Here is a 113,977-nt window from a genome sequence, read left to right as displayed (position 1 = left end):
GAAACTTGACCTGAATTAATGCAATATTTCGGTCTTGACATTGGTTGCTGTTTTTGATTAACAACAGCGGTTATGGAGATGTTTGGTTTGACGAAAATTAAAAATTATGGATTAAAAAGGTTGAACTACAATGGTTCCTGCATAAAGCAATATTGGACTACTTCAAAGTTCAAATAAACGATAAACAACATTAAAAGAAAAGCGAATGGCAAACTGTCCTAAATGTAATAACCGATTACCTTTTCTTAAAGCTGGTTTACTATCAAGAGTTAGAAATAGGGTTGAATGTAGAAGTTGTAATACAATTTTAGAAGCTGACACATCTTTATCGAGTATTTCAGGCTTGATTGGTGGTCTAGGAGGAGCGCTTGTAATTTGGAACAAGGAAATTTTTGGTAATCAGTCACTATCATTGATAATGGCTATAGCTACTTCTGTAGTATTGATTATTGTTGCCATGTTAATTCAAAATAGATTTATTAAACTGAAAATCGTAGAAAATAAAGATCACTAAATTCAAAGTTCAAGTAAACGTTACCTAAAACATTCCTGATCTAATTCCCTTTGCCAAATTTTTAATAAATATGTGCCAATAATGTGTTAGAATGCGTATATTGTATGTAAATACTTTTATTATGGCAACAATCAGAAAATCATTAACCATAACTGCTGCCCAGGAAGAGTGGATTAAATTGCAAATCGAGAATGGTGGCTTCGCCAACGATAGTGAATACATGCGACATCTAATACGATTGGATGAGGAGCGCAATAGGGAGTTTCTAATCACTAAGGCGGCCATACAAGATGGTTATGATAGTGGCGTAAGTTCTAAAATCAGGTCTGTTGATGAAATTATTGAAGCTGCGATGGTTCGTAAAAAGAACAGAAATGCCTAGATATTATTTATCGTCCAAAGCGGATGACGATATCGATGATATAGTGGATTATACCTTGGAAACTTGGGGTGAATCACAGACGCATATCTATGTTACCGAATTATACCAATTTTTACAAACTCTGGCAGATAATCCCGATCTTGGTCGAAGTGCTTCAGAATTTGCGGCTCTACTTAGAAGATACAACTATAAGGCGCACACAATTTTTTACGAACCAACTGAAAATGGCATCTTCGTTGTTCGCATTTTAGGACAAATAAGAGATTTCAAAAGACATCTTTAACAGATATTTATCTGATTAAAAAGTATAAATAAACGATTATAGTTTTAGTTTGATTTTGAGTTTCTTTTGTAAGGCCAACATATCTTCTGATATTTTTTTGTCTAAAACACGAGCATAAATTTGAGTAGTAGCCAATTTGGTATGTCCTAGCATTTTGGATACGGTTTCAATTGGTACACCATTTGACAAAGTTACTGTTGTGGCGAATGTATGGCGTGCCATATGGAAGGTTAAATTCTTTTTGATTCCTACTGCATCTGCGATTTCTTTTAAATATAGATTGGTTTTTTCGTTGGTGATTTTCGGTAAAAGTGTTCCTGAGTGCGTTGTTACAGGGTGATCTTTGTTATTTGGTCAGGATATTTTTGGCCGGACCTAATAGTGGAACTCTGACCGAAGTTTTCGTCTTCAATCTTTTTGTGACGATCCAATTATTCCCATCCTTGCCAATAATTAGATTGTTGTTCGTTAACTCCATAATGTCTGAGTAACTGATTCCGGTATAACAGCTGAAAACAAAAAGATCCCTAACTCGATCTAGTCGTTCAATTAAGAAGTTATAGGTTTCTAAATTGTTTAGTTCGTTTGTACTTAAGAAATCTCTTTGTTTTTGTTCAAATGTTGGTTTCCAACGCAAAAAGGGGTCTCTTTCAATCCATTCCAGTTGATAAGCAAGATTGATTATTTTTCTAAGCCTTTGAAGATGCTTCATAACGGTGTTGTGGCTCATTGCCTTGGGATGGCCCTTTGGATAATAATTGACCAAAAACATTTCAAGATCTGAAATGAACTTGTAATTAAGCTGACGTAGATAAACATCAGTTGTTTTGAGATTTTTTTTCAGAAATCTGTTAATGTAATTCTCGGTGATTCCAAAATTTCGAATGGTGCCTGGAGCCAGAGTGTTTTCAATTTTTCTGTTATGGTATTCCAGTAATTCCAAAAGAGTTTTGGAGTTGATATTTTCACCGTGGTAAAGTGATTTGACCAATTGTGGCGTTATCAGTTCTCCCTTGTATTTTAAATCTTGGTAAATACTTAATAATCTTGCTTGAACAAGATTTAAATATCGATTGATTTCTTGTGGCTCTTTTGTTTTTCCTTTGACTTTTTTGTTTTGGTTATCCCAAAGGTCAATATCAATTTTTCTCTTGACACCAATATTGGCTCTTTTCCCATTTACGGTGATCCTTACAAAGATTTCCGCTTTATTGTTAATAGCTCGTGATTTGTTGATCCAGAATAGGATTGAAAAGGTGTGTGATGTTTTCATAGTTGTCATCTTATGGTTAAACGTTAAGATGAAAGTCAAATCAACTATGTGCCAGTGTTTTAGAGCTCCATTCGGTCAACAGTGTTGACGATTTGATTTTGTTGACCGATTTGCTACCGATTAATATGAAATCAAAACAAATTAAATGATACTCTAAAAATGCTGAAAACCTTACAGTTATAGATTCTGTAAGGTTTTCCGTTTGTTTGGCATTGCTGCCCAGTGACCGCGGCAGGATTCAAACCTGCAACCTTCTGAGCCGTAATCAGATGCGCTATTCAGTTGCGCCACGCGGCCTTATTTAAGGGCTGCAAATATATTTCTTTTTAACTTTACCACAAAACCCTAGCATACAAAAATAATGGATTTTACACACTACATTCGCGATATTGAGGACTTCCCTACGCCCGGTGTTGTTTTTAAGGACATAACCCCGCTGTTAAAAGACCCAAGCGCTCTCCAAAAGGCCGCGGATGCCCTGTTGGCTTTGGTGGGCAACACGAAAATAGACAAAGTTGTTGGGGTGGACAGCCGTGGGTTTATTTTTGCGCCCATGCTGGCCGAAAGACTTGGAGCTGGTTTTGTTACTGTCCGTAAGTCGGGAAAACTACCATATAAGACGATTTCCCAGTCTTACGATCTGGAATATGGTACTGGAACGTTGGAAATACATTCGGATGCCATAGAAAAAGGGGATAGGGTATTGGTGCACGATGATGTTTTGGCTACTGGCGGTACTGCCCAGGCCGTTTGTAAACTAGTTGAAAAATTAGGGGGAGAGGTGGTACAATGCAACTTTTTGATTGAACTCACCTTTTTAAATGGAGCTGAAAAAGTAAAAGGTTACCAAAAAGAGGTGCTTCTTCAATTTTGATCCAATGCTTTTTTGGTAACATAGTATCTCCAACCTATAATGGCCATTTGTAATTTAGATGCCTTGGAAAGATCCAAGCCCCTTTTAGAGTAGGAGGGAAGTACAGCTTTGTTGATTTTTGCCAAAATCTTGTAAAACATATAATTGCGTTGGTTTTGTGTAAATATAGGTAAAGCTGTTTACAAGGTAGCTTTATGAGTATTTATGTGAATAAAATCCTATGTTCTACATAAATATTATTGTTAAGAGTTGAACAAGAAGTGCAATGAAAAATTTTACGATTGCTATCATTTGATTGATTTTAGGTTTAAAAAAACTGTAACTTTTTTTATTGTTTCTTCGAATATATAATGATAAAAGTCATGCTTCCAAACAATTAGGCTAAAATCAATGTAATTGCATACGAGATTGTATCTCTAAAAACGTAATGCTTCTACAACTGTAAGTTAGTGCCTTAAAAAAAATAATGAATTGAAATCTATTTATGTTTTTTAACTAATAAAATGTTAGATATATAGGGGCATTTTGAGTTGTTTTTTGAAAAACAAGGGAGGTTTTGTTCAAAAATGTGCCCATTTTTAGGTTTTCGTTTGGCGACACAAAAAAGGAACCGTCTTTTAAGACGGCTCCTAGGACTATTCAAAAAAAAGATTATGATATAATCACTTACCTTTCTTGATGGTTATTTCAACAACCCCATTTTTAGCTTTTTTGCCATATTTGTCAATAGCTTTATCACCTTTTAAGACGGTCATGTTTTTTATATCGCTAGGCAATATCTTTTTGATATCCTTTGCCTTTGCTTTTTTACCGTCTACATAATAAAGCGGCTCGCCTTTGCCATCATTGTCTATAAAAAAGAAACTGGCATCGTCATCGTTGCTGATTACTTCAATGTCCTCATCGTCATCCAAATCTTTAATGATCGTTACATTGTTGTTTCTTTTTACTTCAATATCGTTGTCTTTATCGGTACTAAAAACCATCACATTGTTTTCTTCGCCTTTCTTTTCAATTTTTTTAATGCTAACATGTTTTATGTCCTCATCATCTTCAATATGTAGTTTTTCAGCTTCTTTGTCACTAAGCCTTTTACCGTCTATAATTACAACTTTTTCATTATCTACCTTTTTAATGATGACTTCGGTTTCATCATCGGTGGTCCAGGACCTCGTTCCTTTTATTTTATGGATGCTAACATTTTTCTTTTTGCCGGAATTCCAAAAGGAGACCACATTGTTTTCATCATCATAAATAACCGTTATAGGACCGATTGGGCCATCGGAATTAGTGCTGTAATTTCCGTTCACTTTTTTGTCCTCATCATTTTTACCGCTCAATTGCAGAGAAATCTCAATTATCTCTTTTGCATTATTTCTAACGGCTGTGAAACTGAAATCAATGCCATCTTTGGCTAAATCTTTTTTGATATTATCGAGTTTGGCATCCGATGTATTTTTATCTATGGTGAATTCAATTTTTTTGTTGTCTTTTGATTTTTTTTCGGTCATTGAGCTCCTGGCACTATCGGAATCCTTATACAGATAGGTTTCCTCAATACTGAAACTCACTAGAAGCAACCCCAACAACGGTGCTACGAGCAGGGTTTTTAGGACATTGATTTTTTTAGATTGATCTTGATTTAACATGACTATTCGTTTTTTGATTAATGAATTATAAAATGAATTGGCTAAAACGTATTCTTGTGTGTCTACCGCCTGTTTTAGCATTAGGTATTGGTAGGATTTTTTGTCTTCCGCATGTGCTATGGCAAAATGGTCTGCCAAGTATTCCAGGTTTTGCCTCACAGCACTTTTGTAGAGCCACAACACTGGGTTGAACCAGAAAACAATCTTTAAAACCTCAAGGAATAAGATGTCCAACGTATGGTATTGCCGGGCATGTACCTTTTCGTGTTCCAAAACCGAATGTAGTTCGTTGGGCTCAAAAAGTGTTGGATTATAAAAAATGTAGTTGAAGAAAGAGAAAGGGGATATCCGTTTTTCCGTTTCCAAGTGTAAAAAAGGACTTTCCTTTCTTTTATGGGCATTTTCGGCCAATTTTTTTAACGAAATCAATCTAATCATAAACTTTACCAACAAAATAGCACTTACTGCAATGTATAGGGTAAGGAGTATGTTTTCCGCAGTGAACAAACTACTTTCGGCAAGGGCTGAGGTAGCTTGAGCTCCCAACTCATCGGCCTGAATAAGTATGGGTTTGGAAACCACCACCGTTTTTTTGATTTTGATGAAGGGGAGTACAAAAGCGAGTATCAATCCCGATAACAAAAACATGCGGTTTTCCGTAAAAAGGGTTTCGCGCTTTAAAAAAATATGGTAAACCGCCAAAAAACCACCGGAGATAAGGGCGGATTGTAAAAAGTACATGAATATAGGTTCCATTATTTTTTCTTTTCTATTAGGTCAATGATCTCTTTGAGTTCTGCAATGGATATTTTTTCCTCTTGGGCAAAGTGGGAAACCAAGCTTTTAAAAGAGTCATTGTAATAATCTGCAATGGCTGAGTTCACATACTTTTTCCGGTAGTCCTCTTTACTTACTATTGGGAAATATCTATGGGTGTTGCCAAAGGCCTCATGATCTACGAACCCTTTTTCCTGAAGATTTCTAACAATGGTGGATAAGGTATTGTAATGGGGCTTTTCGCCCTGTATCTCCTCAAGTATTTCCTTTACAAAAGCTTTTTTTAGCTCCCAGAGGATTTTCATGATCTCCTCTTCCTTGTTGGTCAATTTTTGCATGATGTATTTGTTATCTGCCCAAACGTAATACTAATATTTTAGTTAGACAACTATTTTTATAGTTTATTAACTATTTTTGTAGTTTTTATTTTTGAAAGAACCTTCTTTGACCAGCTATTCTTCCCGTATCTTTGCGCAAAATTTTATTTTTTTGGGAAATCTACTCTTTATTGTTTTGGGATTGGTTCTGTTGATTGCAGGAGGGAATTGGTTATTAAAATCGGCAGTTGCTTTATCCTTGAGATTGTACATCCCCAAAATTATCATAGGCATGACGGTGGTTTCGTTCGCTACCTCAGCTCCAGAGCTTATTGTTAGTGTAAAAGCTGCTTTGGATGGTTTCCCGGACCTTTCTTTGGGAAATGTGGTAGGTTCCAATATTGCCAATCTAGGATTGGTTTTGGCAATCACCATAATTATGGGAAGCATAAATGTACGGAAGAGTTTTTATACCACCGATTGGCCTGTAATGATGTTTGCTTCGCTTTTGTTCTGTGGTTTTATCTATTTTGATGGAGAGCTCCAGCAATATGAAGGGATTATTCTTGTGTCCCTTTTATTTGTGTTCTTGGTGTACCTACTTAGATTTCAAAAAACAGCGGTTGAGGACGAAATGCCCGAAGATGATGTGCCGCTACCATTATATAAGATTGCACTTTTTTTGGGAATTGGCGGGACGGCACTTTGGGGAGGTTCCGAATTACTTATAAATGGGGCCGTGGGTCTTGCATCCTCTTTTGGGGTAAGTGATCGTGTAATTGGAATAACCATTGTTTCCGTAGGAACAAGCATCCCTGAACTGGCAGCATCCATAATAGCGGTGCTAAAGAAAGAAAAGGCTATATCTTTGGGGAACTTGATAGGTTCCAATATTTTCAATTTGTTGGCCGTTTTGGGAATTACCTCGATAATTACTCCGATAACCGTTATGGACGAAGGATTGTTGTCCAGCGATATTTTTTGGATGTTGGGGATTTCTTTCCTTATCCTTCCTTTGGTGTTCTTCCCAAAAGGACTGCGCTTGGGGTGGAGAGATGGATTGATACTCTTAACATTTTATGCCACCTTTATCTATTTTACCATAAAATAAAAACCGCCCCACAAAACGGGACGGTTTTCACCTATAATCAACAACTAATTTATATACATACTTATACTACTGCGGATTTAACCGTTTTCACGATTACGGCCGCCACCTTGTATGGGTCTGCGTTAGAAGCAGGTCTTCTATCTTCCAACCATCCTTTCCAACCTTTCTCTACGGTCATAATTGGAATTCTGATGGAAGCACCTCTATCGGATACACCATAGCTGAAATCTGTAATAGAAGCAGTTTCGTGCTTCCCTGTCAAACGTTCATCATTGTACTCACCGTAAACTGAGATGTGCTCTTTGGTTACAGGGCGGAAAGCCTCACATACTTTTTCGTAAGTTTCTTTGGAACCACAAGTTCTCAACAAGGTGTTGGAGAAGTTGGCGTGCATACCGGAACCGTTCCAGTCACCTTTAATAGGTTTTGGGTGGTATTCAATGTAGTATCCGTAACTTTCTGTCAATCTTTGTAGCATGTAACGAGCTACCCAGATTTCATCACCGGCTTTTTTGGCACCTTTGGCGAACAATTGGAATTCCCACTGTCCGGCAGCCACCTCTTGGTTGATGCCCTCGAACTGTAGCCCAGCATCCAAACAAAGATCGGCATGCTCTTCAACAAGGTCTCTTCCCCATGTGTTTCTTCCACCAACGGAGCAATAGTATAGTCCTTGAGGGCCTGGATAACCACCCACAGGGAATCCTAATGGCAGACCCGTAGCAGTATCCATAATAAAGTATTCCTGCTCAAATCCAAACCAGAAATCATCATCCTCATCGTCAATAGTAGATCTGGAGTTGCTCTCGTGCGGGGTTCCGTCAGGATTCAACACCTCAGTCATTACCAAATAACCATCTCTTCTTGCAGGATCTGGGTAAATGGCAACAGGCTTCAACAGGCAGTCAGAAGAACCGCCTTCGGCTTGTTTGGTGGATGAACCATCGAAGGACCACATGGGGCAGTCTTCCAATTTGCCACTAAAATCCTCTTCTATTCTAGTTTTGCTTCTAATGTTGGCCGTTGGTTCATAACCATCCAACCATAGATACTCTAATTTAGATTTGCTCATAATTCTGGTAGTTAATCGTTCTCAATTTTATGATTCACAAAAATAGGTTTTTCATTTTATTATCAATGTTTTATGGGGGTAAAATCACAAATTTGAACCTATTATTTATATTACCCCTGTTTTATTTAGGGCAGAATGAAAAAAAAGTAATTTTTGCAGTATATTTTATTAAATTGTTAATTGTAGATTTGAAAATTAAATATTATTGAAAATGCCTAAAACACGATTCCAAGCCTTGGTAGAAAGCCGCAACAGGGAATATGCCACTATTAATGAAACAGGGAAAAGATCCGACCTGTTCGGTAAGCATGTTTTTAACGAAGAAAAAATGCTGCAATTTTTGACAGCAGAAGCCTTTGATAAAGTAAAATCAGCCATTTATCAAGGAAATAAGATCGACAGAAAGATTGCCGACCAAGTGGCCGAGGGTATGAAAGCTTGGGCACTGTCCATGGGGGCCACACATTACACACATTGGTTCCAGCCATTAACAGGGGCCACCGCAGAAAAGCACGATGCATTTTTTGATATCCTTCCCGACGGAAGGGCCATGGAGAAGTTTGGGGGCGCACAATTGGTGCAGCAAGAACCCGATGCTTCCAGTTTTCCGAGTGGGGGAATCAGAAACACTTTTGAGGCACGCGGCTATACGGCTTGGGACCCGACCTCTCCAGCATTTATCTACAAGACAACCCTATGTATACCTACCATTTTTGTAGCTTATACCGGGGAGGCACTGGACAATAAAGCGCCATTGTTGAGGGCGTTGCAAGCCATAGATCAGGCTGCCACAGGCGTAGCGCAGTATTTTGATAAGAATGTAAGAAAGGTGCATGCCACACTAGGGTGGGAGCAAGAATATTTTTTGATTGATAAATCATTGGTGAATTCCCGTTTGGACCTTTCCGTGACAGGGCGGACTCTGGTAGGTAATTTTTCGGCCAAGGGACAACAACTGGATGACCACTATTTTGGTGTGATACCGGCAAGGGTCTTAGGTTTTATGAGTGAACTGGAAAAGGAATGTACCAAACTTGGAATCCCTGTAAAAACGCGCCATAATGAGGTGGCGCCAAACCAATTCGAACTTGCCCCGGTTTTTGAAGAAGCCAACCTCTCCGTGGACCATAATTTATTGTTGATGGACGTGATGGAGGAGATAGCCGACAAGTACAACTTTTCCGTATTGTTCCACGAAAAGCCATTTGCCGGCATCAATGGGTCGGGGAAACATAATAACTGGTCGTTGGGAACCGATACGGGCGTGAATCTGTTGAGTCCAGGTACCACCCCCATGAAGAACCTTCAGTTTTTGACTTTCTTCGTGAACACCATCAAAGCGGTGGATACCTACGAGGAATTGTTGAGAGCCTCCATAGCTTCGGCAAGTAACGATCACAGGTTGGGTGCCAATGAAGCACCGCCACCTATTATTTCCATCTTTATAGGACAACAATTGAGCGATGTGCTGGACGAACTCGAAGGGGTTTCCAAAGGAAAATTGTCCCCTCAGGAAAAAACAGAGCTCAAACTTAACGTAGTAGGTAAGATTCCGGAGATATTATTGGACAATACGGACAGGAACCGTACATCGCCATTTGCGTTCACCGGAAACAAGTTTGAGATGAGGGGGGTAGGCTCCAAGATGAACTGTGCCAAGCCCATGACCACGCTCAACACCATCGTTGCCAAACAGCTTACCGACTTTAAAAAAGAAGTGGATACGCTGATTGACAAGAAAAACCTGAAAAAGGACGAAGCAGTGTTCAATGTGCTTCGAGAATACATAAAAACCTCCAAGCGCATCCGTTTTGAAGGAGATGGTTACGGTATTGAATGGCAAGAAGAAGCAAGAAGGCGAAAACTGAGCTTCAATAAAAATACACCGGAGGCACTCCAAGTAATCACATCAAAGGAAAGCTACGAGCTCTTTAAGCAAATGGGCGTGATGAACGAAGTGGAGCTCAAGGCCCACAAAGAGGTGGAATTGGGCGCTTATATTTTCCATATTCAGATAGAAGGTCGTGTATTGGGCGAAATGGTTTACAACCACATCATTCCCGCTGCGATCAAGTACCAAAACATGTTGCTGGAGAACATTCATGGGTTAAAAGAGGTCTATGGAGCGGCGCACAAGAAAGTGGCCGAAGGCCAATTGAACATTCTGGAACAGATCGGAGAGCACATTGTGGACATTAAAAAACTTACCGATGAAATGGCGGATGCCAGAAGGCGAGCCAACGGCATGTCCGTAGTGGACAAAAAGGCCCAAGCCTATTGCAATAATGTGAAACCGTATTTTGATAAAATCCGTGAACATTCCGATAAATTGGAGAAACTGATCGCGGATGAATTTTGGCCATTTACCAAATACAGGGAAATGTTGTTTTCCAAATAGTACAATACCCAAAAGGAAAAGACGGAAAGCATATCAATAATTTGATGGCTTTCCGTTATTTTTGCCCAAACCATTTATATGTCATCGGATACCAGTAAAAGATATGCCCAAAGAGGTGTTTCGGCCTCCAAAGAAGATGTGCACAACGCAATCAAGAATATAGACAAAGGACTTTTCCCCAAAGCCTTCTGCAAAATTGTACCCGATTATTTAACAGGTAGCGAGGACCATTGTTTGGTAATGCACGCCGATGGTGCAGGTACCAAATCTTCCTTGGCATACATGTACTGGAAAGAAACAGGCGATGTTTCGGTTTGGAAAGGCATTGCCCAAGATGCACTTATTATGAATGTGGATGACCTGATTTGTGTGGGTGCCACCGATAACATTCTGCTGTCATCGACCATTGGGCGGAACAAAAATTTGATTCCCGGTGAAGTAATTTCGGCCATCATTAATGGTACCGAAGCGCTTATTTCCGATTTGGACAAGCATGGCATTACCATCCGTTCCACGGGAGGTGAAACTGCTGATGTGGGCGATTTGGTAAGAACCATTATCGTTGATTCCACGGTAACGGCCCGAATGGAACGAAAAAGCGTGATAGATAACGCCAATATTAAAGCTGGAGATGTGATCGTTGGCCTAGCTTCATTTGGAAAGGCGACTTATGAGACCGAATACAACGGTGGTATGGGCAGCAACGGATTAACATCTGCCCGGCACGATGTGTTCTCCAAATACCTAGCTGAAAAATACCCGGAAAGCTTTGATGCATCGGTTCCGGAAGAATTGGTGTATTCCGGAAACACAAAACTCACAGATGCGGTGCCCGATTCTCCGTTGGATGCTGGGAAATTGGTGCTGTCCCCAACTAGAACTTACGCACCCATTATTAAAAAAGTACTGGAAAAATATACTTCCAAAGAAATACATGGCATGGTGCATTGTAGCGGAGGTGCCCAGACCAAGATTCTTCATTTTGTAGAAAACCTTCACATCATCAAGGACAATATGTTTGCGATTCCGCCCTTGTTCAAACTGATTCAAGAACAATCAGGTACCGATTGGAAAGAGATGTACCAGGTTTTTAACTGTGGACATCGAATGGAACTATATGTGAATGAACAGGTTGCAGAAGAAATCATCTCCATTTCCAAAAGTTTTGATGTGGATGCCCAGATTATTGGTCGTGTAGCATCCGCTAGCAGTAAAAAGTTGACTATCCAAAGCCCGTACGGCAAGTTTGATTATTAACATACGATTTACCTTGAAATAGCGTTCTTGTAATAAACCTCCCACGCTATGGAAAGAAAAGAGTTTCTGCGGAGTTTGGGTGCAGGCGCAGCCTTTGCACTTACATTCCCCTGTTTACAAGGGTGTTCCAAGGATGATGTGAACGGTGATATAGTGGAAGAGCCCACAGGTGTCGACTTTACCGTAGACCTTAGCTCGCAAGAAGCTCAAGCTTTGGCTTCCAATGGAGGATTTATATTAAAAAACTTAGTGGTTATAGCTAAAAATTTAGAAGGCGAATATGTGGCGGCAAGTCAGGTTTGCAGTCATCAATCATATGATCAAGTGCGATTTGTAGATCAAAGTGGCGGTATTTTTTATTGCGATGTACATGGTTCAAGGTTTGGTCAGGATGGAACCCCGCTAAATCAGGTTGATGGAACCCCGGCCAAGGCACTGACAGTTTACAATACGGAACTCGATGGCTCCATTTTACGGGTTTATGAATAGTTTTTTGGAATCCCAAATCGAATGAAAAAATTAATCTACATACTCCTATTCGCTAGCTGTGGTATGCTTCAGGCACAACAATGGCAAGAAAATTTTGATGATGCCCTTACCAAGGCCTCAACCGAAGATAAACCTATTGTTTTGGTCTTTTCTGGTTCGGATTGGTGTGCACCATGCATCCGTTTAAAAAAGCATATTTTTGATAGCGAGGAATTTAAAGCCTATGCCTCTGAGCATTATGTGATGTATGATGCAGATTTTCCCCGTAAAAAGAAAAATCGACTACCCGAAGAAAAATTAAATACAAACAAGTCCTTGGCCGAAAAGTATAACCCAAAGGGTTATTTCCCATTGGTTGTGGTAATGGACAAGAACCAAAACGTTTTGGGCACCACAGGTTTTGTGGCCCGAACGAGTCCCGAAAAATATATCAGAACACTTAACAAATTTCTAAAATGAAAAGCCTTATAGCCTTTATCTGCAGTTTTTCTTGCCTGCTGTCGTTTGGGCAGTCGAGGCAAACAGATGTCACTGTAAAAAAGAGCCTAAAACTAATGGGTACCCGGTTCGAGATTACAGTAGTGGCACCGAACGAGGATATTGGCTACATCAATATAGACGAAGCTGTATCGGAAATTGAGCGTATAGAAAAAATCATCTCATCATGGGACAAGGACTCCGAAACATCTTTAATCAACAATAATGCAGGGATCAAACCTGTGAAGGTGAGCCAAGAATTGATGGATTTAATAGAACGTTCCATCAAAATATCGGAAATAACAGATGGAGCCTTTGATATTACCTATGCCTCCATGGACGAGGTTTGGAGGTTTGATGGGACCATGGATAAAATTCCTTCAGAAGAAAAGATTAAAAAATCCATTGCAAAGGTCGGATATCAAAAAATACAGTTGGATCAAGATAACCAAACCGTTTTTTTGCCCGAAAAAGGAATGTGCATTGGATTTGGTGCTATCGGAAAGGGGTATGCTGCAGATAGGGCCAAAGAACTCTTGGTATCCAAAGATGTGAAAGGAGGAATCATCAATGCTTCGGGCGACCTTACCACATGGGGCACCAAAGTTACAGGTGAAAAATGGTTGGTAGGTATTGCAAACCCATTGAGCAAGGATAAAGTGTTCAGTTGGTTGCCTATAATAGAATCTTCCGTGGCTACTTCGGGCAATTATGAAAAATACATAGAGCACGACGGAAAAAAATATTCGCACATCATTGACCCGCGAACAGGATACCCTACCACAGGTATTAATAGCGTATCGATTTTTGCAAAACAAGCTGAATTGTGCGATGCCCTCGCTACCGCAGTTTTTATAATGGGCAGGGACATTGGCCTGCACATGATCAACCAGATTGATGGAGTAGAGGCAGTTGTGGTGGACTCCGAAAATAAAGTCCATAAAAGTTCAGGCGTCATGTTCGATACGAATTAGTACATTTAATAAAATATGGGAAGACCTCTTTTTTTGCTACTACTCTTAATTTTCTCAAGTTCCTGCGTGGCCGTTCGTGAATACGATAAAGTTTATGTGAACGATGAAGAGATGCAGTTGAGTGCGCGACCCTGCGAACGTTTTGAAACCAATTTCCATATTTATAGAGAGGCCTCCTCTGGAGCCAACGGAGGCAAAACAGGTGGTGGATGCGGATGTAATTGAATGTGGACTTCAAATGATTAATTTAAAAACTTCATGACCCGATCATCCAATTCAGCACAAACCGTTTTCGTAGTCTTATTATTTTTGATGGCATCCTTGGGTTGGTCACAACAAGATGACACTTCCTATAAAAAACGTGTTTTGGAGGCAAGTGAGGTTGACTTGCTTTTTAGTTATTACAGTCAAGATGGGCAAAATGCGGCAGTTACAGGTGGCGAAGGTACCGAGGAATTAACAGATGCTACTTCTAGCATTGTCTTGCGAATGCCGATGAACGAAGACGATATTTTAACGGTGGATGTTGGGCTGTCCGCCTATACTTCGGCATCATCAAGTAATGTCAACCCTTTGGATGGCGGTGTAAATGTTACCCCGTTCGATGCTTCATCAGGAGAATCCCGAAAGGATGTATTGGCCTATATCAATCCAACATATCAGCACAGTTCCGATGATCGTAATTCCATTTGGAGTGCCAATGCCTATTTTTCATCGGAATACGATTATTTTTCGATAGGATTTGGTGGTAGTTATACCAAGCTCTTCAATGAAAAAAACACAGAGATAACCCTGAGCGGTAAAGTTTTCTTGGATAAATGGAATGCTGTTTACCCTATTGAGCTACGCGATGGATTTTTTGATGATCGCATCACGGGAAACGGTACTTACAATCCGATTTTTTCGGAGTTTGACAAGGAAAACAGGAATTCCTACTCACTTTCTTTGAGTTTCTCCCAGATTTTGAGTCAAAAATTACAAGGCGCATTGTTTATGGATGTGGTTTCCCAGAACGGATTGTTGAGCACGCCCTTTCAACGGGTCTACTTTTCGGATTTTGAGGATTTCTTTATTGATGATTTCCAGTTGGCTGACAATGTGGAACAATTGTCCGATAGCAGGTTCAAACTACCTGTGGGCGGAAGGTTGAACTATTATTTAAATGATTTAGTAGTGCTGCGCTCGTATTATCGTTTTTATTGGGATGATTGGGGCATCAGTTCGCACACGGCCAGTCTTGAAGTGCCTTTTAAGCTCACGGATAAGTTTACGTTGTATCCGACCTACCGCTACTATACCCAAACTGCGGCGGATTATTTTTACCCCAAAGAGCAGGCGTTGTCAAACTACGAGTTTTATACTTCGGATTATGATTTGTCCAACTACGATGCCCATCAATATGGGATAGGGGTACAGTACAAGGACATTTTTACAAGTGCCCGAGTACTCAATTTTGGTTTGAAAACCATCAATCTGCGTTTTAGCCAGTACGATAGAAGCGATGGTCTCAATGCCTTTATCGTTACACTTGGGACTACTTTTGTTGGAAACTGACTTCATTTAGTTGGAAAATAATCCAACGAAAAAATCGTAAATTCGCATTCCCATAGGAGGATTGATTTATGCTAGACAAACTCAACATTGTAAAACAGCGTTTTGATGAGGTTTCGGACCTGATCATACAACCCGATATTATTGCGGACCAAAAAAGGTACGTAAAGCTGAACAAAGAGTACAAAGACTTGAAGTTGCTCAGCGACAAACGCGACGAATACATAGCCCTTACCAACAATATCCAGGAAGCAGAAGAGATTATTGCCGACGGTAGTGATACGGAAATGTTGGAAATGGCCAAAATGCAACTGGATGAGGCCAAGAGTGCCTTGCCCAAATTGGAAGAAGAAATTAAATACCTTTTGATTCCCAAAGACCCCGAAGATGAAAAGAACGTGGTTATGGAAATCCGAGCAGGGACCGGTGGCGATGAGGCCAGTATTTTTGCTGGAGACCTATTCCGCATGTACACCAAATATTGCGAATCCAAAGGATGGAAGACCAACGTAATCGATTTGAGCGAAGGAACCAGCGGCGGATACAAGGAAATCCATTTTGAGGTGAACGGCGAAGATGTGTATGGAACTTTGAAATTTGAGGCTGGGGTGCATCGTGTACAACGTGTACCACAGACAGAGACCCAAGGTAGGGTGCATACCAGTGCGGCTACCGTTATGGTGATTCCCGAAGCGGAAGAGTTCGATGTTCAAATAGACCCAAAAGATGTGCGGATAGATTATTTCTGTTCCTCTGGACCTGGCGGGCAATCGGTGAACACTACATACTCAGCAGTACGCTTAACACACGAACCCACAGGGATTGTAGCGCAATGTCAGGACGAAAAATCCCAACACAAGAACAAGGATAAAGCCTTTAAAGTACTTCGTGCCCGTTTGTACGATATGGAATTGGCCAAAAAGCAGGCCGAGGATGCTGCCAAACGTAATTCGCAGGTGAGCAGTGGCGACCGTTCAGCAAAAATCCGCACCTATAATTATCCGCAGGGTAGGGTAACCGATCACCGAATCGGTTTAACGTTGTACGATTTACAGAACATCATCAACGGGGATATCCAAAAGATAATCGATGAGTTGATGTTGGTGGAGAACACCGAAAAACTCAAAGAAGCTTCGGAGATATTTTAATCGGTTAATTCCCATTGAACACGGTCGAGAACCATTCAAAATGAAGATAGAAGATTTAATTGCCCAAATACGTCAAAAAAAATCGTTTCTCTGTGTTGGTCTTGACACGGATTTAGATAAAATTCCAGAACATCTTTTAAAAGAAGAAGACCCCATTTTCGCTTTCAATAAGGCTATAATTGATGCTACGCATCCGTATTGTGTAGCCTACAAACCGAATATTGCTTTTTATGAGGCTTACGGTCTGGACGGATGGAAATCCTTGGAACGTACCATGGCATATTTGAATGCCAAGCATCCAGAAATGTTTACCATCGCTGATGCGAAACGTGGAGATATCGGAAATACATCCACTCGCTATGCCAAGGCGTTTTTTGAGACCATGGATTTTGATTCCATTACCATTGCACCCTATATGGGCAAAGATTCTGTGGAGCCCTTTTTGGAGTTTAAGGATAAGCATACCATTTTGTTGGCGCTCACGTCCAATCAGGGTGCTTTTGATTTTCAGACCAAAAATGTAGATGGCCAGGAATTGTACAAAGAAGTACTGTCCGTTTCCAAAACGTACAAAGGCGCTGAAAGATTAATGTATGTTGTTGGTGCGACTAAGGCTACTTATTTGGAAGATATCAGAAAAATTGTTCCAGAAAGCTTTTTGTTGGTGCCAGGGGTAGGTGCGCAAGGGGGAAGTTTACAAGAAGTTTGTAAATACGGAATCACTAAAGATGTAGGTTTGTTGGTGAATTCTTCTCGAGGTATTTTATATGCTTCTACAGGTTTGGATTTTGCCGAAACCGCTGCGAAAAAGGCACAGGAAATCCAGCAAGAAATGGCAATTGAACTGGCTAAACTTGATTAAGTTCTAGGCCAAGCTTTCCAAAACCTTTTTTAGGCTCTGCGCTTTCCTTTTAAAAAATTCTCCCAATTGGGTGTCTTTACCGGCAACACTGGCAGCTTTTTCCATAAAATTATTTTGCATTACCTCCAAAACTGATGCTGCTTGGCTTATACTGGTGATGGGTGTAACAGATCCAACTTTACAATACTGATTATTCATAGCTTTCAAGATTTGTTAATAACAAAGATACGTTCAAAACGGGCTTATGGACTACGTTGTGAGGTGGTATACGTCTATAAATCAGGTAATTTATCTAAAATTTAACGTATCTAGTGCTATTTGTCCAAACCCTTTACTTTAGCCTAGTAAAAAATTAACTTATCTTTAAAAGGATTGCTTTTTAACTTTCTAGGGTTGCTATGCACAGATCATTATTCGTTTTGATTTTACTTTTTCATTTTGTGGGTCAAGCACAAAATAAACAAAATTGTAATTGCTGTTCTGAAAACCATAGAGCATTTGACTTTTGGGTTGGGGAGTGGGAAGTAGTTAATTTCCAAGATGGCTCTCTTGCAGGATCAAGTGTAATCAGTAAGGAAGAAGGAGGTTGCGTAATTCGGGAAAATTGGACCAGTGCCAAAGCAGGGTATACAGGAACCAGTCTTAATTTTTATAATACCCAAACCAATGAATGGGAACAGTTGTGGATAGATAATGCTGGAGCTTCTTTAAAGTTGAAGGGAAACAGGATCAACAATCAAATGATCTTGACTTCCGATGAGTTTACAAAATCTGATGGCAAAAAATATAGGAACCGAATTACCTGGACCAAAAACGATGATGGAACCGTGAGGCAGTTATGGGAGGTCATAGGGGAAGGGAACAGTACCTCAATTGTTTTTGATGGACTCTACCGAAAAGTTCAGAAAACAAAAAACCGGTGAAGAACACCGGTTTTTAAACTAACTAACTCAAAAAAATGCTAACTCAGATAACTTGTACAAAATTCTAGTTTAACCTTCAGGCCAAGGTTAATTTAACTTTAGGATTTTGTTATAATTACTCTTAATTATTGAGTTTATAACGACTTATTTTTAGAGTTATTGCGTTTTTAGCAAAAAATTATGACTAATCTTGAAGTGCGAAGACCTTTTTTAACAAATCTGTTGTCCTGGACGAAACTTTTGTCCTAATTTCTTTCTCTTCCACGGCGATCATCGTATATACACCTTCCAAAGCTTCGTTGGTGGTATAATCCGTTAAATCCGGGTTTACATCATTGGTCAACGGCAGGCTGTTGTACTTTGTTATGATATTGCTCCAGATTTGGTCGGCACCCACTTTTTGAAATGAATTTTTGATGATTGGGTTGAATTTATTGTAGAGCTGGGTACGAGTGGCCTGTTGTAAATATTGGGTCGCTGCATTGTCGTTTCCTAAAAGAATCTGTTTGGCATCATTAAAAGTGATTCCCTTTACGGCATCTACAAAAATAGGTGTGGCTTCGCCAACGGCATCCTCTGCGGCACGGTTTATTATTCTCAAGCCTTCGTCCGCCAAACTGGACAAGCCAATATCACGCAAGGTTTTGTCCACTTTTTGTAATTCTTCCGGAAGCAAAATCTTTACAAGCTCGTTCCTGAAAAAACCGTTTTCCAGAGCTAGCTTATCCACTTGTTTTTCAATACCCATATTCAAGGCTTCCCGTAATCCTTGTGCTATTTCGGCATTTCCGATTCCTGTGGTGCCTTGGGGCAATTGGTTTACAACTTGTTGGAGTTCCGCACACCCTACAAGCTGCAACATTAAAACGCATAGCACTAATCTTTTCATGGTTAAATTTTTTAATTTGGAGTGATAATATACGGGGAAACTACATAAATAATGGTTAATTCAAAATAATGGATTCACCATTGACGAGAATTTCTAAGCTTTCACCTTCATCAATAGTAAAGGTTGCACCGTTTTGGGCAACAGTAACCTTTAAAACCCTGTCCCTGAAATTAATTTTGAAGGAGTACCTATCCCATTGTTCAGGAATTTTTGGAGAAAAGCAAAGCTTACCGTCTCTAACGCGCATACCACCAAATCCTTCTACAATACTCATCCAAGTACCTGCCATTGATGTAATATGAAGCCCTTCTTCCACCTCTTTATTGTAATCGTCCAAATCCAATCTGGATGTACGCAGGTAAAAAGTATAGGCTTGCTCCATGCGGCCCAGCTTTGCTGCTTGTATGGCATGAACGCAAGGAGAAAGTGAAGATTCATGTACGGTAAAGGGTTCATAAAAATCGAAATGTTTTTCCAGTTCTTTTTCCGTAAAATGGTCTTCAAAAAAATAAAACCCTTGCAAGGTGTCGGCCTGTTTAATATAGGGGGAACGTAGAATTCGGTCCCAGCTCCAATGTTGGTTAATGGGGCGTTCTTTTTTATTCAACTTGGCCACGTGAACCAAATCTTTGTCCAGGAACCCATCTTGCTGAAGGTAAACCCCATGTTCTTCGGAATAGGGCAAGTACATGTGGGCGGCGACTTTTTTCCATAGTCCAGTTTCATCATTGCCCAACTGGGTTTTTTCCAAAACTCTTTTGTAGTCGTTCGGATACTCCTGCTGCACATAATTTAATTGCTCCAATGTATATTCCAAACACCATTTAGCAATATAATTGGTGTACCAGTTGTTATGAACGTTGTTTTCGTACTCGTTGGGCCCAGTTACCCCTAACATCATATATTTGTTGCGGTGAGTGGACCAGTTGACGCGTTGCTGCCAAAATCGTGCAATACCGATCAGCACTTCCAGTCCCATTTCTGGAACATAGCTAAAGTCTTGGGTATATCTTGTATAGTTGTAAATGGCGTAGGCTATGGCACCGTTCCTGTGGATTTCTTCAAAGGTGATTTCCCACTCGTTGTGGCATTCTTCACCATTCATGGTAACCATGGGATATAATGCAGCACCTTTGGTGAAACCCAATTTTTCGGCATTTTCTATGGCCTTATCCAAATGGTTGTACCTATACTTGAGCAGTTTTCGGGCTACTTCTTGATTCTTGGTCGCCATATAAAAAGGAAGGCAATAGGCCTCGGTGTCCCAATACGTGCTACCCCCATATTTCTCGCCCGTGAATCCTTTTGGTCCAATATTTAATCGGGAATCTGTTCCGGTATAGGTTTGGTTCAATTGAAAAATATTGAAACGGATACCTTGTTGGGCTTTTACATCACCTTCTATGGTAATATCGCTCATTTTCCAAATAGCTGCCCATGCCTTTTTCTGTTCTTCCAGAAGCCTGTCGAAGCCTAGGGAAGATACTTCATCCAGCACTGCGTTGGCTGCTTCCATTAATTTGTCCGTATTATGGTTTCGGTCTACCGTGTACCCTCCGTATTTGAATAAACTCACTTTTTCTCCTTTATTGGTTTTTTTGGAAAACTCAAAACCGATAGCTAGCTCTTCTTTATTAAGGGAATCAGGAGTTTCTTTTATGGTATTGCCATAAACCAGATAGGCCTGCATAAAAGTACACACGTTAAAATGTGTTTTCATGGTGTGAGACTCAATAAAGGCCCTATTTTTGTTGGAACCAATGTTGGTAGTATTCCAGAACTTATCGTCCCAATTGCTGTCCTCATTGGTGATACCGGCATCAATATAAGGTTTAAAAACAATTTCAGCATCGGTATTTATTGGGGTTATCTCAAATTGAATTGCTCCAACTTCATCGTGGGGTAGACTCAAAAATCGAGTGGCAACAACTTCTATTTCTATATTATTGGGCATGGTGGCGACGAAATTTCTTCGGTACCACCCTTCCTTCATATTAAGCTCCCTCTTAAAGTTTTTAATATTAGTGCAAGTGGCTAAATCCAAGGGCTCTCCATTGATATTAACATCGATGCCAATCCAATTTGGGGCATTTATAACTTTGGCAAAATACTCGGGATAGCCATTTTTCCACCACCCGACACGGGTTTTGTCCGGGTAATATACGCCTCCAATATAGCTTCCTTGAAATGTAGGGCCCGAATAGGATTCCTCAAAATTGGCACGCTGTCCCATAACCCCATTTCCCATACTGAAAAGGCTTTCGGAAGATTTGATGCGTTCCTTGTCGAAACCTTCTTCTATAATGCTCCATGGATGTGATTGTATATAGTCTTGATTCATTTTAGGGGTGATTGATGTGTTGTTTGTTTTTTGGATTAATTTGTTAGAATTTGATTAAAACCTCTGGTTTTTATGGGTAGTGGCATTGCCCGAACATAATAAATTCCGATTAAATTGTAGTTCCATTCTCGTCTATATCCTCAACCCTTGAAACCAATAAGGCTGCAATTAAAAAGGCAACACCACTGGTCATTAGTGCATATATAGGATGTCCGTTGTATAGGTATTGTACCATTAGGCCTCCAATTAGTGCATTTATAATTTGGGGAATCACAATAAAAAAATTGAAAATGCCCATATAAACGCCCATCTTTTGTGGAGGAATGGCGCCTGCCAAAATAGCGTATGGCATAGCCAAGATACTGGCCCATGCAACTCCGATGCCAAGCATGGAAAGTATCAGCCAATTGTCGTTGGGCATAATATAAATGGATAGAAAACCCAGGGCGCCTATGATCAATGAGATGGCATGTGTTTTTTTTCGACCCACTTTATTGGCAATGGCAGGAAGAAAAAAAGCGAAGATGGCTGAAACGCCATTGTACACACCAAATAAAACACCCACCCAATCACCAGCATCTTGATAGACGGTACTTTGACTGTTGTTGGGATCCAATCCATAAATATGCTCGGCGATGGCCGGAGTGGCAAACACCCATAACCCGAACAGTCCAAACCAGGAAAAGAACTGTACCCAGCTCAATTGCCGCATGGTCTTTGGCATTTTTGCAAAATCGGTAAATATATCGATTAGGCCGCCTGTCGATTTTTCCGTTTCCTCGACTTTTTCGTCTTGGTTTAGAAGGGCCATTTCTTCAGGTGTATATTCTTTGGTGGTAAATACGGTTATGGCAACGCTGGCTACAAGTACCAATGCACCTATAACAAAGGAAAGCAGCAAGTTTAAAGGAACTTCGCCCGCCGCAGCGGTATTGCTAATTCCAACCCAGTTGGTCAAAGCGTAGGGCAACCAGGAACCGATGACCGCACCTACACCGATTAATACGGTTTGAATACTGTAGCCTAAAGTCCGTTGGTCCGATGGCAACATATCCGCTATCAACGCCCTGAAGGGTTCCATGGCAATGTTGAAAGAGGCATCCATTACCATAAGCATACCGGCACCAACCCAGAGTGAGGGCAAAAAAGCGGTGAACATATCCGCATTGGGCATAAAAATGAGCCCCAATGAAGCCAAAAGGGCACCTGTCAGAAAATAAGGTCGTCTACGTCCCAACCTAGTCCAGGTCTTGTCGCTGTAATAGCCTACAATAGGTTGTACGATAAGTCCGGTAAGTGGAGCAACGATCCAAAACCATGAAAGTTCATGGACATCGGCGCCAAAACTTTGGAGAATTCTACTGGCATTGGCATTTTGGAGGGCAAAGCCCATCTGAATTCCAAGGAATCCGAAACTGAGGTTCCAGATTTCCCAGAAGTTTAATCTTCGCTTTTGAAACATTGTGATAGAGTGTTAGATCCACAATTTGAACTGCTTATACCGCTCTGGAATACTTTTAGGGAAAGTAAAATAAAACATTTTCGTGGACAAACTTTAATCCCATTAAATGGGTTTAATTCCCCGATGCCCTGTGTCGAAATGGTTTTAAGGTTTGCTGGTTTGAATACCTCGTGGGCCTGCCTTTGTCGGCAGACAGACTTTTTCCGAGGCCGTTGATTTTAGGAAAAAATAACGGTCTTGTTGTTGTAGACCATGGTTTTTCGAGCTACGTGAAGTTGAACGGCGCGAGAAAGGACTATACGTTCCAAATCCCTGCCCTTGGCAATAAAATCCTTAACGGAATGTGTGTGCGAAACTGTGGTGACATCTTGCTCAATAATGGGCCCCGCATCCAAATCCTCAGTAACGTAATGGCTGGTGGCACCAATAATTTTAACGCCTCGATTAAAAGCGGCATGGTAAGGTTTGGCCCCCGCAAATGCTGGTAAAAAAGAGTGATGGATATTAATGATTTTCTGAGGGAATTCATCAATCACCTTTGGTGATACTATTTGCATATATCTGGCCAAAACAATAAAATCAACGCCGTATCGCTCTAAAAGTTCGAGCTGCTTGTCTTCGGCCTCTGCTTTATTTTCTTTGGTTACGGGAATGTGGAAATACGGAATATTGAACTGCTCTGCCACATACTCCAAATCCTTGTGGTTGCTCAAAATAAAAGGGATGTCCACAGATAATTCGCCAGAGTTGTATCGGCTCAGCAGATCGTAAAGGCAATGATTGTACTTGGAAACAAAAATGGCCATTTTTGGTCTGTACTCATCTGTATATGCATCCCATTCCATGTTAAAATCAGTAGCCAACCCCTGACCGAAATCTTCTTTGAACTTGGGTAGGTCCAATTCCTGTTCAAATTCACTCTTCAAACGCATAAAAAATACGCCCGCCTGTTTGTCCACATGTTGGTCAAGGTACACAACATTTCCTTTTTGCTGATGGATAAAGGTAGTTACGGAACGAATGATTCCAGATTGGTCCGGGCAATTGATAAGAATGGTCAGTTTCATTGAACATGTTTGAACGGATAAAATTATGGTATTCAAAAAAGGAAGTCCAAACTTTTATTATTTTTTGTATAATCTTAATCAAAACCAATTTTCATTTGCATTTTCTGTAAATTGCAGGGCGAAAACAGACCTTTTATTGCAGATGGAACAAATTAAACCCTACACCCCTAAACATAAAATCAGAATTGTAACCGCAGCTTCTCTGTTCGATGGACACGATGCAGCCATCAATATTATGAGAAGGATTATCCAAGCTACAGGGGTCGAAGTGATTCATTTGGGACACGATAGGAGTGTGGCCGAAGTGGTGGATTGTGCCATCCAAGAGGATGCGAATGCCATTGCAATGACCTCGTATCAGGGCGGGCACAATGAGTATTTTAGGTATATGTTCGATTTGCTGAAAGAAAGAGGCGCGGCACACATCAAAATCTTTGGTGGCGGTGGCGGTGTCATCCTTCCAGAAGAAATAAAGGAGTTGATGGATTATGGGATTGAGCGAATTTATTCCCCGGACGATGGTAGGGAAATGGGGCTGCAAGGAATGATCAACGATTTAGTAAAACGATGTGATAATGCCGTTCCCGATTTAAACCTTCCTAAAGGAAAGTCACTGGAAAACGAATTGGAGAAAAAGCATCCGAATACCTTGGCTCGATTGATTTCATTGGCCGAGAACCGTCATAAAGAGTACGAGAAATTTCAACAAGAAATTGAACAGAGACAGGCCAACGTACCTGTTTTAGGCATCACGGGTACAGGTGGAGCAGGAAAATCGAGTTTGGTCGACGAATTGGTACGGCGTTTTTTGATGGATTTCCCAGATAAGCATATCGGTATTGTTTCGGTGGATCCCTCAAAACGAAAAACGGGAGGCGCGCTTTTGGGTGATAGAATCCGAATGAATGCCATCAATAGCGATAGAGTGTACATGCGTTCTTTAGCTACGCGACAATCCAATTTGGCCCTGTCCAAACACGTTTCGGAGGCAGTTCAAGTGCTGAAAGCTGCAAAATATGACCTGATTATCTTGGAAACCTCTGGGATCGGTCAATCCGATACCGAAATTTTGGAACACAGCGATGTTTCGCTCTATGTGATGACGCCAGAGTTTGGTGCGGCCACGCAATTGGAAAAAATTGACATGCTGGACTTTGCCGATATTGTAGCCATCAATAAGTTCGATAAACGTGGTGCTTTGGACGCCCTTCGCGATGTAAAAAAACAATATGCCCGTAATCATGGATTATGGCATACCAATGAAGACGAACTCCCCATTTTTGGAACCATTGCTTCGCAGTTCAACGACCCCGGGATGAACAATCTATATAAAAAGGTGATGGGCACCTTGGTGGAGAAAGCGGGTTCCAATTTGGAATCGACCATCGAGATTACCCAAGAAATGGCGGAGAAAATCTACGTGATTCCGCCAGCACGTACCCGATATTTATCAGAAATAGCTGAAAATAATAGAGGTTATGATGCCAAGGCAAAGGAAGAATCCAAAATAGCTCAAAAGCTTTACGGTATCTTTTTGACATTAGCTTCTACTTTGGAAATGGACCAAGAACAAGCCGAGGAGCTGTTTTTGGATAAATCGGGATTGAACGAAGAGGAAATTCAATCATACCTAAAAAGTGATAAATCCAAAGAATTTATTTCACTACTGATAAAGGAGTTCGACAAAGTCAAGATGCATCTGAATCCACACAACTGGGAGGCTATTTTAAAATGGCGGGAAAAGGTAAAACGCTACAAATCTGAAATCTATTCCTTTAAAGTTCGAGAAAAGGAGGTCAAGATAAAAACCCATACCGAATCCCTATCGCACAGTCAGATTCCTAAAGTTTCCTTGCCCAAATACCAAGCTTGGGGAGATATTTTACAATGGATATTGCAAGAAAATGTACCCGGTGAATTTCCATACACGGCAGGTTTGTATCCGTTTAAAAGGGAAGGAGAGGACCCAACCAGAATGTTTGCAGGTGAGGGAGGACCCGAACGTACCAACCGACGCTTCCATTATGTGAGTATGGACATGCCCGCCAAACGATTGTCCACAGCTTTCGATTCGGTGACGCTGTACGGAAACGACCCGGACCATCGGCCTGATATTTATGGAAAAATCGGAAACGCTGGGGTTTCCATCTGCTGTTTGGATGATGCTAAAAAACTGTATTCAGGTTTTGATCTAAGCAGTCCAATGACTTCGGTAAGTATGACCATTAATGGCCCTGCGCCTATGCTTTTGGCCTTTTTTATGAATGCTGCCATAGACCAAAACTGTGAGAAATACATCAAAGAAAATGGTTTGCAGAAAAAGGTCGAGGACAAAATCAAAACCATCTTTAAAGAGAAGGGGATAGCACAGCCCCAATATTATGGAAAACTTCCTGAAGGGAACAATGGTTTGGGATTGATGCTTTTAGGCGTTACGGGTGACCAAGTGCTACCAAAAGAAGTGTACCAGGAAATAAAGGCCAAGACCCTGAACCAAGTTCGCGGTACGGTACAGGCCGATATATTAAAAGAGGACCAAGCACAGAACACCTGCATTTTCTCGACCGAGTTTGCCCTAAGGTTAATGGGCGATGTGCAAGAATATTTTATTGAACAACAGGTTCGTAATTTCTATTCGGTTTCCATATCGGGTTACCATATTGCAGAGGCGGGTGCCAACCCCATCACGCAGTTAGCTTTTACGCTGTCCAATGGGTTTACCTACGTGGAGTACTATTTGAGCCGAGGGATGGACATTAACAAATTTGGTCCAAACCTTTCGTTCTTCTTTTCCAATGGAGTAGACCCGGAGTATGCGGTAATTGGTCGCGTAGCTCGTCGTATTTGGTCCAAAGCCCTGAAAGAGAAATATGGGGCCAACCCGAGAGCGCAAATGCTCAAATACCATATTCAAACTTCGGGAAGGAGTCTGCATGCGCAGGAAATTGATTTTAACGATATCCGTACCACGCTTCAGGCCCTGTATGCGATTTATGATAACTGTAATTCATTGCACACCAATGCTTACGATGAAGCCATTACCACACCGACTGAGGAATCGGTGCGCAGGGCCATGGCCATACAGTTGATCATTAATAAAGAATTGGGTCTGGCCAAAAACGAAAATCCAATTCAAGGATCATTCATTATTGAAGAATTGACGGATTTGGTGGAAGAGGCCGTTTTGATGGAGTTTGACAGGATTACCGAACGTGGTGGTGTACTTGGTGCCATGGAAACCATGTACCAGCGTTCCAAAATACAAGAAGAGAGCCTTCATTATGAAACTTTAAAGCACTCCGGGGAATATCCCATTATTGGAGTGAATACATTTTTGAGTTCCAAAGGCTCACCTACCATTTTACCTGCCGAAGTAATACGGGCTACCGAAACCGAAAAGGAAAATCAAATCAAAACCTTGCAAAATCTGCACAAAAGGGAAGCTGGTGAAGCTGCGAAACAGTTGAACGAATTACAGGAAGCGGCTATCAATAATGAAAACATTTTTGCAACATTGATGGAAGCTGCCAAATATTGCTCATTGGGCCAGATTACCGAAGCTTTGTTCCAAGTGGGAGGGCAATACCGAAGAAATATGTAAGGGGGAACTTAGTCGTTCTTGTTGATCAAGGACTTTCTCCACTTTTTAAAGGAAACTCGGAATATCCGAATCTCTCTGCGAAGAAGATTTAGGTATTCCTTTTCTTTGACGCCGTCCCTTTCCAAACCATTGCAATAGGCCAAGATGTTACGGGTCATAATGTTTACGTACGAAAGACTTCTCATTCGCGAGGTATGGCAATTGCTCAATGCAGCTTGTTCCACTTCTTTCGTAATCAAATCAGCATCCGCCAAAAGGGATTTGGAGATGTCGTCTCGGAAGGAATCAATTTTACGCAAAGACAGCATTTCCCTGTTTTGGGCAAAATAGGCCGCTACAGCTTCGCTCATGTCGCGTAGCGCCAAAGATTTACGGTAAACACCTAAGGAGTTAAGGGAATTTCTCTCCATTTTCAATAGCAATTTTGTACTATAAAATTAAGCACGATTTAAATTTTTTTACTTTTGTTAATAAAGCAATTATTCGATTTTACTTTCGATAGTAAAAAAATAGTGGTAAATTTCTTTTGATATGAAGATAGATGATTTGAATTGGCAAATCCTGAATCATTTGCAACAAAATGCGAGGGAATCTTTTGCCAATATTGGAAGGAAAATCGGGTTGACACCACCCGCTGTGGCGGAGCGCGTAAAAAAGATGGAGGACCTCGGAATTATTGAGCGTTACAGCACTAAAATTTCGTATGTAGAGGCCGGGTATCAGCTAAAGGCCATTATTATGTTGCGTGCTTTTATGGGAAAACTCAAACCGTTCTTGGATAAGGTCAAAACGTTCCGGGAAGTGGTAAACTGCTATCGAATTACGGGAAATGAGAACATCATTATGGAGGTAGTGCTTCGTGATCAGTCGCATTTAGAAGAATTTATTGATGAACTGATCGTATATGGTGAGTGCAGGACACATATTGTATTGTCCAACGTTGTGGCCAATTCACCGATTCAAAAAAATAGGACAGCCAAGTAGTTGCCGGATAAATTTGACGTTTTTAAAACAAACTTTGGCTAGATTTTTGTTAAAATAGGGTTATGAGAAAAACATATTTGTTACCGCTTCTGACTATTTTTTGCACATTTTCTGTCTTTTCGCAACAAATGGTTTTGAAAAAGGGGGAGATTATTGATAATCTCTCGGTCAACGATTCAACCAAAAACAGCTACTCCCTTTATATTCCCAAAACATTCTCCATGGACGAAAAATGGCCGTTGCTCATGATTTTTGATACGGAGGGGAATGAGAAAAAGGCACTGTCCATGTTTGTGCTTGCTGCGGAAAAGGAAGGCTATGTTTTGGCGGCCCCAAAGTTGATCGACAGTATTTCTTTGACCAAGAATATGGTAGTGGCTGGCCAAGTTATTCAGAAAGTTACAAGTCTATTGCCAATACATAATGATCGGATTTATGCCGCAGGCGAGGATTCCGGAGGGCAATTTGCCAGTTTGGTGCCCATTCTGATCAATGGGGTCAACGGAGCCATGTCCATTGGCGCCTCCTTATCCAATAGCGAACTCATTAATGTTAAAAAGCCTTTTCATTTTATAGGTATGGTCAGCAAAGAAAACTTTAATTATCCATTTATGCTGACGGATACCAAGCTTTTGGACCGCTATAAGTTTCCCAATCAGGTTTTGTTGTTCGATGGAAATGGCAACTGGCCAGGTGTGGCTTATTTACAAAAAGGAATGCAGCTCTTCACCCTCGATGCCATGGGACGAAAATGGATTCCCCAAGATACATCCTATATCGAAAAAGCGTACCAGGAAGATTTGGCAAAGTTAAATCAGTTGAAAAGCATTGGCGATTTATTGTGGGCGGAACAATATATGACAGAAATGACTTCCATATACGGAGCTTTAAAAAATATGGACTCCCTAAGGTCGGTACAGCGAGACCTTCGGAGAAACAGGGATTATAAAACCTTGAAACGAGCGGAAAATGCCGCTTTCTTAAAAGAGTCCATGCTGAAAGAAGATTATCAATATTATATGGAGGAGGATGTTTATACCCATAATTTCAACAATTTGGGTTGGTGGAACCATCAAATGGGCGAGATAGAAAAATTTATTTCTGGTTCAAAACCGTATGAAAAACAAATGGGACATCGGTTAAAGGGTTTTGTAAATGCATTGGCAGAGGATTACATTGACATTATAGCTTCGGAAAAGGTGGTTGATGAAGATGCCTTGGCATTTTTGTATATGCTGAAAACAATTTTAGAGCCGGACAACTACGAGTATTATCTAAAAACCATTTCCATCAGTGCAAAAAATGATGATTTTGGTACTTCGTTATTCTATTTGGAAGAGTTGTTGAAAAAGGGTTTTAAGGATAAGGAAAAGCTCTATAGTCTGGAAAATACAGCCTTGTTCCGCATTACCCCGGAGTTTAACGAGCTTGTCTCAAAATATTTGAAAGACGCGCGGTACGATATTAAGGTCGATGAAAATTAATCTACCAGGTAGACTTGACACTGATTTGGTTTAGAGCTGTATTTTTGTACAAATACTTTCTGAATGAAATACGTAATCCTACTTTCAGTTATATTCCTAACAGCCTGTGGTCAAGGAAAAAAATATCATGACAAAGAAAAGACGATAGCAGTTGAATCCGACTTGATTGCCGGTATTCTTGAATATCAAAAAGAACAGAACGAAAGTTTTAGAGACCCGGATTCCTCTCCTTTGCCCGACAAATACCGTAAGGATTTTGAAGGGCTCGATTTTTTTGCGCCCGATACCACTTATATAGTAAAGGCCCACTTTGTACGCACTCCCGATGCCGAACCTTTTTTAATGCCCAGCACTACGGATAGGCAAACACGGGAGGTGGTCTACGGAATTGCCCATTTTACCTTAAACGGTACAGCGCATCAATTGGAAGTGTACCAAAGTTTGGATTTGATGGATGATGAGGAATATGAAGATTATCTGTTTTTGCCTTTTTTGGACAACACCAATGGTGAAGAAACGTATGGTGGTGGCAGGTATATTGATTTGTCCATCCCGGAAGGGGATACTTTGGTGATTGATTTTAACAAAGCGTACAACCCGTATTGTGTTTATAACAAAAAGTACTCCTGCCCTCTAGTGCCAAGGCAAAATTATTTGAGAACTAAAGTGAGAGCAGGAGTGAAAAATTTTAACAAGGACTAAAAAAGCCTTAATCCTATTGGAATAAGGCTTTTTTTCGTGTCATATCTATAGTGCTTAGAAGGAGTAAATCGCAGCGAACAATACAGAGGCCAAGCTCGAGGTTGGAGCAAGATCGTGGTCGATAAAAGTATCTTCAGAGGCACTATCCAATCGAATTTCTGGTTTAAGAATCAAGTTTCCAATAGTAGCGCTACCTGTTAAAGTTAATGCCAGTACACTTGCATCTCCATCAGCATCAAACACCTCTCCAATGGCACCAAATTCATCCGTTTCCATAAAGTATTCCCCCCTAAGTCCTAGGCTAAAAGTATCAGAAATTGCGTACTGCGGATAAAGTGCGGCACCTGTAAAGGATCCCCCGTCATCTTCCATGCTAAAGTGAGCAGCGTTGATACCCAAGAAGAACTCATCTGAAAGGTCAAAACCACCAGTATAGTCAACCTCAAAGCCTCCTTGGCTGTACAAGAAATTCAAAAACTGACCTGAGTAGCCCAATTGTGCGCCCACGGCGTAATCACCTGTCGGGTTGAACTCGGTCAGATCTGTTGGATTCATTACAGCTACCATGGCAGACCAATCGTTGCCCAAATCAAAATCGGCCTTAAGACCTGTGTGGCTAAAAGGGCCGTAAGAAAATAGGTAGGAAGTACTGTAGTTAAAGTTGGCCGCAGGTGAAATTACCTCATAACCCAAAAATGTGTTGAAGTTACCAAAGGTAAGAGTCACGGCATCACTTACATTCCAATACACGTATAACTGGTTTACAATATCGCCAGTAGCAGAGTACATGGGAGATGCAAAAATAGCATCCGTACCACGTGGGCCAAAAACCAGATCGGCCACAAAACCTACTTTTTCACCCTCATAAGCGGCAATAACATTTGCCATGCCCAAAGAGAACCCTGGTAGTTGTGCAAAAGAGGATCCCGGGGCTATGGCTTCCTCGTCATTTGGAGCGGTAATATTTGCTCTGTAATAAGCATCAACAGTACCACTAAAGCTAAACTTTGGAGTAGTTTCTTCCTCCTGTGCAGTGGCGGAAAATGTTACCATTGAAATGATGGCGATAGCCAAAATTTTTCCGAAGTTTGTATTTATAATCGTTTTCATATCATAATCGTTTTAAGTTGTCCTTTTATTGAAGGACGGTTGTTTAATTGTGAGTTTGATTGAAAAGGTTATTCAACGGAGCGTTTGGCAGAACGCTCCGTTCCTTTTTACAATCTTGTTGTGAGTTTGAAAGACTTGTTTTATTTGTCTTGGGAAATGTGTTCTGGATAAGCTTCCACTCCATGCTCGTGCAAATCCAAACCTTCAACTTCCTCTTTCTCAGATACCCGTAGTCCAATGGTTTTCTTCAAAATAAAGAGTACTATAAAGGAAGCAACAGCAGCCCAAACAATATAGGCCAACGATCCGTAGGTCTGTACCCAAAGTAGTTTTCCGCTACCTCCGTAAAACAATCCGCCATCCAGTGCAAATAGGCCAATTAGTACGGTTCCAAGGAATCCACAAACCCCGTGAACGGAAATGGCACCTACAGGGTCGTCAATCTTAAGTTTTTTATCAATAAATTCAATGGACGCAACCACTACAATACCACATAGCAGACCAATGGCAAGGGCTCCCCAAGCATTTACGGACCCGCATCCGGCGGTAATACCTACCAAACCGGCCAAAGCACCGTTCAATGTCATGGAAATATCCGCTCTACCATATCTGGCCCAGGTAAAGAACAGGGCTGCAATGGCACCAATGGCAGCGGCAAGGTTGGTGTTGATGATAACACTGGTTGCAGCGATGGTATCGTCACCGCCCCAAGCCAATTGGGAACCACCGTTAAATCCAAACCATCCCAACCAGAGAATAAATACACCCAATGCTCCAAAGGCCATATTGTGACCTGGAATCGCCTTGGCCTTTCCATCTACATATTTACCAATTCTTGGGCCAACCAAAATGGCGGCTACCAAGGCGGCGGCACCACCTACGGCATGTACTACGGAAGAACCTGCAAAATCAACGAATCCGGCTGTGTTTAACCATGCATCGTCGTCAAAAGGCCAGTACCAGCTACCTGAAATAGGGTAAATTAAAGTGGTGAGGATTGCGGAGAAAATCAAATAAGTGGAAAATTTGGTTCTACCTGCAATTGCTCCCGATACAATAGTGGCTGCTGTGGCACAGAAAACTGTTTGGAAGAACAGGTTGTGCCAATCATCGGCGCTAAAAAAGAAATACCCTTGATCGGATGGGCTAGATCTAAAAAATCCTCCGCCCACTAAATCGCTGCCATACATAATGGCGTAACCTACCGCCCAAAACATTATGGAGCCTACGGCAAGGTCCATAACGTTCTTCATTATTATATTACCGCTGTTTTTGCTTCTGGTAAAACCTATTTCCACAAGGGTAAATCCTGCTTGCATAAAAAATACCAAAACGGCGGCAAGTGTAATCCACAAGGCGCCCATATCGCCAGTTATGGCTTCAACGGCTTTATCTATCGCTTCTTGTTCTTGTACAATCATAATCTAAGTTTTTAAGTTTTTTGGCTATTAAATGTTAGTTGATTCCTGCGCTACCGCTTTCCTTGGTCCTAATTCTGTAAGCTTCGATAACATCGGAGACGAAAATTTTTCCATCACCAACATTACCGGTACTGGCAGTGTCCAATAAAACATTCACGGTTTTTTCCAGAAAGTCATCGCTAACTACGATAACCAAATACCTTCGCTGTATATCGCTCGTACTGTACGATATGCCACGATAGACATGTCCTTGTTTTTCATTTCCAACCCCTGTTACATCCCAGTAACTAAAGAAGTTGACCTCAATTTGATGCAGGGCTTTTTTCACCTCATCAAATTTGGATTTTCTAATAATTGCCTCGACTTTTTTCATAATTAAGTAGTTAATTGATGATTCAAATATATGTGAATTCAATACAGACTACCTAAAATGAGAGGGTTGTTGTTCAATTTTTGTGAGTATAAAAAAAATACCCCCTAAAATTTAGGGGTATTGAATTTTAAATTATTTTTTGTTATGTATTTGTTGATTTTGTATTAACATTATGTGCCTAATGCTTTGTTTTTATCAATAGAAGTGCCATAAAACATGTAAAATGTTTAATTTTTAACAAATTTTAACGATAAAAATACAGTTTGTAACTAATGGATGTGTCGGGCGATCCATAATCCCAACACAACGGCCAATACACCAATGCCAATACTCGAAATCATGTAAATGGCTAAATTGAGAAGTTCGCCATTCTTTAAATAGGTATGCTTTTCAAAAGCAAATGCAGAAAAAGTAGTGAAGCCACCGCAAAATCCAGTAGCCAGAAAAAGAGTGTTGTTATCGGATAGTAGATTGCCCTTGGCAGAGAGACCTAAAAAAAGACCAATTAAAAGACAACCTATAATATTGACCAAAAAAGTCCCCAAAAAGAAATTATGGAAAAGAGGGTTGAGGGGTTTGGAAATCAAATAACGTAGAACGCTACCAATTCCTCCGCCCAAAAAAACAAGTAAGGCTTGCTTCATGCCTTAAAGGTACAAACTAAACCGCTTCTTTGTACTCGGTTTCTACGGCCTCACGGGGGAAAAGTTTGGTGGTTGAGTTCTCAGAAATCCGTTGCATAGGTTTTGTAAACCTTTCTTTAGCTCCGTTGACACTGAAAATCAACAGAACGGCATTAATGGTAAGCAAAACAAAAAGAATACTCAAAAATACAGTCATCTAGGTTAGGTGCTAAAGTATTGTTAAAACAAAAGTACGTTTTTTCCTATAAGAACGAAATACAGGGCCAACTATTGTTGTTAAACAATTGATTTTTGTGGTAAAGACAAATTAAATGTTAATTTTTGAGGAAGTATTTAATCAAAAATAGGATAATTATAAATGTTAAGAAGGCAGCTAGAATCCAGATGACACCTTTATAATTTTTTTTGTGCAGTTTCTTGTCCTTTCGATAAGAAAATGAGATGATTGCCACAAAGGCTATAAAAAATAAGGCTGCGAAAATTAGCTGTCCCGTACTGAACATATTTTATATTTTTATGCAAAGCTAAATCAAATAAGTGTAATGGAAAGTAAAATTAAGGCCGTGGAGCTCTTCCACAATTCTTTTGGTCTTGGAGTTTCCCAAGAGCCAAAGGCAGATTTGGGAAAGGACAAAAACAATCTAAGGTTCAATTTGATGGATGAAGAGAACCGTGAGTATTTGGAAGCCGCCAATAATAACGATCTGGTTGAAGTTGCCGATGCATTGGGCGATATGCTCTACATTTTATGCGGAACCATACTAGAGCATGGCATGCAATACAAGATAGAAGAAGTTTTTGAAGAGATACAACGCAGTAACATGAGTAAACTTGGAGCCGATGGAAAACCCATTTACCGTAAAGATGGAAAAGTACTGAAAGGTCCAAATTACTTTAAGCCGGACATTCAAAACATAATCGATAAATAAAAAAGGTGCCGATCGGCACCTTTTTTATTACTGGATGACTTCGTGTCGCCATCCAAATTTATCTTCGGCACGGTTGTATTGAATGTCCGTGATTCTTTTTTTCAATAAAGAAGCATAGCTTTCTTCAATCTCGGGCAATGTATAATCCTTGCCGTGGTAGCCAAAGCCAGAAATCGGAGACACTACCGCAGCCGTACCTGCACCGAACATTTCTTTTAAAGAGCCATTTTCCGCAGCCTCGACCAATTCGTGAACGGATATTTTGCGAACCTCGGTCTTAATGCCTTCATCTTTGGCAATGTCCAAAATGCTCTTTCTCGTTATTCCGTCCAAAATACGATCGCTGGTAGGGGCGGTCATTAATGTATCGTTGATTCGAACAAAAACGTTCATGGCTCCTGCCTCCTCAATAAATTCGTGTGTATTATCGTCTGTCCAGATTACTTGTTGATAACCCTTATCCGCTGCCAACTTTGTTGGATAAAACTGTCCGGCATAGTTACCACCTGCTTTGGCGTAACCTACGCCACCGTTTGCTGCTCGTGAATAGGTTTCTTCTATCAAAACTTTCACTTTTCCCGAAAAATAAGCCCCTGAAGGTGCACAGGCGATGATGAATTTATATTCATCGGCCGGTGAAGCGTGAAATCCATTTCCAGAAGCAAAAACAAAAGGTCTAATATATAAGGAACTTCCTGGGCTTTGAGGAATCCAGTCACTCTCCAATTGGATAAGAGCATTGAGCCCCTCCATAAAATAAGCTTCGGGTATTTCTGGAATGGCCAGTCTTTGGGCCGATTTGTTCAATCGTTTCCAATTTTCTTCTGGTCTAAAAAGCCAAACTCTTCCGTCTTCGTCCTTGTAGGCCTTCATCCCTTCAAAAATAGATTGACCGTAATGGAAAATCTTTGAAGATGGGTCCAGGGTAATCGGCTGGTAAGGCACCACTTTGGGAGCAGACCACTCACCATTCTTATAATCACAGACCAACATATGGTCGGAATAAACACTTCCAAAGGAAAGATTGTCAAAATCCACATCATGGATTTTTGAGTTTTTGACTCTTTCCATAGCTATTTTATTCGCTAATGTTTCCATATCACTTACATTTACAGGGATAAAATTAGCTATTTATTGTTAGTTTTGGACGTTAATCAAATCTAAATATTATACTTGACCCACAATTACTTAAATGTTATCAAAAATGAGACTTTTTAACACTTTTGCTACAATTATTTTACTCGGTATGGCACTGGTTTCATGTAAGCAAGAAACCATTAAAGGCGATTATTTTGGAGAGGAATTCAAAGTTTCTGGAGAGGCTTCCAAAACATCAGCTCCATTTGATGAAATTTCTGGAAGGGATTCCCTGCAGACCCAAATAGTTGGTGAGATCAAGGAGGTATGCCAAGCCAAAGGATGCTGGATGAAGGTGGAACTGGAGTCCAATGAAGAGGTATTTGTCCGTTTTAAGGATTACGGTTTTTTTGTGCCAAAGGATGCCGCAGGAAAAAAAGTGGTGATGAACGGTGCGGCTTTTTTTGAAGAAATGTCCGTAGAAGACCAAAAACACTACGCAGAGGATGAAGGTGCTTCCGAAGATGAACTGGCCCAAATTACCGCTCCCAAGAAAACGTTGAGGTTTGAAGCAGACGGGGTATTGATTGCCAGCCAACCTTGAAGCGAAAAATAATCACTACGGGCGACGGTTCCAAGACCATCCAAATAGAAGATTGGGACGAACAGTACCATTCCAAACATGGTGCGGTTCAAGAAGCCTATCATGTTTTTATTGAGCATGGTCTAAAGTTGTTCCAAAAAAAACACATCCATCTGTTGGAAATAGGTTTTGGTACGGGCCTCAATGCACTTATTACCCTAATAGAAGCTTCCAAACAACAATTGAGTGTTGATTATGTTGGGGTTGAGGCGTTTCCGGTTTCCTTAGAAGAAGTAAATCAGTTGGACTATTGCGAGCAGTTGGGTTTTGAAGGATTGGAGCAAATGTTTCAAAAAATGCATAGTTGTCCATGGGAAAAAGTCATTTCGATCACAACCGATTTCACACTTTCAAAACAAAAAAAGGATTTTAAGGAAATCAGTCAGCAAAACCAGTTCAACCTTATATATTTTGATGCATTCGGTGCTAGGGTCCAACCCGAACTTTGGACCGAAGCCATTTTTTTGAAAATGTACCAAGCACTAAAAGCCAACGGGGTTTTGGTCACTTATGCCGCCAAAGGCAGTGTGCGCCGAGCCATGCAAGCTGTTGGTTTTACCGTAGAACGATTGCCCGGCCCACCAGGGAAAAGAGAAATGCTAAGAGCCACAAAACAGGAGTGATAGCCAATATTCTGTTAAGGAAAATGCTTTTGGTGTCATAAATAGGTTTAAAGTTTAAACAAATATGTTAAACCTAAATTAAGGTCTCATAAACAGTCGATTAAACCTATAACTTTGCGCAAAATGATTGTGATTGTATGAAGGTGTTGATAACAGGAGCTACTGGATTGGTTGGGCGGGCCATAGTTGAGGTTTTGCATCAAAAGGGCATTCCAGTAAATTATTTGACCACAAGCAAGGGGAAAATTACTTCCGACGAAGATTTTCAAGGATTTTATTGGAATCCTGCCAAAGGTGAGATAGATACAGACTGCTTTAATAATGTGCAGGCCATAATCAATCTGGCTGGAACAAGTATAGCCAAGCGTTGGACCCCCCAGCATCGAAAAAAAGTGATCTCCAGTCGTATAAATAGTTTACAAACCCTAAAAAAAGGGTTGGAAAACTCCAATAACAACGAAGTTGAATGTCTTGTTTCAGCGTCGGCTATTGGTATATATCCAGATTCTATTTCGGATTATTATGATGAGAGCACATCCAAAGTTGATGGAGGTTTTTTGGGCGAGGTAGTTCAAAAATGGGAAGCCGAGGCCGAAACCTTTGAAACAATTGGTGTAGATGTCGCTAAAATTAGGATAGGTCTCGTACTGTCAACAGAAGGTGGTGCCCTGCCCAAAATGGCAAGGCCTGTAAAAAACTTTGTTGGTGCACCGATTGGTAGTGGTGAACAATGGCAATCTTGGATACATATCAAAGATTTGGCGCAAATGTTCGCTTTTGCGGTAGAAAACAACCTTCGGGGCACATATAATGGTGTGGCCCCCAATCCAGTCACCAACACAAAACTTACCAAGGAACTGGCTAAAATTTTGGAAAGACCCCTGTGGTTACCGAATGTACCCGCATTTTTCTTAAAGCTGGTTTTGGGAAAAATGGCTACTCTTTTACTGGCAAGCCAACGGGTGAGCAGTAAAAAAATAGAAGAAGAAGGATTCTCTTTTCAGTATGTGAATATTTGTCAAGCATTAAAAAAATTATATACACCACAAGAAAAAGGTATGCCTGCATCGGTTGAAGCATAGAAAAATCAGGGCTTACATACTTTTTAAAAGATTAAAAGACCGCTTTTGGCGGCCTTTTTTATGTTTTGCGGTGACATTTTGACATTTTTGGACAATTGGCAGTACTTTTGCCACTTCAAATCGGAATAAAACATTAGAACATGAGCAATAAAAGTAAGGTTGAGGAAATGGAAGATGAGCCTAAAAAAGGGCAAACCGAAGAAAGTACTGAGCTGAACGATAAAAATATAGAAACCGAAACCACGGAAGAAATCGAAGAAGATGAAGTTTCTGAGGAGGAGAAGCTGCGTGAAGATTTGGCAAAAGAAAAAGAGAAGTTCCTGAGGCTTTTTGCCGAGTTTGAAAACTATAAGCGAAGAACTTCCAAGGAGCGTATGGATTTGTTCAAGACGGCCGGACAAGAGGTCATGGTGGCTTTGCTTCCTATTTTGGACGATTTTGAACGTGCTTTAAAAGAGCTTTCCAAATCCGAAGACAGGGAAATGTTCAAAGGCGTGGAACTTATCAGCAATAAATTCAAAGAAACCTTGAAGAACAAGGGTCTGGAACAGGTTGAGGTAAAAGCGGGGGATACATTTGATGCCGAGGTGCACGATGCCATTACCCAGATACCTGCACCGGACAAGAAAATGAAAGGGAAAATCATAGATGTCGTGGAAAAAGGCTTCAAGCTTGGAGACCGCATTATAAGACATCCAAAAGTTGTTGTTGGAAACTAAAACTGTATGAAGGAGGATTATTACGAAATATTGGGAGTCTCCAAAGGAGCTTCAGCCGCAGAAATAAAAAAAGCCTACAGGAAAAAGGCCATCGAGTTTCACCCGGACAAAAACCCAGGTGATGCCAAGGCGGAGGAAATGTTTAAAAAATCTGCCGAGGCTTATGAAGTACTGGGCAATCCTGACAAAAAGGCAAAATACGACCAATTTGGACATGCTGCCTTCGATGGAAGTGGCGGATTTGGCGGTGGAGGTATGAACATGGACGATATCTTCAGTCAATTCGGTGATATTTTTGGTGGCGCCTTTGGCGGTGGCGGAGGATTCAGTGGATTTGGCGGATTTGGTGGCGGACAGCGCAGAGCCAAGGGAAGCAACCTTCGTATCCGTGTTAAGCTAACGCTGGAAGAAGTGGCCAATGGTGTAGAAAAGAAAGTTAAGGTAAGACGAAAGCTCCAAGCCGATGGGGTTACCTATAGAACTTGCCCTACTTGTAACGGTACCGGACAGATCACCAAAATCACCAACACCATTTTGGGCAGAATGCAAACAGCCACCACCTGTACAACTTGTGGGGGTGCTGGGCAGTCCATAGATAAAAAACCTGCTGGAGCCGATGCCCAAGGGCTCAAGGTCGAAGAAGAGACCGTGTCCATTAAAATTCCACCAGGAGTGGAGGATGGCATGCAGCTAAAAGTATCCGGCAAAGGTAATGATGCCCCCGGAAACGGTATTGCGGGAGATTTGTTGGTCGCCATTGAAACTGTTGAGCACGATACTTTAAAGCGAGAAGGAGACAATCTTCACTACGATTTGTACATAAGTATGCCGGAAGCCGTTTTGGGAAGTTCCAAAGAAATTGATGCCATTGGCGGAAAAGTCCGTATAAAATTGGAACCAGGGCTACAGTCCGGAAAGATTTTAAGACTTCGCGGTAAGGGAATAAACAGCCTTAACGGGTATGGCGCGGGAGACTTATTGGTGCATGTAAACGTATGGACACCAAAAAATATAAATAAGGAACAAAAGGAGTTTTTTGAGCGTATGCAGGATGATGATAATTTTGTTCCAAGGCCCGAAAAATCGGATAAATCCTTTTTTGAGAAGGTAAAAGATATGTTCTCTTAAGAGAAAAATCCTTCTGTTTAAATAAAAAACGTATATTTGAAACTGATGTTGGGTGACCGATATCTAATTTTCTTTTTCATAGCAATTTTTTTCCCATCCTTGATTTTTTTAAGGGTGGGTTTTTGTTTTTATAGGAAAATAGGTAGCTAGCAAATACATATCTTTGAAAAAATAGTTTACATGGATCATATCCTTGTTGCCAAAAATGTGACCAAAACCTATGGTGATTACACAGCGCTGAGCAACATTTCACTACAAATTCCTGAGAATTGCATATACGGACTTTTGGGCCCCAATGGGGCAGGTAAAACTTCGTTTATCAGAATTATTAACCAGATTACGTACCAAGACGCTGGTGAAATTTGGTTCAATGGTGAACCCTTGGCTCCAAAGCATATAGCATCCATTGGGTATTTGCCCGAGGAAAGGGGACTGTACAAGAGTATGAAGGTGGGGGAGCAGGTACTTTATTTGGCACAATTGAAGGGATTGTCCAAAAATGAGGCAAAAACAAGGCTTAAATATTGGTTCGACCGTTTAAATATTGGTGACTGGTGGGATAAAAAAATACAAGAGCTTTCCAAAGGAATGGCCCAAAAGATACAGTTTATAGTTACCGTGCTGCACGAACCCAAACTATTGATTTTTGATGAACCTTTCAGTGGTTTTGATCCTATTAACGCCAACATCATCAAAGATGAGATTCTTCAATTAAAGGAAAAGGGTACATCCATCATTTTTTCCACACACCGTATGGAGTCGGTGGAAGAGCTTTGTGAGTACATTGCCCTTATCCATAAGTCCGAAAAAATATTGGACGGAAAACTGTCGGATATAAAAAAGGCTTACAAGAACAACATTTTTAATGTGGGTGTGCAAATGGAGAAAGATGCAGAGGCCTTTATGCGTTCTTTGGAACAAAAGTTCAACATTCTTTCTTCGGAAATAGATGCTTTGGAAAATCAAATACATTTTAAGGTGCAGTTGCCATCATCGCATACGGGTGATATTTTAGCGGAACTCTCCAAGGTATCGAACATAAACAGGTTCGAAGAAACCATACCTTCGGCCAACGATATTTTTATTCAAACTGTAAACAACAAGGACAATGGCAAGTAAACTTGGTTTAATTATAAAGCGCGAATATTTGGCCAAGGTGCGCAACCGTTCCTTTATTGTTATGACCATTTTGAGCCCACTCCTAATGGTGGGGATGGTTGTTCTTATTGCGTATTTGGCCAAAATAAATGATGATGAGACCAGGGTAGTCTCCGTTTTGAACGAAAGTGCCTTCTTTCAAAGTGAATTTAGTCCATCCAAGAATATATCCTTTGTCCACATGGACGATTTGACCTTGGAGCAGGCAAAAGACTCGACCAATTCCTTGGAATATTATGGATTACTCTATATTCCCCAAGGAGCAACGGTTGAGGAGGTGTCCAATGCCTCGTATCTTTTTACCAAGGACAACCCCAATACCTCCGTGACCAAAGAATTGGAGGATATTTTTCAAAACCAACTGCGGCAAGATCGTTTGCAAAAGTTGGGAGTGACCCCAAAACAGTTTTCCAGTGTGGAAAAACCTTTTGAAATCAACCTATCCACATTCGATGGAGAAAAAAGTATAAGGGGCATCAACGAGATCAAAGCTATTATTGGAGGAGGTTTTGGCTATGCCATTATGATGTTCATCATTATTTATGGGGGCTTTGTGATGCGCAGTGTTATCGAGGAAAAAACCAGCAGGATCATTGAAGTGATCATATCCTCGGTAAAACCATTTCAATTAATGCTCGGGAAGATTATAGGAAATTCTTTGGCAGGAATCACCCAGTTTACCATTTGGATCATTTCCGCATCATTGTTGATGTTAGTGGCAGTGATGATTTTTGGAATAGACTTGACGGCACTATCAAGCGACAATGGAGTGACTCCTGGACCAATGGGAATGTCGCAATTGGGCACTATGGATGATAAAATGATGATGTATGCCAAGGAAATCTACGATATTCCATGGGGCTTGCTTATAGGGTCATTCTTTATTTATTTTATACTTGGTTACCTTATATATAGCTCTATTTATGCGGCTATTGGTGCCGCGGTGGATAATGAGACGGATACACAACAATTTATTTTCCCTATTATATTACCTTTAATGCTGGCTATTTATGTTGGGTTCTTTTCGGTTTTTAGCAACCCGCATGGACCCATTGCAGTTGGGTTTTCGTTGTTTCCATTAACATCGCCCATTGTAATGCTGATGCGCTTGCCGGGAGGAATAGGGGAAGGCGGAGTGCCTTTGTGGCAATTTTTGTTGTCCGTTTTTCTTTTGATCGTTACCTTTTTGGGAATTGTATCATTGGCGGCCAAAATTTATAGGACAGGTATCTTAATGTATGGTAAAAAACCAACATACAAAGAATTGGTAAAATGGTTGAGATATTAAAATAGTATGCAAGAAGGCGCAGAAGAAATAAAGGAAATCATTACGAAAGATGTTTGGGGGACCATTAAGGAATTTTTGGACCTTGGATTCCATATTGGGGAGGGTGAAAAGGCTATAAATCTTACTATTGGGCTTTTGCTATTGTTGACGATTACGATAGTGGTGACAAAATTTTTGCTGAAATGGCTGCGCCGCATCTTTACCCGAAAAATGCAACAGGAAGACAAACAAAAGTTTTCCAGTGTATTCAAATTTATCCATTACGTCGTTTATCTCATTGCTGTATTGGTCACCTTAAGTGCAGCAGGAGTGGATATCACTTTGGTGATTACAGCTTCCGCGGCCCTTTTTGTAGGTTTGGGTCTTGCCTTGCAAGAGTTGTTCAAAGATGTTCTTGGGGGTATTTTTATTATAGTGGATAAATCGTTACAGGTAGGCGATGTTGTTGAGGTTGATGGTAAGGTGGGTAAAGTCTTCGAAATAAAGCTCCGCACCACAAGGGCCATTACCCGTGATGATAAGGTATTGATACTGCCCAACCACAAATTTATAAGCGACATTGTTTACAATTATACCCAAAACCATAGAACCACAAGAGAAAAAGTAAGTGTAGGTGTTGCCTATGGAAGCGATGTGGATTTGGTGACCACTATTTTGGAAGAAGTGGCCAATACCCAAAAACAAGTGCTCAAAAACCCAAAACCATTTGTACTGTTCGAGGATTTTGGAGATTCAGCATTGATCTTCTCCATATACTTTTATACCAACCATACTTTCCGAGATCCACGGATAAAAAGTGAAATGCGCTATAAAATCAATGCCAAATTCAAGGAGAACAACGTTAGCATTCCGTTCCCGCAACGCGATATTCATATAATTCAGTCAAAACAATAGACACACATAAAAACCTCAACCCACCATATTGCAATTTGGAAGTGGATCACTTTCATTGTAATACTTTGTAACCATAATTTATGGGCACAGAGCACAGATATTTTTAGGCTGGAATACCTTAATATTCCCGAGAACGATAGCGGTGTCAAGACACAGCGCTACAAAGCGTTGCTCAATTTTCCCATACAGCTGAACAACAATAAGGATTACCTGGTTACAGGTGCCGAATATAATCGTTTTGATATGGGGTATTCAGCAGACCTTCCATTTGATAAAAAGGAGATGATCCGCTTCCATGTCATTGATTTTAATTTGGGATTGATCAAAAAATGGAACGAGAATTGGAATTTTGTGGCCATATTGACTCCTAGATTGGCGTCCAATTTATTGGATGGTGTGCTGCAGGATGATTTTTTTATGAATGGCTCTGCGGCTTTTTGGAAAGAAAAGCCAAAAGCAGATAAACCTTTTCGGGTGGTTTTGGGGCTGACTTACAACAGTACTACCGGGATTCCCGTACCGCTGCCCCTGATCCATTACTATAAAAAATTCCACCCAGACTGGTCGTTTATAGTAGGAGTGCCAAAATCCAACCTGAAATATCATTTTGATAAAAAACACAGTTTGGAGTTGGCACTGTTCTTGGACGGTTACTTTTTAAATCTTCAAAACGATATTGTTTTGGATAATGGATTGGCAGCTTCCCGGATTTCGTTCAACACTTTGGTGGGTAGCTTGGGGTATCAATACAGTATTTCCAAGAACATGTCCTTTTTTGCCATTGTGGGAAGCAGTGTGTATCAAGAAGGCAAATTAAGAAATAAAGATCGTGGTGAGGTGTATTTGTTTAATAACGATGCAAATTTTTATATTAGAACAGGTTTCAAAATAGGAATATTTTAAAAAGCAGTATATGTCAAAAATTCTGATAATAGAGGACGAATCGGCAATTAGAAGGGTGTTGGTGAAAATATTGGCCGAGGAAAACGATGGTTATAATGTAGCTGAAGCAGAGGACGGCCTAGCAGGAATTGAAGCCATCAAAAAGGAAGATTTTGACCTAGTGCTCTGCGACATCAAAATGCCAAAGATGGATGGGGTGGAGGTTTTGGAAGCTGCCAAGAAAATAAAACCAGAAATTCCATTTATAATGATTTCCGGTCATGGTGATCTCGACACAGCAGTAAATACCATGAGGTTGGGGGCATACGATTACATCTCCAAACCACCGGATTTAAACCGATTGCTTACTACGGTTCGCAATGCCTTGGACCGAAAGGAACTGGCCGTGGAGAACAAGGTGCTCAAGAAAAAGATTTCCAAGAACTATGAAATGATCGGGGAGAGCAAGGAAATAAATGCCATAAAGGACATGATCGAAAAAGTAGCGCCTACCGATGCCCGGGTTCTGATTACAGGTTCCAACGGTACCGGTAAAGAACTGGTGGCCCATTGGGTACACCAAAAAAGCCCCCGTTCATCGTCCCCATTTGTTGAGGTGAATTGTGCAGCGATTCCTTCTGAGTTGATTGAAAGTGAGTTGTTTGGACACGTCAAGGGTGCATTTACATCTGCTGTTAAGGACAGGGCGGGTAAGTTTGAGGCGGCCAATAAGGGAACCATATTTTTAGATGAGATAGGCGATATGAGCCTTTCGGCCCAAGCCAAAGTGCTTCGGGCCCTGCAAGAGAACAAAATCAGTCGCGTAGGTTCGGATAAGGACATTAAAGTGGATGTTCGGGTACTCGCAGCTACCAACAAGGATCTAAAAAAGGAAATTGAAGCAGGTAAATTCCGAGAAGATCTTTACCACCGTTTGGCCGTGATCTTGATCAAGGTTCCCGCACTCAACGATAGGCGAGACGATATACCTTTATTGATAGAGCATTTCGCCAAAAAAATAGCATCCGAACACGGAACAGGACAAAAGAGTTTCTCCAAAAAGGCCATAGAACTGCTTAAGAGTTATGATTGGACGGGGAATGTACGCGAACTCCGCAATGTTGTGGAACGTTTGATTATTCTAGGAGGTAAGGAAGTATCCGAGGAGGATGTGAAACTATTCGCCAGTAAATAAACCTAGGGGCAATCACCTAATTTTTCCAGAGCATCTTTAGCCAAGGTTTTAACCCGTTGGTGATATTCCTTTTTATGTTGCGATAGGTTGGTGTTCAACAAGGTCAAACGAGATTCTTCATAAATATTGGTAATAAACCTGTGAGCTTCTTCACAGTTCACATCAGAAACCACTTTATCCAAGGAAGACTCAAACCTCAATAAACAGCTGTGCACCTGTTTTTTTACCGTAGAACCATGTGTCAACATCATTCCGTTCTGAAAACCCAGAACTTCCTTGGTGTTCAGTACCAGTACATTGCTTCCATAATCACTGGAAGTTTGTTGCCCGAACTCCTGTAACACATTAATGCCGATTATAGTGCTCTCCAAAGCCTGGTGCAATGCCGCTTTGGATTTTGGTAAAACACTGGTTTTTGTAGCCGTTTTTAAATGGGAAAGTGTAATTTCCAAACTTTCAATGGCACCCTCGCAGCCACAGTCCAAAAAATTGCCCTTTGTTTTTTCAATACCGTTCAACGCTTTGTAGGCGTGGTACTTGGCCATATTTAAATTGTCGGCCACCACAGCCTCTTGGATTTTACTTTTGATGTATTCCAAATTGGTGCTTGCATATTGGCAGGCATTTGCAGGTGTAGTGAACGAAGCCATGAGCCAAAGGCCAAAAAGACCAATAGCAAAGACTATAAGTAGGATAATCTTTCTGCTTTTCATAACGATTTACAGATTTGGGACGCTGTGTCGTTGATAATCATAAAGTTACGAATTTCATCGTCCAGAGGAGAAAATAGATCGATTAAAGAACCAACTTTGGGCACAAGTGGTCAAAGTATCGATGAACTACACATTTAATAAGTAGGTTGAAGGAGTAATCAAAAAGAATTATATTCATTCCTATGAAAGAAATCAAAACAGAAGACTACAAGGTAGTTGATTCGGTAAAGCTATCTGAAAAAGACACCTACGAGGATTTTGGTGCATCCAAGAAGAAACTCAAAAAGGAACTGAAGAATATCCGAAAGGACCTTGGAGATTTTCAAGATACGCTCTACGCCCACGGAAAGTATGGAGTGCTGGTCTGTTTACAAGGAATGGACACCGCGGGCAAGGACAGTTTGATCAGGGAAGTTTTTAAAGATTTTAATGTTAGGGGAGTGGTGGTGCATAGTTTTAAGGTGCCATCCACCTTGGAAAAAAAGCACGATTACCTTTGGCGGCACTATATTGATTTGCCCGAAAGAGGAAAATTTTCTGTCTTTAATCGTACACACTACGAAAATGTATTGGTGACCAAGGTCCATCCAGAATATATTTTGGGAGAGAACCTGCCAAAAGTGGAATCTGTGGACGATATTGATGATGATTTCTGGGAAAGGCGCTATCAGCAAATCAATAATTTTGAAAAACATGTTGCCGATAATGGCACCATAATCTTCAAGTTTTTTCTGCATCTTTCCAAAGAAGAACAACGGCAACGCTTATTGCGTAGAATCCGTTTAAAGCAAAAGAATTGGAAGTTTTCTCCAGGCGACCTCGAAGAGCGAAAACTTTGGGATAATTATCAAGAGTGTTATGAAGAAGCTTTGGGCAAAACTTCCAAGGAACATGCTCCATGGTACGTAATACCTGCTGATAACAAAAAAGCAGCTAGGGTAATTGTGGCCTCCATCATGATGGAAGCGTTAAAAAAGTACAAAGATATTGAGGAACCCGAGCTGGACGATGAAATAAAAGCTAATTTAGAAACCTTTAAACAAGAACTGGAAAAAGAAACCACATGAGAACAGTCCTACTTTTGGCCTTTTTGTTGGTCAGTACCCCATTTTTTTCTCAGACCGAGGACGAAAAACAAATAAAAGCAATTTACGATGAAGCCCTTACCAATGGTAAGGCTTATGATTGGCTGAACTACCTTTCCAACCAAATTGGTGGACGTCTTTCAGGTTCCGTGCAAGCACAACAAGCCGTGGATTATACCAAGGCACAATTGGACTCACTGGGATTGGACAAGGTTTGGTTGCAACCCGTAATGGTACCTAAATGGGTAAGGGGTGTTCCTGAATTCGCCTACTTTGAAACAAAGCCTGGATTGACCACCAACGTCCCCATTTGCGCACTTGGAGGATCAGTGGCAACACCCGCTGGCGGTTTAAAGGCCAACGTGGTCGAGGTCAAGGGCATTGAGGATTTGGAAAAGTTGGGCCGTGATAAAATAGAAGGCAAGATTGTTTTTTATAACCGTCCGATGGACCCAACACTGATCAATACCTTCTCTGCATATTCAGGTTGTGTGGACCAACGCTATTCTGGCGCGGCCGAAGCCGCAAAATATGGGGCATCGGGCGTTATTGTACGTTCCATGAACCTTCGTTTGGATGATTATCCGCACACAGGCTCCATGAGTTATGGCGATACTCCAGTGAACCAACGCATACCAGCGGCGGCCATTAGTACAAACGGTGCGGAGTTGTTGAGTACTACGCTTAAATTAAATCCTGATGTAAAATTTTACTTCAAACAAAACTGTAAGCAACTGGAAGATGTGCAATCCTACAACGTAATCGGAGAAATAACAGGAAGCACCTATCCCAACGAAATTATGGTAGTGGGCGGTCACTTGGATTCTTGGGATTTGGGAGATGGTTCCCACGACGATGGAGCTGGGTGTGTACAGAGTATGGATGTGTTGAGGCTTTTAAAGGAAACTGGATATCAACCAAAACGAACTTTGCGCGTAGTGTTGTTCATGAATGAAGAAAATGGAATGCGAGGTGGCAATAAGTATGCGGAAGTCGCCCGAGCCAAAAACGAACAACACATATTTGCATTGGAAAGCGACTCTGGCGGGTTTACGCCTAGAGGTTTTTCCATTGATGCTTCTTCGGAGAATGTGAAACAGATTCAAGGATGGAGGGATTTGTTCGAACCATATTTGGTTCACCTGTTTTACGAAGGCGGAAGTGGTGCGGATATAGGTCCACTAAAAGAAGATGGAATAGTATTGGCGGGATTGCGACCCGATACTCAACGTTATTTTGACCATCACCATGCCGAGAACGATACTTTTGAGCACGTGAACAAGCGCGAATTGGAGTTGGGAGCAGCTACGATGGCCAGTTTGGTTTACTTGATCGACAAATATGGAACCATTCCCATCAAAAAAATAAAGGGATAAATTTTTCTTTTTTTTGGAAGGTTTAAACTTTCTTTGCTTTTCGCATTCGTTTGGGACCGTACCAGAGCCAAAATCCGGTAATTGTGAAAATCAAAAGGGAAATACCCATCACCGAAGTGTACACAAGTTTTATATAACCGTTTGTTCCGAGGTAATCATCCACAATGGAAGCATCGTGAATATTTTCCATAAAATCTGACCTTCGTTTTCCAATGGATAAAACATTGCCATTGGCCCCATCTAGTTGTACTTCGTAAAAAGAGTCCACAAAAAGGAACTTGACCGATCCTTTTTCCTTTCGCATATCAATACGGTCTACCTTAAAAGAGGTGTTTGGTACTTCGTTGTTAATTGTATTCAGTGCTATGGTATGCAGGCTATCAACAGGCAGCCATTTTTTTAGTTCTGCTGTAGTTCCTTGTTGTGTTTTTGGGAGGATGTATCCGTTGGAGTTCTTTTTCCAGCCCAAAATAAGACCGGATACGGAAATAAAAAAGAAAAATATAAATAATAATGCTCCTGTGGTTCGGTGTACTTTTCTAAAAATGCGTAATATTTTGGCTTGCTTCTTCCTTTTGCCCATTCCTGCCAGTTAAAACTCTAAAGATCATTAAATTTTATGAAAGTATGATACTTGCCAATACCCGAACTTAAAAGATAAGCTCGTATTTAACATAAATTTTGGAATATGAAGGAGGATTGATCGATCGGCCAATCAAAAACAGATGAATTGCTTGTAAAAGGAGTACCTAATACGCCAATGGCCAATTTTGCCTAAATAGGAGAGAAGAGAATGACAATAGCTGCGATTGCAATAAGTTTTTTGTTGAAGGATTTGATTTTAGTGTTTTTATCGGTCTTAAGTTATGGCAATGTTGTCAGCTATGATATTTAATTATGGACTTGACAAACCTCCAGAATATTTCCGTCAGTATCGTGAATGGTAAAGTATGTCGCAACATGATCATTAATAATTTCACCAACAGCTATACCATTTAGTTTTAGCCTTTGATGTGCCAAATTTGCATCAGAAGTACGAAAAATAGGATAAGAGGCGGTATTGGGATTTAACACAATCTTTTCCTGTGTTTCCCAAATTGTCAGGCTAGTAGGGCTAAAAGTATCCAGAACAACCAACTTTAGTTTTTTGTCCTCATGAATATTTTTAAACCCAAGCTTTTCGGTGTACCAGGATTTAGCTTTTTCAATGTCCGATACTCTTAAAATCACGGTATCTATTCCTTGTAAAAAGTGATTCTCCATTACTTATTTATTGTTTATTATCTCATTGCTTTACTATTACAGATAACGTTTTAAGGCCAAGATTTTTTTAAATGACTTATATCCAACGATTACTGAAACAAGTTCAGTACTAGAAATGAAGTTATTTCATTTTTCAGTTTTATATAGAAAATCGGCCGCAGTAGAACTCATCTTTTTATAATCGTGTCCTACATTCGGGACTACCTCTATTTTCCAACCAAACTCCTTTCCCAGTTGTGTGGCAATCTCTTTGGATGTGGCATAAAAATATTTTCCACGCTCAAATCTGAACAAACCTTGTTGGTCCATTTCGGGGGTATGTCTTAAGTCTCCCCTAGTTTCGTTGGCATCATCCTTTTCTCCCAAAAAAAGTATCAGATTGGAGCTGAAATCTATGTCAATGGCCGATGTAACACCATTTTTAAGTCCATACGGGAATTCAACCCTATCCGTCGGAACCGTGTACCAACCAGAGTTTGATGCCAAAATCCTATTTGCCTTATTCTCGGGTTTAAATATTGCAAGCCTATGCAATATTTGTCCTCCTGCAGAATGTCCAAACATATCATAGGTCTCTGTATCTAAATGGAGCTTTTCTTTGACCAAATCAAAAATTCGGTCAAAATCGTTGTAGATCCACTGCTCATGGTTGTGATTTACACTAAATCCAATCATAGCGGTTCTTTCTTGGTTGATTTTTACATCAGTAATCATCCCCGCCAAATTGTAACTCCAGAATTCAGGGTAATATTCCTCGGAATATTCAGGGGAGAGTACAAGCAAATTGTATTGTTCGGCTTTCTCGATCCAAGCATCTCGATAATCATCTCCATTTCTGCCAGCTCCGGGAATTACCATAATCACATTTGATCTAGGCGTGAAATTGGTGGGTTTATAGTAATGGACTGCTATTGTTTTTTCTTTTTGAAATCCGCCCTCTATTATAAAATTACCTGTACCTTTTTGAATATTTAATTCGTTTACCCTCGCCTTTTTATCTGGAACCAATCCACTCTTTTTGATGAGTTCCATATTACAGTGCGGGCAAGTTCCCGGTTCGGAAAAAGTCAATTCGTCACAAGATAAGTCACAAGGCGTACAAACAAATTCCTCTTTTTTGTTTTGACACGAAAGCAATATAAAAAAGAGTAAAGGGAATAGTAAATTTGATTTCATTGATTGATGATTTTTGAGAAACTTAAATATCAAAATTTGATATTATCTATAATCATTAATGTATCAATTTGAATTCGGAAAGTCTGAACGTTTTTTGGTCAGTGGAGGCCTTCCTTTCAAATGATTGTCGATCACATAATATTCGTACTCCGATATTCGCTTCGCTTTTATTTCTTTTTCTATGAGTTCTCGAACTTGTTTCCAATACTTTTTCGGGGCATGACGGAATATTATAGCTGTCCGAAACTTTTGATCACACCCCAAGCTTCTTCTTGTAACCCAACCATTCTCTTTTACAATTTTGATTAGCTCTTCGGTATTGGCAGCATCAATTTTTTCTTGCTTCTTTGCCAATAATTTATTTTCTGCCATTTTGGGCTTTATGTGATGGGACAATAATTTGAAAGATAAATGCTTAATTTTACCTTGTTCATGTTCAGGCAGAAGTTCAAAAGTCTGTTGGGTATAACCTTTGGCCTTAATGAGTGAGTCTAAAACCAATGGGTATACGTCTTTGATGTTTTGGTCGCTGCCTCTGTACTTTTGGCCAGCAATTGCCATTTCCTGAAGCTTTTTACATAGTTCAGGATTATTTACGTCATTATCAAACTTCGGACTTGAAATTTGAAAAAGGATTAGAGGTAATAGAATAAAGTGAAACATCATGTCAACTATTCGATTAATGAATTGCTTTAAAAAATCATTTGTCCAACTATAAACTACCTATACCCATCATTCAACCCAACACCCTCCTTGATCATGGGAAGTATTTTGGCCAACCGCCGGAGTTTGGTTTTCTCTTGTTTGGCTTCGGCAATGTATTCGTAGAATTCTTTTTGCTTGTAAGGCGTAAACTTTTTTAAAGCGGTTTTTAAAGCAGCATCCTTCGCCAGTTCGGCTTGTAGCAACTCTGGAATTTCAACTTTCTTGGTTTTCTCCGCTTTTACCTCCAGCCCCTTTTTTTGGTTTTCCAAAGCTTCAACCATATAGGCCAACACCATTTTTTCGTCAACTTCGTTCAAACTATGGAACTTCCAATGGCGCATGCCCTTGGTTTTGCCTTCCTGCGCATTTTCGAGCACTTTTTTGGAATCCGTTAAAAACACCCCATTAAAAAACCAAATCCCAAAATGCCCCTTGAACTTACAAATACCGAATACATTCTTTCCATTTAAGGTGTACACGGGAATACTCCATTTAAAATCTTCTTGGGCTTCTGTTTTTAAGGCGATTTCACGTAGAAAACCTATGCCCTCCCTGAACGGATGCTCCTTTTCGTAATAACCCTCTATTTTTTTGGATTTTCCCACAACTATCTGATTTGAATAGCAGTAAGTTCGCAAATTTTTACGATTACCTTCACCGCTTTCTCCATACTTTCCAAAGGAACGTACTCGTATTTACCATGAAAATTGTGTCCCCCGGCAAAAATATTGGGGCACGGTAGGCCCATAAAACTTAGCTGCGAACCATCCGTTCCCCCTCGAATGGGTTTTATAATGGGCTCTATTTGGAGCGATTTCATCGCTTCTTCGGCAATCTCCACAATATGGAACATGGGTTCTACTTTTTCCCGCATGTTTTTGTATTGGTCTTCAATCGTCAGGTTGATATATTCCCCATATTTTTTGTTGAGTTTTTCCTTGATGTCGTTCAATAAATCTTTCCTTGCCTCAAAATGGACCGCATCGTGGTCTCGGATAATGAGTTCTATCTCCGCCTGTTCAATTTCGCCCTTTATGTTGTGCACATGGAAAAAACCTTCTCTTCCCATGGTGTGTTCGGGAACCTCGCTAGGAGGGAGGTGGCTTAAAAAATCGTTGGCAATGCCAATGGCGTTGACCATTTTGTTCTTGGCGTAGCCCGGGTGCACACTTTTTCCCGTTATGGTGATTTTGGCCTTGGCCGCGTTGAAGTTTTCATATTCCAGTTCGCCCACTTGGCTACCGTCCACGGTGTAGGCCCATTCCGCCCCGAACTTTTTTACATCAAATTTGTGTGCACCGCGACCAATTTCTTCGTCTGGAGTAAAGGCAATCCGAATTTTACCGTGTTTGATCTCGGGGTGATTGATCAAGTATTCCATCGCCGTAATAATTTCTGCGATCCCCGCCTTGTCATCTGCGCCCAACAAAGTGGTCCCGTCTGTAGTAATCAAGGTTTGACCTTCGTAGGCTTTTAGGTCTTCAAAATAATCGGGAGACAATACAATGTTTTTCAACTTGTTCAGCACAATATCCTTTCCATCATAATTCTCAATAATCTGGGGCTTTACATTTCTGCCCGAAAAATCAGGGGAAGTATCAAAATGGGAAACAAAACCAATGGTGGGCACTTTTTTGTCCAAATTGCTGGGCAACGTAGCCATAATGTAGGCGTTCTCGTCAATGGAGACTTCTTGCATACCAATCTGATGCAGTTCCAACACCAATTTTTTGGCCAAGTCCCATTGCTTTTCCGTACTGGGTGTGGTTTTGGAATAGGGGTCGCTTTGTGTATCCGTGGTTACATATTCCAAAAATCGAGGTAATAATTTTTCCATGGTCAGTGTTTAGTTTTTTCAAAAATAATGCATATTCAAACGTAATTTTGCAAATCAAAGGCTTTAATAAGTATCTTTCCAAAACCATTAATAGCAACCTCAATTGAAAGCGGTAGTATTATTTCTTTTTTTGATTTTTGGGTTTTGCGGGTTTGCCCAAATGGATTGTATATTGGGTGTGGGCGGACGGGACAACGAAACCATAGCCAAGGTTTTTGAGTTGACAGAAGAGCAACAAGAGAACCTAAAGAATTGGAGTGCCGAGTTAAAAATCCGGAACGATTTTTTAAAGGATAAGGCAACATATCTGATGAAAAAGAACAAGGAAAGCTCTCCCGAGGTATTGATTACCGTTTCCAAGCAATATGCTACCATACTGGACAGCATGAAACAAAACGTGAGAATGATTGATAAAAGATTACTGACGAGCTTCAATAAGACCCAATACGAAAGGTATTTAAAATTATGTGGTCAGCTAAGCTTGCGTCCTATCCACATTAATAGGCCCGTTGACGAAAATTGACCGAATTGTTAAGAACTGTTTTAAGAGTTTTTATTTTTGTCCAAAATCCATTTTGAATGTATAAAATACTTATTCGCCCCGTACTTTTTTTGTTTGATGCAGAAACCGTGCACCACTTTTCCTTTTGGGCCATTAAGTTTTTTTCAAAACTGGGTTTAAGCCGTCTTTTTAGGAGATCCTTCATTTTGAACGACCCAAAACTGGAGCGCGAGGTTTTTGGCGTTAAGTTTAAAAACCCCGTAGGTCTTGCGGCTGGTTTTGATAAAAATGCCAGTCTTTACAACGAGTTCTCCGATTTTGGGTTCGGTTTTGTTGAAATAGGCACGGTAACCCCAAAGCCTCAACCTGGCAATCCAAAAAAACGGTTGTTTCGCCTACGCGAGGATAAAGCGATCATCAATCGAATGGGATTTAACAACAAAGGTGTTTTTGAAGCTGTGGAACAGTTAAAGAAGCCGCACCGTGTTATAGTTGGGGGAAATATCGGGAAGAACAAGGTAACGCCAAACAAAGATGCCATTAAGGATTACTTAATTTGCTTCGAAGCACTGTTCGAACACGTGGACTATTTTGTGGTAAACGTGAGTTCTCCCAATACCCCGGGGCTTCGGGAGCTTCAGGATAAGGAGCCTTTGACCAAATTGTTGAAAAAACTCAAAAGCCATAACAGTAAACTGGCGAAAGGTTCAAAACAGAAAGAGAAACCAATTTTACTTAAGATCGCTCCGGATTTGACCGATGATCAACTGTTGGACATCATAGAGATTGTTGCGGATACCAAAATTGATGGTGTAATCGCTACGAATACCACCATAGAAAGAAAAGGATTGAAGTCGCATTTGATTTTATCCGAAGAAAAGGGTGGTCTAAGTGGAAAACCGTTGACCAAACGAAGTACCGAGGTAATTCGTTTTTTATCTGAAAACAGCAGAAAGGCATTCCCGATTATTGGAGTGGGCGGTATACATTCGCCAGAAGATGCCTTGGAAAAACTGGAGGCAGGTGCCGATTTGGTACAACTCTACACCGGTTTTATTTACGAAGGCCCCGGACTTATCAAGAAAATAAACAAGGCCATTTTGGAAAAAATGGACTAAGGTTATATGCACAGTTTGTTTTTATTTCTGGAAACCGTTAATTACCCTATACTGATCGGGTTTTTGGTGTCATCGCTCGCTTTGGCCATTTCACCGGGACCGGACAATATTTTTGTACTTACCCAAAGCATCAGTAACGGAACAAAATCTGGTTTGGCGACGGTTTTTGGTTTGGTTTCGGGCTGTTTGGTGCATACAACCTTGCTTGCCTTTGGAGTCTCGGAAATCATTAAAAGGAGCGATGCATTATTTTTTGCCATCAAGCTTTTTGGTGCCTTATATCTTTTGTACTTGGCTTATCAAGTTTACCGTAGTGATGCATCCATCTTTCTGGATAAGGAAAATAAACCGGCCAAAACACCCATAAAGCTCTTTTGGACAGGTTTTACCATGAATGTGCTCAACCCCAAGGTCACCATCTTCTTTTTGGCCTTTTTTCCAGGATTTTTGTTTAGTGAAGAACTCAATACCGTAATTCAATTCTATATTTTAGGACTGCTTTTTATGCTTTCTGCCCTCATTGTTTTTGGCGCAATTGCAATACTTGCGGGTAAAATTTCCAAGTACTTGACCCGTCATCAAAACGCGGGCGTTTACCTCAAATGGGTGCAGATCGTTGTTTTTGTAGGGATTGCGGTTTATCTATTTCTATCGGATAAATAAGTGCTATTTTTACGGAAGCCTATGCCAAAAGTAAAACTCATAGAATGTCCACGGGATGCGATGCAGGGTATCAAAACCTTTATCCCTACACAAGAGAAGGTTAAATATATCCAATCCTTGTTGGGCTGCGGTTTTGACACCATCGACTTTGGAAGTTTTGTGTCGCCCAAGGCCATCCCTCAAATGCAGGATACCGCAGAAGTGTTGGCACGATTGGATTTATCAAGGACGCAAAGCAATCTTTTGGCCATTGTGGCCAATGTTCGTGGGGCGGAAGATGCTTGCAAACACGATGCGATTGATTATTTGGGGTTCCCTTTTTCCATTTCGGAAAACTTTCAGATGCGGAACACGCACAAGACCATTGACCAATCCGTGGAAACACTAAAAGGAATCTTGGAGTTCGCCGATGCCAATGGCAAGGAAGTGGTGACATACATTTCCATGGGGTTCGGAAATCCGTATGGCGACCCTTGGAATGTGGAAATTGTAGGGGAGTGGACAGAGAAACTGGCCGAGATGGGAACCAGGATCCTGTCGTTGTCGGATACCATCGGAAGTTCTACTCCAGAGGTGATCGAGTACCTGTTTTCCAATCTTATTCCCAAATACCCAGAAATTGAGTTTGGGGCCCATTTACATACTACGCCCACCAAATGGCACGAAAAAGTGGATGCTGCCTACAAGGCAGGTTGCCGCCGTTTTGATGGTGCCGTACAAGGTTTTGGCGGTTGCCCCATGGCAAAGGATGAACTTACGGGCAATATGCCCACCGAAAAAATGCTGTCCTATTTTACTGCAGAGAAAGCCGATACCGGTGTCAACTGGATGGTTTTTGAAGCGGCATTTAACAAGGCGACCGAGCTATTTTCGGTATACCACTAAAAAAGGCACCCGGGAGAGTGCCTTTATAGTCTAATTTTTCTACGAAAAAGAATCAATAACGAAGTTCGATTCCCGCATAAATCCCGAAGGGATGCCCTGGTCGAAGACCGGCAGGAACCCTCGAAACGGCATAGGTTTCATCCAGTAAGTTGATGATATTCGCAGTAAGGGCTATATGCTTGTTGAATCTGTAACGACCGCCAAGGTCCACAATAAAGTTGGACTCCACTTTCTCACTAGCTAAGATGGGCCCATTGCCTGCCTTGGTTCTAAACGCGCCATTATATCTTCCACTAAGGTTGATTTCAAAATTTTGATGCTCCAAGGATAGAGAGGCGTTGAACTGATGCTTGGCGATGTAGGGCATTTCATCGCCTGAATTAACTTCGCCCCAGATATCATTATTACTACCAAAACCGTTCAAAAACTCCGTGTCGGTCAGGGTGTAGCCAAAAGTAAAGGGTAATTGAAGGTTTTCGTTGTTTTCCAAAAAGTTATAGTTGAGCAACAACTCTATGCCCTGTACATGCACTTCTCCAGCATTGAACTGATCTAATGTGCCTGTACCGCCAGATGCTGCAAGGTCGCTTCCCAATAAATTGCTGTAATCGTTGTAGAAACCGACCAGCTCCCCAGAGACTCCTGCAAAGGAAAAACGGCTCCCTAATTCGTAATTGATACTTTCTTCAGGGTCTTCACCGGGTTGGTTGCTGGGTGGAGAGAATCCTTTGTGTACTCCACCAAATACGGAAAGTGTATTGAAATTATAATTGAACCCGATACCTGGAATAAACACGTCGACCTTGTTTCGTCGCTCCGAAATATCCGTGCCCTCGCGGGAGATGTCATCGGTACCGTAGTCCAATCGTTCCAAAGATATATTCTCGTAACGAAGTCCCGGGGTCAAGGTCAAATCGTTGATTTTTAGCTTATACATGGCGTAGGAAGCAAAGGCTCTTGCACTACTGATACGATTGGCATTGGTTCCGGGAATACCCGCATTGATCAATTGCATGTTCCCGTTCACCATGGCATAATCATCTATCCATTGAAAGCGATCTTCCTCATCATAATGGTAGCGTAATCCTATTTCCAAATCATGGTAGGTGTTCTCACCGCTCCAATGGTAGTCCAATTTGGTCTGCACCCCCGTTGATAAATAATCACGATTGTTGTTGCGTGCATTTAGAAAATCGTCACCATCACTGTTGGTGGTTCCTGTCACCAAATCAATGTAAGCATTAAACGTGGTAGGATTGCTGAATATGTTCCCAATTCCTTGGCGTTCCCCATCAACTGTAACATAGTCGACCTTATACCAATTACGGCTAAAATCGTTGTAATAACCAACAGTGGTAATTCGAAACTGATCGCTGAACTTTAAAGCATGAGTTCCCATGACCTGAAAGTGTTCGGTATTCATTTGATCGTTTTGGGAGCCTGCATAGCGACGGAAAGGGTCGGCATTAAAATCTTCTTGGGTTAATCCGAGGTAGGTTTCGTTGGATGTTTCGTCGGAATACTGGAATTTTATCTCAAACTCTTGCCCAAGTGGCGCTTCGGGATTGGTGTTGACCTTAAACTTGGCAACTAGATCATTTTTGTCAAAACCAGTGTTGTCTCCGTTTTCAAGGTTTTTGAACCCGTTGGAATTGTAATTGAGGTATTCCACGGCGTATCCGAAGTTTTTTTGGCTATCTCCAAGTTGTGCGTGGATACGGCCGCTTTGAAAACTTCCGTAGCTACTGTTCAGAAATATACCAAAGTTGTCTGGAATTTCAGTGGAAACCATATTGATGGCACCTCCCGTGGTATATGGTCCGTATTGAACCTGACTGCTCCCCTTCAATATTTCTACAGCTTGCATACGGGCTATAGTGGGAAAATAATAGGCGGATGGAGCACTGTAGGGAGCAGGTGCAATGAGGACACCGTCTTCCATCAATGTAATTTTGGAACTTCTTTCTGGGGATGTGCCCCTTAAACTAATGTTCGGTCTAAGGCCGAAACCATCCTCTTCGTAAATGTTAACCCCAGGAACGGAACGTAATGTACGGTTGATATCGGTATAGTTGAATTTTTTGATTTCTTCGGGAGAAAGGTAGTAAGAAGAGCCTGTCCTGTTCTTGGCGGCAAATTTGCTCCCAAAAATGACCTTGGCCGATAGCACCACTTCGTTCAATTGAATGGTCGATGAGTCGGTGGATATTTGATTTTGCTGTCCAGAAAGAATCAGGCAACTTAAAAGCGCAATAGTTAAGGATAGTCTGTACATAATTTTAATTAAGACTTATTATAAATAATATGTTAATTTGCGAGGCAAAAATATGTGCTTCCGTGAACAAAACAAAGGTTATTTAGAATAAATAAATATAAAGATGGATTTTTTCTTTCCGATACTACTTAAAAGCGACCTTTGTGGAATACTGTAATGAGATGCAAAATGAATAGGGAGACTATTCCATATTTGATTATTGAAAACCTCTGTTTTTATCATTTAGGCTTGGCCCACTTGTTACTATGGTAATTTATTTTTCCCAACAAGTTACAACAAGTACATTAAGTTAGTTCTCTATAAATTGATAAGCAATTTCCTTAGAAGATAGCAATTTCACCTTTTGTTTTTCTAAACGGAGCAGGCTTAATATTTCATTTACTTCTTCTTTGTTTACCAAAATAATAAAGTGCTTTTTTCCTACGGAAATAGGTATTTTACGTTGATGATTCCAATTTTTCAGCTGCTTTTCCCAATAAGGTATATCCAGTTGTTCTATGTATTCCCTCAAAGCTTCCAGTTCCCACTCGTAGAGTTCAAAACAGAGATTGTTATATATCAATTGGAATAATTTGCTGCGGTTGCAAAAAGTCAACACCCCATTTTTGGACCGGTTCATTACATTCAAATAGTTGCACATAAAAAAGAATTGAGTCATAAAGATAATAATTATATAGAATCATTCTAAATAATTGAAATGAATTTCCGAATAAGTGAGAAAATGTAATGTCGGCACAACGAGGTATTCAAATAAATTAGTGGTATATTTGCACGCAATTAATCCGTAATTGCAATGGAAGCTCACCAAAACAAAATTGTTGGAGAAGGACTTACTTATGACGACGTTCTTCTTGTGCCGGCATACTCCGAAGTACTTCCCAGAGAAGTAAACATTCAATCAAAATTTACCAAGAACATTACCATAAATGTGCCCATTGTTTCCGCGGCCATGGATACGGTAACCGAATCGCGTATGGCAATTGCCATGGCAAGGGAGGGTGGCATTGGTGTTCTTCACAAGAACATGACGATTGAGCAACAGGCGATCAAGGTTAGAAAGGTAAAGCGTGCAGAAAGCGGAATGATCATGGATCCCGTTACCCTTCCTTTGGAATCTGTGGTACGTGATGCCAAGGCCAGCATGAAAGAGCATAGTATTGGTGGAATCCCGATTGTGGATGACAATAAAAGGCTTATTGGTATTGTAACCAACCGCGACCTTCGTTTTGAGAAAAATGATGATAGGCCCATAGCCGATGTAATGACTTCCGAAAATTTGGTGACGGTGGCAGAAGGTACTTCGCTGCAACAGGCTGAGGTAATCCTACAGGAAAATAAAATTGAAAAACTACCAGTGATCAACGATAAGGAGGAACTTATTGGTTTGATTACTTTTAGGGATATTACCAAACTTTCCCAAAAACCCATTGCCAATAAAGATCAATACGGACGTTTGCGTGTAGCTGCTGCCATAGGGGTGACGGCCGACGCTGTTGATAGAGCCGGAGCATTGGTAAAGGCAGGTGTGGATGCCATAATTATTGATACGGCCCACGGACACACCAAAGGTGTGGTGAGTATTTTAAAAGAAGTGAAGAAGTCATTTCCAGAATTGGAAGTGGTGGTAGGCAACATTGCAACTGCCGAAGCTGCAAAATATTTGGTTGAAGCAGGTGCCGATGCCGTTAAAGTGGGAATTGGACCAGGCTCCATTTGCACCACTCGTGTTGTGGCAGGTGTTGGTTTTCCACAATTTTCCGCAGTTTTGGAGGTCTCTGCCGCATTAAAAGGAACAGGAATTCCTGTAATTGCCGATGGTGGTATCCGTTATACAGGAGATATTCCCAAGGCATTGGCAGCCGGAGCCGATACAGTGATGTTGGGCTCTTTGTTGGCAGGTACCAAAGAATCTCCGGGAGAAACCATTATTTACGAAGGCCGTAAGTTTAAGTCGTACCGTGGAATGGGCTCTGTGGAAGCTATGAAAAAAGGTAGTAAGGACCGCTATTTCCAAGATGTTGAGGACGATATCAAGAAATTGGTTCCAGAAGGCATTGTTGGCCGAGTGCCGTACAAAGGTGAACTGGAGGAAAGCATGCACCAATTTATTGGTGGTCTACGAGCTGGTATGGGCTATTGCGGAGCAGGCGATATTGAAACTTTGAAAAACAATGCCCGTTTTGTGAAGATTACATCAAGCGGTATCCACGAAAGTCACCCGCACAACGTGACCATCACCAAAGAAAGTCCGAATTATAGTAGGTGAATTTATAGTTCAAGGCAATTTTTCTCGGCTTAATTAAGTTGTATTGCTTTTCTGACAAAGATTTGTTATTCTTGTGAAGCTAATTCAACCTACTTTACTCTATGCTTAGAAAAGTTGTATTTTCCGCTTTTGCTATATTTCTTATGTTTTCTTGTAGTAGTGACTCTGACAATAATGAGGAACCAGTCGAAATTAATTTACCATCAATAAGTACTATTGCCGCTAGTTCCATTACCAGCACTTCAGCTGAAGTGGGAGGTAACGCTACGAATGACGGTGGAGGGACAATTACTGCGAAAGGTATTGTTTGGGGGACAGCTCCCAACCCGACTATTTCTGGGGACAAAACTACAAATGGTAAGAGTGAGGGAGAATTTAGTACGACTTTATCTGGTTTGAAGAGGGCGACCCAATATTATTTCAGATCTTATGCAAGTAACTCTGAAGGAACTGCCTACGGAAACGAAATGACATTTACTACCAATGCATCTTTGGCTGTTCTTTCTACCAATGAAATGACTGATATAAAGGATAGCTCTGCGATAAGTGGAGGGGTTATTTCTGATGATGGTGGAACAGAAATTATTTCCAAAGGTATATGCTGGGATACAAACGCCAATCCGACAATAGAAGATAATATAACTGAAGACGGAGAAGGTTCGGATGAGTTTGTCAGTGAATTAAATGGACTGTCGCCCAATACAGCGTATTTCGTTAGGGCTTATGTGGTGAATTCAGAAGGGGTTTCCTATGGTAATGAAATCACATTTACGACTAATCCGGCTTTAGCATCCTTAACAACTAAAGAAGTTACTGAATTAGGTCAAATTTCGGCAATTGGTGGAGGTGTTATTTCTTCCAATGGAGGAGCTGAAATTACATCCAGAGGGGTTTGTTGGAGCACTGATCCAAGCCCTACCATAGAAGATGATAATGCAGCTTTTGGTTCCGGAATAGGTGAGTATGAAATTACTTTACAGGATTTGACGCCCAATACCCAATATTATGTAAGAGCTTATGCTACCAATGAGGTGGGAACTGCCTATGGAAATGAAATATCTATCAGAACATTAGAAAGTTCAAATAATGTTTTTGATGGAGATATTGTTTTGCTGACCCAGCAAGAGGTAGATGAATTTGGTGCTTTTGGATATGATGAAATCACTGGGAGTTTGTCTATTGGCGGTTATATAAATGGTTTTGAACCAATAATTACAGATATAACAAATTTAAATGCTCTTTCTACGCTGGAAATTGTTGGTTCAAGTTTGGAAGTAATAAATAACGATAACTTATCGAACTTTGAAGGTCTGTTAAACATAAAGAGAATAGGGGGCGATATGAGAATTGTTTATAATGACATTGTCCTTAATATGGAAGGATTTGATAATCTCGTTTCTATTGGAGGAACTTTATTTGTCGGATATAATGACCTGCTTCAAAATGTTAAAGGATTTGATAGTTTATCTGATATTGAAGGTGACATACATTTCAATAAAAATAATGCTTTGACAAATTTTATAGGTTTTGAAAACATAACTGTGTTTAATAAAAATTTTCAAGTTGACCAAAATTTCAACGTTCAAAGTTTTGAGGGTTTGGAAGCATTGAAAGCCGTTAAAGGTGATTTTATTGCCACGTATGAGCCCATTACTAGCTTTGACGCACTTTCCAATCTTGAAAAAATTGATGGTGGTTTATATTTGACAGGCATGACTGAAATTGTAGGTTTTGATAATTTGATTTCAGTGGGGGGATTAGGTTTAGGTTTTACTAATGCTTTAGTGCGGATTGGAGGTTTTTCAAGTCTTGTGAGTATTGAGGGAAATATTACTTTTAGTGGTCAAAACTTGGAAGAAGTTAAGGGTTTTGAGAGTTTGGAAATTACCACAATAAGAGGAAACCTCTCAATTAGTAATACCAAATTACAGGAATTTGATATTCTGAATGGAATAACTCAAATAACAGGAAATCTAAATGTAAATCGTAATCAAGAATTATCAAACTTGAATAGTTTATCAAATATAATATCAATTGGTGGATTTTTTATGGCAGACATGAATACAAATCTTACGGATTATTGCTCTTTACAAAACTTACTAATAAGTGGAGGTTTAGTGGGTGATTTTATTGTAAGAGATAATGCCTATAATCCAACTGAACAGAATATTATAAACGGAAATTGCAGCAATTAAAGAAATTTACTTCCCAGCATAGCTTTGCCAATCTTTATCCTTGTAAATATTGTCGCCGAAGTATTTGGCAATCTGCATAAAGGGCTCTACCTGCTGATATCCAGGAACAGGAGAAAGCATATTCAATTGTTCGTCCAAGAAAACAACGGTAGGGTAGCTCATCTTACCCTGTAATAGTGCAGCTGCCAATTCATGGTAACCCCTTCTGCCAGACGGAACAAACTTGAATGTCTTGCCTTGGTACTCAATAGGGTCCTTGCCTTCAGCATCCATCTTTACCATGTAGAAATTCTCCTGCATGTATTTGGATACTTCGGGATGTTGAAACGTGTTTTTATCCATCTTTTTGCACCATCCGCACCAATCTGTATAGACGTCCACAAAGATTTTTTTGGGTTGGGCATCTGTTTTGGAAAGTTGTACGGCTTCCTCCCAAGAAATCCATTGAATATCTTGAGCTTGGGCGTTAAAGCCTATAAACACTATAAAAAGTAAGCTGATTTGGGTGTAAATTGAGCGCATAGTCTTGGTTTTTGACGTAATTGTCGTCATATCAATACAAAACTAACGAAAATTGTGCCAAAAAAGTATTCGTTTTAACAGTCTGATAGGGCTTTGCCGTTATTTTACGGTCTGTTTCTTAGGTGATTCAAAAAGCCCTTTTACATCTACCTGGTTGTGCAGGATGTCATCAAAAGTTTCCCTTTTTCTTATTAAATGGGCTTTTCCTTGGTACCAAAGCACTTCGGCCGGTCTGTATCTGGAATTATAGTTACTGGCCATGGTAAAGCAATAGGCACCGGCATTTTGAAAGCACAATATGTCACCTTCGGATATTTCGTTGATTCTACGGTTGCTTCCAAAAGTGTCCGTTTCGCAGATGTACCCAACAACGGAGTAATAGCGTTCCTTGCCTTTTGGATTGGATATATTGATGATTTGATGGTTGGAACCATACAACATAGGTCTGATAAGGTGATTGAAGCCCGAGTCCACACTTGCAAAAACCGTGGAAGTGGTTTGTTTCACCACATTGACCTTTGCCAAAAAGTGACCCGCTTCGCTCACTAAAAATTTACCGGGCTCAAAGGCGAGGGTAAGTTCTTTGCCGTATTCCTTACAGAATTCGTTGAATCTTGTGGTGAGTTTTTTGCCCAATTCATCTACATTGGTCTGGATATCGCCCTCTTTGTAAGGTACCTTAAACCCGCTACCAAAATCTATAAACTCTAAATCCTTGAAGTTTTTTGCGGTTTCAAAAAGAATTTCGGACGCATAAAGAAACACATCAATATCCAAAATATCGCTACCGGTGTGCATGTGGATTCCGTTGATGTTCATATTGGTCAACTCCACAATACGCAACAAATGTGGTATTTGGTGAATGCTGATTCCGAATTTTGAATCGATATGTCCAACGGATATTTTGGAATTGCCTCCCGCCATTACATGAGGGTTGATCCGAATACAAACGGGAATATCGGGATGCTTGCTTCCAAATTGTTCCAAAATGGAGAGATTGTCTATGTTAACCTGAATGCCAAGGGCGGCAGCTTCCTCAATCTCTTCCAAAGAAACACCGTTGGGGGTAAAAATAATGGACTCCGGCTTAAAGCCCGCCAAAAGCCCTAGTTTAACTTCTTGAATGGATACCGTGTCCAAACCACTCCCCAAGCTGTTCAACAATCTTAAGATACTAAGATTGGACAAAGCTTTGGCCGCATAGTTCAATTTAAGATTGGGTACCCCTTTAAAAGCATTGGTGAGCTTTTTATATTGTGAGGTAATCTTATCGGCATCATAAACATAAAGAGGTGCGCCAAACTGCTCGGTAAGCTGAAGTAAATCCTTAGAATTCATGTTAAACGGAATTTTAAACAAAACTATATGTTGTTACTTATACACGCAAGAAATAAAACATTTTTATCAAAATATAACAAGTTGTTTTATTTGAAACAACAATAGGTCTTTTGAAGTTGTGGTTTTAGGTTTTGATATGTATTTTTAAATAAATTGTGAAAATGAAGCTGCCCTTATTTCCATTACAATCCGTATTTTATCCAGGCGAAACCGTACCGCTGCATATTTTTGAAGACCGTTACAAACAGTTGATCACCGATTGCAGAAAGGAAGCTTTGACCTTTGGTGTCCCGGTTTTTATAAACAATGCAATTTCATACGGGACCGAGGTACAATTAGTGGAGGTAGTGAATACCTACGAATCTGGAGAAATGGACGTGGTTTGTGTGGCGCGCCAAGTATTTAAAGTATTGAGCTTTGAAAAACAAATGGAAGGCAAGTTGTATGCTGGAGGAGAAGTTGAATTCTTGGAAATGGAAAACGATGCCGATGAAAGTTTAAGGGAAGAAGTGCTTCAAAAAGTGGAGGCCCTATACGATATCATGGATGTCCCGTTCACGAAAACAACCCCCAAACAGTTCAACAGCTATTCATTGGCGCACAAAATGGGGCTTTCCTTTGAACAGGAATATGAATTGTTGCTCTTGAGGAAGGAAACTGATCGTTTGAATTTTATAAAAAAGCATTTAGAAGCCACCACAGATATTTTAAACGAGGTAAACCGAACCAAGGAAGTCATCGAAATGAACGGACATTTTAAAAATTTTGATCCTTTGGACTTTCAAGATTTCAAGTTGTAGCCTTTCCAAAGCAGAAAGTGGTTATTTAATCTGCCAATTGCGAATTAATCATTTAACATCTTCAATTTGTCAGCGGTGTTTTCTATTTTTGTCTGCAAACAAAAGTAAATTCACAGATGAATCTTCACGAATATCAAGGAAAAGAGATTTTAGCCAGTTTTGGAGTTAGAATCCAACGAGGAATTGTTGCCCACAACGCCAAGGAAGCGGTAGATGCCGCAAAACAACTTACAGAGGAAACCGGGACCGGATGGCACGTAATAAAAGCGCAAGTGCATGCCGGTGGCCGTGGTAAGGGCGGTGGCGTAAAATTGGCCAAAAACTTGAAAGAAGTGGAAGAACTGGCAGGTAACATTATTGGGATGAACCTTGTTACCCCACAAACATCTGCCGAAGGTAAAAAAGTACACCAGGTATTGGTGGCCGAAGATGTGTATTACCCAGGAGACAGCGAGACCAGCGAGTTTTACATGTCCGTTTTGTTGAACAGGGGAACTGGAAGAAACATGATCATGTATTCTACCGAAGGAGGTATGGATATCGAAGAGGTGGCAGAAAAGACCCCACATTTGATCTTTACCGAAGAAATTGATCCCGGAATGGGGCTTTTGCCTTTCCAAGCTAGAAGGATTGCCTTTAATCTGGGATTGTCCGGTACAGCTTTCAAGGAGATGGTGAAATTTGTAATGTCCTTGTACAAAGCTTATGAGGAAAGCGATGCCAGTCTTTTTGAGATAAATCCGGTGTTGAAGACTTCAGACGATAAAATTATGGCTGTAGATGCCAAAGTATCCATTGATGACAACGCACTATATAGAAGAAAGGCTTATGCTGAAATGCGTGACCTTCGCGAAGAAAACCCAATCGAGGTTGAAGCGCGTGAAGTTGGCTTGAACTATGTTGATTTGGATGGCAACGTAGGTTGTATGGTAAACGGTGCTGGATTGGCAATGGCTACCATGGACTTGATTAAAATGGCAGGAGGGGAACCAGCAAACTTCTTGGATGTGGGTGGTACTGCAGATGCCAAAAGGGTTGAGGAAGCATTCCGTATTATCCTAAAGGATCCCAATGTAAAAGCAATTCTTATCAATATTTTTGGAGGTATAGTTCGTTGCGACCGTGTGGCGCAGGGCGTTGTAGATGCTTATAAAAACATGGGCGATGCCATACAGGTGCCGATTATTGTTAGGTTGCAGGGCACAAATGCAGAATTGGCCAAGGAAATCATCGACAACTCCGGTTTGGCAGTACATTCTGCCGTACAGTTTAAGGAAGCTGCGGATAAAGTGGAAGAGGTTTTGAGTTAGATCCTCAGAATCCTAAAAAATATTAAAGGGCAACGTTATCTTAACGTTGCCCTTTTTTGTTTTATGGGGTCGAAAAACCGTCCTTTTTAGCGCTGACCCAACCATTGATATTTGTACTTATTTCGTTTTGAACGGTTTCCGAAAATAAGGTTAAAGGGATAGAATTTTTTTCATGATAAAAGCCGGTATTTGCCCAAGTAGAGAGACATTAAACATTTGTTAAATCCCACTAATCTATAACAATTTTATTTTTTGATCGTCTTATTTTTGAAGTGTCATTAAAAAGGGGCATTAATCAAGTCCAAATATTGACAAATCGATAATCATCAATTTTAATCAAAAAACAAAGATCATGAGAAAATTAAAAACTGTATCGGTAGCGTTGGCACTATTTGCCACAATGAGTGCTTTTGCAACAGAAGGCAAAAAACCAATGAAAGCAAACAATCTTTCTGGTCAGATCTACGAAATGTTGAAAGAAAATCAATTCAACGCAGATGACAAGGAAATGACTGCCGAAGTTCGCTTTATAGTGAACGAGAAAGGTGAGTTGGTGGTGCTTTCCGTAGAAACAAAAGATGAAATTTTGGAAGGTTTCGTGAAAAATCGTTTAAACTACAAAAAGGTGAAATTGGACAACGTAGCCCCAGGTAGAGTTTACGAACTTCCATTACGAATTACCGCTTAAAAACGGGAATTGTTTGAGTTAGTTAGAAAAAGCCCTGAATTTCAGGGCTTTTTTATGTACTAAAACGAGGTGTTTTGGAGTTATCTAATAAAGATTGCAAACCAAAACCATCCATATGGGAACCTACAAGGAAAAATTGAGCATGCTTTCGGAGATGATTGCCTTTGCCAGGGTAGATCATTCCTTGAAACGGTCGGAGTATGATTTTTTGCTGCAAGTAGCCCGAAGTTTGGGTGTTAGTAAAGATATTTTTGATGGTCTGTTAAAGGAAAAATCCCCCAAAGTACGCCTAAAAACCCAAGCGGAGCGAATTGTACAGTTCCATAGGCTTATTCTCCTCATGAACATAGATCAGGAGCAGCACAAAAAAGAAATCAATACACTTTACAATATAGGACTTAAAATGGGCTTGCCTCCCACGGCCATTAGTCAGGTTTTAGAGGTGATGCACCGCTATCCCAACAAAATTGTTCCGCCGGATGTGCTGATCAATATCTTCAAGGCACATTACAATTAATGTCAAAATGACATGTAATTTCATTTAAACTATGCCATAAAGACATGTTTTTTCTATTGGTATAGGTTTTGACTTATACAAGGTGATTTAAATGTTTAACTAAAATTGAATCGCCATGAGTATAGTAAAAAGAAACAACCTGTTTTTCCCATCCTTGATGAACGATTTTATGGGTCCTGATTGGTTCGGTGGAACAGAAAAGTGGAATACTTCTGTGCCCGCTGTGAATATAAAGGACAATACCGAAGGTTTTGAATTGGAACTTGCCGTTCCTGGCATGAAAAAAGATGATTTTACCGTTGAGGTGGACAATGATGTGTTGACCATTTCCAGCGAAGTGAAATCTGAGAACGAGGAAAACACGGATAACTACACAAGAAAGGAGTTTTCCTTTACCTCTTTTAAAAGAGCCTTTACATTGCCCGAAACTGTAGATGGATCTAAAATCGACGCCAAATACGAGGATGGAGTATTGAAATTGACATTGCCCAAAAAACAAGAGGCATTGCCAAAACCAAAACGATTGATTGAAATAGGATAAAACATTAGAACACCAACTATAGGTGTTTCATGATGGTTGGATTAGTTGGTTAGTTTGAGGCGCGCCCCTGCATTAGCGGGGGCGCGTTTTTTATTGTTGGTCAAGGGTTAAACCTTGTAATTTTATAGGAGATACTATTGATCTTCATAAATTTTTTCTGTATTTTATGGTTAATTAGTGAGTTACTGAATTATTGAGTTGTTGTGTGTTGGCTAAATAACCTAATAACCATAACAAACTTGCCTGATGACAGTCGGGTTTCTTTACTTTTTAAATATCTTATCCGGAACTTGGAGTCCATAAGGGTTTATTCCTTTTCCTGAAGTATTTTTATTTCGTCCCTTAGTTTGGCCGCTTCCATAAAGTTGAGTTCTTTGGCGGCTTTTTCCATGGCCTTTCTTTTCTCCCTGATCAATTTTTCTTTTTGGTCTTGGGTTATATACTCAAGGTCCGGTTCCGCTGCCCGTAGCTCCTCTTTTTGGAAGTGATAGGTGGAAACCGAATTTTTGGCCAAGGCACTGTCCAGATTTTTCTTCAATGCCGTTGGGGTTATGTTGTGTTCCTTGTTGTAAGATATCTGTTTGTCCCTACGGTAATTGGTCTCATCAATGGTTTTTTGCATGCTGTCGGTAATCTTGTCTGCATACATAATTGCTTTCCCATTCAAATTTCGGGCTGCGCGCCCTACGGTTTGGGTCAAGGAACGGTTGCTGCGCAAAAAACCTTCTTTATCCGCATCCAGTATGGCTACGAGGGACACTTCGGGCAAATCCAACCCTTCGCGCAAAAGATTGACCCCAATGAGAACATCAAACAAACCTTTGCGCAAGTCCTGCATAATTTCCACCCTTTCCAAGGTATCCACATCACTATGGATGTAACGGCACCTAACATCAATTCTGGACAGGTACTTGGTAAGTTCCTCCGCCATACGTTTGGTAAGCGTGGTCACCAGTGTGCGTTCGTCCTGTTCCACCCGCTGTTGAATTTCTTCCACGAGGTCATCAATTTGGTTTTCACTGGGGCGCACCTCGATTACGGGATCCAATAAACCTGTTGGTCGGATAATCTGTTCCACATAAACCCCTTCGCTCAGCTCCAGTTCGTAATCGGCCGGGGTGGCACTTACGTAAATCACTTGGTTATGAAGCGCTTCAAATTCTTCAAACTTTAACGGACGGTTATCCATGGCCGCAGGTAAACGGAAACCATATTCCACCAAATTCTCTTTTCTAGAACGGTCCCCACCGTACATGGCATGTACCTGGGGTATGGTTACATGGCTTTCATCAATCACCATAAGGTAATCATCAGGAAAATAATCCAACAGACAGAAGGGGCGCGTTCCGGGTTTTCTTCCGTCCAAATACCTGGAATAATTCTCGATTCCGGAACAATATCCCAGTTCGCGAATCATCTCAAGGTCAAAATTGGTGCGTTCCTCCAAGCGTTTTGCTTCCAAAGGTCTGCCGATTTCCTTAAAATAATCTATCTGCTTAACAAGGTCGTCCTGTATCTCCTTTATGGCATTCTGAAGCACATCTGGAGAAGTAACGAACATATTCGCCGGGTAAATGTTCAGCGTATCATATATTTCAATGACGTTATTGTTGTAGGGATCCAATGCTTCGATTTCCTCAATTTCATCACCAAAAAAATGAATGCGGAAGGCATGATCGGCATAGCCGGGAAACACATCCACCACATCGCCTTTTACCCTAAAATTACCATTTCTGAAATCCGCAGTGGTTCTAGCATAAAGACTCTGTACCAATTGCTTTAGGAATTTTGTTCTTGAGATGACCTGATCTCTGTGAATGGTGATAACGTTCTTTTGAAATTCTACAGGGTTTCCGATACCGTATAAACAGGAAACGGAAGCCACCACAAGTACATCACGTCTTCCTGATAGGAGAGAGGAGGTAGTGCTCAATCGTAATTTCTCTATATCCTCGTTTATGGAAAGGTCTTTTTCAATGTAAAGTCCACTCGTTGGAATATAGGCTTCGGGCTGATAATAATCGTAATAGGAAACAAAGTATTCCACGGCATTGTTGGGAAAAAATTGCTTGAATTCCGAGTACAATTGTGCTGCCAAGGTCTTGTTGTGCGCCAAAACCAAGGTTGGGCGCTGAACGGATTCCACCACATTGGCCACGGTAAATGTTTTGCCTGACCCAGTTACCCCGAGCAAGGTCTGATGTTGGGCTTTAGCTTCAATGCCCTCTACCAATTGTCGTATGGCCTCGGGTTGGTCGCCCGTTGGCTTAAAGTCGGAAACTACCTGAAATTTCATAAAGTAAAAATACTAAAGGCAGTCGCTAAATAGAAGCAAAGCTTAAATATTCTTGCTTGATGTTGTTACAAATCGCGTTTCTTCAACAAGGCGTAGGATAAATAGATGAAAATGGCCGTCCAGATAATGACTATGAAGAACTCATACCAATAAACATGGTAGTCAAACTTCATATTCTCTCCAATCTGTTGTCCTATGTTTTGAACCGCAGAGAGCCTTGTAAAGGGTTCTTTTATCAAGTTGGACATGGATTCCAACGGAAAGAATCTTTTTACTGCTTTAGCAGCTTCCCAGCTCATAACTTTCCAGCCCAATAAACCAAATACCACTTGCTCAAATATGGTCCATAAAATCAGGAAACCGAGCGCAAAAGCAGAGCGTTTTACCAAAATCCCCAAGAAAAGACAGAAAGAGAAGAATCCGACCAACTTAATAAAGAAAGCGGGCAAAAACTCCAAATCAGAGAATATGATGGACATTTCGTTGTAGTCCGAATAGGCCAAACCAAGAATCATGGATACCACAAAAACAAATATGGTGGATATGAGCGCAAAAGAGATTACCGTGAGAACTTTGGAAGTAATGAATTCCTTTTTGGATAATCCGTCTATCAAATTTTGTTTTATGGTCTTGTTGCTGTATTCGTTGGACATCATGGAAACAATTACAATAGCCAGAAACAGCTTAAACAACGCCGTTACAAAGGTGTTGAAGTGCCAAATGTATGGGAAGTTGAATATGCCTTGGTCGGCAAGATGGAACTCTACCGGGCCAATATCAAACTTAATTGCTGCAATGAGGGCGATGGAAGTCAAGAGCACAAAATAGGAGATAATAAGTACCTTGCTGGCCCTATTGTTCCACAGTTTTATAAATTCTATTTGTAGGAGACGTAACATTCGTTTTTTGATTATTGGTTTTTGGTCAAGGTTAAAAATTGTTCTTCGAGGCTTTCTTTTCGTTTTACAAGATGCGAAAGTGTAATTCCTTTATCAAACAGCATTTTGTTCAAGCTTTCAGCATCCATTTCCTCTTTTAAATAGGCAGTAAGGGTGCCGTTGAAGTTTTCTATCTTGCCAAAACTGGCACTTTTTTCTAAGAGTTCCTGTAATTGGTCCATGTTGTTCGACCTCAATTCAAAAAAGCCATGACTTGCCAACATACTGTCCACAGGTCCTGAATACAGGTTTTCGCCCTTGCGAAGAATGATGACGTGCGAACATACCTTCTCTACTTCGTCCAATAGGTGGGAGGCTAATAGAATAGTGGTGCCTTGACTTGCAATTTTCTTGATGATTTCCCGTATCTGATGGATCCCCTGAGGATCTAAGCCATTGGTAGGCTCGTCCAAAATCAATATTTCAGGGTCGTTGAGCAGCGCAGAGGCAATGGCCATGCGTTGTTTCATACCCAGCGAATACGTTTTGAATTTGCTGTTGCGACGGTCCCACAGCCCCACCAATTCCAGTTTTTCTTGAATTTTGGTTTCCGGCACATTTTTTATTTTGCAAACCAGTCTTAAATTCTGGATGGCGTTCATGTACGGATAAAAATTGGGGCGTTCAATAATGGCGCCAACCTTTTTTAAGGCGTCGTGGGTTGATGTGGTTCCATCGAACCAGCTAAAATCACCTGAAGTACGGTTTACAACATTTAGAATGATACCCAAGGTTGTGGACTTGCCACTTCCATTGGGTCCCAAGATGCCATAAACATTCCCCTTCTCAATAGTAAAGGAGAGGTCGTTGACTGCAGTGAGATAACCAAATTTTTTGGTAAGATGGTTAACGGTTAGTATTGTTTCCAAGATATGCTATCGTTTTTTGAATGGTTTATACTAACTTGACGAAGTATATTGCAATTTGTTACAAATAATTGAATACAATGTCGGAAGAAAAATTGATGTCGAAAAAGAAACCTGCCTATCCCATAAGCAAGGATTTGGATAAATATTTGAAATATTACAATCGAAAAATAGAGATTCCCATCCATTATGATGACCTGCTTCGGTTTTCGGGAAGTGTAGCCGTGTACGATGCCAATGATGAGGATACCCTTTGGGTAAGGGTGTTTTATCCAGAGTTCGACCGCGATGAGATCGATCTTGCGTTAAAACGGGTGTATTCCAACTTTGTTTCGGATGGCAGTGATTCCATTTTCCCCTATTTAAATGTAGATTATGTGGACTATTGCACTTTTGGGAACTCCAAACCTTTTAGAATAAAGGTGCGTAACATTTTGAACGATAACTATACCCTGTTCTATGTAAAAAAGACAGATGCATCCCGCGTATATGGCTTGGAGCTCGAACACATGCTATCTCCGTACAACCTCAATTTTGTGATTTACGAAAATACCTTGATAGAAGAACACATTGTTGGTATACCAGGGGATGTTTTTATGAAGAAAAATCTGCCCAAGTGTACCGAGTTTGATAAAGCACAGATTGCCAAGGAGTTCGTGAAATTTAACGAACGATGTATGATTCGTTTGCTGGGCGATATGCGTTCCTATAACTATGTTATAGTTCCTACTCACGATTTTGATAGTGTGGTCTATAAGATAAGGGCCATAGATTTTGACCAACAATGTTATGAAGGAAAAATAAAAGTGTACCGCCCCCAATTTTTTAAGGAGAACAAAACCATGGTCGATTTGGTCCAGGATAAATTGACCATTGATTCCGTAAACCAGTATATTGTAGAGGAGCGTTCCATTATTGCCAAAAGAATATTGAGCTGGGGTAGAAGACTTAAGCGACTATTGGATGTATGCAAAGAAGACACCATTGCCCCGCCAGAAAATATAGAAATGCTTAAAACTCAATTGTTGGAGCTAACGGGAGACATTAATTTTAGGGACAGCAACACCATGGGAGAGGTATTGATCCACGCCCTGGATTTTGTGAAGCGAAACTACGAGGATGTAAGTATGCGAGAGATTATAGAGAAGAAATTCTAACTTTTCTGTTCCTTGTTGAAATAAACAAGGTAGTAATACATCTGCCGTTCCTCGTCCCAACCTTTTTCCACAAATTTTTCCGCGGATTCCGGGTTGATGAAATCCATTTTTATCTGAATGTTGGTGTCCAGATTAATGACGTTCTTTATTTTTTTACGGGCATCGCTCACGGCCTTGTTCGCAATATCAAAATTGGAAACGTCCTCAATGCTGTATTTGGGTCCCTTCTCTACTTTGTAGTGCTTAAACTCAGGGATAAGCTCTGGGTTTTCCATGACCTCGTTCAAGAATGAGGTCTCTTCAAAATTGTCGTTTTTGGCAAAGTGATTCACAGCACGGTTCATGAACATGACTTCCTGTTGCTTGTCCTCGGCAGGCAAAACCACATCTTTTGCAAAGTTTTGACAGAATTTAAGGTAATTCTTTGTGTAGAAGTTGTCATCGGTCAATGGCAACACTCCCAAAAAGTTTTCCAGCCAGTATTTTGCGTCATAACGGTTGCTATCTACGGAAAGAACTTTAAATCCTTCTTCTTTGTTGATGTTGAATACAATACACCCCTTGTCAAGCTTATTGATGTTGATGCCTTGTCGAATCAAGATCTCCAAATTATGTTCGTTCTCTTCAAATTGAAGAAAATCGTGCTTCAACTCGCTTTTAAAAATACCCACCGCATCCGTTTTTTGGTTGTCGATGACCATATCCGAAAAATGCACCACATAAACTTCCCCACTTTTTATATGCGGGTGGTTGGATTGCTCAAAAAGGTGTGTAGTTATTTTTTTGGAAAGCCTGTGGTTGTCGGATGGGTTTTCGAAAATTTCCGTGACCGCTGTACAAACCTCGTTGAATTCCACGTCCACTTCGTGATTGAACTTATAATAGTTTTCCTCCTTTTCCCTGAAAGGCTTAAAGAAATATTCCTTCAGCAAACCGGCCATTTCATCGTTGAGCGAAAAAGGCTCTGCGGACAAAAAAGCGGATTCGTTTTTACTTTTATTGCCAACACGGTGAAGCGAAATGCTTTCGATTTGGGCGGAATATAGGTTTAGCATTTTTAGGTAAAGTGTTAAGGGTTAAAACTTAGGTGAAGCGTTCTTTTAATTCCAGTTTTCGTCAAAGTCCATATCGTCGTACCTATCTAGGAGATCGTCAAAATCGCCTTCATCATCGCTGGGCTTTGCCTCAAACTGCTTTTCTGGGGGGGCATCGGGCAGTTCACCAAAGGTAAACAATAGGTTCGGGTATACCTTGCCATCTTCTTTGTCAACAATATCGGCCAATTCCACAAAAAAGGTCCACATGCTAAAAAAGTCGTACACATAGATCATTTTTGGATTGTCCTCCGTTAAAACATCGTCAAGGGATGTTTCGTTCATCAATCGGATATCGGAACCGCTCTCGCTCATGTCAAAGAGGGCAATTTCCTCATCTTGGTTCCATTCTTCATCACAGGTGTAAAAGGAGGCCATTTCACTCCCTTCAAAACCAAAAGCTTGGGTTATGGCATTGTGGAAATCTTCCAAATTACTTTGGTCTTCAATTTCGATATCGCGAAAGATATCTTCCTCAGCATCAAGTATTATCCTGATTTTATAAATCATCCATCAAATTTTAGAGTGGACACAAAGGTACAATAATAGACCTTATTTGGCGAACCTGTGCAATGTAAAAGTCATGGCAGCCAAAAGGAAAAATGCACCGATTTGATGCGCAATTCCCAACCAAAGGGGAACGGCATAAATTAATGTGAGCACACCCAATACAAATTGAACAAAAACCAAGGCCAATAGTGTTTTCAACCCTTTTTCTTGAAGCGGAGTTGTCTGTATTTTACGTGTTCTGTACCAAATCAATGCAATAAAACCAACTACAACATAAGCTAGGTATCGGTGTACAAACTGTACTCCGCTTTTCCCTTCATAAAAGTTTTTGATCAGGGGTTGTTGCTCAATGTACACCGTTTCGTGCATCAGTTTGCCTTCGTTCATCAAGGGCCAATGGTTGTGTATAAAACCTGCGTCCAAACCTGCCACAAAGGCACCCCAGATAATCTGTACCAAGAGGAGGACAAGTCCAGCTCGAACCAGGTTCCTGATTTTTATATTGATTTCTTTTCGCTTTGGATAAATAAGGTCCAGTGCCACCCACAAACTATAGGCGAAGGTGAGGAATGCCGTGGTCAAGTGAGCCGCCAACCTATAGTGGGACACATCGGGACGGTCCACAAGGCCGCTTTTGACCATGTACCAGCCCAAAAAACCCTGGAATCCGCCCATAAAGAGCAGAATCAGACATTTTTTGATGGTGGGCCTGTCCAATTTTTTGGTGAACAAAAAGTATAAGAACGGCAAAATAAATACCACGCCGATAAATCTACCTATAACCCTGTGCAGCCATTCCCAGAAGTAGATGTCCTTAAATTCCTCAATTCCAAAATGGTAGTTTAGTTTTTGGTACTCTGGATATTGTTTGTAGAGGTCAAAAGCCTCTTGCCATTCCTGCTCGTTCATTGGCGGTATGGTGCCCTGTATCAATTTATAATCGGAAATGGAAAGTCCAGAATGCGTAAGACGCGTGATACCCCCGACCAAAACCATGACAAAAATGAGAAAGCATCCTGTTAACAACCAATACACTACATATTTGTTCTTTTTCATTCGGAGTGGACTTTTAAATTCATTTTTTTGCCTTTTTCCAACATAAAATGGTAGGCGGCTTCATACTCGTTGGGAATTTCTCCCTCTAGAATGGCTTCTTTGATGGCGTCTTTGATGATGCCAATTTCTTTTGAAGGCTTTAGGTTGAAGGTTTTCATAATCTCTTCACCAGAAACGGGCGGTTGAAAGTTTCGGATATGGTCACGTTCTTCGACCTCCACTATTTTTTGACGGACTATCTTAAAATTGTTCTTGTACTTTTTCTGTTTGCGCGGGTTCTTGGTTGTAATGTCGGCCTCGCAAAGCGTCATCAAATCTTCCACAAAATCCCCTGCATCAAAAACCAACCGCCTTACCGCGGAATCGGTCACATGATCCTCGGAAAGGATGATGGGCCTTGAACTCATCAATACCATTTTTTGAACGAATTTCATTTTCTCGTTCAAGGGCATCCGCAACCTTTTGAAGAGTTTGTACACCATTTTTGCCCCAACAAATTCGTGCGCATGGAACGTCCAACCGATTTTTTTATGGAATTTTTTGGTGGGAGCCTTGCCGATATCGTGCAGCAATGCGGCCCAGCGTAACCAAAGGTTGTCGGTGGTTTCGGCAATATTGTCCACCACCTCCAGAGTGTGCCAAAAGTTATCCTTATGGCGTTGGCCTTCCTTTTCCTCTATTCCCTGTAGTGCCGTTAGCTCGGGTAGAATTAATGGAAGAAGTTCTGTTTGGTGCATCAATTTAAAACCAACAGATGGTTTGGAGCTCATCAAAATTTTGTGGAGCTCGTCCACAATACGTTCTTTGGACACTATTTTAATGCGGTCCTTGTTCTCGGTAATAGCTTGGAGCGATTGCAGTTCAATCGTAAAGTGTAATTGTGTGGCAAAACGAATGGCTCTCATCATCCGTAATGGGTCGTCGGAATACGTAATGCCCGGATCCAAAGGTGTCCGGATAATTTTTCGGTCCAAATCGGTCAAACCATCAAAAGGGTCTAAAAGCTCGCCAAAATTGGATTCATTTAATGCCAAAGCCATGGCATTTATGGTAAAATCGCGGCGGTTTTGGTCGTCTTCCAAAGTGCCATCCTCCACAATGGGTTTTCGGCTATCGCGATTGTAACTTTCTTTTCGGGCACCCACAAATTCAAGCTCCAAATCCTTGTGCTTGATCATGGCGGTGCCAAAATTCTTGAACACGGAAATTTCAGGTTTGCCCTTCAGTTTGGAGGCCACCTTTTTGGCAAGTTCTATTCCACTGCCAATGGCGACAATGTCTATGTCCTTTGGGGTGTTTCGTTTTAAAAAGTAATCACGAACAAACCCGCCGATTACATAAGAATCCACTCCCAACTCATCCGAAGCTTCGCCAATAAGTTTAAAAATAGGATGTTGTATTGCTTTTGTATGGAATTCCTTCGTCATTATTATTCCCGAATAACCTTCACTTGTCCGTCGTTGCTCAATTTAATGATGGAGGATGGGGAAGGGTTTATATTTTCATCGGGCAAATTTACCACATAGTCCACTCCTTTTAAAATTTCTTCTTCAATATCCTTGAATTGTTTTGGGGTAGGATTCCCCGAAATATTGGCGGATGTGGAAACTATCGGTTTTCTGAATTTATTGATGAGATATTGGCAGAATTTATCGGAAGCCACCCGAATAGCCAATGTATTATCTTCAGCCACCAGATTGCTGGCAATGCCGATGGGATTATCAAACACAATGGTGGTGGGTTTTGTGGCCAAGTCCATAATATCGTAGGCCACATCGGGCACTTCCTTAACATGGCGTTCCAGCATGGCCTGGTTGGCTACCAAACAGATGAGGGCTTTGGTATCTTCCCTTTTTTTGAGGGCGTATACTTTTTTAACGGCTTCGGGGTTGGTGGCATCGCAGCCTATGCCCCAGACCGTATCGGTAGGGTAGAGGATGAGCCCGCCTTCTTGCAGTATTTTATTGCAGTTGTTGATTTCTTCAATCAATGTTCTCGAATTTTAGATTAAAATGGTTGGTCAAGGCCATCCATTGTGTCCTGTTTTTGTCCATTCCAATATTCCCTTTTTTCAAGGAAACCTTTTGTGAGCCCCAAATTGGGATGGGGTCTTTTCCGGTATTTCCGGCTTGTATTGAAACTGTGTTTTTGAAAAGTCCCATAACCTTAAACCAAAGATCATCAGCATTTGGAACAAGCTTTAAGAATAGGTCTTTGTCAAAAACCTGTTCATGCATGGTGTTGGGTGGGTAAAAAGTACCGCCAGCACCAATGGGCAATGTTAATTCAGGGTTTTCACAGCCTGATTTATTCGATTTCCATTGTTTGTACGGCAGCAGTTCCCCTAATCTATCATAAGTAATGCATCGGGTTTGATTGGCTATGATTTTATCTGGATTCCCTTGATGGGCTTCATACAGTTTTGACAGCCAGTTTTTCCGGTACATCATATCATCATCACAAGTGATGATGGCTTTTTTTGGATAATGCTTAAGAGGTTCTACCAGTTTTCTATGTGAACTGTAGTAGTCCGTAAATTCAACAGTGAACAAGTCTCCAATCAGCACATTAAGTTTTTTTGGGATTTTTCCCCTTAAGTCATTGTGCAACCAAAGCATGATTTTTTCCGGTAACACATCTTGATTCAGCAAACTCCGAATAGTAAGGTGTACAATGTTTAATCTTGATGGGATTGAAGCCAACGATAATATTACCGGAATCTGCTTTTTATTGGACGAAAGCTTTTCCTTGGATTGCCAAGTTAAATTAGCTTGATAAAAAAGTGAAACAGGGATTTCTTTAACCTTCATTTTGGAAGTTTAGAATCACAAAATTAAGGATATGAGATAACATTTAATATTTCTATTTTTGTCCAGATGAACCAAAAGGAAATGGAATCACCGAAAATATCAGTAATTGTAAGCACTTATAACTCCGAAGAGTGGCTAAAAAAAGTGCTGTGGGGGTTCAACTGCCAAATTTTCAAGGATTTTGAGGTGGTTATTGCCGATGATGGTTCCGGTCCTAAAACCAAGGAGTTATTGGAAAAAATGTCCAAAAAGGTCTTTTACAATATTATCCATGTGTGGCAAGAGGACGATGGGTTCCAAAAGTCAAGAATTCTCAATAAAGCTGTGGAGGCGTGCAATGCCGATTATATTATTATGACAGATGGTGACTGTATTCCACGGGAGGATTTTGTGGAGGTGCACTACATTAACAAAGAACCTGGATACTTTATTTCTGGCGGGTACTATATGCTGCCCATGAATATTTCCAAAATGATTACCCTTGAAGATATTGAAAAACAGCATTGTTTTAATATTCATTGGCTCAAGGAAAAAGGTATTCCAAAGACTTTTAAGAACAATAAACTCACGGCAAATGGAATTGTTTCCAAGTTGTTGAATACTTTTACTCCGACCAATGCTAGCTGGAACGGTCATAATTCATCGGGTTGGAAAAAGGATATTTTAAATGTTAACGGTTTTGACGAGCGTATGCAGTACGGTGGGCAGGATCGTGAATTGGGTGAGCGCTTGTTCAATTTTGGGATAAAATCGAAACAGTTACGTTATAGTGCGGTCTGCGTGCACTTGGATCATAAAAGAGGATATAAAACACCTGAATCCATTGCCAAGAACCAAGCTATTAGAAAGGAGACCAAATCCAATAAAATGGTTTGGACGCACTACGGCATTACCAAATAATAGGCAAGCTCGTTCTTTTTCTCCAATCGTTTTAATTCTTTGAACCTTTCAAAGACACCAAGGGCGTTCAAGTAACAAATGGTCCATCCTTTTTTGCCATCCAAAAATCCGAGGCGTAGAATGTAATGGTTGAAGAATTTCCAGATAGGTTTTACTGTCATCAAAAGGTAATTGAAATGCTTTTCCTTGTAAAAGTCTTCTTTGGCTTTTAATCTGCCATATTTGAGCATTTTACCTTTGTAGTCTTCATAATTTTTGTAGCAGAAATGAATCAATTTTTCTTTTAGAATGCCAGACTTGCCATCGACAACCAAAGTTTCGTGTACAATTTTTCTATCCGTGAAATGAGCTTTGCTCTTTCGGAAAAGCCTATAATTTTTGTCGGTCTGCCATCCACTAAAATTTAGAGGCTCGTTTTGGAACATAAACTTTCTATAAAACCAATATGCTTCTTGGGCATTAGGGTTGTTTATGGTGTCGATAATTTCTTTTTGAAGACTTTCTGTAACCACCTCGTCCGCATCCAAAAACAAGACCCAGTCATTTGTCGCCTGTTTAAGCGTGAACGACTTTTGAGCCGTAAAGTTTTCAAAAGGGTTTTGGATTACCCTGACTTTTGGATGGTCCAAAAGATACTCGTAAGTACCATCGGTACTGTAGGAATCAACCACTAAAATTTCATCGGCAAAGGAAACGGAGTCGATACATTTTTCAATGTATCCCATTTCATTGTAGGTAATCACAAGTGCTGATATTTTTTGCTTTGGGGTGCTCAATTCAGCCATAATTTATTGGTGTAGTGTTTAATTTTTACAAAGCTATAACAAAAAAACAGCGTAAAAATTGTTTGAACGTTTCTTTTTCTTACAAACAATTGGCTCTTCAATTTCCCTACTTGTTTTTTGTTAAAATCTCAAAATTTAATTCTAATAGGTATATTATAGAGGCTGAAAAAGCAATAGGGTTGCTTCTTTTTCGTCAAAAAAACAACCCTATCATTATCTAAGCTCAAAAAAATGAGGGCATAGCCTTACACTGCTACATTGTGCTCTCGGAGCGCATTGTTCAACGAAGTTTTCTTATCCGTGCTTTCCTTTCTTTTGCCAATGATCAGGGCACAAGGCACCTGATAGTCACCCGCAGGGAATTTTTTGGTATAGCTACCGGGAATAACAACCGATCTAGCCGGAACTCTTCCTTTCAATTCAACAGGTTCGTCACCGGTAACGTCAATTATTTTGGTTGAAGCGGTCAAAACCACATTGGCGCCCAAAACAGCCTCTTTTTCAACACGCACCCCTTCCACAACAATACATCTAGAGCCGATAAAGGCATTGTCTTCGATAATTACGGGAGCCGCTTGCAAAGGTTCCAATACACCTCCAATACCAACACCGCCACTCAAATGGACGTTTTTACCAATCTGTGCACAACTTCCCACCGTGGCCCAAGTATCCACCATGGAGCCTTCATCCACATAAGCGCCAATGTTTACATAACTGGGCATTAAAATGGTTCCTTTGGAAATATAGGCCCCGTGTCTTGCAACGGCATGCGGCACCACGCGAACACCTTTTTCTTTATAGCCTCTTTTCAATGGAATTTTATCGTGATATTCAAAAATGCCAGCCTCTAAAACTTCCATTTTTTGGATGGGGAAATAAAGCACCACCGCTTTTTTCACCCATTCGTTTATTTGCCAACCATCTTCCGTTGGTTCAGCACACCGCAACTCACCCGCATCGATCAGGTCTATTACTTCACGTATGGCGACTTGCGTTTTTTCATCTTCCAACAAGGATCTATTGTCCCAGGCTTGTTCTATCAGCGTTCTTAATCCTGTCATTTTTTCTTAAAGTTTTGACAAAGATAAGCCCCATGGCAGAATTATGGTTCCCATTTTTAAGCGCATAACATTTTTAAGGTTATTTTTGCCAAAAAAATATTTTGGCTAGAATTTTGGCTTTGGATTTTGGAAAGGTGCGGACGGGAATAGCGGTTACCGATGAACTTCAGCTGATCGCTTCTGGTTTGACCACCGTTGAAACCAAAGATTTGTTGACGTTTTTGGCGGAGTATACGCAAAAGGAATCGGTAGAACGTTTTGTAGTAGGCTTGCCCAAACAAATGGACAATACCGCATCCGAGTCCGAAGTGCTTATCCAAGGATTTTTAAACAAACTGAAGGCCAAGTTTCCATCCATTCCCGTGGAACGCCAAGACGAGCGTTTTACCTCCAAAATGGCGGTACAGTCAATGCTGGACAGCAGAATGAAAAAGAAAAAAAGAAGGGACAAGGCCCTAGTCGACGAAATAAGTGCCACGCTCATATTGCAGGCATACTTAAACAGATATTGATTTTATGATTTTACCCATAGTAGCCTACGGAGACCCCGTTTTGCGAAAAAAGGCAAAGGATATTACATCAGAATATCCAAAACTGGATGAATTGATAACAAACATGTGGGAGACCATGTACAATGCCCATGGCGTTGGTTTGGCCGCCCCGCAGGTGGGACTTCCCATTAGAATGTTTATGGTGGACACCACACCTTTTGCAGATGATGACGAGTTGACCGAAGCGGAACAAAAACAGCTGGATGGATTCAAGAAAGTATTCATCAACGCCAAAATTGAAGAGGAAAGTGGTAAGGAGTGGGACTTTAACGAAGGTTGTTTAAGTATTCCCGATATCCGTGAAGATGTAAAACGCAAGCCCGAGATCACCATAAGTTACTTGGATGAAGACTTTAAACCTCATACCGAAACTTTTGACGGCCTATTGGCCCGGGTGATTCAGCACGAATACGATCATATTGAAGGAATTTTGTTCACAGATAAGCTTTCAACGCTTAGAAAACGTCTTTTAAAAAGTCGATTGGAGAAAATTTCCAAAGGAAAAATAGATGTGGATTACAGAATGAGGTTTCCCAAAATCAAAAAAGGACGTTAAAAAAATCGCTGTTTGCGATAAAAACATATTTTTGCGCCCATAAATTACTATTTGAATGGCATTAGACAAGATTTTATCTATTGGAGGTAAACCGGGACTTTACAAATTATTGACACAAACCCGGGGCGGATTTGTTGGCGAATCCCTTTTGGATGGCAAACGTGTAACCGTTGGTTTAAGAAGCAATGTAAGCGTGTTGTCCGAAATAGCCATTTATACCTTGGAGGAGGAAATTCCTTTGAAAGAGGTCTTTCAAAAAATCAAGGAAAAGGAAGACGGTAAAAAAACTTCCATCAGTCACAAGGCTGAAAAAATCGAGTTGGAAGAGTATTTCTTCGAAGTGCTTCCCAATTATGATGAGGACCGAGTGTACGCTAGCGACATCAAAAAAATTATACAGTGGTACAACATCCTTCTCGACAACAATATCACTGATTTTGTTGAAGACGAAAAGGATGCTGAAGAACCTACTGTTCCTGCCTCAGAAGAGGAAGAATAAACACTATTCCTTTTTCCAATCCACCAATTTTGATGGGTAGTAATTGATCTGCATGGCTTCCAAATAGGGAACTTGTGCGGCAAGGCGCTCTTTGTAATCTTCCCAATTTAAGTGCTCTCCGGGAGACCACCCCAATTCGGCATAACCAATTATTCGTGGGAAGGCCAAATATTCCAATTCGGTACCGTTGCTTATGGTTTCCGACCATAGCGGGGCTTCAATCCCAAGAATGTTCTCTTTACCAAGTCCTTCGGCATAGGTTTCTGGATTCCATTTATAGCCCACATCAACAGGTATATACCCGGCCCATTTTAAGCCATATTCGGAGATGGAGTCGTATTTCATGTCCAAATAGGCCTTTTTTGCAGGGGAAATAATAATTTTAGAACCATTTTCAGCTGCGTTCAAGGCATTTTCAGCATTGTTCCATAATTGAACTACCGAACTAGGGGCAATATCTGCCTGTGCAATTTCGTCCCAACCAATCATTCTTTTGTTGTGCTTTTGTACAATTTTTTCCACTTTTTCCACAAAAAGAATGTAATCATCCTTTTTGGTCACGTGGCTTTCATCACCCCCAATATGAAAGTATGGACCAGGTGACATGGATGCGATTTCGCCGATTACATCATCCAAAAAGCTGTAAACGGTATCTTTTTTGGCATCAAAAGAGCTGTAGCCTACTTTCATGTCGGTTCGTACCCGAGGTGTCTCTGCTCCGGCATAGTGTAAAAAAGGATAGCTCAACGATGCTGCATTGGTATGCCCTGGCATATCTATTTCGGGAACAATCGTAATATGTCTGTCCGCAGCGTATGCCACAAGGTCTTTGTATTGTTCTTGTGTGTAAAAACCACCTTCACCACCGCCCACTTCGCTGGCACCGCCTACCTCGGTCAGTTTGGGCCAAGATTTTATCTCAATGCGCCACCCTTGGTCGTCCGTTAAGTGCAAATGCAGTGTGTTAAATTTGTAGTAAGCCAGGGCATCAATGTATTTTTTGACTTCCTCAACCGTGAAAAAATGTCTGGCAACATCCAGCATGGAGCTACGGTAACCAAATTTTGGGGCATCCATTATCTTGCCCGAAGGAATTACCCACATGGGGCGGTCCGTCAAAGTATCATTACTTTTTTCCGGAATGAGTTGGCGAAGCGTCTGAACACCCCTAAAAGCCCCAGCAGCGGTTTTGGCATTCAATAAAATGGAATCATTTTTGATGTAGAGCTGATAGGCTTCCGGACTTTCCAAATCAACGCTATCCGATTGGTTGATGTAGATCAATCGTTCTAATTTTTCCCCGTTTGATGCATTTACCGCAACATCAAGCCCTGTTTTGGATTTAATGTTATCGGATAAAAACCTGCCCACTTTCTCAAATTCCGGGTCTGTGGTCGAGGTGTAAATCGCAGTTCCCGCATCCAGTCCAAAGGCACTACCTGTTGGAATGGTTTTAATGGGTTTTGGAATCAACGGAGCTTTCGCAAGGTCTGTTTTTGGAAAATTGATTTCCTTTTTTTCGGTTTGGCAAGCTGTCATGCAGATAACTGCAACGAACAGCAAAATTGATCTGTAAATCACGTTTGTTTGGTTTTAGTCTATGTAATTTTTGATAACATCGTACCAGATGTCATATCCTTTATCGTTCATGTGAAGTCCATCTTCAATAAAGATGTCTTGTTTTACTTTTCTTTTATTTAGCATCGGATACCAAACGTCAACAAAATCTATCCCATCGGTTTTTGATGCCAATCGGTCCAATTTTCGGTTTAGACGACGGTATCTACCTCTGTATTTCCATCGAGAGATACTCGGTTTGGCCGATATCAATACAATCTCCATGTTTGGATTTTCCAGTTGTAGTTTGTTAAGGATGCCTTCGGCAGTTTTTACTATTTTTCGAGGTCTCTTCTTGGCAAAAATATCGTTGTCACCTTCATAAATAAATACTTTTACGGGCCTATAGTCCAAAATCAATTCATCAAGATAAAGCCCAAGATCGGAAAATTGGGAACCACCAAAGCCTGTGTTCAGCACTTGATGTTCCGGAAACCTTTTCTGTATATCTGTCCAAAACCGGATACTGGAACTTCCCGTAAAAACAATGGTCGGCTTGGAAGAATCCCAAAGGGAATCATTTTTTTGCTGAATTGACCTAACCTCATTTTTAAAAGGATTATCGTTTTGCCCAATGGCCATTAACGGTACCAAGAGCAATGCAATAAAAAAATGTTTCATTCTGCCGGATTTTGCCTAAAAACGACGTTGAAGATAGTAATATTTTTCCGTAAGCATGCTTTGTTGAAAAATACAAGAATACTTTTCATAAGTAAATTTTGATGATGGATTTTCTAATGTGGGGTCTTTGTATTTTTGGTCAAAATAGAAAAAAATGAACACAAGATCGGAGCAGTTGGGTGCTTTTGACCGTCTTTTGACCATAATGGATGAATTGCGCGAGCAATGCCCATGGGACAAAAAGCAGACCATGCAGACGCTTCGCCATTTAACCATTGAGGAAACCTACGAATTGGGCGATGCCATTCTCGACAATGATTTGGAAGAGGTGAAGAAAGAACTGGGCGATATTTTATTGCATATCGTTTTTTACGCCAAAATAGGTTCCGAAACACAGGATTTTGATATTGCCGATGTGGCCAACGGTATCTGTGATAAATTGATTAACCGACACCCGCACATTTATGGCGATGTAAAAGTGGAGAATGAGGAGGATGTGAAGCAGAATTGGGAAAACATCAAATTAAAAGAAGGTAAAAAGAGCGTGCTGGAAGGCGTTCCCAATGGTTTGCCCTCCTTGGTGAAGGCCAATAGGATCCAAGACAAGGTAGCCGGTGTGGGATTTGATTGGGAAGAGCCCGAGCAGGTTTTTGAAAAGCTGAAAGAGGAGTTGGGGGAGCTTCAAGAAGAGGTGGCGACCAACAATGCCGATAAAATGGAGTCCGAATTTGGCGATGTGCTTTTTTCGATGGTGAATTATGCCCGTTTCCTAAAAATCAATCCGGAAAATGCATTGGAGCGGACCAATAAAAAATTCATCAAACGCTTTCAATATTTGGAGGGAAAAGCCAAGGAAGCAGGAAAGTCCATAAAGGACATGACCTTGGCCGAAATGGACGTTTACTGGGAAGAGGCGAAGCAGTTGTGAGATTTATTCATTCCCTAACATTTCAACCGACCAAGATTGTCATCAATCTACCTATATTTGCCATCCTTTTTTAAATATCCGCTGTGTTTCAAAACTACACCAAAGAATTCGCCTATAACCTAAAACTGTCCTATCCCGTTATTTTGGGAATGCTGGGGCACACTTTTGTGGCCTTTGCAGACAACATTATGGTAGGGCAATTGGGAACTGCTGAACTGGCAGCGGTCTCCTTGGGCAATAGTTTTGTGTTCATTGCCATGTCGCTCGGTATTGGTTTTTCCACTGCCATCACTCCTTTGGTGGCCGAAGCGGACGGGGCAAAGGACCAAGCAGCGGGCAAAAGTGCCTTAAAACACGGTTTGGTACTTTGTACCGTACTGGGTTTATCCCTGTTTGGACTCATCCAAGTTTCCAAACCCTTGATACACCATATGGAACAGCCCCCAGAAGTGGTGGAACTCGCTTTGCCCTATTTGGATTTGGTGGCATTTTCGTTAGTGCCCTTGATCATATTTCAAGCCTTTAAACAATTTTCGGACGGTCTATCCCAGACCAAATACCCTATGTACACTACCATTGTGGCCAACTTGGTGAATATTACCCTGAACTATTTGCTCATTTTTGGTGCTTTGGGCTTTCCCAAGATGGGAATTGTTGGTGCGGCAGTAGGTACTTTGGCATCTCGTGTGATTATGGTGGCCTTTATTTGGTACTTGCTAAAGCGAAAAGAAAAGTTTGCTCCCTATGTAACTCATTTCAACTTTAGAAAGATTGAGAAAAAAGTGATGAACAAAATCATCGGTCTTGGATTTCCATCGGCGCTGCAAATGTTTTTTGAGGTGGCCATTTTTACAGCGGCCATTTGGTTGAGCGGAGTGCTTGGAAAAAATGCCCAAGCGGCCAATCAAATAGCATTGAACTTGAGCAGTATGACCTTTATGGTGGGTATGGGGCTTGGTGTGGCAGCTATAGTCAGGGTCGGAAATCAGAAAGGTCTCAGAAACTATAAAGAGTTGAAGCGAATCGCGGAATCTGTGTTTTTCTTGACGCTTTTGGTGGAAATAGCTTTCGCTGTGATTTTCTTATTGGGGAGACATTGGTTGCCGACCATTTATTTGGATGTGGACGATATTGCGAACCAAGCCGATAACACCGAAGTGATCATCATAGCTGCGAAACTATTGTTGGTGGCAGCCTTTTTCCAGATTTCTGATGGGCTCCAAGTAGTGGTCTTGGGCGCGTTACGTGGTTTACAGGATGTAAAGATACCTACACTGATTACTTTTGTGGCCTACTGGTTGATAGGTTTTCCCATCAGTTATTACTTGGGGTTGCATACCAGTTTTGAAAGTACCGGTATTTGGATAGGATTGTTATCGGGACTTACCGCATCGGCCGTAATGTTGTATCTTCGATTTAACTTTTTGACCAAGAAATTGATTGAAGACTAAATTAGAATGGTTGTCACCCTGAGCTCGTCTCAGGGTCTCATTATAAAATGAAAATATATGTGATGTTGAACACCACGCCAGTCGGCGGGAGTTCAATATGGCACATTTAATTATAAATTTGAAACCAGTTGTGGATTTTGAAGGAAATTCGTCAGTTCGAGTGATTTTTGGTTGTTGAGCGAAGTCGAAACAAAAGAAAATTGTACCTGCCTGCCGGCAGGCAGGTCGAGAACTAGAATTTCAAGCCAAAAAACGATTCTCGATACAAAATTCCTTTGGAATTTCACTCGAATTGACGGTTTTTGGACGAGAAATCTTCAAAATACACATCGGGTATTGAATTAAGAAGATTCCAAAATTTGAAATCTAACTATTTGATACATGGAACTACCTAAATTTTTATTGGCCGACAATACGGACCATCCCGATGCCATTTTTATCGTTCATACCGAATACCCACGTTTTATCATCAATCTGGAAAATGATGAAGTGGAATGGATGGAAGAATTCTCCAAAGAGGATGAGGCGGATTTAATGGAAGAGGCCGAAAGCTTGATCGAAGCCGCTACGGCCTTTTACGATAGGGAAGTCTCCAGATACGACGATTGATGATCGAACAGTTACTGCAATACGATAAAGAATTGTTTTTGTTCCTCAACGGATTGGGGACCGAAACTTGGGACGGCTTTTGGATGTTTATGACCACCACCAGAAATTCAGCTCCGCTTTATCTGTTACTACTTTACTTATCCTATCGAACTTTTGGTTGGAAGGGAACAGGAATAATTTTGGTGTCCATCGCCTTGCTGATTACCTGTACCGACCAATTGTCCAATTTCTTTAAATACGGCGTTGGTAGATTGCGACCTTGCCACGAACCTGAAGTAAGTGGCGCCATGCGTTTGGTAAAAAGTTATTGTGGAGGACAATTCGGATACTTTTCCGCCCACGCGGCCAACTCTTTTGGACCAGTGATTTTCTTTACCGTGATTTTTAAGAATAAGGTGAAATACATCTCTTTGGTATTGTTGATTTGGGCCTGTATTGTTGCCTATAGCCGAATTTATATCGGTGTTCATTATCCGTTGGATGTGATAACGGGCGCTTTGGTAGGTTCCCTTTTCGGATGGTTGTGGGCCAAGTTGGCTATATTTGCTTTCCAAAAAACAGGGGTATGATCTCAACCGCCAGATACTGGTTTTATATTGGATTGATTGTGTTGGTCTATATCATTGGGATGTTCGTAACCCTGTTCGAGAACGATTCGGCCCAATTTGCTGTAATGGCCATGCGAATGGTTCAGGAAAACGATTTTTTGAGCCTCTTCAAAGGTCCCGAAGAGTATTTGGATAAGCCCCATATGCACTACTGGTTGGCCGCACTTTCCTATAAAATATTTGGAATTCACGATTGGGCGTACCGAATTCCCGGTATTTTGTCCACTTTGTTGGGAGCTTACAGTTGCTACGGTCTCGGAAAATTGCTTTACAACAAGGACGTGGGGCGGTTTGCTTCATTGATTTTTATGACGGCCCAAACCATGGTCTTGGCCAATATCGATGTGCGTACCGATGCTGTTTTGACCGGATTCACGATCTTTTCCATTTGGCAATTGGCCAAGTATATTGAGCAAAACACCTTGAAAAGTATCGCTCTGGGTGCTTTTGGGGCGGGAATGGCCTTTTCCACCAAAGGTCAGATTGCTTTGGTAGTGATTGGAATTTCGATACTGTGCCACTTGACCTATACCCGAAAATGGCAGCAATTGCTCAATTGGAAAGTTTTGGTGGCGATTTTGGTGTTTGGTGCCACCATTGCCCCGATGTTGTACGCCTATTACCATCAGTTTGATTTGCACCCCGAGAAAGTAATCAGAGGAAAAGATAACCGTAGCGGTATCTTCTTCATTTTTTGGGAACAGAGCTTTGAACGTATGAGTGGAGAAGGGGTAGGAAAGAACAGTAGCGACTTTTTCTTTTTCTTTCACACCTTTTTATGGGTGTTTCTGCCGTGGACGGTTCTCGCTTTGATAGGCTATTGGACTAAAGTAAGAACCTTTTGGGAAGCGAAGTTCGCTTACAGGCCCAATTTAGAATTTCTGACCGTTGGTGGGATTTCGATTTTGTTCCTGCTCATCAGTTTTGCGCAGTTTAAATTGCCGCACTACATGAACATTTTAATGCCTTTGTATGCGATCCTATCGGCGGCATTCCTGTATATGTTGCATCAAAAGGAAAAATTGAGGATGGCCAAGGTAATTTTGGGCATCCAATACTTCATATTGGGTCTAGTGGCGGTCTTTACCGTTTTGGTGAGTTTTTATGTATTTAAATTCGAGCGTTGGTACAGTTATTTGTTCTTGCTGACGGCCCTTGCATTGGTGACTTGTTTCATTTTGAAAAAAGAAGCGCCGTACACAAAAATTGTAAGTGTTGCCATTTTTAGTTCGGTGTTGTTAAATGGCTTGATGAATGTCCATTTTTACCCAAAACTGCTCGAATACCAGGGGGGGTCCACCATGGCGGAGCAGGTAAAGCAGAACAACATTCCCGTCGATAGCATTTATAAGATTTCGGAAAAATATTCGTGGTCGTTGGATTTTTATAACAGGAAACCCGTACAAATAAGTTCGCTCTCGGAAATAGCGGAGAAAAATGATGTTTGGGTGTATGCCACGGACAAAGAATTGAAGCAATTAGAGAAAAAAGGAATTGTTTGGGACAATCAAATTACGGTGGACCAATTTCGGATTACCCGACTTCAAATCAAATTCTTGAATCCCGATACGCGAGAAGAAAAATTGAACAAAATGCATTTGGTGCATTTGAACTAATCTACTGAATCCAGTCTTGGCTTTTTAAAGTGATAGATTACTCCGAAAAGTGAGGTGAGTGCCGTTATCAAAAAGAAGGTAAAACTGATACCGATGGAAGTGCTGGCATCCAGCCCCAACCACTCTGCACCGTACAAAAAAGTGACTTCTCGACTTCCTATTCCGCCAATGGTCAAAGGTATCACGGAGACAATCGAAGAAACTAAGAACACAAAGAGGTATTCAATAGTGTCCATGCTAACGGACAAGGACTTCAAAATACATAATACGCTGATTAATTGTGCCAGTTGCACCAAGGCCGAAAACCCTAGGGATTTCCAAAATACGGGCAGGGTAGTGATGAAGAATATTTTGTTCACGAACCAGAAAGCGATTACACTTAAGGGAATGGCCGCAGTTACCAACCAATAAAAGCTTTGAAAAAATACATTTTTTGCCAAGAGGGCAAGCACACAAGCATACACAAAAAGCAAAAGCATACCGCTTAAACGGTCCAAGAGTAAGCTGGAGACTACTTTCTTGGTACCTGGTTGATATTCTTTTTGGATAACGTATCCTTTGTACGCATCGCCGCCAATGCCTCCAGGTAAAAAAAGGTTGTAGAACATTCCCAATAGGTAAAGCTTTAAATTGCTCAACTGGGAGATCTTGGCTCCAATTTGATGGAAATACAAGTTGGTCCTAAGAGCAGCTAAGACTTTGGACAGTACAAAAAACAGCAGTGCCAAGAATAAATAGAGAGGGTCGCTCTTTTTTAAGGTCTGGAGTACATCCTTCAACTCTATTTTGGTGAAAATAAAGTAAATCAGGACCGCACTGATGATAATCTTCAAGGCGGTTATGAGCTTTTTACGCTGCTTTTCCGTCACCTATGCTGATTTTTTTGATACGATACGGTCTTTTCTGTTGCGATTCGTAGTAGGTACGGATCAAGAGTTCCATCACAATCCCGATGGTAAACAATTGGATGCCACCCACAATGAACATCATCCCGAATATGAGCAATGGTCGGGTGCCGATATCCTGTCCGAAGCCAAGCTTTACGATCAACAAATACACATTGATCAAAACTCCCAAAATAACCAACAATACCCCAAAAATTCCGAAGAGGTGGATGGGACGCTGAAAATATTTTCGGATAAAGAGTAACAGCATCATATCGGCGACCACTTTAAAAACCCGCTCCAGACCGTATTTGGAAACCCCAGCGTGTCTTGCGTGGTGCTTTACGGGAACCTGTTTGATCTGTGCACCTTCCAAATGTGCCAAAAGTGTAATAAAACGGTGCATTTCACCATACAGATTAAGGCTTTTTGCGATGTCCTTGGTGAAAACTTTTAGGGCACAACCGTTGTCTTTAATATCCAACTTAGTCACTCTGCGCACCAAAAAGTTGGCAATTTTAGATGGTATTTTTTTTACTTGGGAATCTTTTCTTTTCTGACGGATGCCCGTAACTAAATCATATTCTTCGGTGATGGCATATTCCAACATTTGTGGAATGTCCGAAGGGTCGTTTTGGAGGTCTCCATCCATGGTAATGATGTATTCCCCTTCGGCGTAATCAATCCCGGCGGCCAAGGCCAAACTTTGGCCATAGTTCTTTTTCAGTTCAATGAGATGGACCTTCTTATCGTCCATTTCCTTGACCTTGATACGGGTTTTGTCCGTGGAAAAGTCATCCACATACACAATTTGGTAGTTGTACCCCTCAAGGCTTTCATTGATTTTTTGGGTCAAAAGAACCACATTGTCCTCCTCGTTGTACAAAGGAACCACTATGGATAAAAGGGAATCGGTGACGGTGCTCATTCAGTATAAAATCTGTGCAAATTTATCGCTTTTATTTAAGAGCCTGTTTAGGAATTTGTCAATTGTTCTGTTATGCCCCTTTTTGCGCATTTCTTCGTTATAATTTTGAACCGTAGCTACGGCTATGCTTAAAAATTATGCCTCAAACTGCATCAAAAATAGCCTATATCAATTCCAATCACAAATTCCTAAACAGGCTCTAAAGTTCCTTGGTAATCTTGTCCAATAGGATTTTTGCAGCGTAAAATGGTGAAATTTTGTGTTTTTCAATCGCTGATAACAGCTTGGCTTGTTCTGTTTTAAAGGTTTCCTTTTGATGAAAAAACTGTTTGATGTATTCATCCACAGTCTGAAGGAACCAGTTTTTGTTTTGTTGTTGTCGGTTCTTTTCAAAAAAGCCGTTTTCCTTGGTATGCTCCACAAATTGCTGCACCATTTCCCAGATGTCTTCAATGCCTGTTTTTTCCATGGCGGAACATTTCATCACTTTGGGCGTCCACCCATTGGCTTTGGGCGGGTATAGGTGCAAGGCCCTGGAAAATTCAGTAACGGCAAGTTTTGCGTGCTCCAAATTACTGCCATCCGCCTTGTTTATGGCTATGGCATCCGCCATTTCCATAATGCCTCTTTTAATACCTTGGAGTTCGTCACCTGCGCCGGATAGTTTTAGCAAAAGGAAAAAATCCACCATACTGTGTACGGCAATCTCACTTTGGCCTACGCCCACGGTTTCCACCAAAATCACATTATAGCCTGCTGCTTCGCAGAGGATGATGCTCTCTCTGGTTTTTCGAGCTACACCACCCAAGGAGGTGCCCGAAGGGGAGGGGCGTATAAAAGCATTTGGGTCCTTGGCCAAGGTCTCCATTCGGGTTTTGTCTCCTAAAATGCTTCCCTTGCTTAGTGAGCTGGTCGGGTCTACGGCCAAAACGGCCACTTTATTGCCTTGATCGGTCAATATCTTCCCCAAGGTTTCGATAAAGGAGCTTTTGCCCACTCCCGGTACACCTGTTATTCCTAGCCGAATGCTTTTGTTGGGCTGGGTCAAACACTTTTCTATGACCGCATTGGCTTTTTCAAAATGTGCCGGTTTTGTGCTTTCCAATAAAGTGATGGCCTTGGCAAGCATCGCTTTGTTGCCGTCAAAAATACCTTGCGCCAAAACATCGGCAGAGAGTTCTTGTTTTCTGAGTGCCTTGATTTTGGAAACCGTGTTCGAGGGTGTTTTGCTTTTGTCTGCCAATGGTGCTGTTGATCAATTCATCACGAATTTATAAAGATTTTACGGGTTTAGGCCAATCATGATACCAATACAGCTTATCCATTTCACAAAAATTTAATATCTGTTAAGAAGGACTTCCGCTTACAAATTGGTACCTTATTCGTTAAATTATCGGTTACCGCGTAGGTGCTGATTTTTACAAACCTATAAACATTTAAAAGATGAAGACTATTTTTGAGGCCAAGGCCACCAATACAGGAGGAAGAGCTGGACATGTAAAGAGTGAAGATGGCGTTTTGGATTTTGACATAAGCATGCCAAATTCAAAAGGAAAACCGGATCCAAAATCAACCAATCCCGAGGAACTCTTTGCTGCAGCTTACTCCACTTGCTACGCTGGCGCGGTAGAAGCTGTTGCCAAAAGCCACGATGTGGACGACCTTGGTGATTTTAATGTAACTGCTATAGTGGCATTAAATAAGGAGGAGGAAGGTTTTTTCTTGGAAGTAACCTTGGATACGTATTTGCCTACGGTTGATAAGGAAATGGGAGAAACCATCATTAAGGAAGCTCACGAAATGTGCCCTTATAGCAAAGCTACACGCGATAATATTACAGTGCACTTAAATTTGTTAATGGACGAATAAAATCACCTAACTTTTTAATAATGAGCCCCGTTGAAGCCATCATCGGGGCTTTTTTTGTTAAAAGTGAACAAAAAACAAACTAATTTGCAACGTTGCATTTTTTGCATCGTCCTTATTACAGAACAACTAAAAAACCAGACATAGAACCAAGTGTGCTCCATATTGAGCTTGTGGAAAAGTGCAAGGCGAACGACCGTCAGGCGCAAATGAAACTGTATCGTCAGTATTGCGATGGTATGTTTTGTGTGGTCATGCGATTTGTTAAAAATGCTGCTGATGCAGAGGATATATTGCAGGACTCGTTTATAAAGGCTTTTCAGCGGATTGAGCAGTTTAAGGGAGATGTTACGTTCGGGGCCTGGTTGAAAAGGATTGTAGTGAATGGAAGCATTGATTTTTTAAAGTCGAAACACCAGCGAACGGTGGAATTGAACGAAAATTACTTGCAAGTGGCAGAAGAGGATGATTGGTCCGTGGAAGAAGGAATTTCCATTGAACAGGTAAAAGGAGCCATTGAGGAACTGCCACAAAAATATAAATATGTAGTGCAATTGTTCTTGGTAGAGGGATACGATCATTCGGAAATCGCTGAAATTTTGAACATTACAGAAACAGCGTCCAGAACCCGATTGTTAAGAGGAAAAGCGCAATTGAAAGAAAAATTAAAAGATTTGGCCTATGGCACGTGACCTTAGAAAATTGTTTGAGAAAGAAAGGAAGCAGAAACGCTTTACCATGGAGGATGGGCATGAGGACCGGTTTTTAGCTAAACTGGAAAAGGAATTGCCCAATAACCCTCCAAAGAAAAAGGTGTTCTCTCTTTGGATGCAGATAGCGGCCTCCGTTGTTGTGGCACTTGGCTTATCCATTTATTATTTCAACAACACCGACCCCATTGATGTGCCAGAAGGGCAAGTAACGGTTGTTGATCGCGATAGTTCAAATGGTAGTGGTGAGGGGATGTCGTTGGGCGATTTATCACCAGACTTAAAAAAGATTGAAACCTATTACATTACTAATATCAATTTACAACTATCGGATTTGGATGTTGATCCGGAGAATAAAGAACTTATGGACAGCTATATGGAACGATTGGCCGAGTTGAACAAGGAATACCACAGACTAAATGAAGAGTTGAACGAATTGGGTCCCAATGACCAAACCATAAGCGCACTTATCAAAAACCTACAGTTAAGGTTGCAGTTGTTGCAAAAATTAAAATCAAAGTTGAATCAATTAAAATCATCAAAAAATGAACAGGAATCATCAAATATTGTTTAGCGGGTTGCTCCTTGCCTTGGTTGGGTTTACCGGCCATGCGCAGGAGAAATCCAAAACCTACAAGGAAAGTTTCAATGTCAACAAGGATACGGAACTTAACATCAACACCAGTTATGCCGATATTCAATTTGAGACATGGGACAAAGATCAAGTGGAAATTACGGCGGTAATTGAACTAGAAGGAGTGGAGCAAGAGGAAGCCGATTCCTATTTTGAGAAGGACTTGGTCAAAATTATGGGGAATAGTAAGGAAATTGAGGTAAGTACAAAAGGTGCGGGACCCAATTATGCGTTCGATTTTCAAGGGTTTAATATTGATATCCCCGAGATGCCTTCGGTTGCTGAGATTATTGCGAATGTGGAGATTCCGGAACTCCCTGAGTTCACCATCCCGGAAATAAACGTAATGCCTCGCATGCCACCCATGCCACCCATGCCACCCATTGAGTTTGATTATGATGCCTACAAAAAGGATGGGGACAAATACATGAAGGAGTGGAAAAAAGAATTCGATAAAACTTTTGACGAAGAATACAAAGCCCGTTTTGAAGAGTGGGGCAAGCGTATGGAGGAGATGGCAGAAGAGCGAGAAGCTAGAAGAGAGGAGATGAGGGCAGAAAGAGATCAACTCCGTGAAGAGCGGGAGGAAATACGGAAAGAAATGCAAGAGCAGATGAAAGAGCAACAGGAAGAGATTCGCGCCCATCAAGCAGAACTTAGGAAGGAGCAGGCAGAGCTTAGAAAACAACTGCGCGAAGAAACAAGAACAATCCACAGCAGCCCCAATGTGTTCTATTTCTCATCAGATGGGGAGCATAAAGAGTACAAGGTAAAAAAACGAATCATTATTAAAATGCCGAAGTACATCAAGGTAAAAATGAATGTACGCCACGGTGAGGTAAAATTGGCGGAAAATGCCAAGAACATCAATGCAAGCTTGTCCTACGCAAGCTTGCTTGCCTCCACCATTGATGGTGTCAATACTGATATTCGAGTGTCCTACTCTCCCGTGGTTGTGCAAAACTGGAATTACGGCAGCCTTAGTACGGATTACTCCGATAAGGTGAATTTAAAAGAGGTAAAGGAACTAAAATTGCATTCGGTATCATCCAATGTGGTAATTGGTAGATTGGCCAGTAAAGCGATGGTTGTCAATAATTTTGGTGCATTGCACATTGATGAGGTCTCCGATGGCTTCAGCATCATTGATATTTCCATGGAAAATGGGGAGTTGGACTGTAAACTGCCCGAAACGCCTTATACTATCTCCGTTAGCGAAACAACATCTGGATTCCAATATCCGAAAGCATTACAATTGACATCCACCCAAAAAAATGGCGCCAATATCCATACGGGATATCATATCAGTAAAAACGATGGGAAAACCATCAAAATCAACTCCAAATACAGCGAGGTGGTTCTTAAGAACTGATCTTGTTACAAGACTTCCCAAGGGAACCACTTCAAACTTGTTCGGCCCATTCTTTCTTCAACGGCCACAACCTACCTTCCAATTTTAGTGGGCATCTTCTTTCAGGTAGGACTCAAAATTCTTTTTAAAACGATTCAATCTTGGGATTGATACGTTTCTGATATAACTGTTATTTGGATTTCGCTTTTTATAATCCTGATGGTACTCTTCCGCTTTGTAAAACTTTTCAAAAGGTTCTACTTCTGTTACAATAGGGCGATTGCCATAAATATTTTCGGTTTCCAGCTTGTCGATATAGCTTTGAATAATCTTTTTTTCCTTATCGTTTTTATAAAATGCAATGGAACGGTACTGAGCCCCTTTGTCAGGTCCCTGCCTGTTTAGGGTGGTTGGGTCGTGAGAACCAAAAAACACTTGGACCAACTGTGTGAAAGAGATTACTTCTGGGTCATAATATACTTCTACCGCCTCCGCATGTTGGGTTCTACCATAAGAAACCTGCTCGTAGGTCGGGTTTTTCTCAGAACCGCCAGAATACCCTGAATACACTTCCTTGACTCCCTTAACACTTTCGAAAATGGCTTCCACGCACCAGAAACATCCACTGGCAAAATAGGCGGTCTCGTATTTCTGAAGTTGTCCTGAGATCAATTTGGTCTCCAAATGAGGGTCGGATTCTTTTTGGGCAACTTCTTGTTTGCCCGATTTGTTTTTGGGCTGGCAACTTATGGATGCCAATAATAGCAGCATTAAAAATGGAGTTCTCACGATTTTCATTTTAGTTTCTTGTTTAGTTGCAATAAGGTACCAACAATTACTTGGCCGGCCGTTAAAAAATGTTAATCATTTTGATTGATTGTATTTTCTTACAAAGAAAAGAAAATATACCACAATGTTCTGTAAGGGTTTATTATTGCGGGTTTATCGATAAAATGCACATGCGTTCGGTGTGCTGTTTTTAGGGGTAAAATCGTTCGTCGAAGATAAAAAACACTTCATCCGAAAAAAAAATATTCACCGAAAAAAACGGGTTGTTGAGCGATGGAAATCGAGTTGAGCTTGTGCTTGAAAGTAATTTTACATCACAAAACAAACAGAACAATGAAGACAATTTTTACCATCATCGCAGTAACTTTTTTCGGAACTATGGCTTCTGCCCAAGATATTTCCAAAGAGGCCAAAGTGGATGCCCTTACAGTAGGAGTTGAGTTGGATGTAACAATCAGCAACACTATTAGAAAGGATAGAAAAATGGTGAGATTGTACAAGTTTAAGAACTCTCGAATCAAAAAGGAGCTTTCTTTCAAAACCAAAAAGAACAGGGCTAAATTGGCATAATTATGATATTGGATATTTTAATACCCTTTACGGTGTTTTTGAGCGTTGCCTTTGTTTTGGCAAGCATAGCCTTTTCCTTCAGGGAAAGAAAATTTATAGAAGTTTAAGTTTATATCAAAATAAGTATTGGTAAGGTCGGTTTTAAACCGGCCTTTTCTTTTGTAAAAATTTTAATCCACAGAGTTGAACTGTTCTATCACCTCTTCAAACTCAATAGTGTAGTGTGTTCCTTTTTTGGAGTAATCCCTGCTTATTGAGCCCCTAAGTTGGCGTGCTAGATTGTAAATAAGTTTTAATCCCAAGGAATTGGATGTTTTTGGGTTGATTTCTTCCGAATAGCCAACTCCATTATCACCTAGATACATTTTGTAGCGGTTATTCTCCATTTTTTGGACGGATACATGGATTTCTCCATCATTCCCTTCTGTGATGCCATATTTTAAGGCATTGGTAATGGTTTCATTAATAATCAGTCCCAAAGGGATTACCGTATCAATACTCAGTTTGTAATCCGATATGTCCAAGGCAACCTTTACATTTCGGTTGCTTCCTTTTACCGACCTTACCAAGTAATCGCAAAGTTCCCTTACATAAGGTTCCAATTCTATTTTGGAAAGATAGTCATCTCGCTTATAAAGCATCTCATGGACCATGGCCATGGATACGACACGGTTTTGGCTGCTTTTTATGATACTGCTTATTTTACTGTCATCTATTGCCCTGGATTGCAGGCTTAGAAGGCTGGAAACCGTTTGCAGGTTGTTTTTTACCCGGTGATGTACTTCTTTTAACAATGTTTCTTTTTCCTCGATACGCTCTTGGATTTCGTTTCGGGATTTATACAGTTTATGGTGTGCGCTCAAAAGATTTTTACCAAAAACCCCTCCCAATAGATATACGGCAAACATGGCACTCAAATAAGCAAACCAATCTCTTGCTTCCACAGGAACTGTATTCTCCGAAATTGTAAAATCTCCTGTATCATAGAGGAACAAAAGGGTAAGTACTGCTAAATTAAGGATCAGATAGAGTTGACCAAAAACTTTGGTGGTGACATAGCCCGCAAAAACAATTATCGCCAAAACAAAAATAAAGGGACTTTCGATTCCTCCACTGTAAATTGTGATAATGACCGCTCCCAGCATCGAAAGGATAGAGGTGGAGTTATAGGTGAGCACCAAATTCTTGTGCTGTTTGTACAAAAGGGTGTTCAGTAAATTGATCAAAGCATAACCCCAAAAGGTGTAGGGTATGATTCCTCTTATATCCAAAAAGAAAAAACACACCAATCCGAAAATGGCAGCAAAGAAGGATGAATTGTAATTTACCTTAAGTATCAAATCAATCTTGTCTTGTAACCTATATGTATCCTTATTAGGAATTTTCATATGCTGCGTGTGAATGTTCCTCTGCCACAAAAAAGTTGAAAACGGTGTGGTAGAGTAGCTTAATGGGGTGTTTTATGCTGTAAATCTAACCATGTTTTTGATATAAAAAAAGTGGCAGCTTAATAACTACCACCTTTAAAAGTTTTATTTGAGTTTTTCTAGTCGTTGACCAGAACCCATTCTCCTTTGTCTATCAATGGTTCGGCCTGTTTGTATTTTAACGTTTTGCTTTCCCCGGACATTACATTTTTAATGGTAACCCTTTCGTTCCTGCCAATTTTCGGTTTTTCCCGCACAATGGTTTCTGTTATCTGGGGGCGTTGTCCTTGCGTTTGTCCAGCTGCCCTGTTTTGTGCTGCCAATTCGTCGCTGTTCGGAATTTCCTCTTTTGTGGTCTGAAGTTTTTCCTTTGGTCTGCGAACGTTGCGGGCTTCTTGGATTTGAGATGTGTTCTCCGATGGCAATTCTCCTTTGAAAAGGAAGGATATTACTTCTCGGTTCACTTTGTCGATCATTTCCTTGAAAAGTTCAAAAGCTTCAAACTTATAGATCAATAACGGATCTTTTTGCTCGTGAACGGCCAATTGCACGGACTGTTTCAATTCGTCCATTTTACGCAAGTGCGTTTTCCAGGAATCATCAATAATGGCTAGCGTTATGTTTTTCTCAAAATCGGTGATCAACTGCTTTCCATTGGTGTTGTACGCCTTTTCCAGATTGGTAACAACGTTCAAGGATTTGATACCGTCCGTAAAGGGAACTACAATGCGTTCAAACTTGTTGGATTCGTCTTCATAAACCTTTTTGATGACCTGAAAGGCAACGGTGGCACTACGCTCCATTTTTTCTTTGTAGTACTTGTAAGCCTCGTCGTTGACTTTATTGGCAATCTGTTGAAAGCTCATTTTCTTGAATTCTTCTTCATCAATAGGTGAGGTGATGGAGAAGTATTTGATGAGCTCAAACTCAAAGTTCTTATAATCGTCGGCCATTTTATTGGTTTCGGCAATGGCTTCAGAAGTATCATAAATCATATTGGCGATGTCCACCTTTAAGCGTTCACCTTCCAAAGCGTGTCTTCTTCTTTTATAGATTACTTCACGCTGTGCATTCATTACATCATCATACTCCAACAAACGCTTACGGATACCAAAGTTGTTTTCCTCAACCTTTTTCTGGGCACGTTCTATGGATTTGGTCATCATGGAATGCTGAATGACCTCACCATCTTCCAAGCCCATGCGGTCCATCATTTTAGCTACACGGTCCGATCCGAACAAACGCATCAAATTGTCTTCCAAAGAAACATAGAACTGTGAACTACCTGGGTCTCCTTGACGCCCGGAACGACCTCTCAACTGTCTGTCCACACGTCTGGAATCGTGGCGCTCCGTACCAATAATGGCCAAACCGCCAGCTTCTTTCACTTCTGGGGATAGTTTAATATCGGTACCCCTACCGGCCATGTTGGTGGCAATGGTCACGACACCACCTTTACCTGCTTCGGCTACAATGTCCGCCTCTTTTTTATGGAGTTTAGCGTTCAATACGTTGTGAGGCACTTTACGTACGCTCAAAAGTTTGGATAACAATTCCGAAATTTCAACGGAGGTGGTACCAATCAATACGGGCCTGCCCGATTGAGATAGTTTCGTAACCTCGTCGATGATGGCATTGTATTTTTCCCGTTTGGTCTTGTAAATCAAATCATGCCTATCGTCACGGGCGATGGGTCTGTTGGTTGGAATTTCCATCACATCCAACTTATAGATTTCCCAGAATTCCCCTGCTTCTGTAACCGCTGTACCCGTCATACCAGCAAGTTTGCTGTACATCCTAAAGTAATTTTGGAGTGTAACGGTAGCAAAAGTCTGGGTCATGGCCTCGATTTTTACGTTCTCCTTGGCCTCAATGGCTTGGTGGAGACCGTCCGAGTACCTACGACCGTCCATAATACGGCCTGTTTGCTCGTCCACGATCATCACCTTATTGTTCATAACCACATACTCCACATCTTTTTCAAAGAGGGTATAGGCTTTCAACAACTGGGTCATGGTGTGGATACGCTCGCTTTTTACGGCAAAATCCTTGAAGAGTTCTTCTTTGAGCTCTGCTTCTTTTTCTATTTCGAGATCTTGGTTCTCGATCTTGGCTATCTCGCTACCGATATCGGGCATCACAAAAAATTCCTTGTCCTGATCGGCGGAGATGTATTCCACTCCTTTATCGGTGAGCTCTATTTGATTGTTTTTTTCATCGATAACGAACAATAGGTCTTCGTCCACTTTGGGCATTTCCCTATTGTTGTCTTGCATATAGAAGTTTTCGGTCTTTTGAAGCAATTGCTTAACCCCTTCTTCACTCAAAAACTTGATGAGCGCTTTGTTTTTGGGTAGTCCACGATGTACACGTAGTAAAAGGAAACCACCTTCTTTGGTATTTCCTTCCTTTATTAACTTTTTGGCTTCGGCCAATACTCCTGTGAGGTGCTGACGTTGTTTCTGTACAATGTCGGATACCTGTGGTTTGAGCTCGTTGAACTCGTGGCGGTCACCTTCAGGAACGGGACCGGATATGATCAATGGTGTACGTGCATCATCAATAAGAACAGAATCCACCTCATCCACAATAGCGTAATGGTGCGGACGCTGTACCAAATCATCCGGTGTATGCGCCATGTTATCGCGCAAGTAATCAAAACCGAACTCGTTGTTGGTTCCGTAGGTTATATCGGCATTGTAGGCTGCTCTTCTTCCGTCGGAGTTGGGTCTGTGCTTGTCTATACAATCCACAGATAGTCCGTGGAACTCAAATATTGGGGCCATCCAGGCACTATCCCTTTTGGCAAGGTAATCGTTAACCGTTACCAAGTGGGCTCCTTTGCCTACCAATGCATTAAGGTAGAGTGGGAGCGTGGCCACCAAAGTTTTACCTTCACCTGTTTGCATTTCGGCAATCTTGCCTTGGTGCAGTGCAATACCACCAATGAGCTGTACATCGTAGTGCACCATATCCCAAGTGACTTCTTTTCCTGCGGCATCCCATGAGTTTTGCCAAACGGCCTTGTCTCCTTCTAAGGACACATAATCCTTGTCACCGGAAAGTACCCTGTCGAATTCGCTGGCCGTAACCGTTAAGGTTTCGTTGGCAGCAAATCGTTTTGCAGTTTCCTTTACAACGGCAAAGGCCTCGGGAAGGATATCTTCCAAAGTCTTTTCGGAAATTTTATAGGCTTCTTCGTTGAGCTTGTCGATTTCGGAGTAGATTTCCTCGTTACGATCCATGTCGTTGGAATTTTCCACCTCTTTTTTTAGCTCGGCAATTTTATCGTTGATTTCTTTGCAATCCTCTGCTATCCTTGCTTTAAAAGCAGTTGTTTTTTGTCTTAGTTCATCATGCGACAATCCTTCCAGTTGTTGCTCAAAGGATTTTATCTCGTTAACCAAAGGTTGTAACGATTTTACATCCTTCTCCGATTTATCTCCTACAAATACCTTAAGTACGGAATTAATAAAACTCATGAAATGTTTTTTCTTTTGATTGTCAAAAGCTATTCCATTGATGGGATTACGATGGAATACTTTTGCTAGGCTGTCAAAATTACATAAAAAAAAGCCTCAAATGAGACTTTTTAACGGGGTTTGTTTTTTCGGATTTAATATTCGTCCTCATTCCAGAGGTAGTCCTCTTCGGTGGGATAATCCGGCCAAATTTCTTCGATGGATTCGTAAATCTCGCCTCCTTCTTCTTCCATCGATTGTAAATTTTCTACAACTTCCAACGGCGCTCCTGTTCGAATCGCATAATCTATCAGTTCGTCTTTGGTTGCTGGCCAAGGCGCATCACTTAAATATGAAGCTAGTTCTAACGTCCAGTACATAGTAACGGTTTGATTTTAAATTTTTTGCAAAAATAATTTTTAAACCCAATCTGCCAAGTAAAAACACCATTATTTAAAAATTATTTTGTTGTTGACAAAACATTTAGGCTAAAAAAGCGATTTTGTCAGTCCAACTTCTCGGGAATCCACTTGACTTCTTGAGCTTTTAAGTCTTTCGACAATTTACGTGCCAATACGAATAAATAATCCGAAAGTCGGTTGATGTAGGATAGCACATTCTCTGGAACAGGCTCATTCTCGTGTAAATAGGAGATCATACGTTCGCCTCGCCGGCAAACGGTCCTGGCGATATGACAGTATGACACGGTAGTGTGGCCGCCGGGAAGTATAAAATGTGTCATTTCTGGAAGCTCCTCGTTCATTTTATCCATTTCCTGCTCCAAAAATTCAATATCCTCGGAAGTGATTCGCGGAATTTTGAGTCTTTTATCCTTTTTGGGCTCAGTAGCCAATATGGAACCTACCGTAAAAAGCTTTTCTTGTATCAAGGTCAGCGTTTTTTGGGAATGCTCGTCCATCCCTTGATCGCGTAACAGGCCCAGGTGGGAGTTGAGTTCATCAATGGTGCCATAACTTTCAATACGGACGTGATGCTTGGGTACACGGGTGCCAGTAAATAATGATGTGGTGCCCTTGTCTCCGGTTTTGGTATATATCTTCATTTTTTAGTAGTCAGAGATGCTTACTTCTGGATAATACTAATTGTCAATTGATTAATGTTCATTGCTCTTGTCGCGTTGGCGCTTTCCCTCCATAAACTTTCTGGATTTTCTGCGCTTTGTCGCTTTTCGGTTTCTGAACAAAATAATCAAATAGATGAGCCCCAAAACGGCCAATACATACCAAATGGTGTTATCTGATGTCATATTTTCCATAATTTAAAATTACCGTTTTAAATCCGAATCGTGAAATGTTCCTTTGCTTGTTCCTTTCGGATAGCAATGAGTCCGCAATGATACATATCAAAACTTACCGTAATTTCCGGTAAGGCAATCAACTGGTTCCATTGTTCCAAATTTTGATGGCTAACATAAATTGAATCCACTAAAATTAGGCTGTTGTTGTGCAATTTTCCTTCGGAACATATTTTTTGAAATAACAGCGTATCCATTTCATCCACATAAAGAAGGTCGACGGGATTTTCATTGAATTGGATATGAGGAAAGTTCTGTTTTACCAATTCTTTGACTTCAGTTTTATTTTCAATGCTGACATTTTGAAAGCCAAAATAGTCGATGGTCTTGAGCAATACATTGATGCTTTTGTTCTTATGTAACTTTTTTTTGGAGTAGAGACATTGCGTTACATATTGGAACACAAAAGGGGAATGTACTCCATGTTGGTTGGTGGATTTGGCTAAAAAATTCAGATATGAAATGAATCGGAACCACATTTTACCCCTCTAAAATGGAAGAAAGCTCAAACCAGCGTTCTGTTTTTTCCTCGATGGCATCGGTTACTTCTTTGAGTTCGATAGATAGGTTGGCGATTTCGTCTCCGTCCAGTTTAGGGTCCGTAAACTTGTTCTGGAGCTTTGTTTTCTTCTCTTCCAACTTTTGAATGTCCTTCTCCAATTGTTTGTATTCCTTTTGCTCGGAATAGGAAAGTTTGCCGCCGCTGGTGTCCCGCCAATTGTTCTCTGTTTTTTCTGAAGAAGCGGTCTTGTTTTCGCGTTCCTCAATTATTTTACTGCTTTCGTATGTTCTATAATCCGAGTAGTTGCCAGGAAAATCTTCAATAACACCTTCCCCGCGAAATACAAACAAGTGATCTACGATCTTGTCCATAAAGTAACGGTCGTGGGAGACTACGATCAAGCAACCAGGGAAATCCAACAGAAAGCTTTCCAGTACGTTTAGAGTAACAATGTCCAGATCGTTCGTGGGCTCATCCAGGATCAAAAAATTTGGATTTTGGATCAACACCGTGCACAAATACAATCGTTTGCGTTCCCCACCACTCAATTTTTCAACAAAATCATATTGTTTTTTACGGTCGAAAAGGAAACGTTCCAATAATTGCTGGGCAGAAATTTGGCGTCCTTTTTTCAAGGGAATGTAATCTCCGAACTCGCGAATCACATCAATTACCTTTTGACCTTCTTTGTCGGGGATGCCCTTTTGGGTGTAGTATCCAAATTTAACTGTGTCGCCGACCACCACTTTTCCTCCTTCAATATCTTCCTGTTGTGTGAGGATATTCAAAAAAGTGGATTTCCCTGTTCCGTTTTTTCCGATGATTCCGACCCGTTCACCTTTGGTGAAGTTGTAATCGAACTTATCCAATATGGTTTTATCTCCGTAGGATTTGGAAATATTGTGCAATTCCAAAATCTTACTGCCCAGGCGTTCCATGTTCAGTTCCAGTTGCACCTCGTGCTCTTGGCGGCGTTGGTGGGCACGTGCTTTTATTTCGGCAAAATCATCAATACGCGATTTGGATTTTGTGGTACGTGCCTTGGGCTGTCTGCGCATCCAATCCAACTCCTTTTTGTAGAGCATTTTTGTTTTTTGCTGTTCCACTGCCTCACGCTCCATTCGGGCCTCTTTTTCGCTTAAATAATAGGAGTAATTGCCCTTGTAGGTGTACAGTTGGTTGTTGTCCAACTCCAAGATTTCATTGCACACCCTGTCCAAAAAATAACGGTCGTGCGTCACCATAAATAAAGTGATGCTTTCTTTGGCAAAATAAGCTTCCAGCCATTCGATCATTTCAAGGTCCAAATGGTTGGTGGGCTCATCCAGAATCAACAAATCAGGTTTGTTGAGCAGGGCATTGGCCAAGGCCAAGCGTTTTTTTTGTCCGCCCGAAAGCGTACTTACCTTGGCATCGAGTTTGGAAAGCTGTAATTGAAAAAGGATTTGTTTGTATTGCGTTTCAAAATCCCAGGCATTAAGCCGCTCCATGGCCTCGAAGGCTTTTTGGTATTGTTCGGTGTCGTCAGGATTGTCGACGGCCTTTTCATAGGCGGCGATTACCCTCAGAATATCATTGTCCGTAGCGAAAATGGTCTCCTCAATGGTCAAATTCGGGTTCAGGTCGGGTTCTTGCTCCAAAAATGAAATTTTGATGCCCTTTCGGGTGGTCACTTGGCCTGTTTCGGAGGTGTCCTTTCCGGACATTATATTAAGGATGGATGTTTTCCCGCTTCCATTTTTGGCAATAAGCGCAATCTTTTGATCCTTATTGATTCCAAAGGAAATATCGGAGAAGAGCACCAGCTCACCATACGATTTTGATATGTTTTCGACCGTTAATAAGTTCATGGGTGTTGTTTGTGGACCAACTTTATAATTTGGAATACTTGATCATGTACAGGTATCGGATGGTCAGGGTCAAAAGTAGTGGAATCAGCACAGGAGAAAAAATCTGCACCTTAATTATCCACAGCAAAAGCATGATGACCATTAGCCCTAGAGCGGACCATAAATATTTTGGTGCCCATTTTGGTACTTTATCTTGAAACACTACAGCAAAGGCAACTATCATGTTTACGGGAAATGCCCATAAAATGTTGAAATTGTATGGGGTAGAGGTATGATCGGCCGCTACCCAAAGCAGGAATAAGAACGTTCCTGCAAATCCGGTTATGAACAATAGGGAAAAGTCCAACCAACGGCTTCTTGCTTTGTGTTTGTAATCAAAATAGGTGATGATACCGGTAAACGCCATCAGCAAAATAAACCAAAACAGTGGGGAGAGCGGGAAAAAGCCTTTTAGGATGTGTTCATTGTAATCCAAAATTGTCCGCTCTCGCTTTACCAATGGTTTTCCGTTTAAAGTGGTGTTTCGAAATTGTTCCATGGCGTAGTAGGGCAAAAACATGTGCTCCCGCACGGTGGCCTTTCTATCTACGGGCGACCCAAAGGCCAAATCAATACCGAACATGGACCAGGTGTTTACATCCATAAACTGGCGCACCAATTGCCGGAAAGTATATCTTTTTTCTAAATGGGAGTCATCAAAAACAATGGCGTCACCAAATTGATTTTTTAAAATATCCCCTGTTATGCTGGAACAGTTGTTCAGCAAAGGATCATACAGGTAATCCCGATTTTCGGGCAGATAGTTTTCTTCAAAAAAAGTTAGGAGTTGGTTGCGTTGTTCCAAGTCGAGGTCCAAAATTTGCTCTTTTACCCATCTTTTCTCCAATTCGTATTCGTACAGAAATGCTTCAAAACTTCTACGGGAAAGGGAATAAATCATTTTTCCCTTGGTGAAATTCAGGTAAAAATTAGGTTGGTCAAAATCGAAAGTACCATAATTATAGACCACATCGATGCCCAAGGCGGGGTCCTGCACCCGAAATGCACTATGCCCAAAGGCAGAATAAAGTTCGTCACCAGCGGCACAGGTGAGAAGGCTTATTTTTGAATTTTCCGTAAGTTGGGGAGCTTGAGAAAAGAGGAACTTCCCGATAATGAAGAAAAAAAATAAAAGATGGAGCTTTCGTCTCATTCCGATTTTTATCAGAGCAAATATCAGAATAAAAATGACTCGGTCTACCATCTGTTGCCCACAGTTTAATTTTTCCATTATTTTTACGGAAATCTTAGCTGTATGAAGTCCTATATTCCCAACTTTTTAACCTTGCTCAATGTGTTGAGCGGCTGCATTGCTACAGTGTTTGCAGTACTCAATCATTTGGAATGGGCCGCACTTTTTGTGTTTATCGGGATTTTCTTTGATTTTTTTGATGGCTTGGCGGCTCGTGCTTTGAATGTGCAGAGTGAGGTTGGGATTCAGTTGGATTCCTTAGCAGATGTGATTACCAGCGGTTTGGTACCTGGAGTGGTTATGTTCCAATTGTTGAGCATGGCAGAACGTGGTGGATGGAACCTTGGATTTATTGGGCACGATACGGAGTTGACCTTTTTGCCTTTTGTGGGTTTTGCCATTACCTTGGCTTCTGCATACCGATTGGCCAAATTTAATGTGGATGAGGACCAAGTGTCTTCTTTTGTTGGGCTGCCAACCCCAGCAAATGCACTTTTGATTCTCTCGTTGCCGATGATTCTCTTGTATCATAACAACGAGGTGCTGAACAACATTATCCTAAACCCGTGGTTTTTGGTGATTTTGACGGTTTTGAGCTCTTACTTGTTGAACTCGCCCATCAAACTATTTGCTTTAAAGTTTAAAAACAGGAGTTTTAAGGATAATGGAATCCGTTATTTGTTTATTGTTGGAAGTTTGGTGCTCTTGTTAACACTACGCTTTTTGGCGATTCCTGTAATAATCTTATTTTATGTCTTGGCTTCTTTGTTGATGCCTTCGGAAAAGTAGGTTTAGAGCCTGTTTAGGAATTTGTCAATTGTTTTGTTATGCCCCTTTTTGCGCATTTCTTCGTTATAATTTTGAACCTTAGCCACGGCTATGCTTAAAAATCATGCCTCAAACTGCATCAAAAATGCCCTATATCAATTCCAATCACAAATTCCTAAACAGGCTCTTAGAAATCCAATTTCTTTTTCCGTAGCTCAAAGTTCTGGCCCAAGTACACTTTTCTCACCATTTCATCCATAGCGAGTTCTTCGGGAATCCCTGCTTTTAGGATACCACCTTCGAACATCAGGTAAGAGCGTTCGGTAATGGCCAAGGTTTCCTGTACATTGTGGTCGGTGATCAAAATACCGATGTTTTTGTTCTTCAACTGGGCCACAATACGCTGAATATCCTCCACGGCTACGGGGTCTACCCCGGCAAAAGGCTCGTCCAGCAAAATAAATTTAGGGTCGGTGGCCAATGCGCGTGCAATTTCGGTACGGCGGCGTTCACCACCAGAGAGTAAATCCCCACGGTTTTTACGGATATGTCCCAAACCAAATTCATCGATCAAGGATTCCATCTTCATGTGCTGCTCCTTTTTACTCAAGTTGGTAAGCTGGAGTACGCTCAAGATGTTTTTCTCGATGCTCAATTTTCTGAAAACGGAAGCCTCTTGCGCCAAATAACCGATACCGTGCTGTGCCCTTTTGTACATGGGGAAACTGGTAATATTGGTGCCATCCAAGTAAATATTTCCGCCATTGGGTTTTATCAATCCCACAATCATGTAGAACGAAGTGGTTTTACCCGCTCCGTTGGGGCCCAAAAGCCCAACAATTTCACCTTGGTTTACTTCCAGGGATATGCCCTTAACAACTTTTCGACCGCGGTAGGCCTTCATTATATTTTCTGCGCGTAGCTTCATAGGAACTTGCCAAAACTAAACATATTCTTTTTCTGCCGTATGGTCTTTTGGTTTTTTTTAAGCTTCGGTTTCCTCCAAATCCTCCCAATACTCGTAGGCACGCCGTAAATGAGGTATTACAATGGTCCCGCCCACCAAAGTGGCAATGCCCAAGGTTTCCATTACCTCTTCTTTGTTGGCACCGGCTTCTTTGGAGCTTTCCAAATGGTACTTTACGCAATCGTCGCAACGGAGCACTGCTGAGGCGACCAATCCCAGTAATTCTTTGGTTTTGACATCCAAGGCACCTTCCATAAAGGCGTTGGTGTCCAGATTAAAAATACGTTTTATGAGCTTGTTGTTCTCGGCAAGCAGCTTATCGTTCATTTTGGCACGATAGGCATTGAACTCTTCTACTTTATTTGGCATTGTTTCTGGCTTTCTCTTTTTTTGCTTCGTTTTTAACTACCATTTTGGAAATGAATATGCTCACCTGATACAAAATAAGTACAGGGATACAGACAATAATTTGACTGGTTATGTCCGGAGGTGTAATGATTGCGGATAGAATCAAAATGATTACCAAGGCTATTTTTCTGTATTTTTTTAGGATTTCGGGGGTTACCAATCCCACTTTGGTCAAAAAGAAAATAACGATTGGCAATTCAAACATGATTCCACAGGCGATCACCGAAGCTCTTACTGTTCCAATATAGGAGGCTAGATCGATTTCGTTCAATACTTCTTTACTGACTTGGTACGACCCTAAAAAGTTGATGGATAAAGGAGCCACGATATAATATCCAAACAGTACGCCAAGAAAGAACAATCCCGAGGCGGTAATAATGAATCCCCTGGAATGTTTTCTTTCGTTCTCGTAAAGCCCAGGGCTGATGAATTTCCACAATTCCCACAAAATATAAGGAAACCCAAGGATTACCCCCGCCCAGATGGATGTCCAGATATGTGCGGAGAACTGTCCAGCCATCAAACGGCTCTGAATGGTAAACGGCATTGAATCGCCACAGAATTCGGAATCTACCCCAAAGAACTTTCCGATGTTACAAAAGAACTGATAGGTAGGAAAGTCCATGTTCTTGGGACCGAATAATATGGTGTCAAAAATAAAGCCCCTGAATACAAAGGCAAAACAAGCAATGATCACAACTGCCAAAGTGGAGCGCACCAAATGCCAACGCAATTCTTCCAAATGATCCAAAAAGGACATTTCATCCGGATTTTTTCTTTCTCTTTTAGCCATTATAGGATTCCCTCGTTTATAAGGTTATGGATGTGGACCACTCCGGCATAGGTGTCGCCATCAAAGGCCAATAATTGGGATATGCTCTTTTCCTGCAATAGTTTTAAGGCCTTTACGGCCAAAGTATCTACGTCTATTGCTTTGGGATTGGAGGTCATAATGTCCCTTGCGGTAAGTCCATTTATATTATCGTATTTGCTCAACATTCTTCGGATATCTCCATCGGTTACAATGCCGACTACTTTGTCCTTGTCCATTACAGCGGTAACGCCCAACATTTTTTCGGATATTTCTACGATAACCTCTTTAATGTCCGAGTTAATGTCAACTTGTGGTTTTTGGTTGTTCACCACAATGTCTGCAACGCGCAAATATAGTTTCTTTCCCAATGCTCCGCCAGGGTGGTACTTGGCAAAATCGGAACTGCTGAATCCCTTTAGCTCCAATAAACTGATAGCAAGTGCATCGCCCATGGACATTTGGGCCGAAGTACTGGTGGTAGGTGCCAAATTATTGGGGCAGGCCTCTTTTTCCACATAGGTGTTCAGGACAAAATCGGCCTGTTTGGCCAATACGGAATCCATGTTCCCGGTAATGCCGATAAGCTTGTGCTTTCCTACTTTGATTAAAGGAAGCAAAGCTTTGATCTCTGGAGTGTTCCCACTTTGTGACAAACAGATGACCACATCGTTTTGTTGAATGGTGCCCAGATCGCCGTGAATGGCATCCGCGGCATGCATAAATATGGCCGGGGTTCCTGTGGAGTTCAATGTCGCTACAATTTTGTTGGCTACAATGGCGCTCTTGCCCACTCCGGAAACAATGACCCTTCCTTCCGATTCCAAAATGTACTTTACTGCATGTGCAAATTGATCGTCCAACAGACTGATCAAATTTGCTACGGCCTTGCTCTCTATTTCAAGGGTCCGTTTGGCTATGGATAAAATTGACTTAATGTCGCTCAAAGTAATTAACCGATTAACTGATTGTATTCCTAAAAGAATGTCTTATATTTAAGATTACAAAACTAATCAAACTATCTTTTACAGACTATTCTAGAAGTGAGAATAGATTCATCTGTATTTGAATGGTTTAAAATAAAAGCTTCAACTGCCTTTTAGGCTGCTTGTAACAAATTGAAAATGCGGAAATGAGCCTAATGAACACTGATTTGCACTCCTCGCTCAAAAAA

At 40.9% G+C, this 113,977-nt stretch carries 119 protein-coding genes and 1 tRNA gene (1 of these 120 running past the window's edge); 60 read left to right on the top strand and 60 right to left on the bottom strand.

Annotation, left to right across the window (positions count from 1 at the left end):
* Positions 1-205: 205 nt before the first annotated feature.
* The 3 genes from AC13CS_RS05885 to AC13CS_RS05875 all read left to right on the top strand — a co-directional run bounded on the left by AC13CS_RS05885 (position 206) and on the right by AC13CS_RS05875 (position 1,179).
* Positions 206-514: a hypothetical protein gene (locus AC13CS_RS05885; protein ID WP_293168469.1), complete on the top strand. Its 309-nt coding sequence runs from the start codon at positions 206-208 to the stop codon at positions 512-514.
* Positions 515-635: 121 nt separating this feature from the next.
* Positions 636-896 carry a type II toxin-antitoxin system ParD family antitoxin gene (locus AC13CS_RS05880; RefSeq protein WP_293168467.1) on the top strand — a complete coding sequence of 87 codons (261 nt, stop codon included), beginning with the start codon at positions 636-638 and terminating at the stop codon, positions 894-896.
* Positions 889-1,179 (top strand): type II toxin-antitoxin system RelE/ParE family toxin, encoded by a 291-nt coding sequence (locus tag AC13CS_RS05875; protein WP_293168465.1) that lies wholly within the window; start codon positions 889-891, stop codon positions 1,177-1,179. Before AC13CS_RS05880 ends, AC13CS_RS05875 begins: the two co-directional genes overlap by 8 nt.
* A gap of 36 nt (positions 1,180-1,215) precedes the next feature.
* Here AC13CS_RS05875 and AC13CS_RS05870 read toward each other — a convergent pair whose 3' ends face one another.
* From AC13CS_RS05870 to AC13CS_RS05860, 3 genes are all read right to left on the bottom strand, one after another.
* Positions 1,216-1,425 carry a tyrosine-type recombinase/integrase gene (locus AC13CS_RS05870; protein WP_482888687.1) on the bottom strand — a complete coding sequence of 70 codons (210 nt, stop codon included), beginning with the start codon at positions 1,423-1,425 and terminating at the stop codon, positions 1,216-1,218.
* Between the two features lie 100 nt (positions 1,426-1,525).
* Entirely contained in the window at positions 1,526-2,452 is a 927-nt protein-coding gene (locus tag AC13CS_RS05865) for a site-specific integrase (protein WP_482888640.1), read from the bottom strand.
* 223 nt (positions 2,453-2,675) lie between these two features.
* Positions 2,676-2,749, bottom strand: a tRNA-Arg gene (locus tag AC13CS_RS05860).
* A gap of 64 nt (positions 2,750-2,813) precedes the next feature.
* Between AC13CS_RS05860 and AC13CS_RS05855 the strand changes: the two genes are divergently transcribed.
* On the top strand, positions 2,814-3,326 hold the full coding sequence (locus AC13CS_RS05855; RefSeq protein WP_482888639.1) for an adenine phosphoribosyltransferase: 513 nt from the start codon (positions 2,814-2,816) through the stop codon (positions 3,324-3,326).
* Here the strand turns inward: AC13CS_RS05855 and AC13CS_RS05850 are convergent.
* The 3 genes from AC13CS_RS05850 to AC13CS_RS05840 form a co-directional block, all read right to left on the bottom strand.
* On the bottom strand, positions 3,317-3,466 hold the full coding sequence (locus AC13CS_RS05850) for an SsrA-binding protein (RefSeq protein WP_482888638.1): 150 nt from the start codon (positions 3,464-3,466) through the stop codon (positions 3,317-3,319). The genes AC13CS_RS05855 and AC13CS_RS05850 overlap by 10 nt on opposite strands.
* Before the next feature lie 522 nt (positions 3,467-3,988).
* Complete coding sequence (locus AC13CS_RS05845; protein WP_482888637.1) at positions 3,989-5,731, bottom strand: M56 family metallopeptidase; 1,743 nt, start codon at positions 5,729-5,731, stop codon at positions 3,989-3,991.
* Positions 5,731-6,090, bottom strand: a complete 360-nt coding sequence (locus tag AC13CS_RS05840; RefSeq protein ID WP_293168455.1) for a BlaI/MecI/CopY family transcriptional regulator — start codon at positions 6,088-6,090, stop codon at positions 5,731-5,733. The genes AC13CS_RS05845 and AC13CS_RS05840 overlap by 1 nt, the downstream gene beginning before the upstream one ends.
* A 151-nt stretch (positions 6,091-6,241) precedes the next feature.
* Between AC13CS_RS05840 and AC13CS_RS05835 the strand changes: the two genes are divergently transcribed.
* Positions 6,242-7,180 (top strand): calcium/sodium antiporter, encoded by a 939-nt coding sequence (locus tag AC13CS_RS05835; RefSeq protein ID WP_293168453.1) that lies wholly within the window; start codon positions 6,242-6,244, stop codon positions 7,178-7,180.
* A gap of 61 nt (positions 7,181-7,241) precedes the next feature.
* Here the strand turns inward: AC13CS_RS05835 and AC13CS_RS05830 are convergent, their stop codons facing one another.
* Positions 7,242-8,252: a glutamine synthetase beta-grasp domain-containing protein gene (locus tag AC13CS_RS05830; RefSeq protein ID WP_293168451.1), complete on the bottom strand. Its 1,011-nt coding sequence runs from the start codon at positions 8,250-8,252 to the stop codon at positions 7,242-7,244.
* Positions 8,253-8,463: 211 nt separating this feature from the next.
* Here AC13CS_RS05830 and AC13CS_RS05825 point away from each other — a divergent pair, with 211 nt between their 5' ends.
* The 9 genes from AC13CS_RS05825 (at position 8,464) to pyrF (ending at position 17,408) form a co-directional block, all read left to right on the top strand.
* Positions 8,464-10,650 carry a glutamine synthetase III family protein gene (locus AC13CS_RS05825; RefSeq protein ID WP_482888635.1) on the top strand — a complete coding sequence of 729 codons (2,187 nt, stop codon included), beginning with the start codon at positions 8,464-8,466 and terminating at the stop codon, positions 10,648-10,650.
* Between the two features lie 78 nt (positions 10,651-10,728).
* Positions 10,729-11,907 carry an AIR synthase related protein gene (locus AC13CS_RS05820; RefSeq protein ID WP_482888634.1) on the top strand — a complete coding sequence of 393 codons (1,179 nt, stop codon included), beginning with the start codon at positions 10,729-10,731 and terminating at the stop codon, positions 11,905-11,907.
* Between the two features lie 48 nt (positions 11,908-11,955).
* The gene (locus tag AC13CS_RS05815; RefSeq protein WP_482888633.1) at positions 11,956-12,396 is read left to right on the top strand and encodes a QcrA and Rieske domain-containing protein; all 441 of its coding nucleotides are present in this window, start codon (positions 11,956-11,958) and stop codon (positions 12,394-12,396) included.
* Positions 12,397-12,417: 21 nt separating this feature from the next.
* Positions 12,418-12,855: a thioredoxin family protein gene (locus AC13CS_RS05810; protein WP_482888631.1), complete on the top strand. Its 438-nt coding sequence runs from the start codon at positions 12,418-12,420 to the stop codon at positions 12,853-12,855.
* Positions 12,852-13,847, top strand: coding sequence for an FAD:protein FMN transferase (locus AC13CS_RS05805; protein ID WP_482888630.1), 996 nt, complete (start codon positions 12,852-12,854; stop codon positions 13,845-13,847). The genes AC13CS_RS05810 and AC13CS_RS05805 overlap by 4 nt, the downstream gene beginning before the upstream one ends.
* Before the next feature lie 15 nt (positions 13,848-13,862).
* Positions 13,863-14,072, top strand: a complete 210-nt coding sequence (locus tag AC13CS_RS05800) for a DUF4266 domain-containing protein (protein WP_014031744.1) — start codon at positions 13,863-13,865, stop codon at positions 14,070-14,072.
* A gap of 33 nt (positions 14,073-14,105) precedes the next feature.
* Entirely contained in the window at positions 14,106-15,401 is a 1,296-nt protein-coding gene (locus AC13CS_RS05795) for a DUF3570 domain-containing protein (RefSeq protein ID WP_482888629.1), read from the top strand.
* Positions 15,402-15,469: 68 nt separating this feature from the next.
* Complete coding sequence (prfA, locus tag AC13CS_RS05790; RefSeq protein ID WP_163625910.1) at positions 15,470-16,546, top strand: peptide chain release factor 1; 1,077 nt, start codon at positions 15,470-15,472, stop codon at positions 16,544-16,546.
* 40 nt (positions 16,547-16,586) lie between these two features.
* Complete coding sequence (gene pyrF, locus AC13CS_RS05785; RefSeq protein ID WP_482888628.1) at positions 16,587-17,408, top strand: orotidine-5'-phosphate decarboxylase; 822 nt, start codon at positions 16,587-16,589, stop codon at positions 17,406-17,408.
* A gap of 3 nt (positions 17,409-17,411) precedes the next feature.
* On the opposite strand, the gene AC13CS_RS05780 is transcribed toward pyrF, so the two are convergent.
* Positions 17,412-17,606, bottom strand: coding sequence for a hypothetical protein (locus AC13CS_RS05780; RefSeq protein ID WP_293168432.1), 195 nt, complete (start codon positions 17,604-17,606; stop codon positions 17,412-17,414).
* Between the two features lie 200 nt (positions 17,607-17,806).
* Here AC13CS_RS05780 and AC13CS_RS05775 point away from each other — a divergent pair, with 200 nt between their 5' ends.
* Complete coding sequence (locus tag AC13CS_RS05775; protein WP_293168430.1) at positions 17,807-18,331, top strand: hypothetical protein; 525 nt, start codon at positions 17,807-17,809, stop codon at positions 18,329-18,331.
* A gap of 184 nt (positions 18,332-18,515) precedes the next feature.
* Here the strand turns inward: AC13CS_RS05775 and AC13CS_RS05770 are convergent, their stop codons facing one another.
* The 4 genes from AC13CS_RS05770 to purU all read right to left on the bottom strand — a co-directional run bounded on the left by AC13CS_RS05770 (position 18,516) and on the right by purU (position 24,090).
* On the bottom strand, positions 18,516-19,220 hold the full coding sequence (locus tag AC13CS_RS05770; RefSeq protein WP_293168428.1) for a DUF4197 domain-containing protein: 705 nt from the start codon (positions 19,218-19,220) through the stop codon (positions 18,516-18,518).
* A 55-nt stretch (positions 19,221-19,275) separates the two neighbouring features.
* Positions 19,276-21,561 (bottom strand): glycoside hydrolase family 65 protein, encoded by a 2,286-nt coding sequence (locus AC13CS_RS05765; protein WP_293168426.1) that lies wholly within the window; start codon positions 21,559-21,561, stop codon positions 19,276-19,278.
* A gap of 109 nt (positions 21,562-21,670) precedes the next feature.
* Positions 21,671-23,023, bottom strand: coding sequence for an MFS transporter (locus AC13CS_RS05760; RefSeq protein ID WP_293168424.1), 1,353 nt, complete (start codon positions 23,021-23,023; stop codon positions 21,671-21,673).
* Positions 23,024-23,241: 218 nt separating this feature from the next.
* Positions 23,242-24,090 carry a formyltetrahydrofolate deformylase gene (purU, locus tag AC13CS_RS05755; protein WP_293168422.1) on the bottom strand — a complete coding sequence of 283 codons (849 nt, stop codon included), beginning with the start codon at positions 24,088-24,090 and terminating at the stop codon, positions 23,242-23,244.
* A 142-nt stretch (positions 24,091-24,232) separates the two neighbouring features.
* Between purU and AC13CS_RS05750 the strand changes: the two genes are divergently transcribed.
* The gene (locus tag AC13CS_RS05750; protein WP_293168420.1) at positions 24,233-27,691 is read left to right on the top strand and encodes a methylmalonyl-CoA mutase family protein; all 3,459 of its coding nucleotides are present in this window, start codon (positions 24,233-24,235) and stop codon (positions 27,689-27,691) included.
* A gap of 8 nt (positions 27,692-27,699) precedes the next feature.
* Here AC13CS_RS05750 and AC13CS_RS05745 read toward each other — a convergent pair whose 3' ends face one another.
* Positions 27,700-28,101: a hypothetical protein gene (locus AC13CS_RS05745; protein ID WP_293168418.1), complete on the bottom strand. Its 402-nt coding sequence runs from the start codon at positions 28,099-28,101 to the stop codon at positions 27,700-27,702.
* A 121-nt stretch (positions 28,102-28,222) separates the two neighbouring features.
* Here AC13CS_RS05745 and AC13CS_RS05740 point away from each other — a divergent pair, with 121 nt between their 5' ends.
* The 3 genes from AC13CS_RS05740 (at position 28,223) to AC13CS_RS05730 (ending at position 30,861) form a co-directional block, all read left to right on the top strand.
* On the top strand, positions 28,223-28,675 hold the full coding sequence (locus tag AC13CS_RS05740) for an Lrp/AsnC family transcriptional regulator (protein WP_293168416.1): 453 nt from the start codon (positions 28,223-28,225) through the stop codon (positions 28,673-28,675).
* A gap of 128 nt (positions 28,676-28,803) precedes the next feature.
* Complete coding sequence (locus AC13CS_RS05735) at positions 28,804-30,159, top strand: alpha/beta hydrolase (RefSeq protein ID WP_293168414.1); 1,356 nt, start codon at positions 28,804-28,806, stop codon at positions 30,157-30,159.
* 63 nt (positions 30,160-30,222) lie between these two features.
* On the top strand, positions 30,223-30,861 hold the full coding sequence (locus AC13CS_RS05730; protein WP_293168412.1) for a DUF1684 domain-containing protein: 639 nt from the start codon (positions 30,223-30,225) through the stop codon (positions 30,859-30,861).
* 54 nt (positions 30,862-30,915) lie between these two features.
* On the opposite strand, the gene AC13CS_RS05725 is transcribed toward AC13CS_RS05730, so the two are convergent.
* From AC13CS_RS05725 to AC13CS_RS05700, 6 genes are all read right to left on the bottom strand, one after another.
* Complete coding sequence (locus AC13CS_RS05725; protein ID WP_293168410.1) at positions 30,916-31,971, bottom strand: outer membrane beta-barrel protein; 1,056 nt, start codon at positions 31,969-31,971, stop codon at positions 30,916-30,918.
* 140 nt (positions 31,972-32,111) lie between these two features.
* Positions 32,112-33,392, bottom strand: coding sequence for an ammonium transporter (locus AC13CS_RS05720; RefSeq protein WP_163625897.1), 1,281 nt, complete (start codon positions 33,390-33,392; stop codon positions 32,112-32,114).
* Between the two features lie 34 nt (positions 33,393-33,426).
* A complete protein-coding gene (locus AC13CS_RS05715) occupies positions 33,427-33,765 on the bottom strand; it encodes a P-II family nitrogen regulator (RefSeq protein ID WP_108246498.1) in 339 nt (112 codons plus the stop codon).
* A gap of 269 nt (positions 33,766-34,034) precedes the next feature.
* The gene (gene crcB / locus AC13CS_RS05710) at positions 34,035-34,409 is read right to left on the bottom strand and encodes a fluoride efflux transporter CrcB (protein ID WP_293168405.1); all 375 of its coding nucleotides are present in this window, start codon (positions 34,407-34,409) and stop codon (positions 34,035-34,037) included.
* A gap of 16 nt (positions 34,410-34,425) precedes the next feature.
* Positions 34,426-34,605: a hypothetical protein gene (locus AC13CS_RS05705; protein WP_163625895.1), complete on the bottom strand. Its 180-nt coding sequence runs from the start codon at positions 34,603-34,605 to the stop codon at positions 34,426-34,428.
* Between the two features lie 118 nt (positions 34,606-34,723).
* Positions 34,724-34,912: a hypothetical protein gene (locus AC13CS_RS05700; protein WP_293168402.1), complete on the bottom strand. Its 189-nt coding sequence runs from the start codon at positions 34,910-34,912 to the stop codon at positions 34,724-34,726.
* 39 nt (positions 34,913-34,951) lie between these two features.
* Here AC13CS_RS05700 and AC13CS_RS05695 point away from each other — a divergent pair, with 39 nt between their 5' ends.
* Positions 34,952-35,338, top strand: coding sequence for a pyrophosphohydrolase domain-containing protein (locus AC13CS_RS05695; RefSeq protein WP_293168400.1), 387 nt, complete (start codon positions 34,952-34,954; stop codon positions 35,336-35,338).
* Positions 35,339-35,365: 27 nt separating this feature from the next.
* Here AC13CS_RS05695 and AC13CS_RS05690 read toward each other — a convergent pair whose 3' ends face one another.
* Positions 35,366-36,436, bottom strand: a complete 1,071-nt coding sequence (locus AC13CS_RS05690) for a branched-chain amino acid aminotransferase (RefSeq protein ID WP_293168398.1) — start codon at positions 36,434-36,436, stop codon at positions 35,366-35,368.
* 106 nt (positions 36,437-36,542) lie between these two features.
* Between AC13CS_RS05690 and AC13CS_RS05685 the strand changes: the two genes are divergently transcribed.
* From AC13CS_RS05685 to AC13CS_RS05640, 10 genes are all read left to right on the top strand, one after another.
* Positions 36,543-37,019, top strand: a complete 477-nt coding sequence (locus tag AC13CS_RS05685) for a DUF4920 domain-containing protein (RefSeq protein WP_293168396.1) — start codon at positions 36,543-36,545, stop codon at positions 37,017-37,019.
* A complete protein-coding gene (mnmC2, locus tag AC13CS_RS05680; protein WP_293168394.1) occupies positions 37,016-37,681 on the top strand; it encodes a tRNA (5-methylaminomethyl-2-thiouridine)(34)-methyltransferase MnmC2 in 666 nt (221 codons plus the stop codon). The genes AC13CS_RS05685 and mnmC2 overlap by 4 nt, the downstream gene beginning before the upstream one ends.
* Positions 37,682-37,818: 137 nt before the next feature.
* Positions 37,819-38,763, top strand: coding sequence for a TIGR01777 family oxidoreductase (locus AC13CS_RS05675; protein ID WP_293168392.1), 945 nt, complete (start codon positions 37,819-37,821; stop codon positions 38,761-38,763).
* Positions 38,764-38,903: 140 nt separating this feature from the next.
* Complete coding sequence (locus tag AC13CS_RS05670) at positions 38,904-39,482, top strand: nucleotide exchange factor GrpE (protein WP_293168390.1); 579 nt, start codon at positions 38,904-38,906, stop codon at positions 39,480-39,482.
* A 6-nt stretch (positions 39,483-39,488) separates the two neighbouring features.
* Positions 39,489-40,610 (top strand): molecular chaperone DnaJ, encoded by a 1,122-nt coding sequence (gene dnaJ, locus AC13CS_RS05665; RefSeq protein ID WP_293168388.1) that lies wholly within the window; start codon positions 39,489-39,491, stop codon positions 40,608-40,610.
* A gap of 180 nt (positions 40,611-40,790) precedes the next feature.
* The gene (locus AC13CS_RS05660) at positions 40,791-41,729 is read left to right on the top strand and encodes an ATP-binding cassette domain-containing protein (protein ID WP_293168386.1); all 939 of its coding nucleotides are present in this window, start codon (positions 40,791-40,793) and stop codon (positions 41,727-41,729) included.
* Positions 41,719-43,056, top strand: coding sequence for an ABC transporter permease (locus tag AC13CS_RS05655; protein WP_293168384.1), 1,338 nt, complete (start codon positions 41,719-41,721; stop codon positions 43,054-43,056). The genes AC13CS_RS05660 and AC13CS_RS05655 overlap by 11 nt, the downstream gene beginning before the upstream one ends.
* 6 nt (positions 43,057-43,062) lie before the next feature.
* Positions 43,063-43,950, top strand: coding sequence for a mechanosensitive ion channel domain-containing protein (locus tag AC13CS_RS05650; protein WP_293168382.1), 888 nt, complete (start codon positions 43,063-43,065; stop codon positions 43,948-43,950).
* A 6-nt stretch (positions 43,951-43,956) separates the two neighbouring features.
* On the top strand, positions 43,957-44,853 hold the full coding sequence (locus tag AC13CS_RS05645) for a DUF6268 family outer membrane beta-barrel protein (RefSeq protein WP_293168580.1): 897 nt from the start codon (positions 43,957-43,959) through the stop codon (positions 44,851-44,853).
* Positions 44,854-44,863: 10 nt separating this feature from the next.
* Positions 44,864-46,027 (top strand): sigma-54-dependent transcriptional regulator, encoded by a 1,164-nt coding sequence (locus AC13CS_RS05640; RefSeq protein WP_482888625.1) that lies wholly within the window; start codon positions 44,864-44,866, stop codon positions 46,025-46,027.
* A 2-nt stretch (positions 46,028-46,029) separates the two neighbouring features.
* Here AC13CS_RS05640 and AC13CS_RS05635 read toward each other — a convergent pair whose 3' ends face one another.
* Entirely contained in the window at positions 46,030-46,740 is a 711-nt protein-coding gene (locus tag AC13CS_RS05635) for a hypothetical protein (RefSeq protein ID WP_482888624.1), read from the bottom strand.
* Between the two features lie 182 nt (positions 46,741-46,922).
* On the opposite strand from AC13CS_RS05635, the gene AC13CS_RS05630 reads away from it, so the two are divergent.
* On the top strand, positions 46,923-47,807 hold the full coding sequence (locus AC13CS_RS05630; protein WP_163625882.1) for a PPK2 family polyphosphate kinase: 885 nt from the start codon (positions 46,923-46,925) through the stop codon (positions 47,805-47,807).
* Complete coding sequence (locus AC13CS_RS05625) at positions 47,804-49,201, top strand: M20/M25/M40 family metallo-hydrolase (RefSeq protein ID WP_482888623.1); 1,398 nt, start codon at positions 47,804-47,806, stop codon at positions 49,199-49,201. Before AC13CS_RS05630 ends, AC13CS_RS05625 begins: the two co-directional genes overlap by 4 nt.
* A 22-nt stretch (positions 49,202-49,223) precedes the next feature.
* Here the strand turns inward: AC13CS_RS05625 and AC13CS_RS05620 are convergent, their stop codons facing one another.
* From AC13CS_RS05620 to pepT, 6 genes are all read right to left on the bottom strand, one after another.
* Positions 49,224-49,784 carry a PepSY domain-containing protein gene (locus AC13CS_RS05620; RefSeq protein ID WP_482888622.1) on the bottom strand — a complete coding sequence of 187 codons (561 nt, stop codon included), beginning with the start codon at positions 49,782-49,784 and terminating at the stop codon, positions 49,224-49,226.
* 308 nt (positions 49,785-50,092) lie between these two features.
* Positions 50,093-50,464 (bottom strand): VOC family protein, encoded by a 372-nt coding sequence (locus AC13CS_RS05615; protein WP_293168370.1) that lies wholly within the window; start codon positions 50,462-50,464, stop codon positions 50,093-50,095.
* Positions 50,465-50,590: 126 nt separating this feature from the next.
* Entirely contained in the window at positions 50,591-51,640 is a 1,050-nt protein-coding gene (locus AC13CS_RS05610) for a heavy metal-binding domain-containing protein (RefSeq protein WP_482888621.1), read from the bottom strand.
* Between the two features lie 63 nt (positions 51,641-51,703).
* Positions 51,704-52,306, bottom strand: a complete 603-nt coding sequence (locus AC13CS_RS05605; protein ID WP_482888620.1) for a hypothetical protein — start codon at positions 52,304-52,306, stop codon at positions 51,704-51,706.
* Between the two features lie 53 nt (positions 52,307-52,359).
* Entirely contained in the window at positions 52,360-52,950 is a 591-nt protein-coding gene (locus AC13CS_RS05600) for a YdeI/OmpD-associated family protein (protein ID WP_482888619.1), read from the bottom strand.
* 2 nt (positions 52,951-52,952) lie between these two features.
* A complete protein-coding gene (gene pepT, locus AC13CS_RS05595; RefSeq protein WP_482888618.1) occupies positions 52,953-54,182 on the bottom strand; it encodes a peptidase T in 1,230 nt (409 codons plus the stop codon).
* A gap of 103 nt (positions 54,183-54,285) precedes the next feature.
* Here pepT and AC13CS_RS05590 point away from each other — a divergent pair, with 103 nt between their 5' ends.
* The 4 genes from AC13CS_RS05590 to AC13CS_RS05575 are packed head-to-tail and all read left to right on the top strand — an operon-like array spanning position 54,286 to position 57,350.
* Positions 54,286-54,705 (top strand): hypothetical protein, encoded by a 420-nt coding sequence (locus AC13CS_RS05590; RefSeq protein WP_482888617.1) that lies wholly within the window; start codon positions 54,286-54,288, stop codon positions 54,703-54,705.
* Between the two features lie 56 nt (positions 54,706-54,761).
* The gene (locus AC13CS_RS05585; protein WP_293168358.1) at positions 54,762-55,802 is read left to right on the top strand and encodes a quinone-dependent dihydroorotate dehydrogenase; all 1,041 of its coding nucleotides are present in this window, start codon (positions 54,762-54,764) and stop codon (positions 55,800-55,802) included.
* Between the two features lie 6 nt (positions 55,803-55,808).
* Entirely contained in the window at positions 55,809-56,465 is a 657-nt protein-coding gene (locus tag AC13CS_RS05580) for a LysE family translocator (RefSeq protein WP_482888616.1), read from the top strand.
* A 21-nt stretch (positions 56,466-56,486) separates the two neighbouring features.
* The gene (locus AC13CS_RS05575; RefSeq protein ID WP_482888614.1) at positions 56,487-57,350 is read left to right on the top strand and encodes a hydroxymethylglutaryl-CoA lyase; all 864 of its coding nucleotides are present in this window, start codon (positions 56,487-56,489) and stop codon (positions 57,348-57,350) included.
* 52 nt (positions 57,351-57,402) lie between these two features.
* Here AC13CS_RS05575 and AC13CS_RS05570 read toward each other — a convergent pair whose 3' ends face one another.
* Together AC13CS_RS05570 and AC13CS_RS05565 are read right to left on the bottom strand one after the other, a co-directional pair.
* Positions 57,403-59,625 (bottom strand): TonB-dependent receptor family protein, encoded by a 2,223-nt coding sequence (locus AC13CS_RS05570; protein ID WP_482888613.1) that lies wholly within the window; start codon positions 59,623-59,625, stop codon positions 57,403-57,405.
* Positions 59,626-59,914: 289 nt separating this feature from the next.
* Complete coding sequence (locus tag AC13CS_RS05565; protein ID WP_482888612.1) at positions 59,915-60,265, bottom strand: DUF6686 family protein; 351 nt, start codon at positions 60,263-60,265, stop codon at positions 59,915-59,917.
* Between the two features lie 153 nt (positions 60,266-60,418).
* On the opposite strand from AC13CS_RS05565, the gene guaB reads away from it, so the two are divergent.
* Both guaB and AC13CS_RS05555 read left to right on the top strand, forming a co-directional pair.
* Complete coding sequence (gene guaB / locus AC13CS_RS05560) at positions 60,419-61,891, top strand: IMP dehydrogenase (protein WP_014031696.1); 1,473 nt, start codon at positions 60,419-60,421, stop codon at positions 61,889-61,891.
* A 101-nt stretch (positions 61,892-61,992) separates the two neighbouring features.
* Entirely contained in the window at positions 61,993-64,086 is a 2,094-nt protein-coding gene (locus tag AC13CS_RS05555; RefSeq protein WP_482888611.1) for a hypothetical protein, read from the top strand.
* 6 nt (positions 64,087-64,092) lie between these two features.
* On the opposite strand, the gene AC13CS_RS05550 is transcribed toward AC13CS_RS05555, so the two are convergent.
* Together AC13CS_RS05550 and lysA are read right to left on the bottom strand one after the other, a co-directional pair.
* Positions 64,093-64,608 carry a DUF255 domain-containing protein gene (locus AC13CS_RS05550; RefSeq protein ID WP_293168348.1) on the bottom strand — a complete coding sequence of 172 codons (516 nt, stop codon included), beginning with the start codon at positions 64,606-64,608 and terminating at the stop codon, positions 64,093-64,095.
* Between the two features lie 99 nt (positions 64,609-64,707).
* The gene (lysA, locus tag AC13CS_RS05545; protein WP_293168346.1) at positions 64,708-65,946 is read right to left on the bottom strand and encodes a diaminopimelate decarboxylase; all 1,239 of its coding nucleotides are present in this window, start codon (positions 65,944-65,946) and stop codon (positions 64,708-64,710) included.
* A gap of 161 nt (positions 65,947-66,107) precedes the next feature.
* Between lysA and AC13CS_RS05540 the strand changes: the two genes are divergently transcribed.
* From AC13CS_RS05540 to AC13CS_RS05520, 5 genes are all read left to right on the top strand, one after another.
* Positions 66,108-66,746 (top strand): LON peptidase substrate-binding domain-containing protein, encoded by a 639-nt coding sequence (locus AC13CS_RS05540; protein ID WP_482888609.1) that lies wholly within the window; start codon positions 66,108-66,110, stop codon positions 66,744-66,746.
* 116 nt (positions 66,747-66,862) lie between these two features.
* Positions 66,863-68,056, top strand: a complete 1,194-nt coding sequence (gene sucC / locus AC13CS_RS05535; RefSeq protein WP_326277861.1) for an ADP-forming succinate--CoA ligase subunit beta — start codon at positions 66,863-66,865, stop codon at positions 68,054-68,056.
* A gap of 352 nt (positions 68,057-68,408) precedes the next feature.
* The gene (locus AC13CS_RS05530; protein WP_293168340.1) at positions 68,409-68,744 is read left to right on the top strand and encodes a hypothetical protein; all 336 of its coding nucleotides are present in this window, start codon (positions 68,409-68,411) and stop codon (positions 68,742-68,744) included.
* A 115-nt stretch (positions 68,745-68,859) separates the two neighbouring features.
* Positions 68,860-69,261 carry a TerB family tellurite resistance protein gene (locus AC13CS_RS05525; protein WP_163625852.1) on the top strand — a complete coding sequence of 134 codons (402 nt, stop codon included), beginning with the start codon at positions 68,860-68,862 and terminating at the stop codon, positions 69,259-69,261.
* Between the two features lie 115 nt (positions 69,262-69,376).
* On the top strand, positions 69,377-69,802 hold the full coding sequence (locus AC13CS_RS05520; protein WP_482888608.1) for an Hsp20/alpha crystallin family protein: 426 nt from the start codon (positions 69,377-69,379) through the stop codon (positions 69,800-69,802).
* 307 nt (positions 69,803-70,109) lie between these two features.
* Here AC13CS_RS05520 and uvrB read toward each other — a convergent pair whose 3' ends face one another.
* The 3 genes from uvrB to AC13CS_RS05505 all read right to left on the bottom strand — a co-directional run bounded on the left by uvrB (position 70,110) and on the right by AC13CS_RS05505 (position 73,905).
* Complete coding sequence (gene uvrB, locus AC13CS_RS05515) at positions 70,110-72,098, bottom strand: excinuclease ABC subunit UvrB (RefSeq protein WP_482888607.1); 1,989 nt, start codon at positions 72,096-72,098, stop codon at positions 70,110-70,112.
* A gap of 65 nt (positions 72,099-72,163) precedes the next feature.
* A complete protein-coding gene (locus tag AC13CS_RS05510) occupies positions 72,164-72,997 on the bottom strand; it encodes an ABC transporter permease (protein ID WP_482888606.1) in 834 nt (277 codons plus the stop codon).
* A gap of 11 nt (positions 72,998-73,008) precedes the next feature.
* Positions 73,009-73,905, bottom strand: coding sequence for an ABC transporter ATP-binding protein (locus tag AC13CS_RS05505; RefSeq protein ID WP_163625848.1), 897 nt, complete (start codon positions 73,903-73,905; stop codon positions 73,009-73,011).
* Between the two features lie 77 nt (positions 73,906-73,982).
* Here AC13CS_RS05505 and AC13CS_RS05500 point away from each other — a divergent pair, with 77 nt between their 5' ends.
* Positions 73,983-75,059, top strand: a complete 1,077-nt coding sequence (locus tag AC13CS_RS05500; RefSeq protein WP_163625847.1) for a hypothetical protein — start codon at positions 73,983-73,985, stop codon at positions 75,057-75,059.
* On the opposite strand, the gene AC13CS_RS05495 is transcribed toward AC13CS_RS05500, so the two are convergent.
* From AC13CS_RS05495 to AC13CS_RS05470, 6 genes are read right to left on the bottom strand one after another with little or no spacing between them, the layout of a single operon-like run.
* Entirely contained in the window at positions 75,056-76,114 is a 1,059-nt protein-coding gene (locus AC13CS_RS05495; RefSeq protein ID WP_293168329.1) for a nucleoid-associated protein, read from the bottom strand. The two genes, AC13CS_RS05500 and AC13CS_RS05495, sit on opposite strands and share 4 nt — an antisense overlap.
* A 45-nt stretch (positions 76,115-76,159) precedes the next feature.
* Positions 76,160-76,663, bottom strand: coding sequence for an IS1096 element passenger TnpR family protein (locus AC13CS_RS05490; RefSeq protein ID WP_482877586.1), 504 nt, complete (start codon positions 76,661-76,663; stop codon positions 76,160-76,162).
* Positions 76,664-76,705: 42 nt separating this feature from the next.
* Entirely contained in the window at positions 76,706-77,719 is a 1,014-nt protein-coding gene (locus tag AC13CS_RS05485) for a COX15/CtaA family protein (protein WP_482888604.1), read from the bottom strand.
* The gene (locus AC13CS_RS05480) at positions 77,716-79,146 is read right to left on the bottom strand and encodes a CCA tRNA nucleotidyltransferase (RefSeq protein ID WP_482888603.1); all 1,431 of its coding nucleotides are present in this window, start codon (positions 79,144-79,146) and stop codon (positions 77,716-77,718) included. The genes AC13CS_RS05485 and AC13CS_RS05480 overlap by 4 nt, the downstream gene beginning before the upstream one ends.
* Positions 79,147-79,148: 2 nt before the next feature.
* On the bottom strand, positions 79,149-79,709 hold the full coding sequence (locus AC13CS_RS05475) for an L-threonylcarbamoyladenylate synthase (protein ID WP_482888602.1): 561 nt from the start codon (positions 79,707-79,709) through the stop codon (positions 79,149-79,151).
* Positions 79,702-80,529 (bottom strand): zinc-binding alcohol dehydrogenase, encoded by an 828-nt coding sequence (locus tag AC13CS_RS05470; protein WP_482888601.1) that lies wholly within the window; start codon positions 80,527-80,529, stop codon positions 79,702-79,704. The genes AC13CS_RS05475 and AC13CS_RS05470 overlap by 8 nt, the downstream gene beginning before the upstream one ends.
* An 81-nt stretch (positions 80,530-80,610) precedes the next feature.
* Here AC13CS_RS05470 and AC13CS_RS05465 point away from each other — a divergent pair, with 81 nt between their 5' ends.
* The gene (locus tag AC13CS_RS05465) at positions 80,611-81,429 is read left to right on the top strand and encodes a glycosyltransferase family 2 protein (protein WP_482888600.1); all 819 of its coding nucleotides are present in this window, start codon (positions 80,611-80,613) and stop codon (positions 81,427-81,429) included.
* Here AC13CS_RS05465 and AC13CS_RS05460 read toward each other — a convergent pair.
* Both AC13CS_RS05460 and AC13CS_RS05455 read right to left on the bottom strand, forming a co-directional pair.
* Positions 81,411-82,214, bottom strand: a complete 804-nt coding sequence (locus AC13CS_RS05460; protein ID WP_293168315.1) for a glycosyltransferase family 2 protein — start codon at positions 82,212-82,214, stop codon at positions 81,411-81,413. The genes AC13CS_RS05465 and AC13CS_RS05460 overlap by 19 nt on opposite strands.
* Positions 82,215-82,459: 245 nt before the next feature.
* Complete coding sequence (locus AC13CS_RS05455; protein WP_482888599.1) at positions 82,460-83,275, bottom strand: 2,3,4,5-tetrahydropyridine-2,6-dicarboxylate N-succinyltransferase; 816 nt, start codon at positions 83,273-83,275, stop codon at positions 82,460-82,462.
* 101 nt (positions 83,276-83,376) lie between these two features.
* Between AC13CS_RS05455 and ruvX the strand changes: the two genes are divergently transcribed.
* Genes ruvX through AC13CS_RS05440 form a run of 3 tightly spaced genes read left to right on the top strand, consistent with a single transcriptional unit; the run spans position 83,377 to position 84,881 of the window.
* Positions 83,377-83,787 carry a Holliday junction resolvase RuvX gene (gene ruvX, locus AC13CS_RS05450; protein WP_482888598.1) on the top strand — a complete coding sequence of 137 codons (411 nt, stop codon included), beginning with the start codon at positions 83,377-83,379 and terminating at the stop codon, positions 83,785-83,787.
* Between the two features lie 4 nt (positions 83,788-83,791).
* Complete coding sequence (gene def, locus AC13CS_RS05445; RefSeq protein WP_482888597.1) at positions 83,792-84,382, top strand: peptide deformylase; 591 nt, start codon at positions 83,792-83,794, stop codon at positions 84,380-84,382.
* A 55-nt stretch (positions 84,383-84,437) separates the two neighbouring features.
* Entirely contained in the window at positions 84,438-84,881 is a 444-nt protein-coding gene (locus AC13CS_RS05440; protein ID WP_482888595.1) for a DUF5606 family protein, read from the top strand.
* A gap of 3 nt (positions 84,882-84,884) precedes the next feature.
* Here AC13CS_RS05440 and AC13CS_RS05435 read toward each other — a convergent pair whose 3' ends face one another.
* Positions 84,885-86,420 carry a family 20 glycosylhydrolase gene (locus tag AC13CS_RS05435; RefSeq protein ID WP_482888686.1) on the bottom strand — a complete coding sequence of 512 codons (1,536 nt, stop codon included), beginning with the start codon at positions 86,418-86,420 and terminating at the stop codon, positions 84,885-84,887.
* Positions 86,421-86,474: 54 nt separating this feature from the next.
* On the bottom strand, positions 86,475-87,119 hold the full coding sequence (locus AC13CS_RS05430; RefSeq protein WP_482888593.1) for a GDSL-type esterase/lipase family protein: 645 nt from the start codon (positions 87,117-87,119) through the stop codon (positions 86,475-86,477).
* Positions 87,120-87,273: 154 nt separating this feature from the next.
* Between AC13CS_RS05430 and mazG the strand changes: the two genes are divergently transcribed.
* From mazG to AC13CS_RS05405, 5 genes are all read left to right on the top strand, one after another.
* Positions 87,274-88,047 (top strand): nucleoside triphosphate pyrophosphohydrolase, encoded by a 774-nt coding sequence (gene mazG, locus AC13CS_RS05425; protein WP_482888592.1) that lies wholly within the window; start codon positions 87,274-87,276, stop codon positions 88,045-88,047.
* Between the two features lie 83 nt (positions 88,048-88,130).
* On the top strand, positions 88,131-89,498 hold the full coding sequence (locus tag AC13CS_RS05420) for an MATE family efflux transporter (RefSeq protein ID WP_293168301.1): 1,368 nt from the start codon (positions 88,131-88,133) through the stop codon (positions 89,496-89,498).
* Between the two features lie 381 nt (positions 89,499-89,879).
* Entirely contained in the window at positions 89,880-90,107 is a 228-nt protein-coding gene (locus AC13CS_RS05415; protein ID WP_293168299.1) for a hypothetical protein, read from the top strand.
* Complete coding sequence (locus AC13CS_RS05410; RefSeq protein WP_293168297.1) at positions 90,107-90,676, top strand: phosphatase PAP2 family protein; 570 nt, start codon at positions 90,107-90,109, stop codon at positions 90,674-90,676. The genes AC13CS_RS05415 and AC13CS_RS05410 overlap by 1 nt, the downstream gene beginning before the upstream one ends.
* Positions 90,673-92,331 (top strand): ArnT family glycosyltransferase, encoded by a 1,659-nt coding sequence (locus tag AC13CS_RS05405; RefSeq protein ID WP_293168295.1) that lies wholly within the window; start codon positions 90,673-90,675, stop codon positions 92,329-92,331. Before AC13CS_RS05410 ends, AC13CS_RS05405 begins: the two co-directional genes overlap by 4 nt.
* Here the strand turns inward: AC13CS_RS05405 and AC13CS_RS05400 are convergent.
* The 3 genes from AC13CS_RS05400 to meaB all read right to left on the bottom strand — a co-directional run bounded on the left by AC13CS_RS05400 (position 92,328) and on the right by meaB (position 95,386).
* Positions 92,328-93,200, bottom strand: a complete 873-nt coding sequence (locus tag AC13CS_RS05400) for a lysylphosphatidylglycerol synthase transmembrane domain-containing protein (RefSeq protein ID WP_293168293.1) — start codon at positions 93,198-93,200, stop codon at positions 92,328-92,330. The two genes, AC13CS_RS05405 and AC13CS_RS05400, sit on opposite strands and share 4 nt — an antisense overlap.
* On the bottom strand, positions 93,181-94,143 hold the full coding sequence (locus AC13CS_RS05395) for a glycosyltransferase family 2 protein (protein WP_293168291.1): 963 nt from the start codon (positions 94,141-94,143) through the stop codon (positions 93,181-93,183). The genes AC13CS_RS05400 and AC13CS_RS05395 overlap by 20 nt, the downstream gene beginning before the upstream one ends.
* Before the next feature lie 199 nt (positions 94,144-94,342).
* Positions 94,343-95,386, bottom strand: a complete 1,044-nt coding sequence (gene meaB, locus AC13CS_RS05390; RefSeq protein WP_293168289.1) for a methylmalonyl Co-A mutase-associated GTPase MeaB — start codon at positions 95,384-95,386, stop codon at positions 94,343-94,345.
* A 200-nt stretch (positions 95,387-95,586) separates the two neighbouring features.
* Between meaB and AC13CS_RS05385 the strand changes: the two genes are divergently transcribed.
* The 4 genes from AC13CS_RS05385 to AC13CS_RS05370 all read left to right on the top strand — a co-directional run bounded on the left by AC13CS_RS05385 (position 95,587) and on the right by AC13CS_RS05370 (position 98,725).
* Positions 95,587-96,012, top strand: coding sequence for an Ohr family peroxiredoxin (locus AC13CS_RS05385; RefSeq protein ID WP_163625824.1), 426 nt, complete (start codon positions 95,587-95,589; stop codon positions 96,010-96,012).
* 206 nt (positions 96,013-96,218) lie between these two features.
* Positions 96,219-96,701, top strand: a complete 483-nt coding sequence (locus AC13CS_RS05380; RefSeq protein WP_482888685.1) for an RNA polymerase sigma factor — start codon at positions 96,219-96,221, stop codon at positions 96,699-96,701.
* Complete coding sequence (locus AC13CS_RS05375) at positions 96,691-97,293, top strand: hypothetical protein (RefSeq protein WP_293168286.1); 603 nt, start codon at positions 96,691-96,693, stop codon at positions 97,291-97,293. Before AC13CS_RS05380 ends, AC13CS_RS05375 begins: the two co-directional genes overlap by 11 nt.
* A complete protein-coding gene (locus AC13CS_RS05370; RefSeq protein WP_293168284.1) occupies positions 97,265-98,725 on the top strand; it encodes a hypothetical protein in 1,461 nt (486 codons plus the stop codon). The genes AC13CS_RS05375 and AC13CS_RS05370 overlap by 29 nt, the downstream gene beginning before the upstream one ends.
* Positions 98,726-98,809: 84 nt before the next feature.
* Here AC13CS_RS05370 and msrA read toward each other — a convergent pair whose 3' ends face one another.
* Positions 98,810-99,502: a peptide-methionine (S)-S-oxide reductase MsrA gene (msrA, locus tag AC13CS_RS05365; protein ID WP_293168282.1), complete on the bottom strand. Its 693-nt coding sequence runs from the start codon at positions 99,500-99,502 to the stop codon at positions 98,810-98,812.
* Positions 99,503-99,826: 324 nt separating this feature from the next.
* Here msrA and AC13CS_RS05360 point away from each other — a divergent pair, with 324 nt between their 5' ends.
* Positions 99,827-100,063: a hypothetical protein gene (locus AC13CS_RS05360; protein WP_163625819.1), complete on the top strand. Its 237-nt coding sequence runs from the start codon at positions 99,827-99,829 to the stop codon at positions 100,061-100,063.
* 170 nt (positions 100,064-100,233) lie between these two features.
* Here the strand turns inward: AC13CS_RS05360 and AC13CS_RS05355 are convergent, their stop codons facing one another.
* From AC13CS_RS05355 to AC13CS_RS05320, 8 genes are all read right to left on the bottom strand, one after another.
* Positions 100,234-101,451: a sensor histidine kinase gene (locus AC13CS_RS05355; RefSeq protein ID WP_293168279.1), complete on the bottom strand. Its 1,218-nt coding sequence runs from the start codon at positions 101,449-101,451 to the stop codon at positions 100,234-100,236.
* A 158-nt stretch (positions 101,452-101,609) separates the two neighbouring features.
* Positions 101,610-104,972, bottom strand: coding sequence for a preprotein translocase subunit SecA (gene secA, locus AC13CS_RS05350; protein WP_293168277.1), 3,363 nt, complete (start codon positions 104,970-104,972; stop codon positions 101,610-101,612).
* 134 nt (positions 104,973-105,106) lie between these two features.
* Positions 105,107-105,331 carry a DUF2795 domain-containing protein gene (locus tag AC13CS_RS05345; RefSeq protein WP_013551418.1) on the bottom strand — a complete coding sequence of 75 codons (225 nt, stop codon included), beginning with the start codon at positions 105,329-105,331 and terminating at the stop codon, positions 105,107-105,109.
* Positions 105,332-105,456: 125 nt separating this feature from the next.
* Positions 105,457-106,014 carry a cob(I)yrinic acid a,c-diamide adenosyltransferase gene (locus AC13CS_RS05340; protein WP_293168275.1) on the bottom strand — a complete coding sequence of 186 codons (558 nt, stop codon included), beginning with the start codon at positions 106,012-106,014 and terminating at the stop codon, positions 105,457-105,459.
* A 51-nt stretch (positions 106,015-106,065) separates the two neighbouring features.
* Entirely contained in the window at positions 106,066-106,218 is a 153-nt protein-coding gene (locus tag AC13CS_RS05335; protein ID WP_293168273.1) for a hypothetical protein, read from the bottom strand.
* Positions 106,219-106,244: 26 nt separating this feature from the next.
* Complete coding sequence (locus AC13CS_RS05330; protein ID WP_293168271.1) at positions 106,245-106,745, bottom strand: hypothetical protein; 501 nt, start codon at positions 106,743-106,745, stop codon at positions 106,245-106,247.
* A gap of 1 nt (position 106,746) precedes the next feature.
* Positions 106,747-108,618, bottom strand: coding sequence for an ABC-F family ATP-binding cassette domain-containing protein (locus AC13CS_RS05325; RefSeq protein ID WP_293168269.1), 1,872 nt, complete (start codon positions 108,616-108,618; stop codon positions 106,747-106,749).
* Between the two features lie 22 nt (positions 108,619-108,640).
* Positions 108,641-109,810, bottom strand: a complete 1,170-nt coding sequence (locus AC13CS_RS05320) for a lipoprotein N-acyltransferase Lnb domain-containing protein (RefSeq protein WP_293168267.1) — start codon at positions 109,808-109,810, stop codon at positions 108,641-108,643.
* A gap of 102 nt (positions 109,811-109,912) precedes the next feature.
* Between AC13CS_RS05320 and AC13CS_RS05315 the strand changes: the two genes are divergently transcribed.
* Positions 109,913-110,638, top strand: a complete 726-nt coding sequence (locus AC13CS_RS05315; protein WP_293168265.1) for a CDP-alcohol phosphatidyltransferase family protein — start codon at positions 109,913-109,915, stop codon at positions 110,636-110,638.
* Between the two features lie 166 nt (positions 110,639-110,804).
* On the opposite strand, the gene lptB is transcribed toward AC13CS_RS05315, so the two are convergent.
* Genes lptB through AC13CS_RS05295 form a run of 4 tightly spaced genes read right to left on the bottom strand, consistent with a single transcriptional unit; the run spans position 110,805 to position 113,750 of the window.
* On the bottom strand, positions 110,805-111,545 hold the full coding sequence (lptB, locus tag AC13CS_RS05310; protein WP_293168263.1) for an LPS export ABC transporter ATP-binding protein: 741 nt from the start codon (positions 111,543-111,545) through the stop codon (positions 110,805-110,807).
* Positions 111,546-111,602: 57 nt separating this feature from the next.
* Positions 111,603-111,953 (bottom strand): carboxymuconolactone decarboxylase family protein, encoded by a 351-nt coding sequence (locus AC13CS_RS05305; protein ID WP_163625810.1) that lies wholly within the window; start codon positions 111,951-111,953, stop codon positions 111,603-111,605.
* Positions 111,943-112,785 (bottom strand): twin-arginine translocase subunit TatC, encoded by an 843-nt coding sequence (gene tatC, locus AC13CS_RS05300; protein WP_293168259.1) that lies wholly within the window; start codon positions 112,783-112,785, stop codon positions 111,943-111,945. Before tatC ends, AC13CS_RS05305 begins: the two co-directional genes overlap by 11 nt.
* Positions 112,785-113,750, bottom strand: a complete 966-nt coding sequence (locus AC13CS_RS05295) for a KpsF/GutQ family sugar-phosphate isomerase (RefSeq protein WP_293168257.1) — start codon at positions 113,748-113,750, stop codon at positions 112,785-112,787. The genes tatC and AC13CS_RS05295 overlap by 1 nt, the downstream gene beginning before the upstream one ends.
* Before the next feature lie 185 nt (positions 113,751-113,935).
* Here AC13CS_RS05295 and recQ point away from each other — a divergent pair, with 185 nt between their 5' ends.
* Positions 113,936-113,977 carry the beginning of a DNA helicase RecQ gene (recQ, locus tag AC13CS_RS05290; RefSeq protein WP_293168255.1) on the top strand. It continues 2,160 nt past the right edge of the window, so 42 of the gene's 2,202 nt are visible here — the first part of the coding sequence; its start codon is at positions 113,936-113,938; its stop codon lies beyond the right edge, outside the window.

The sequence above is a fragment of the Flagellimonas sp. B-3 genome, assembly GCF_056857835.1.
This window is presented reverse-complemented; position numbering and strand designations above follow the sequence as displayed.

Bases quoted from the DNA above. Each gene is read 5' to 3' on its own strand.
- AC13CS_RS05695 (WP_293168400.1), top strand. From the start codon at position 34,952: ATGGAAAGTAAAATTAAGGCCGTGGAGCTCTTCCACAATTCTTTTGGT.
- AC13CS_RS05685 (WP_293168396.1), top strand. From the start codon at position 36,543: ATGAGACTTTTTAACACTTTTGCTACAATTATTTTACTCGGTATGGCA.
- AC13CS_RS05565 (WP_482888612.1), bottom strand. From the start codon at position 60,265: ATGTGCAACTATTTGAATGTAATGAACCGGTCCAAAAATGGGGTGTTG.
- AC13CS_RS05815 (WP_482888633.1), top strand. From the start codon at position 11,956: ATGGAAAGAAAAGAGTTTCTGCGGAGTTTGGGTGCAGGCGCAGCCTTT.
- AC13CS_RS05885 (WP_293168469.1), top strand. From the start codon at position 206: ATGGCAAACTGTCCTAAATGTAATAACCGATTACCTTTTCTTAAAGCT.
- AC13CS_RS05750 (WP_293168420.1), top strand. From the start codon at position 24,233: ATGGAACAAATTAAACCCTACACCCCTAAACATAAAATCAGAATTGTA.
- AC13CS_RS05845 (WP_482888637.1), bottom strand. From the start codon at position 5,731: ATGGAACCTATATTCATGTACTTTTTACAATCCGCCCTTATCTCCGGT.
- AC13CS_RS05740 (WP_293168416.1), top strand. From the start codon at position 28,223: ATGAAGATAGATGATTTGAATTGGCAAATCCTGAATCATTTGCAACAA.
- secA (WP_293168277.1), bottom strand. From the start codon at position 104,972: ATGAGTTTTATTAATTCCGTACTTAAGGTATTTGTAGGAGATAAATCG.
- msrA (WP_293168282.1), bottom strand. From the start codon at position 99,502: ATGAAAATCGTGAGAACTCCATTTTTAATGCTGCTATTATTGGCATCC.
- tatC (WP_293168259.1), bottom strand. From the start codon at position 112,785: ATGGCTAAAAGAGAAAGAAAAAATCCGGATGAAATGTCCTTTTTGGAT.
- AC13CS_RS05660 (WP_293168386.1), top strand. From the start codon at position 40,791: ATGGATCATATCCTTGTTGCCAAAAATGTGACCAAAACCTATGGTGAT.
- AC13CS_RS05820 (WP_482888634.1), top strand. From the start codon at position 10,729: ATGTCATCGGATACCAGTAAAAGATATGCCCAAAGAGGTGTTTCGGCC.
- AC13CS_RS05385 (WP_163625824.1), top strand. From the start codon at position 95,587: ATGAAGACTATTTTTGAGGCCAAGGCCACCAATACAGGAGGAAGAGCT.
- AC13CS_RS05315 (WP_293168265.1), top strand. From the start codon at position 109,913: ATGAAGTCCTATATTCCCAACTTTTTAACCTTGCTCAATGTGTTGAGC.
- AC13CS_RS05540 (WP_482888609.1), top strand. From the start codon at position 66,108: ATGAAGCTGCCCTTATTTCCATTACAATCCGTATTTTATCCAGGCGAA.
- AC13CS_RS05485 (WP_482888604.1), bottom strand. From the start codon at position 77,719: ATGAAAAAGAACAAATATGTAGTGTATTGGTTGTTAACAGGATGCTTT.
- AC13CS_RS05655 (WP_293168384.1), top strand. From the start codon at position 41,719: ATGGCAAGTAAACTTGGTTTAATTATAAAGCGCGAATATTTGGCCAAG.
- dnaJ (WP_293168388.1), top strand. From the start codon at position 39,489: ATGAAGGAGGATTATTACGAAATATTGGGAGTCTCCAAAGGAGCTTCA.
- AC13CS_RS05700 (WP_293168402.1), bottom strand. From the start codon at position 34,912: ATGTTCAGTACGGGACAGCTAATTTTCGCAGCCTTATTTTTTATAGCC.
- AC13CS_RS05730 (WP_293168412.1), top strand. From the start codon at position 30,223: ATGAAATACGTAATCCTACTTTCAGTTATATTCCTAACAGCCTGTGGT.
- AC13CS_RS05405 (WP_293168295.1), top strand. From the start codon at position 90,673: ATGATCTCAACCGCCAGATACTGGTTTTATATTGGATTGATTGTGTTG.
- lysA (WP_293168346.1), bottom strand. From the start codon at position 65,946: ATGAATTCTAAGGATTTACTTCAGCTTACCGAGCAGTTTGGCGCACCT.
- AC13CS_RS05825 (WP_482888635.1), top strand. From the start codon at position 8,464: ATGCCTAAAACACGATTCCAAGCCTTGGTAGAAAGCCGCAACAGGGAA.
- AC13CS_RS05395 (WP_293168291.1), bottom strand. From the start codon at position 94,143: ATGAGCACCGTCACCGATTCCCTTTTATCCATAGTGGTTCCTTTGTAC.
- prfA (WP_163625910.1), top strand. From the start codon at position 15,470: ATGCTAGACAAACTCAACATTGTAAAACAGCGTTTTGATGAGGTTTCG.
- AC13CS_RS05615 (WP_293168370.1), bottom strand. From the start codon at position 50,464: ATGGAGAATCACTTTTTACAAGGAATAGATACCGTGATTTTAAGAGTA.
- AC13CS_RS05570 (WP_482888613.1), bottom strand. From the start codon at position 59,625: ATGTACAGACTATCCTTAACTATTGCGCTTTTAAGTTGCCTGATTCTT.
- AC13CS_RS05690 (WP_293168398.1), bottom strand. From the start codon at position 36,436: ATGGAAACATTAGCGAATAAAATAGCTATGGAAAGAGTCAAAAACTCA.
- AC13CS_RS05415 (WP_293168299.1), top strand. From the start codon at position 89,880: ATGGAACTACCTAAATTTTTATTGGCCGACAATACGGACCATCCCGAT.
- AC13CS_RS05765 (WP_293168426.1), bottom strand. From the start codon at position 21,561: ATGAATCAAGACTATATACAATCACATCCATGGAGCATTATAGAAGAA.
- AC13CS_RS05435 (WP_482888686.1), bottom strand. From the start codon at position 86,420: ATGACAGCTTGCCAAACCGAAAAAAAGGAAATCAATTTTCCAAAAACA.
- AC13CS_RS05370 (WP_293168284.1), top strand. From the start codon at position 97,265: ATGAACAGGAATCATCAAATATTGTTTAGCGGGTTGCTCCTTGCCTTG.
- AC13CS_RS05780 (WP_293168432.1), bottom strand. From the start codon at position 17,606: ATGAATAATCAGTATTGTAAAGTTGGATCTGTTACACCCATCACCAGT.
- AC13CS_RS05490 (WP_482877586.1), bottom strand. From the start codon at position 76,663: ATGATTTATAAAATCAGGATAATACTTGATGCTGAGGAAGATATCTTT.
- AC13CS_RS05325 (WP_293168269.1), bottom strand. From the start codon at position 108,618: ATGAACTTATTAACGGTCGAAAACATATCAAAATCGTATGGTGAGCTG.
- pepT (WP_482888618.1), bottom strand. From the start codon at position 54,182: ATGGAAAAATTATTACCTCGATTTTTGGAATATGTAACCACGGATACA.
- AC13CS_RS05495 (WP_293168329.1), bottom strand. From the start codon at position 76,114: ATGCTAAACCTATATTCCGCCCAAATCGAAAGCATTTCGCTTCACCGT.
- AC13CS_RS05455 (WP_482888599.1), bottom strand. From the start codon at position 83,275: ATGACAGGATTAAGAACGCTGATAGAACAAGCCTGGGACAATAGATCC.
- AC13CS_RS05725 (WP_293168410.1), bottom strand. From the start codon at position 31,971: ATGAAAACGATTATAAATACAAACTTCGGAAAAATTTTGGCTATCGCC.
- AC13CS_RS05580 (WP_482888616.1), top strand. From the start codon at position 55,809: ATGCACAGTTTGTTTTTATTTCTGGAAACCGTTAATTACCCTATACTG.
- AC13CS_RS05375 (WP_293168286.1), top strand. From the start codon at position 96,691: ATGGCACGTGACCTTAGAAAATTGTTTGAGAAAGAAAGGAAGCAGAAA.
- AC13CS_RS05440 (WP_482888595.1), top strand. From the start codon at position 84,438: ATGGCATTAGACAAGATTTTATCTATTGGAGGTAAACCGGGACTTTAC.
- AC13CS_RS05430 (WP_482888593.1), bottom strand. From the start codon at position 87,119: ATGAAACATTTTTTTATTGCATTGCTCTTGGTACCGTTAATGGCCATT.
- AC13CS_RS05625 (WP_482888623.1), top strand. From the start codon at position 47,804: ATGAGAACAGTCCTACTTTTGGCCTTTTTGTTGGTCAGTACCCCATTT.
- AC13CS_RS05770 (WP_293168428.1), bottom strand. From the start codon at position 19,220: ATGAAAAGATTAGTGCTATGCGTTTTAATGTTGCAGCTTGTAGGGTGT.
- sucC (WP_326277861.1), top strand. From the start codon at position 66,863: ATGAATCTTCACGAATATCAAGGAAAAGAGATTTTAGCCAGTTTTGGA.
- lptB (WP_293168263.1), bottom strand. From the start codon at position 111,545: ATGAAGCTACGCGCAGAAAATATAATGAAGGCCTACCGCGGTCGAAAA.
- AC13CS_RS05880 (WP_293168467.1), top strand. From the start codon at position 636: ATGGCAACAATCAGAAAATCATTAACCATAACTGCTGCCCAGGAAGAG.
- AC13CS_RS05510 (WP_482888606.1), bottom strand. From the start codon at position 72,997: ATGTTACGTCTCCTACAAATAGAATTTATAAAACTGTGGAACAATAGG.
- AC13CS_RS05575 (WP_482888614.1), top strand. From the start codon at position 56,487: ATGCCAAAAGTAAAACTCATAGAATGTCCACGGGATGCGATGCAGGGT.
- AC13CS_RS05720 (WP_163625897.1), bottom strand. From the start codon at position 33,392: ATGATTGTACAAGAACAAGAAGCGATAGATAAAGCCGTTGAAGCCATA.
- AC13CS_RS05610 (WP_482888621.1), bottom strand. From the start codon at position 51,640: ATGAAATCAAATTTACTATTCCCTTTACTCTTTTTTATATTGCTTTCG.
- AC13CS_RS05320 (WP_293168267.1), bottom strand. From the start codon at position 109,810: ATGAGACGAAAGCTCCATCTTTTATTTTTTTTCTTCATTATCGGGAAG.
- AC13CS_RS05670 (WP_293168390.1), top strand. From the start codon at position 38,904: ATGAGCAATAAAAGTAAGGTTGAGGAAATGGAAGATGAGCCTAAAAAA.
- AC13CS_RS05775 (WP_293168430.1), top strand. From the start codon at position 17,807: ATGCACAGATCATTATTCGTTTTGATTTTACTTTTTCATTTTGTGGGT.
- AC13CS_RS05830 (WP_293168451.1), bottom strand. From the start codon at position 8,252: ATGAGCAAATCTAAATTAGAGTATCTATGGTTGGATGGTTATGAACCA.
- AC13CS_RS05410 (WP_293168297.1), top strand. From the start codon at position 90,107: ATGATCGAACAGTTACTGCAATACGATAAAGAATTGTTTTTGTTCCTC.
- AC13CS_RS05795 (WP_482888629.1), top strand. From the start codon at position 14,106: ATGACCCGATCATCCAATTCAGCACAAACCGTTTTCGTAGTCTTATTA.
- AC13CS_RS05480 (WP_482888603.1), bottom strand. From the start codon at position 79,146: ATGACGAAGGAATTCCATACAAAAGCAATACAACATCCTATTTTTAAA.
- AC13CS_RS05470 (WP_482888601.1), bottom strand. From the start codon at position 80,529: ATGAAGGTTAAAGAAATCCCTGTTTCACTTTTTTATCAAGCTAATTTA.
- uvrB (WP_482888607.1), bottom strand. From the start codon at position 72,098: ATGAAATTTCAGGTAGTTTCCGACTTTAAGCCAACGGGCGACCAACCC.
- AC13CS_RS05675 (WP_293168392.1), top strand. From the start codon at position 37,819: ATGAAGGTGTTGATAACAGGAGCTACTGGATTGGTTGGGCGGGCCATA.
- AC13CS_RS05380 (WP_482888685.1), top strand. From the start codon at position 96,219: ATGAAACTGTATCGTCAGTATTGCGATGGTATGTTTTGTGTGGTCATG.
- AC13CS_RS05640 (WP_482888625.1), top strand. From the start codon at position 44,864: ATGTCAAAAATTCTGATAATAGAGGACGAATCGGCAATTAGAAGGGTG.
- AC13CS_RS05500 (WP_163625847.1), top strand. From the start codon at position 73,983: ATGTCGGAAGAAAAATTGATGTCGAAAAAGAAACCTGCCTATCCCATA.
- AC13CS_RS05650 (WP_293168382.1), top strand. From the start codon at position 43,063: ATGCAAGAAGGCGCAGAAGAAATAAAGGAAATCATTACGAAAGATGTT.
- crcB (WP_293168405.1), bottom strand. From the start codon at position 34,409: ATGAAGCAAGCCTTACTTGTTTTTTTGGGCGGAGGAATTGGTAGCGTT.
- AC13CS_RS05305 (WP_163625810.1), bottom strand. From the start codon at position 111,953: ATGCCAAATAAAGTAGAAGAGTTCAATGCCTATCGTGCCAAAATGAAC.
- AC13CS_RS05875 (WP_293168465.1), top strand. From the start codon at position 889: ATGCCTAGATATTATTTATCGTCCAAAGCGGATGACGATATCGATGAT.
- AC13CS_RS05585 (WP_293168358.1), top strand. From the start codon at position 54,762: ATGTATAAAATACTTATTCGCCCCGTACTTTTTTTGTTTGATGCAGAA.
- mazG (WP_482888592.1), top strand. From the start codon at position 87,274: ATGAACACAAGATCGGAGCAGTTGGGTGCTTTTGACCGTCTTTTGACC.
- AC13CS_RS05620 (WP_482888622.1), bottom strand. From the start codon at position 49,784: ATGGGCAAAAGGAAGAAGCAAGCCAAAATATTACGCATTTTTAGAAAA.
- AC13CS_RS05735 (WP_293168414.1), top strand. From the start codon at position 28,804: ATGGTTTTGAAAAAGGGGGAGATTATTGATAATCTCTCGGTCAACGAT.
- AC13CS_RS05460 (WP_293168315.1), bottom strand. From the start codon at position 82,214: ATGGCTGAATTGAGCACCCCAAAGCAAAAAATATCAGCACTTGTGATT.
- AC13CS_RS05630 (WP_163625882.1), top strand. From the start codon at position 46,923: ATGAAAGAAATCAAAACAGAAGACTACAAGGTAGTTGATTCGGTAAAG.
- pyrF (WP_482888628.1), top strand. From the start codon at position 16,587: ATGAAGATAGAAGATTTAATTGCCCAAATACGTCAAAAAAAATCGTTT.
- AC13CS_RS05530 (WP_293168340.1), top strand. From the start codon at position 68,409: ATGAGAAAATTAAAAACTGTATCGGTAGCGTTGGCACTATTTGCCACA.
- AC13CS_RS05335 (WP_293168273.1), bottom strand. From the start codon at position 106,218: ATGACATCAGATAACACCATTTGGTATGTATTGGCCGTTTTGGGGCTC.
- AC13CS_RS05805 (WP_482888630.1), top strand. From the start codon at position 12,852: ATGAAAAGCCTTATAGCCTTTATCTGCAGTTTTTCTTGCCTGCTGTCG.
- AC13CS_RS05345 (WP_013551418.1), bottom strand. From the start codon at position 105,331: ATGTACTGGACGTTAGAACTAGCTTCATATTTAAGTGATGCGCCTTGG.
- AC13CS_RS05855 (WP_482888639.1), top strand. From the start codon at position 2,814: ATGGATTTTACACACTACATTCGCGATATTGAGGACTTCCCTACGCCC.
- AC13CS_RS05705 (WP_163625895.1), bottom strand. From the start codon at position 34,605: ATGACTGTATTTTTGAGTATTCTTTTTGTTTTGCTTACCATTAATGCC.
- AC13CS_RS05520 (WP_482888608.1), top strand. From the start codon at position 69,377: ATGAGTATAGTAAAAAGAAACAACCTGTTTTTCCCATCCTTGATGAAC.
- AC13CS_RS05605 (WP_482888620.1), bottom strand. From the start codon at position 52,306: ATGATGTTTCACTTTATTCTATTACCTCTAATCCTTTTTCAAATTTCA.
- AC13CS_RS05760 (WP_293168424.1), bottom strand. From the start codon at position 23,023: ATGTTTCAAAAGCGAAGATTAAACTTCTGGGAAATCTGGAACCTCAGT.
- AC13CS_RS05715 (WP_108246498.1), bottom strand. From the start codon at position 33,765: ATGAAAAAAGTCGAGGCAATTATTAGAAAATCCAAATTTGATGAGGTG.
- AC13CS_RS05865 (WP_482888640.1), bottom strand. From the start codon at position 2,452: ATGAAAACATCACACACCTTTTCAATCCTATTCTGGATCAACAAATCA.
- guaB (WP_014031696.1), top strand. From the start codon at position 60,419: ATGGAAGCTCACCAAAACAAAATTGTTGGAGAAGGACTTACTTATGAC.
- AC13CS_RS05800 (WP_014031744.1), top strand. From the start codon at position 13,863: ATGGGAAGACCTCTTTTTTTGCTACTACTCTTAATTTTCTCAAGTTCC.
- AC13CS_RS05850 (WP_482888638.1), bottom strand. From the start codon at position 3,466: ATGTTTTACAAGATTTTGGCAAAAATCAACAAAGCTGTACTTCCCTCC.
- AC13CS_RS05810 (WP_482888631.1), top strand. From the start codon at position 12,418: ATGAAAAAATTAATCTACATACTCCTATTCGCTAGCTGTGGTATGCTT.
- AC13CS_RS05635 (WP_482888624.1), bottom strand. From the start codon at position 46,740: ATGAAAAGCAGAAAGATTATCCTACTTATAGTCTTTGCTATTGGTCTT.
- AC13CS_RS05360 (WP_163625819.1), top strand. From the start codon at position 99,827: ATGAAGACAATTTTTACCATCATCGCAGTAACTTTTTTCGGAACTATG.
- AC13CS_RS05525 (WP_163625852.1), top strand. From the start codon at position 68,860: ATGGGAACCTACAAGGAAAAATTGAGCATGCTTTCGGAGATGATTGCC.
- AC13CS_RS05330 (WP_293168271.1), bottom strand. From the start codon at position 106,745: ATGTGGTTCCGATTCATTTCATATCTGAATTTTTTAGCCAAATCCACC.
- AC13CS_RS05550 (WP_293168348.1), bottom strand. From the start codon at position 64,608: ATGCGCTCAATTTACACCCAAATCAGCTTACTTTTTATAGTGTTTATA.
- AC13CS_RS05745 (WP_293168418.1), bottom strand. From the start codon at position 28,101: ATGGAGAGAAATTCCCTTAACTCCTTAGGTGTTTACCGTAAATCTTTG.
- AC13CS_RS05555 (WP_482888611.1), top strand. From the start codon at position 61,993: ATGCTTAGAAAAGTTGTATTTTCCGCTTTTGCTATATTTCTTATGTTT.
- purU (WP_293168422.1), bottom strand. From the start codon at position 24,090: ATGAAACTGACCATTCTTATCAATTGCCCGGACCAATCTGGAATCATT.
- AC13CS_RS05340 (WP_293168275.1), bottom strand. From the start codon at position 106,014: ATGAAGATATATACCAAAACCGGAGACAAGGGCACCACATCATTATTT.
- AC13CS_RS05840 (WP_293168455.1), bottom strand. From the start codon at position 6,090: ATGCAAAAATTGACCAACAAGGAAGAGGAGATCATGAAAATCCTCTGG.
- AC13CS_RS05465 (WP_482888600.1), top strand. From the start codon at position 80,611: ATGGAATCACCGAAAATATCAGTAATTGTAAGCACTTATAACTCCGAA.
- AC13CS_RS05355 (WP_293168279.1), bottom strand. From the start codon at position 101,451: ATGAAAATTCCTAATAAGGATACATATAGGTTACAAGACAAGATTGAT.
- def (WP_482888597.1), top strand. From the start codon at position 83,792: ATGATTTTACCCATAGTAGCCTACGGAGACCCCGTTTTGCGAAAAAAG.